General features: G+C 58.2%; 99 protein-coding genes, 1 tRNA gene and 1 pseudogene. 47 read left to right on the top strand and 54 right to left on the bottom strand.

Annotated elements, in window-relative coordinates:
- The 8 genes and pseudogenes from ACR0I1_RS18360 to ACR0I1_RS18325 all read left to right on the top strand — a co-directional run.
- Positions 1-149: pseudogene (locus tag ACR0I1_RS18360) on the top strand (iron-containing alcohol dehydrogenase); the annotation flags it as partial.
- Between the two features lie 2 nt (positions 150-151).
- On the top strand, positions 152-991 hold the full coding sequence (locus tag ACR0I1_RS18355; RefSeq protein WP_170397778.1) for an EamA family transporter: 840 nt from the start codon (positions 152-154) through the stop codon (positions 989-991).
- A gap of 178 nt (positions 992-1,169) precedes the next feature.
- Entirely contained in the window at positions 1,170-2,063 is an 894-nt protein-coding gene (locus ACR0I1_RS18350; RefSeq protein ID WP_170594917.1) for a DeoR/GlpR family DNA-binding transcription regulator, read from the top strand.
- A gap of 20 nt (positions 2,064-2,083) precedes the next feature.
- On the top strand, positions 2,084-4,123 hold the full coding sequence (locus tag ACR0I1_RS18345; RefSeq protein WP_170594920.1) for an ABC transporter substrate-binding protein: 2,040 nt from the start codon (positions 2,084-2,086) through the stop codon (positions 4,121-4,123).
- 61 nt (positions 4,124-4,184) lie between these two features.
- The gene (locus tag ACR0I1_RS18340) at positions 4,185-5,189 is read left to right on the top strand and encodes an ABC transporter permease (protein ID WP_170397787.1); all 1,005 of its coding nucleotides are present in this window, start codon (positions 4,185-4,187) and stop codon (positions 5,187-5,189) included.
- Between the two features lie 4 nt (positions 5,190-5,193).
- Positions 5,194-6,324, top strand: coding sequence for an ABC transporter permease (locus ACR0I1_RS18335; protein ID WP_480707487.1), 1,131 nt, complete (start codon positions 5,194-5,196; stop codon positions 6,322-6,324).
- On the top strand, positions 6,321-7,319 hold the full coding sequence (locus ACR0I1_RS18330) for an ABC transporter ATP-binding protein (protein WP_170513428.1): 999 nt from the start codon (positions 6,321-6,323) through the stop codon (positions 7,317-7,319). Before ACR0I1_RS18335 ends, ACR0I1_RS18330 begins: the two co-directional genes overlap by 4 nt.
- Positions 7,316-8,137 carry an ATP-binding cassette domain-containing protein gene (locus ACR0I1_RS18325; RefSeq protein ID WP_170594923.1) on the top strand — a complete coding sequence of 274 codons (822 nt, stop codon included), beginning with the start codon at positions 7,316-7,318 and terminating at the stop codon, positions 8,135-8,137. The genes ACR0I1_RS18330 and ACR0I1_RS18325 overlap by 4 nt, the downstream gene beginning before the upstream one ends.
- Here the strand turns inward: ACR0I1_RS18325 and ACR0I1_RS18320 are convergent, their stop codons facing one another.
- Entirely contained in the window at positions 8,138-9,235 is a 1,098-nt protein-coding gene (locus tag ACR0I1_RS18320) for an alpha/beta hydrolase (RefSeq protein ID WP_480707486.1), read from the bottom strand. It lies immediately after the preceding gene.
- A 97-nt stretch (positions 9,236-9,332) separates the two neighbouring features.
- Positions 9,333-10,640, bottom strand: coding sequence for an ATP-dependent protease ATPase subunit HslU (gene hslU / locus ACR0I1_RS18315; protein ID WP_170425348.1), 1,308 nt, complete (start codon positions 10,638-10,640; stop codon positions 9,333-9,335).
- Positions 10,641-10,838: 198 nt separating this feature from the next.
- On the opposite strand from hslU, the gene ACR0I1_RS18310 reads away from it, so the two are divergent.
- Both ACR0I1_RS18310 and ACR0I1_RS18305 read left to right on the top strand, forming a co-directional pair.
- Positions 10,839-11,240 (top strand): DM13 domain-containing protein, encoded by a 402-nt coding sequence (locus ACR0I1_RS18310; RefSeq protein WP_170397803.1) that lies wholly within the window; start codon positions 10,839-10,841, stop codon positions 11,238-11,240.
- Between the two features lie 105 nt (positions 11,241-11,345).
- Positions 11,346-12,587 (top strand): MFS transporter, encoded by a 1,242-nt coding sequence (locus tag ACR0I1_RS18305; protein WP_170733761.1) that lies wholly within the window; start codon positions 11,346-11,348, stop codon positions 12,585-12,587.
- Positions 12,588-12,616: 29 nt separating this feature from the next.
- Here the strand turns inward: ACR0I1_RS18305 and ACR0I1_RS18300 are convergent, their stop codons facing one another.
- Together ACR0I1_RS18300 and hslV are read right to left on the bottom strand one after the other, a co-directional pair.
- Positions 12,617-12,970, bottom strand: a complete 354-nt coding sequence (locus ACR0I1_RS18300; protein ID WP_170425354.1) for a hypothetical protein — start codon at positions 12,968-12,970, stop codon at positions 12,617-12,619.
- Positions 12,967-13,524: an ATP-dependent protease subunit HslV gene (hslV, locus tag ACR0I1_RS18295; protein ID WP_170566574.1), complete on the bottom strand. Its 558-nt coding sequence runs from the start codon at positions 13,522-13,524 to the stop codon at positions 12,967-12,969. Before hslV ends, ACR0I1_RS18300 begins: the two co-directional genes overlap by 4 nt.
- A gap of 197 nt (positions 13,525-13,721) precedes the next feature.
- Here hslV and ACR0I1_RS18290 point away from each other — a divergent pair, with 197 nt between their 5' ends.
- A complete protein-coding gene (locus ACR0I1_RS18290) occupies positions 13,722-13,919 on the top strand; it encodes a DUF1127 domain-containing protein (protein ID WP_170397815.1) in 198 nt (65 codons plus the stop codon).
- A gap of 55 nt (positions 13,920-13,974) precedes the next feature.
- Here ACR0I1_RS18290 and ACR0I1_RS18285 read toward each other — a convergent pair whose 3' ends face one another.
- A complete protein-coding gene (locus ACR0I1_RS18285) occupies positions 13,975-14,337 on the bottom strand; it encodes a Lin0512 family protein (RefSeq protein WP_170407917.1) in 363 nt (120 codons plus the stop codon).
- On the bottom strand, positions 14,334-14,684 hold the full coding sequence (locus ACR0I1_RS18280; protein WP_170625360.1) for a Lin0512 family protein: 351 nt from the start codon (positions 14,682-14,684) through the stop codon (positions 14,334-14,336). The genes ACR0I1_RS18285 and ACR0I1_RS18280 overlap by 4 nt, the downstream gene beginning before the upstream one ends.
- 268 nt (positions 14,685-14,952) lie before the next feature.
- On the opposite strand from ACR0I1_RS18280, the gene ACR0I1_RS18275 reads away from it, so the two are divergent.
- Entirely contained in the window at positions 14,953-15,216 is a 264-nt protein-coding gene (locus ACR0I1_RS18275; RefSeq protein ID WP_170425357.1) for a hypothetical protein, read from the top strand.
- 84 nt (positions 15,217-15,300) lie between these two features.
- Here ACR0I1_RS18275 and trxA read toward each other — a convergent pair whose 3' ends face one another.
- The 8 genes from trxA to regB all read right to left on the bottom strand — a co-directional run bounded on the left by trxA (position 15,301) and on the right by regB (position 27,115).
- Positions 15,301-15,621: a thioredoxin gene (gene trxA, locus ACR0I1_RS18270; protein WP_170397826.1), complete on the bottom strand. Its 321-nt coding sequence runs from the start codon at positions 15,619-15,621 to the stop codon at positions 15,301-15,303.
- Between the two features lie 58 nt (positions 15,622-15,679).
- Positions 15,680-19,039, bottom strand: a complete 3,360-nt coding sequence (gene addA, locus ACR0I1_RS18265; protein ID WP_480707484.1) for a double-strand break repair helicase AddA — start codon at positions 19,037-19,039, stop codon at positions 15,680-15,682.
- The gene (gene addB, locus ACR0I1_RS18260; RefSeq protein WP_480707483.1) at positions 19,036-21,963 is read right to left on the bottom strand and encodes a double-strand break repair protein AddB; all 2,928 of its coding nucleotides are present in this window, start codon (positions 21,961-21,963) and stop codon (positions 19,036-19,038) included. Before addB ends, addA begins: the two co-directional genes overlap by 4 nt.
- Positions 21,956-22,642 (bottom strand): nucleotidyltransferase family protein, encoded by a 687-nt coding sequence (locus ACR0I1_RS18255; protein ID WP_480707481.1) that lies wholly within the window; start codon positions 22,640-22,642, stop codon positions 21,956-21,958. Before ACR0I1_RS18255 ends, addB begins: the two co-directional genes overlap by 8 nt.
- Positions 22,639-23,643 (bottom strand): phosphotransferase, encoded by a 1,005-nt coding sequence (locus ACR0I1_RS18250; protein ID WP_170425366.1) that lies wholly within the window; start codon positions 23,641-23,643, stop codon positions 22,639-22,641. Before ACR0I1_RS18250 ends, ACR0I1_RS18255 begins: the two co-directional genes overlap by 4 nt.
- Entirely contained in the window at positions 23,640-24,110 is a 471-nt protein-coding gene (gene tsaE / locus ACR0I1_RS18245) for a tRNA (adenosine(37)-N6)-threonylcarbamoyltransferase complex ATPase subunit type 1 TsaE (protein ID WP_170407927.1), read from the bottom strand. Before tsaE ends, ACR0I1_RS18250 begins: the two co-directional genes overlap by 4 nt.
- A gap of 40 nt (positions 24,111-24,150) precedes the next feature.
- Positions 24,151-25,659, bottom strand: a complete 1,509-nt coding sequence (locus ACR0I1_RS18240; protein ID WP_480707480.1) for a PAS-domain containing protein — start codon at positions 25,657-25,659, stop codon at positions 24,151-24,153.
- A gap of 64 nt (positions 25,660-25,723) precedes the next feature.
- Positions 25,724-27,115, bottom strand: coding sequence for a sensor histidine kinase RegB (gene regB, locus ACR0I1_RS18235; RefSeq protein WP_170397866.1), 1,392 nt, complete (start codon positions 27,113-27,115; stop codon positions 25,724-25,726).
- A gap of 92 nt (positions 27,116-27,207) precedes the next feature.
- On the opposite strand from regB, the gene ACR0I1_RS18230 reads away from it, so the two are divergent.
- Together ACR0I1_RS18230 and ACR0I1_RS18225 are read left to right on the top strand one after the other, a co-directional pair.
- A complete protein-coding gene (locus ACR0I1_RS18230) occupies positions 27,208-27,825 on the top strand; it encodes an SCO family protein (protein ID WP_170514218.1) in 618 nt (205 codons plus the stop codon).
- 87 nt (positions 27,826-27,912) lie between these two features.
- Entirely contained in the window at positions 27,913-28,467 is a 555-nt protein-coding gene (locus ACR0I1_RS18225) for an ActR/PrrA/RegA family redox response regulator transcription factor (protein ID WP_039542641.1), read from the top strand.
- A gap of 47 nt (positions 28,468-28,514) precedes the next feature.
- Here ACR0I1_RS18225 and ACR0I1_RS18220 read toward each other — a convergent pair whose 3' ends face one another.
- From ACR0I1_RS18220 to ACR0I1_RS18210, 3 genes are all read right to left on the bottom strand, one after another.
- On the bottom strand, positions 28,515-29,480 hold the full coding sequence (locus tag ACR0I1_RS18220; protein ID WP_480707479.1) for a glycosyltransferase family 2 protein: 966 nt from the start codon (positions 29,478-29,480) through the stop codon (positions 28,515-28,517).
- 53 nt (positions 29,481-29,533) lie between these two features.
- On the bottom strand, positions 29,534-30,358 hold the full coding sequence (locus ACR0I1_RS18215; protein ID WP_170613069.1) for an FkbM family methyltransferase: 825 nt from the start codon (positions 30,356-30,358) through the stop codon (positions 29,534-29,536).
- A gap of 74 nt (positions 30,359-30,432) precedes the next feature.
- Positions 30,433-31,026 carry an HD domain-containing protein gene (locus ACR0I1_RS18210; protein WP_480707477.1) on the bottom strand — a complete coding sequence of 198 codons (594 nt, stop codon included), beginning with the start codon at positions 31,024-31,026 and terminating at the stop codon, positions 30,433-30,435.
- A 206-nt stretch (positions 31,027-31,232) separates the two neighbouring features.
- Here ACR0I1_RS18210 and ACR0I1_RS18205 point away from each other — a divergent pair, with 206 nt between their 5' ends.
- The 3 genes from ACR0I1_RS18205 (at position 31,233) to ACR0I1_RS18195 (ending at position 33,802) form a co-directional block, all read left to right on the top strand.
- Complete coding sequence (locus ACR0I1_RS18205) at positions 31,233-31,547, top strand: hypothetical protein (protein WP_170397881.1); 315 nt, start codon at positions 31,233-31,235, stop codon at positions 31,545-31,547.
- Positions 31,548-31,650: 103 nt separating this feature from the next.
- Positions 31,651-33,039, top strand: a complete 1,389-nt coding sequence (gene ahcY, locus ACR0I1_RS18200; protein WP_480707475.1) for an adenosylhomocysteinase — start codon at positions 31,651-31,653, stop codon at positions 33,037-33,039.
- Between the two features lie 13 nt (positions 33,040-33,052).
- On the top strand, positions 33,053-33,802 hold the full coding sequence (locus tag ACR0I1_RS18195; RefSeq protein WP_170566594.1) for an extensin family protein: 750 nt from the start codon (positions 33,053-33,055) through the stop codon (positions 33,800-33,802).
- Positions 33,803-33,806: 4 nt separating this feature from the next.
- Here the strand turns inward: ACR0I1_RS18195 and ACR0I1_RS18190 are convergent, their stop codons facing one another.
- Positions 33,807-34,454, bottom strand: a complete 648-nt coding sequence (locus ACR0I1_RS18190) for a DUF899 family protein (protein ID WP_480707474.1) — start codon at positions 34,452-34,454, stop codon at positions 33,807-33,809.
- A 191-nt stretch (positions 34,455-34,645) separates the two neighbouring features.
- Here ACR0I1_RS18190 and ACR0I1_RS18185 point away from each other — a divergent pair, with 191 nt between their 5' ends.
- A complete protein-coding gene (locus tag ACR0I1_RS18185; protein WP_170397892.1) occupies positions 34,646-34,987 on the top strand; it encodes a DUF2853 family protein in 342 nt (113 codons plus the stop codon).
- Between the two features lie 222 nt (positions 34,988-35,209).
- Here the strand turns inward: ACR0I1_RS18185 and ACR0I1_RS18180 are convergent, their stop codons facing one another.
- From ACR0I1_RS18180 to tsaD, 4 genes are read right to left on the bottom strand one after another with little or no spacing between them, the layout of a single operon-like run.
- Complete coding sequence (locus ACR0I1_RS18180) at positions 35,210-35,632, bottom strand: EVE domain-containing protein (protein ID WP_170397911.1); 423 nt, start codon at positions 35,630-35,632, stop codon at positions 35,210-35,212.
- A complete protein-coding gene (locus tag ACR0I1_RS18175) occupies positions 35,632-35,901 on the bottom strand; it encodes a YciI family protein (RefSeq protein WP_170407946.1) in 270 nt (89 codons plus the stop codon). Before ACR0I1_RS18175 ends, ACR0I1_RS18180 begins: the two co-directional genes overlap by 1 nt.
- 1 nt (position 35,902) lies before the next feature.
- A complete protein-coding gene (locus ACR0I1_RS18170) occupies positions 35,903-36,865 on the bottom strand; it encodes an NAD(P)H-dependent glycerol-3-phosphate dehydrogenase (RefSeq protein WP_223117335.1) in 963 nt (320 codons plus the stop codon).
- Complete coding sequence (gene tsaD, locus ACR0I1_RS18165) at positions 36,862-37,959, bottom strand: tRNA (adenosine(37)-N6)-threonylcarbamoyltransferase complex transferase subunit TsaD (RefSeq protein ID WP_480707490.1); 1,098 nt, start codon at positions 37,957-37,959, stop codon at positions 36,862-36,864. The genes ACR0I1_RS18170 and tsaD overlap by 4 nt, the downstream gene beginning before the upstream one ends.
- A 97-nt stretch (positions 37,960-38,056) precedes the next feature.
- Here tsaD and ACR0I1_RS18160 point away from each other — a divergent pair, with 97 nt between their 5' ends.
- The 3 genes from ACR0I1_RS18160 to ACR0I1_RS18150 are packed head-to-tail and all read left to right on the top strand — an operon-like array spanning position 38,057 to position 41,603.
- Positions 38,057-38,770 (top strand): uroporphyrinogen-III synthase, encoded by a 714-nt coding sequence (locus ACR0I1_RS18160; RefSeq protein ID WP_170733777.1) that lies wholly within the window; start codon positions 38,057-38,059, stop codon positions 38,768-38,770.
- 54 nt (positions 38,771-38,824) lie between these two features.
- Positions 38,825-40,081: a COG4223 family protein gene (locus tag ACR0I1_RS18155; protein WP_480707473.1), complete on the top strand. Its 1,257-nt coding sequence runs from the start codon at positions 38,825-38,827 to the stop codon at positions 40,079-40,081.
- Between the two features lie 10 nt (positions 40,082-40,091).
- Positions 40,092-41,603 carry a heme biosynthesis HemY N-terminal domain-containing protein gene (locus ACR0I1_RS18150; protein ID WP_480707471.1) on the top strand — a complete coding sequence of 504 codons (1,512 nt, stop codon included), beginning with the start codon at positions 40,092-40,094 and terminating at the stop codon, positions 41,601-41,603.
- 127 nt (positions 41,604-41,730) lie between these two features.
- Here ACR0I1_RS18150 and ACR0I1_RS18145 read toward each other — a convergent pair whose 3' ends face one another.
- Genes ACR0I1_RS18145 through ACR0I1_RS18135 form a run of 3 tightly spaced genes read right to left on the bottom strand, consistent with a single transcriptional unit; the run spans position 41,731 to position 45,481 of the window.
- On the bottom strand, positions 41,731-42,480 hold the full coding sequence (locus ACR0I1_RS18145; RefSeq protein WP_170425404.1) for a PhnD/SsuA/transferrin family substrate-binding protein: 750 nt from the start codon (positions 42,478-42,480) through the stop codon (positions 41,731-41,733).
- Entirely contained in the window at positions 42,477-43,094 is a 618-nt protein-coding gene (locus ACR0I1_RS18140) for a response regulator transcription factor (protein ID WP_170397932.1), read from the bottom strand. Before ACR0I1_RS18140 ends, ACR0I1_RS18145 begins: the two co-directional genes overlap by 4 nt.
- Positions 43,091-45,481, bottom strand: a complete 2,391-nt coding sequence (locus tag ACR0I1_RS18135; protein WP_480707470.1) for an ATP-binding protein — start codon at positions 45,479-45,481, stop codon at positions 43,091-43,093. Before ACR0I1_RS18135 ends, ACR0I1_RS18140 begins: the two co-directional genes overlap by 4 nt.
- Positions 45,482-45,724: 243 nt before the next feature.
- Between ACR0I1_RS18135 and ACR0I1_RS18130 the strand changes: the two genes are divergently transcribed.
- From ACR0I1_RS18130 to ACR0I1_RS18110, 5 genes are all read left to right on the top strand, one after another.
- Positions 45,725-46,687, top strand: coding sequence for a TAXI family TRAP transporter solute-binding subunit (locus ACR0I1_RS18130; protein WP_010443036.1), 963 nt, complete (start codon positions 45,725-45,727; stop codon positions 46,685-46,687).
- Between the two features lie 107 nt (positions 46,688-46,794).
- On the top strand, positions 46,795-49,404 hold the full coding sequence (locus ACR0I1_RS18125; protein ID WP_170397940.1) for a TRAP transporter permease: 2,610 nt from the start codon (positions 46,795-46,797) through the stop codon (positions 49,402-49,404).
- A complete protein-coding gene (locus tag ACR0I1_RS18120; RefSeq protein ID WP_480707469.1) occupies positions 49,401-49,832 on the top strand; it encodes a universal stress protein in 432 nt (143 codons plus the stop codon). The genes ACR0I1_RS18125 and ACR0I1_RS18120 overlap by 4 nt, the downstream gene beginning before the upstream one ends.
- A gap of 84 nt (positions 49,833-49,916) precedes the next feature.
- On the top strand, positions 49,917-51,668 hold the full coding sequence (ggt, locus tag ACR0I1_RS18115) for a gamma-glutamyltransferase (protein WP_480707468.1): 1,752 nt from the start codon (positions 49,917-49,919) through the stop codon (positions 51,666-51,668).
- A gap of 86 nt (positions 51,669-51,754) precedes the next feature.
- Entirely contained in the window at positions 51,755-52,960 is a 1,206-nt protein-coding gene (locus ACR0I1_RS18110; RefSeq protein ID WP_170407966.1) for an MFS transporter, read from the top strand.
- A 59-nt stretch (positions 52,961-53,019) separates the two neighbouring features.
- Here the strand turns inward: ACR0I1_RS18110 and ACR0I1_RS18105 are convergent, their stop codons facing one another.
- Both ACR0I1_RS18105 and ACR0I1_RS18100 read right to left on the bottom strand, forming a co-directional pair.
- Positions 53,020-54,495 (bottom strand): NAD-dependent succinate-semialdehyde dehydrogenase, encoded by a 1,476-nt coding sequence (locus tag ACR0I1_RS18105; RefSeq protein WP_480707466.1) that lies wholly within the window; start codon positions 54,493-54,495, stop codon positions 53,020-53,022.
- 2 nt (positions 54,496-54,497) lie between these two features.
- Positions 54,498-55,775 (bottom strand): 4-aminobutyrate--2-oxoglutarate transaminase, encoded by a 1,278-nt coding sequence (locus tag ACR0I1_RS18100; protein WP_170397954.1) that lies wholly within the window; start codon positions 55,773-55,775, stop codon positions 54,498-54,500.
- 149 nt (positions 55,776-55,924) lie between these two features.
- Here ACR0I1_RS18100 and ACR0I1_RS18095 point away from each other — a divergent pair, with 149 nt between their 5' ends.
- The 12 genes from ACR0I1_RS18095 to ACR0I1_RS18040 all read left to right on the top strand — a co-directional run bounded on the left by ACR0I1_RS18095 (position 55,925) and on the right by ACR0I1_RS18040 (position 69,273).
- Complete coding sequence (locus ACR0I1_RS18095) at positions 55,925-56,491, top strand: cupin domain-containing protein (protein ID WP_480707464.1); 567 nt, start codon at positions 55,925-55,927, stop codon at positions 56,489-56,491.
- Positions 56,492-56,628: 137 nt separating this feature from the next.
- Positions 56,629-57,102: a VOC family protein gene (locus ACR0I1_RS18090; RefSeq protein WP_480707463.1), complete on the top strand. Its 474-nt coding sequence runs from the start codon at positions 56,629-56,631 to the stop codon at positions 57,100-57,102.
- A complete protein-coding gene (locus tag ACR0I1_RS18085; protein WP_170397963.1) occupies positions 57,099-57,449 on the top strand; it encodes a hypothetical protein in 351 nt (116 codons plus the stop codon). Before ACR0I1_RS18090 ends, ACR0I1_RS18085 begins: the two co-directional genes overlap by 4 nt.
- Positions 57,450-57,579: 130 nt before the next feature.
- Entirely contained in the window at positions 57,580-58,548 is a 969-nt protein-coding gene (locus ACR0I1_RS18080) for a carbon-nitrogen hydrolase family protein (RefSeq protein ID WP_480707462.1), read from the top strand.
- A gap of 42 nt (positions 58,549-58,590) precedes the next feature.
- A complete protein-coding gene (locus tag ACR0I1_RS18075; RefSeq protein ID WP_170636619.1) occupies positions 58,591-61,323 on the top strand; it encodes an aminotransferase class I/II-fold pyridoxal phosphate-dependent enzyme in 2,733 nt (910 codons plus the stop codon).
- Positions 61,324-61,345: 22 nt separating this feature from the next.
- A complete protein-coding gene (locus tag ACR0I1_RS18070) occupies positions 61,346-62,794 on the top strand; it encodes a biotin carboxylase (protein WP_170407976.1) in 1,449 nt (482 codons plus the stop codon).
- 8 nt (positions 62,795-62,802) lie between these two features.
- Positions 62,803-63,792: a C45 family autoproteolytic acyltransferase/hydrolase gene (locus ACR0I1_RS18065; RefSeq protein ID WP_170425427.1), complete on the top strand. Its 990-nt coding sequence runs from the start codon at positions 62,803-62,805 to the stop codon at positions 63,790-63,792.
- Positions 63,793-63,930: 138 nt separating this feature from the next.
- On the top strand, positions 63,931-65,415 hold the full coding sequence (locus tag ACR0I1_RS18060) for an ArnT family glycosyltransferase (RefSeq protein WP_480707461.1): 1,485 nt from the start codon (positions 63,931-63,933) through the stop codon (positions 65,413-65,415).
- Positions 65,416-65,556: 141 nt separating this feature from the next.
- Positions 65,557-66,318, top strand: a complete 762-nt coding sequence (locus ACR0I1_RS18055) for a glycosyltransferase family 2 protein (RefSeq protein ID WP_170514273.1) — start codon at positions 65,557-65,559, stop codon at positions 66,316-66,318.
- Positions 66,315-66,614 carry a lipid-A-disaccharide synthase N-terminal domain-containing protein gene (locus ACR0I1_RS18050; RefSeq protein ID WP_039542759.1) on the top strand — a complete coding sequence of 100 codons (300 nt, stop codon included), beginning with the start codon at positions 66,315-66,317 and terminating at the stop codon, positions 66,612-66,614. The genes ACR0I1_RS18055 and ACR0I1_RS18050 overlap by 4 nt, the downstream gene beginning before the upstream one ends.
- A gap of 175 nt (positions 66,615-66,789) precedes the next feature.
- The gene (locus ACR0I1_RS18045; protein ID WP_170425435.1) at positions 66,790-67,425 is read left to right on the top strand and encodes a GNAT family N-acetyltransferase; all 636 of its coding nucleotides are present in this window, start codon (positions 66,790-66,792) and stop codon (positions 67,423-67,425) included.
- Positions 67,426-67,503: 78 nt separating this feature from the next.
- The gene (locus ACR0I1_RS18040) at positions 67,504-69,273 is read left to right on the top strand and encodes an adenylate/guanylate cyclase domain-containing protein (RefSeq protein WP_170407986.1); all 1,770 of its coding nucleotides are present in this window, start codon (positions 67,504-67,506) and stop codon (positions 69,271-69,273) included.
- 27 nt (positions 69,274-69,300) lie between these two features.
- Here the strand turns inward: ACR0I1_RS18040 and ACR0I1_RS18035 are convergent, their stop codons facing one another.
- Positions 69,301-69,678: a winged helix-turn-helix transcriptional regulator gene (locus ACR0I1_RS18035; RefSeq protein WP_170397987.1), complete on the bottom strand. Its 378-nt coding sequence runs from the start codon at positions 69,676-69,678 to the stop codon at positions 69,301-69,303.
- A gap of 181 nt (positions 69,679-69,859) precedes the next feature.
- Between ACR0I1_RS18035 and ACR0I1_RS18030 the strand changes: the two genes are divergently transcribed.
- Complete coding sequence (locus ACR0I1_RS18030; RefSeq protein ID WP_480707460.1) at positions 69,860-70,624, top strand: nuclear transport factor 2 family protein; 765 nt, start codon at positions 69,860-69,862, stop codon at positions 70,622-70,624.
- A gap of 101 nt (positions 70,625-70,725) precedes the next feature.
- Here ACR0I1_RS18030 and ACR0I1_RS18025 read toward each other — a convergent pair whose 3' ends face one another.
- The 4 genes from ACR0I1_RS18025 to ACR0I1_RS18010 all read right to left on the bottom strand — a co-directional run bounded on the left by ACR0I1_RS18025 (position 70,726) and on the right by ACR0I1_RS18010 (position 75,634).
- Complete coding sequence (locus ACR0I1_RS18025) at positions 70,726-71,646, bottom strand: pentapeptide repeat-containing protein (RefSeq protein WP_170397991.1); 921 nt, start codon at positions 71,644-71,646, stop codon at positions 70,726-70,728.
- 137 nt (positions 71,647-71,783) lie between these two features.
- Complete coding sequence (locus tag ACR0I1_RS18020) at positions 71,784-73,094, bottom strand: gluzincin family metallopeptidase (protein WP_480707459.1); 1,311 nt, start codon at positions 73,092-73,094, stop codon at positions 71,784-71,786.
- 12 nt (positions 73,095-73,106) lie between these two features.
- Complete coding sequence (locus tag ACR0I1_RS18015; RefSeq protein ID WP_480707458.1) at positions 73,107-74,444, bottom strand: TfuA-like protein; 1,338 nt, start codon at positions 74,442-74,444, stop codon at positions 73,107-73,109.
- Positions 74,441-75,634, bottom strand: a complete 1,194-nt coding sequence (locus ACR0I1_RS18010; protein WP_480707457.1) for a YcaO-like family protein — start codon at positions 75,632-75,634, stop codon at positions 74,441-74,443. Before ACR0I1_RS18010 ends, ACR0I1_RS18015 begins: the two co-directional genes overlap by 4 nt.
- 160 nt (positions 75,635-75,794) lie before the next feature.
- Here ACR0I1_RS18010 and ACR0I1_RS18005 point away from each other — a divergent pair.
- Positions 75,795-75,870: transfer RNA gene (locus ACR0I1_RS18005), tRNA-Thr, on the top strand.
- A 27-nt stretch (positions 75,871-75,897) separates the two neighbouring features.
- Here ACR0I1_RS18005 and ACR0I1_RS18000 read toward each other — a convergent pair.
- The 20 genes from ACR0I1_RS18000 to ACR0I1_RS17905 all read right to left on the bottom strand — a co-directional run bounded on the left by ACR0I1_RS18000 (position 75,898) and on the right by ACR0I1_RS17905 (position 96,302).
- Complete coding sequence (locus tag ACR0I1_RS18000) at positions 75,898-76,794, bottom strand: FAD:protein FMN transferase (RefSeq protein ID WP_480707456.1); 897 nt, start codon at positions 76,792-76,794, stop codon at positions 75,898-75,900.
- Positions 76,791-77,306, bottom strand: a complete 516-nt coding sequence (locus tag ACR0I1_RS17995; protein ID WP_170648283.1) for a nitrous oxide reductase accessory protein NosL — start codon at positions 77,304-77,306, stop codon at positions 76,791-76,793. Before ACR0I1_RS17995 ends, ACR0I1_RS18000 begins: the two co-directional genes overlap by 4 nt.
- Positions 77,303-78,124, bottom strand: a complete 822-nt coding sequence (locus ACR0I1_RS17990) for an ABC transporter permease (protein WP_170408066.1) — start codon at positions 78,122-78,124, stop codon at positions 77,303-77,305. Before ACR0I1_RS17990 ends, ACR0I1_RS17995 begins: the two co-directional genes overlap by 4 nt.
- Positions 78,121-79,014: an ABC transporter ATP-binding protein gene (locus ACR0I1_RS17985; protein ID WP_480707455.1), complete on the bottom strand. Its 894-nt coding sequence runs from the start codon at positions 79,012-79,014 to the stop codon at positions 78,121-78,123. Before ACR0I1_RS17985 ends, ACR0I1_RS17990 begins: the two co-directional genes overlap by 4 nt.
- Positions 79,004-80,260 (bottom strand): nitrous oxide reductase family maturation protein NosD, encoded by a 1,257-nt coding sequence (locus tag ACR0I1_RS17980; protein WP_480707454.1) that lies wholly within the window; start codon positions 80,258-80,260, stop codon positions 79,004-79,006. Before ACR0I1_RS17980 ends, ACR0I1_RS17985 begins: the two co-directional genes overlap by 11 nt.
- Before the next feature lie 2 nt (positions 80,261-80,262).
- Positions 80,263-82,170 (bottom strand): TAT-dependent nitrous-oxide reductase, encoded by a 1,908-nt coding sequence (gene nosZ, locus ACR0I1_RS17975; protein WP_480571929.1) that lies wholly within the window; start codon positions 82,168-82,170, stop codon positions 80,263-80,265.
- Between the two features lie 15 nt (positions 82,171-82,185).
- On the bottom strand, positions 82,186-84,309 hold the full coding sequence (locus ACR0I1_RS17970; RefSeq protein ID WP_480707489.1) for a 4Fe-4S binding protein: 2,124 nt from the start codon (positions 84,307-84,309) through the stop codon (positions 82,186-82,188).
- 44 nt (positions 84,310-84,353) lie between these two features.
- Positions 84,354-84,818 (bottom strand): DUF2946 family protein, encoded by a 465-nt coding sequence (locus ACR0I1_RS17965; RefSeq protein WP_170737087.1) that lies wholly within the window; start codon positions 84,816-84,818, stop codon positions 84,354-84,356.
- 102 nt (positions 84,819-84,920) lie between these two features.
- Positions 84,921-85,184: a hypothetical protein gene (locus ACR0I1_RS17960; RefSeq protein WP_170398115.1), complete on the bottom strand. Its 264-nt coding sequence runs from the start codon at positions 85,182-85,184 to the stop codon at positions 84,921-84,923.
- Positions 85,141-86,694 carry a cytochrome D1 domain-containing protein gene (locus ACR0I1_RS17955; protein ID WP_480707453.1) on the bottom strand — a complete coding sequence of 518 codons (1,554 nt, stop codon included), beginning with the start codon at positions 86,692-86,694 and terminating at the stop codon, positions 85,141-85,143. Before ACR0I1_RS17955 ends, ACR0I1_RS17960 begins: the two co-directional genes overlap by 44 nt.
- Entirely contained in the window at positions 86,669-87,883 is a 1,215-nt protein-coding gene (nirJ, locus tag ACR0I1_RS17950) for a heme d1 biosynthesis radical SAM protein NirJ (RefSeq protein ID WP_480562906.1), read from the bottom strand. The genes ACR0I1_RS17955 and nirJ overlap by 26 nt, the downstream gene beginning before the upstream one ends.
- A gap of 3 nt (positions 87,884-87,886) precedes the next feature.
- Complete coding sequence (gene ahbB, locus ACR0I1_RS17945) at positions 87,887-88,369, bottom strand: siroheme decarboxylase subunit beta (protein WP_170398124.1); 483 nt, start codon at positions 88,367-88,369, stop codon at positions 87,887-87,889.
- On the bottom strand, positions 88,366-88,815 hold the full coding sequence (locus ACR0I1_RS17940; protein ID WP_480707452.1) for an Lrp/AsnC family transcriptional regulator: 450 nt from the start codon (positions 88,813-88,815) through the stop codon (positions 88,366-88,368). Before ACR0I1_RS17940 ends, ahbB (ACR0I1_RS17945) begins: the two co-directional genes overlap by 4 nt.
- Positions 88,812-89,801, bottom strand: coding sequence for a siroheme decarboxylase subunit beta (ahbB, locus tag ACR0I1_RS17935; protein ID WP_480707451.1), 990 nt, complete (start codon positions 89,799-89,801; stop codon positions 88,812-88,814). The genes ACR0I1_RS17940 and ahbB (ACR0I1_RS17935) overlap by 4 nt, the downstream gene beginning before the upstream one ends.
- 1 nt (position 89,802) lies before the next feature.
- Positions 89,803-90,948: a cytochrome D1 domain-containing protein gene (locus tag ACR0I1_RS17930; RefSeq protein ID WP_480707450.1), complete on the bottom strand. Its 1,146-nt coding sequence runs from the start codon at positions 90,946-90,948 to the stop codon at positions 89,803-89,805.
- A complete protein-coding gene (locus ACR0I1_RS17925) occupies positions 90,945-91,316 on the bottom strand; it encodes a c-type cytochrome (protein ID WP_480459890.1) in 372 nt (123 codons plus the stop codon). The genes ACR0I1_RS17930 and ACR0I1_RS17925 overlap by 4 nt, the downstream gene beginning before the upstream one ends.
- Positions 91,309-92,070, bottom strand: a complete 762-nt coding sequence (gene cobA / locus ACR0I1_RS17920; RefSeq protein ID WP_170398137.1) for a uroporphyrinogen-III C-methyltransferase — start codon at positions 92,068-92,070, stop codon at positions 91,309-91,311. Before cobA ends, ACR0I1_RS17925 begins: the two co-directional genes overlap by 8 nt.
- Before the next feature lie 189 nt (positions 92,071-92,259).
- Positions 92,260-92,661, bottom strand: coding sequence for a cupredoxin domain-containing protein (locus tag ACR0I1_RS17915; RefSeq protein WP_480707449.1), 402 nt, complete (start codon positions 92,659-92,661; stop codon positions 92,260-92,262).
- Positions 92,662-92,715: 54 nt separating this feature from the next.
- Positions 92,716-94,500, bottom strand: coding sequence for a NapC/NirT family cytochrome c (locus ACR0I1_RS17910; RefSeq protein ID WP_480707448.1), 1,785 nt, complete (start codon positions 94,498-94,500; stop codon positions 92,716-92,718).
- Positions 94,501-94,625: 125 nt separating this feature from the next.
- On the bottom strand, positions 94,626-96,302 hold the full coding sequence (locus ACR0I1_RS17905; RefSeq protein ID WP_480571905.1) for a cytochrome D1 domain-containing protein: 1,677 nt from the start codon (positions 96,300-96,302) through the stop codon (positions 94,626-94,628).
- 242 nt (positions 96,303-96,544) lie between these two features.
- Between ACR0I1_RS17905 and ACR0I1_RS17900 the strand changes: the two genes are divergently transcribed.
- Entirely contained in the window at positions 96,545-97,735 is a 1,191-nt protein-coding gene (locus tag ACR0I1_RS17900) for an NnrS family protein (protein WP_480707447.1), read from the top strand.
- Positions 97,736-97,750: 15 nt separating this feature from the next.
- Here ACR0I1_RS17900 and ACR0I1_RS17895 read toward each other — a convergent pair whose 3' ends face one another.
- Positions 97,751-98,863 carry a Hint domain-containing protein gene (locus ACR0I1_RS17895; protein WP_480707446.1) on the bottom strand — a complete coding sequence of 371 codons (1,113 nt, stop codon included), beginning with the start codon at positions 98,861-98,863 and terminating at the stop codon, positions 97,751-97,753.
- A 272-nt stretch (positions 98,864-99,135) separates the two neighbouring features.
- On the opposite strand from ACR0I1_RS17895, the gene ACR0I1_RS17890 reads away from it, so the two are divergent.
- From ACR0I1_RS17890 to ACR0I1_RS17865, 6 genes are read left to right on the top strand one after another with little or no spacing between them, the layout of a single operon-like run.
- Entirely contained in the window at positions 99,136-99,585 is a 450-nt protein-coding gene (locus ACR0I1_RS17890) for a c-type cytochrome (RefSeq protein WP_170398152.1), read from the top strand.
- Between the two features lie 16 nt (positions 99,586-99,601).
- The gene (locus ACR0I1_RS17885) at positions 99,602-100,969 is read left to right on the top strand and encodes a cbb3-type cytochrome c oxidase subunit I (protein ID WP_170398155.1); all 1,368 of its coding nucleotides are present in this window, start codon (positions 99,602-99,604) and stop codon (positions 100,967-100,969) included.
- 5 nt (positions 100,970-100,974) lie between these two features.
- Positions 100,975-101,784, top strand: a complete 810-nt coding sequence (locus ACR0I1_RS17880) for a CbbQ/NirQ/NorQ/GpvN family protein (RefSeq protein WP_170398158.1) — start codon at positions 100,975-100,977, stop codon at positions 101,782-101,784.
- Positions 101,785-101,793: 9 nt separating this feature from the next.
- On the top strand, positions 101,794-103,716 hold the full coding sequence (locus tag ACR0I1_RS17875) for a nitric oxide reductase activation protein NorD (RefSeq protein ID WP_480571890.1): 1,923 nt from the start codon (positions 101,794-101,796) through the stop codon (positions 103,714-103,716).
- Complete coding sequence (locus ACR0I1_RS17870; protein ID WP_480588184.1) at positions 103,713-104,261, top strand: cytochrome c oxidase subunit 3; 549 nt, start codon at positions 103,713-103,715, stop codon at positions 104,259-104,261. The genes ACR0I1_RS17875 and ACR0I1_RS17870 overlap by 4 nt, the downstream gene beginning before the upstream one ends.
- Before the next feature lie 5 nt (positions 104,262-104,266).
- Positions 104,267-104,554 (top strand): cytochrome C oxidase subunit IV family protein, encoded by a 288-nt coding sequence (locus ACR0I1_RS17865; protein ID WP_480707445.1) that lies wholly within the window; start codon positions 104,267-104,269, stop codon positions 104,552-104,554.
- A gap of 60 nt (positions 104,555-104,614) precedes the next feature.
- On the opposite strand, the gene hemA is transcribed toward ACR0I1_RS17865, so the two are convergent.
- A complete protein-coding gene (gene hemA / locus ACR0I1_RS17860) occupies positions 104,615-105,838 on the bottom strand; it encodes a 5-aminolevulinate synthase (RefSeq protein ID WP_480707444.1) in 1,224 nt (407 codons plus the stop codon).
- Positions 105,839-105,892: the final 54 nt, after the last annotated feature.

Here is a 105,892-nt window from a genome sequence, read left to right as displayed (position 1 = left end):
CCATCCCCCGCAAACTCTCCGACCTCGGCGTCACCAAAGCCGCCATCCCCGAACTGGTCCAAGGCGCTATCATCGACCCCTCATGCGGAGGTAACCCAATCCAACTCAACCAACAAAACATCACTGAGCTGTTTAAAGTGGCGATCTGACAGTGAGCGCTGAAATCGTTCTCATAATCCTTGCGGCCGCGTTGCTGCATGCGATCTGGAACACGGTTGTAAAAACAGCCGCTGACCGAACGGTCACGCTGGGTCTGGTTGCACTGGGGCATGTTATCCCGGGGGCGCTGATGGTAGCGGTTCTGCCGCTGCCGAATGTCGAGAGCCTGCCATATCTGGCAGGTTCGACTGTCGTTCATTTCGGATATTTCTACATGCTGAATCAGGCCTACCGGCATGGTGATCTCAGTGTGGTGTACCCGATCGCGCGCGGTGTGGTTCCTGCGCTGGTCGCTCTTTGGGCCGTGATATTTGCGGGCGAACATCTGCCGACGCAGGCATGGATTGGGATCGCGGTGATTGCCACCGGCATTCAACTGTCCAGCTGGTCGGTTTTGAGGCAAGGGGTCGGTAGGGCATCGCTTGTTTTCGCATTGGGAACGGGCTGCTTTATTTCCATCTACTCGCTTGTGGATGGCCTGGGCGTGCGTGTGTCAGGCAACATCCTGAGTTATTGGGCCTGGCATTCGGTTCTGCATATCTTTGTTGTGGGCTTTGTCGCGCTACGGCGAGGCGCGCGTGTGCTTGATTTGCCTCTGCGCATCTGGGTGATCGGGATTGCAGGCGGAATGGTGTCGATGACCGCTTACGGCCTAGTGCTTTATGCCAAGAATTTCGCTCCGCTTGGCGTCGTGTCAGCCTTACGCGAAACCTCAGTGATCTTCGCGGCCCTAATCGGATTTCTGTTCCTGGGTGAAGGCAATCCCATGCGACGCCTTCTGGCGGCCGTGATGATGGCCGCTGGCGTGACGCTGATCGCATTGTCGTCATGAACACATGCTGGGATGAGTTGAATGATTCTTGCGAGAGATCTGAAATCCACCTGTCACGCCGCATGAAACTGCAGGTTTGCTATGCCATGTTGACCGGAAAAGGCAAAAAAACCAAAATTGTCGCAAAAGATTTACATTTATTGTGGATTTTTGCGCGAAAATGTGACCGAGTCTGAAAATGGATGATGATAGCGTAACCATCCCACATCGTGGCCGAGAGCTGCTGGATGTCCTTGCGCGGCTGGGGGGGTCAGCGCGCAACACTCAGATCGCCCAGATCATGGACGTCTCTGAGGAAACTGTGCGTCGTTTGGTCAAGGCACTGGCGCGCGCGAACAAGGTTGAGCGTGTGCATGGCGGCACATTTCTGTCTCGGGCGCAGGATACACCGATGTTTTCGGGCGCGTTGGAGTATAATGCCGACGAGAAAACCAACATCGCCAAGCGGGTCTGCGGGTTGCTTGAGGACGAGATGGTGTTGTTCATCACCGTTGGCTCGACCATGACTCATGTGGCCGAGCAACTACGTGAGCTGCGGGGTTTGACCGTCGTTAGCAACTCTTTGTCAGTTGTCGCATCCCTGGCCGATCACAATGGTACGCGCGCCGTTCTGGCAGGGGGCGAAGTAATCCGCTCCGAACGAGGCAGTTTTGGCCGTGCGGCTGAAGAACTGGCGTGTCAGTACAGCTATGACGCGGTAATCTGCGGCGCGGATGCACTGTCGCTGGTTGGAGGTGTATTGGCCTCGAACCCGCTGGAGGCGGATCTGACCCGTGCGCTGCAAGGGAACACGCATCGCATGATCGTTGCAGCGGACCACACCAAATTCGGTGCAAAGGCAGCCAACGTGTCTTGCCCGTTCGACAAGGTGACGGATCTGGTGACCGATATCGCCCCACCCGATGCGTTTGCACCCGTTCTCAAGCAAGCTGGGGTCCAAGTGCACATTGCATCGCAAAACGATGTCAAATCCGGGCCGGAAGAAACAGAGCCCCGGAAGCAAAAAAAGAACAAAGAAACCTCCGAAAGCAAAGCGGGCAAATCGGGCTCTCGGAAACGCAAAACGAAATAAACAAAACCTAGGGAGAAAACATGAAAAAGCTTCTTATGTCAGGTGTGGCCTTTGCCACAATCGGGGGCGCGGCCTGGGCCAATTGTCCTGCTGCAACCGTCGCGGATATGCAGGGCGTCGCAGCTGGTGCTTATCCTCAGCAGTTTGATCTGTCCGAGTTTCAATCAGCTGCAAACTGTACGCTCAGCTTTGCCGAAAACCCGGCTATTGGGGATCTGAACGGCATGATCCGTGGCAATGGCGATCTTGCGGCCGTGGCAGATCGTCTGCCGGCTGACCCGTTGGTCATCGTACCCTATGACTCGATAGGTCAGTATGGCGGTGTTCTGGACGCGCTCTCCAACGCCACAGAAAGCGGCACCTCGGACTTCCTTTCGGTGCGTCACGTCAACCTGTTCCGCTATTCCGACGACCTGCAGACCCTGGTGCCCAACGTGGCGAAATCCTGGGAATGGAACGATGACTTCACCGTGCTGACCGTGAATCTGCGTGAAGGCCACAAGTGGTCGGATGGCGCGCCATTTACGGCGGCGGATATCGTCTTCTGGTACGATAACCTGATGATGGACACCAATGTCATCGCCGAAGCGAAGGATTATGCGCTGGCGGGCGGTGAGCCCATGAAGGTCGAAGCGCTGGACGACACCACTGTCCGCTTTACCCTTGCCGCGCCCAAGCCTGGCCTGACCGAGACATTCTCGTTCACCTATGTGCAGCCCTACCAGCCCAAGCATTTCTTTGAAAAGTTCCACCCGGCGCTGGATGACAACGCCGACGCCAACGCGCAGGCGCTTGGTTATGAAAACGGGTACGAGCTGATCAAGGCCTATTATGGCAACTCGGACTGGATGGATACGCCATCTCCGATGCTGACAGCCGGTGACAAACTGGCGGGTCTTCCCACCGACACCATGCCGACGCTGGAGAGCCATATCCTTGTGAAGGAGAGCACCGAGGGTCGTCACTACGTGGCCAACCCCTATTTCTTCCAGGTCGACACGCAGGGTAACCAGCTTCCCTACATTTCGGAAATGGATGAAACTTACGTTCCGGACGAAGAAGTTCGCACCCTTAAGTTGCTGAATGGCGAGGTCGATTACAAATCGCAGGGTGTTAACCTGACATCCGCTCCGGTGCTGCTCGAAGGTCAGGAGAACGGTAACTACACGGTCGAGGTGAAGCCTTCGATCGGTTATCCGGTTCTGACCTTCAACGTGACCGCAGAAGACGAGGCCAAGCGCGCGATCTTTAACGATATCCGGTTCAGAACTGCGATGTCTGTTGCTATGGATCGCAACCAGCTGAACGAGGTTGTGGCTTTTGGTCTGGGAACACCGACACAGTACATCGGCTTCTCGCCACGTCCCGATTTCATCGACGAAAAATGGTCGAACCATGAGATCGAATTCGACGCAGAGCGCGCCAATGCGCTGCTGGACGAAGTCGGTCTTGTCGACAAGGACGGTGATGGCTTCCGCGACTTGCCGAATGGTGATCCGTTTGTTCTGGATTGGCAGTTCTCGACCCAGCCAGCTTCGGCGCAATTGGTGGAACTGATTGCTCAGAACTGGAAAGACGTTGGCGTCAACACCGCGATCAAAGAGGTGACATCCGACGAATTCCGCGCCGCACAAACGGCCAACTCGCTGGATATGGGCCTATGGCTGAAGAGCCAGCCAGCCGGGTCGATCCTCGGGGACAGCGAGATCTGGGTGCCTCCGTTTGATGGCTATTTCGACGTACGTACAGGTATGCTCTGGGCTGAATATATCAGCTCAAACGGTGAAAACGGAGTTGAACCACCGGCTTGGGTCGCGGATCTGAAGACTGCATTGGACACCTATCAGTCCAGTGCACCCGGCTCTGATGCGTCAGTATCCGCCGCGCAGAAGATGGTCGAGATCATGACCGGCGAGCTGCTGTTCCTGGGTACCGTGAATGCTCCTGCCCCGATCTATCACTCGAACAACCTGCAGAACTTTACCGAGTTCAAAACGCAGTCTTACGAGTTCTATCGGACCTATCCTTACCGCCCCGCCCAGTGGTGGCTGAGCGAATAAGGTTGAGAAGATAAGAAGGTGGGCGCCCGCGCCCGCCTTCGCGCATCCCGCGGGGACAGATATGTTGCAATTCTGCAGATTTGCCGCCACCCGGGCGGTTATGGCGTTGGTCACTTTGGTCATCGTATCGCTGATTGTTTTTTCACTGATGGAACTGGTGCCCGGTGACTGTGCCGAGCGCTATTTGGCGTATAAAAACACCCAAGGGTCCGCGATCACCGTTGCTGACGTTGCAGCAGAACGCGCCCGACTGGGGTTGGATCAACCGTTCCTGACCCGATGGGCCACTTGGTTGTCAGGGGCATTTCGTGGCGATTTCGGCGAAAGCTGCATCCTGCGGGTGAATATTGCACAGCTGCTGGGCGACAAGTTCTGGCTGTCGCTGTGGATCTGCCTTGGCGCTTTGACGCTGGCTTATGCCATTGCAATCCCTGTGGGCATCATTTCTGCCGCCTCGCGCAGTGCAGTATTGAACAACTCGCTGCGGATCGTCAGCTATCTGGGTCTGGCGATGCCGAACTTCCTGCTGGCCCTGATGGTGATGCTGGTTTCAACCGTTTATTTCGGCGAGACACTGACCGGGCTGTTCTCGCCGGAGTATAAAGAAGCGCCTTGGTCTTGGGGCAAGTTCCTCGATTTGCTGAAACACGCCTGGCTGCCGATCTTCATTCTGGGCTGGTCGGCCACAGCCTTTGCGCTGCAGACCGTGCGCGCGTTGATGTCGGATGAGATCGGGAAGCTGTATGTCACCGCTGCTGCCGCGCGGGGCATTTATGGCCGCCGACTGTTATGGCGCTATCCGGCCCGTCATGCGCTGGGGCCGATCGTCAACAGCCTTGGCTTTGACCTGAACCGGATCTTCAACGAACTGCCCATTGTGGCGCTGATCCTGACATTGACTGAAGCCGGTGCGCTTTTGCTTGAAGCGTTGGCGCGGTCCAATGATCAGCAACTTGCGGGGGCCATCATCTTTCTGCTGACGGCATCAATCGTAACGTTGAATTTCTTCACCGACATTCTGCTTGCGGTGATTGATCCGCGCGTGCGCAAAAGTATCCTCAGGTGACCAGATGACTGCGACAATCGACAACCAAAAGGCAAAAGAAGCCTATTTCACCGCCTCGCAGCGTCAGTTGATCTGGGCCCGATTCAAGAAACAGCGCGCGGCGATGATTGCGGCCACAGTTCTGGTCGTCCTGATCCTGTCGGGCATCTTTGCTCCGTTCCTGTCGCCTTACGATCCGACCGCCGCAGGGCGTGACAAAGACTATCTGAACGGAGCCCCGCAGATTCCAAGATTCTGCGACAAGAATGGCTGCTCGATCCGCCCGTTCCTGCACGGGGTAACTCGCGAACGCTCGTTGGCGACCAATTTCCGCTGGGTCGAGAAAGTGAACGAGGATGAACGCCGATATATCCAGTTCTTCGTTCGGGGCGACAAATATAAGCTGTTTGGAGTCATTCCCGGTAACATCCATCTGTTTGGTGTCGATCAGGGCTATGTTCACCTGTTCGGAACCGACAGTGCCGGCAAGGATATCTTCAGCCGTACACTGCATGCGGTTTGGACGTCGCTACAGGTCGGAACGCTTGGGGTGATGATTTCGTTCGTGCTGGCGCTCGCGATCGGAGGGGTGGCAGGATATTACGGTGGAATGGTCGACAGTGTGATCCAAATGATCACCGATGCGATCCGTACGGTTCCGGCCATACCTCTGTTCATGGCGATTGCGGCCTTTATCCCGCCGGAATGGTCGGCCGAAACAAGATTCTTTGTCATCACAGCCATATTGGGATTGGTCGGCTGGCCTACTTTAGCACGGCGAGTTCGCACCCATCTGTTGACCGAACGCAATCAGGAATATGTGCTTGCGGCAAAGCTTTGCGGTGCATCGCCGGGCCACATCATCCGGCGTCATCTGCTGCCCAGCTTCACCAGTTACATCATCGTCGATCTGGTGATCTCGTTCCCCTATATGGTCCTCAGCGAAACCGCGCTCAGCTTTATCGGGCTGGGGCTGAAAGATCCGGTCAACTCACTTGGCGTGATGTTGCAGAATGTGACCAAGGCGGATGTTCTGCTGAATTACCAATGGTATTTCATCCCGGTCATCTTCTTTGTCGTTCTCGTGATGTCTTTCGTGTTCGTTGGCGATGGCCTGCGCGATGCGGCTGATCCTTATTCGGAGACCCGCAAATGAGCTTGATCGATGTCGAAAACCTGTCCGTTCAGTTCAAAACCGATGAAGGGTTGATCACGGCGGTTGAGGATGTTTCGTTTTCACTCGCCCCAGGCGAGGTGCTCGGGCTGGTCGGCGAAAGTGGATCAGGGAAATCAGTGACAGCAAAATCACTGATGAAACTGAATCCACCCAACGCGATCTATGCACCGGAAAGCCGGATCGATCTGCATCTCGACAGCGGCCCGGTTGATATCATGGCGCTGAAGCGGCCCAAGGACATGGAGATTGTGCGCGGCGGGGCGATCAGTATGATCTTTCAAGAGCCGATGGCCAGCTTTGCCCCCGCGATCACCATCGGCAAGCAGATGGTTGAACAGTTGCTGATCCACACGGATCTCAGCAAAAAGCAGGCCAAAGAACTATCGATCGAAATGCTGGACCGGGTGGGTATCCTTGAACCAGCGGCCCGGTTCAACCAATACGCTTTCGAATTGTCGGGCGGGATGCGTCAGCGGGCGATGATCGCCATGGCGCTTTCGACCAAGCCCAAACTGCTGATCGCGGATGAGCCGACAACGGCGCTGGACGTGACCATTCAGGCTCAGGTTTTGGATCTGATGAAGGATCTGGTGGCCGAGTTCGGCATGGGCATCGTCTTCATCACCCATGACCTAAGCGTCGTCGCCCAAACCGCCGACCGGGTTGCGGTGATGTATCTGGGTCGGATCATGGAAAGCGGACCTGTGCGTGAAGTGATCCGCCATCCGGCACATGCCTATACGCGTGGCCTGCTGAACGCGTTACCCAAACTCGATGATCTGGACGCACCGCTAACCCCGATCCCCGGCGATATCCCCTCACCTCTGGAGCGGCCATCAGGCTGCGTGTTCCATCCACGCAACCCGGAACTCAAACCCGGATCGCGATATGAAACGGAACGCCCACCCTTGACCGAGGTCAGCCCCGGCCATTTCGCAGCCATTTTCCCCGAAGACGTGCCAGGCCAGCCATGACAAACGCATTGATCAAAACCGAAAACCTGTCAGTCGAATTTCCCCTTGGTGGCGGGTTGTTTAACAAGCGCACGCTGAAGGCGGTCGACAACGTCTCGATCGAAATCCCGCGAGGGGCTTTTGTTGGGGTGGTCGGCGAGTCCGGCTCGGGCAAGACAACACTCGGCCGCGCATTGCTGAATGCGGTTCCAATCACCAGCGGTGGCGCAAGCTATGATGATGGTGAAGAGCGGTTCGATCTGACCAAAATGTCAGCAACCGATCTCAAGTCCTATCGCCGTCGGGCTCAGTTGATTTTTCAGGACCCTTACGCGGCGCTTAGTCCTCGGATGACCGTGCGTGATATCATAGCCGAACCGCTGGATGTGATGGGCCTGACCGCATCGCGTGAGGAAACCGATGCGCGGGTTCGCGAGATTGCGGGCAAATGCCGGTTGAACCTTGAACATCTGCGACGCTATCCGCACGCGTTTTCGGGCGGTCAGCGTCAGCGGATTTCTATCGCGCGGGCTCTGGCCTGCAACCCGCGTTTTGTAGTTGCCGATGAATGCGTGGCGGCGCTGGACGTGTCGATTCAGGCGGATATCCTGAACCTGCTGAAATCCCTTCAGCGAGATATGGGCCTGACCTTCATGTTCATCAGCCACGATCTGTCGGTTGTGGCCCATACCTGCGATTTTGTGGTCGTGATGTATCACGGCAAGATCGTCGAAAGCGCCCCGACGCGCGAACTGTTTGCCGCACCCAAGCAAGACTATACCAAGCGGTTGCTGGATGCGATCCCATCGCTGGACCCCGATCATCGAATGCGTGCCTGATCAGGGCGCGCTAACCTGCGCCTGTCCGGTCTCGGTCAGCACAATCTCGGTCGCGCCATCTGCGCTGCGCTCGCTGGGTGGGACAAGGACATCGATGCCAGGCCGGTCGGGGCCAAAGGTGTTGCTGACTCGGCGGACTGAACTGAGAATGGCCAGCAGCGCCGGAGACGTCGCCGCCACGAAATGAGATGATCCCGCATCGCTGTTGAATGCAGTCGTGTCGATCACGCTGATCGGATATTCGGCCAACGCGTCGACCGAACTAATATTACCCAACCTCTGACTGTCCGCGGTGCCGCGCAGCCGAGCCGACAGGTTCAGAATCTTGTCCTTCTGGGACACCATCACCACAAACGGGTCGGGCGGGCTCTTGATGCTGTTCATCTGGGATCGGAACAGATCCACATCCAGATCAGGTGAGATCAGGATGACCCCCTCAAGATTGCGGCTTGCCCATCCCGGCTCGCGCAGTTCGGCTTGCCGCATCATCTCCATCGATAGGGCGCTGCCCATCGAATGCGCTATCAGGACGACCCGCTTTACGCCCATTGATTTGAGCAATCTAATGGTCTGTTCCAGCCCGTCTCGGGCAAACAGCATACTGTCCAGATCATAGGCGTAACCGGTGCCGCGCGCCTTACTGGGCCAGGAATAAATCAGAATGGTTCCGGGGATACCGATATCATGGCTCAGCTGAGCGGCCCGAAATGCGGTCTCGGTCTGCGTGGCGTTATACCCGTGAACAAAGATGACCACGTCATCCACGCCACGCAGACGGGACTTCAGATCCTGCGGACCCGAGAACTCGGTAACATCGGCCACGACAAACTGTTTGTTCGGATTCGGGTTCGCGTATGAGAACTCGAGGTCACCCGGCGTGTGCGACGGCGGAATCGAGACGGTCATCTCAAGGTAACGAAGTGCCTCGGCACGGTTAGCTCCGTAGCTGCCATCCGGCTCGCGCGCACGGGTAGTGGCGGCAAAGACCGTGGCGGGGGTGCCGACCCTAAGGGCTTCGGGTGTGATCTCTGTGATAGACCGATCCGCACAGGCGGTCAGCACAGACAGCGTCACAATGATGATGAAATAGCGCAGCACGCTCTGCCCCTGTGAAGTTACAGGGCTACGCTACCGTATTCCCGCCCCGCGTCCAGCCTGAGGGCACGACTCATTGGCAAAATCCGGCTGGCACCTGTTACAAAACGTAACGGCTGAGGTCTGTGGATTTTGTCAGCTCGCCAAGATTGTCGTTCACGAAACCTGCATCGACGGTGATCTCAGCCCCTGCCTGATCCGGTGCGGTGAACGAAAGCTCTTCGAACACGCGCTCCATCACCGTGTAAAGCCGCCGCGCACCGATATTCTCGATGCTTTGGTTCACATCCGCCGCAATCCGGGCCAAGGCTGCGATCCCGTCTTCGGTGAAACTGACCGTGACCTCTTCAGTGCCCATCAGGGCAGTATACTGCAGGGTCAGAGCGTTGTCGGTCTCGGTCAGGATACGTACGAAATCCTCTTCTGTCAGGGCGCGCAGTTCCACGCGTATCGGCAAACGGCCCTGAAGTTCTGGCAGCAGGTCCGAGGGCTTGGCGATGTGAAACGCACCGGATGCAATGAAAAGGATATGGTCGGTTTTCACAGGGCCATGTTTGGTGCTGACAGTGGTGCCCTCGATCAGAGGCAGCAGGTCGCGCTGAACCCCTTCCCGGCTGACATCGCCTCCGCGCGCATCGGATCGGGCGCAGACTTTGTCGATTTCATCCAGAAACACGATGCCGTTCTGTTCGACCGCTTCCAAAGCCACCCGGTTGACGGTTTCATCATCCAGCAACTTGTCGGCCTCTTCCCCAATTAAGGCCTCATAGCTTTCAGCGACAGTCATGCGTTTCTTGACGGTCCTTCCACCGAAGGCCTTGCCGAAGATATCACCCAGATTCATCATCCCCATCTGACCACCCGGCTGGCCCGGTATATCGAACATCGGCATCGGGTTCGTGGTATCTGACAGTTCCAACTCGATTTCGGTATCGTCCAGCTCACCCGCTTTCAGCTTCTTACGGAACATCTCCCGCGTCGCTTCGCGGGCGTCGGTTCCAGCAATCGCCTCGATCACGCGATCCTCGGCGGCCTGATGGGCGCGGGCTTTGACATCCTCGCGCATATACTCGCGGGTTTGCAGGATTGCGGCGTCAGCCAGATCACGCACGATCTGTTCAACGTCCCGACCGACATAGCCGACCTCGGTGAATTTGGTGGCTTCAACCTTGATGAAGGGTGCGCGGGCCAGTTTGGCCAGACGGCGGCTGATCTCGGTCTTGCCAACGCCGGTGGGTCCGATCATCAGAATGTTTTTTGGATAGACCTCATCGCGGATGTCATCTGGCAACTGCTTGCGCCGCCAGCGGTTGCGTAGCGCCACGGCGACGGCGCGTTTCGCGTCTTTCTGCCCGATAATAAAGCGGTCCAGTTCCGAGACAATCTCGCGCGGGGTCAGGTCGGTCATATGTGTTCTATCCGTATGTTTCGCAGCGGAACCTAATCATACGGCGCGAAAACACAAGCCGATCACGAGAAGATCACGGCAACTCACGGGCAGCACACGGAATTTCGTGGTGATGTGAATCGCCAGATGCACAGCGTCTGCGGCATAACCTTTCGCGACGGACTCTGCGTCCGTATGACATTAGGGAGATACCTCATCATGATGACTCGTCGTTCGCTTTTTGTGAAAGCTGCAGCTACCGGCGCGGCCCTGTCTTTGGTCGGCACCACCGCTGCCCTGGCCGGTGGCGCAAAAAAGAAAGGCACATTTGAAGGCCGCTCGAACCACGTCACTACCGGTTCGGTAAAACTGGTCAAAGATGGCGAGCGTTACATCGTTGAACTGGGCGACGACTTTTCGCTGGACAACGGCCCCGACCCGCGTGTCGCATTTGGCAAGGACGGCACATACGCCCCAGACAGCAAACTGGGCGCGCTGCTGCACCTGACCGGCAAGCAATCCTATGCCGTGCCACCAACCATGGATGTCTCGGGCTACAACGAAGTTTACATTTGGTGCGAGGTTGCCGGCGTCCCGCTGGGAGTTGCTTCGTTGAAGTAATCACACCCTTCAGGGGTCGGGCTTTCCGGCCTCTGACACGCCGTTAGGTGACAGGGCAACTGTCTGTTACACTCGCCCCAAGATATTGGAACTGGGGGCGTTTTCATGACCAAGATTGCCAAGATCACCCTGCTGTTTGTGGTCTTTGTTGACCTGATCGGACAAGGGCTGGTGTTTCCCATCATCAACTCCCTGATCATGGAAACGAAGTCCGGCTTCTTGCCGGAAAGCACGGCCATGGGCACAAGGCACTTTTATTATGGTCTGGTGATCGGCTGCTTCTTCCTGTCTTGGTTTCTGGGGGTGGTCTATGTCTCGAAAGTTTCTGACTCTATCGGGCGCAAGAATGCTCTTCTGGTCTGTTTGACCGGGGCGTTGGTCGGTTACGCCCTGACGATCGCCGCGCTTTATCTTAACAGCCTGCTATTGCTGATCATCGGCCGGTCGATCACCGGATTTACCGCCGGCAATCAGCCCATTGCGCAGGCGGCAATGATCGATGGCAGCACCGACGCTGCCGACCGCGACCGCAACATGGGTTATATTGTGACCGGTGTCAGCTTTGGCTTGGTCGGAGGACCGATCATAGGCGCGGTTCTGTCCGATGCAGCCTTATTGGGCAGCGCGGCGACATTGAAAACGCCTTTCTACGGGGCGTTTGTGCTGGTCCTGATTGCAATCTTTCTTGTGACCGCGTTCTTCAAGGATACCAGAACCGAGCGCGAACCCTTCGTCTTCCGCCCCCGCGACATAACCGACAGCCTCCTAGCTGTGCGCGAACACCCGTTGGTTTTGAAAATCATGCCAGTTTATGCCCTGTTCATGGTCGCCAACGTTACTTTCTATGTATTCGTCGACAACTTCCTGACCAGCGCGTGGGGTTATGGCGTAATAGGGGGCAGCATGGCGATGGTGGTCATTGGCGTTGCGCTGGCCTTTTCCAGCACCTTCCTTGTGAAACCAGCGCAAGAGAGGTTCAGCAAGCACCAGATCATCTACACCTCGTTGGTCACCATGGTGATCTGTGGCTTTGCCTTCGCATTCAGCCCCAGCGGGGTACTGAGCTATATTCCGGTCTTTTTCTTCTACTTCTTCTTCGGCGTTTCTTACCCGACGCTGCTAGGCCTGTTCTCATCCAGCGTTGCCGAAACGGATCAGGGCTGGGTCATGGGCGTGACCACAGCCGTGTTCTGCCTAGCAGGCGGTATCATGTCCCTGATCGGAGGCGGATTGATGAGCATCGACATCCGCGTGCCGTATTATATCGTCATTGTCACTGCCCTGATGGGCCTGATCGGGATGCATTTGAGGTGGAAGGGGAAAGAGATCAAAGCGCTATTGGCGTAAAGAGCAGCCGATAGAGCGGAAAGGGTCACCTACTCCTGCTCTTCCTCAATTTCTTCTTCGTCAAGTTTGCGCTGGCTTTCCTGTAATGGCGCGCGCTCGATCAGTGCCCAAATTTCCTTTTTGGTCTTCTTTGAAACAGCGCCTCTGGCTTCCAGCTCGATCAATAGTGAGCGTGTCTGATCTTCGGTGCAGCCAATTGTTCTGCTGAGTCGTTCCAGAGTTTTGAACTTGTACTTCGTATCTCTCAACATGGACTCAAGCAGCTTCTTGCGAGGCTCTTTCCATGTCTTGGCGTGCTTCCGGTTCCGATATTCCTCAAGCACAATCGGCCCAACAATACCGCCAATCAGCCCACCAAATATCGCTGCCAGAACCGCACTCATGACCCGATCGTCTCAACCGTCAGATTGCCGTTGGTATACACGCAGATATCCGCAGCAATTGCCATAGCTTCACGCGCTACATCCTCGGCTGGTTTGTCGCTATCCATCATCGCACGGGCCGCCGCCAGGGCAAAGTTGCCGCCCGACCCGATTGCAGCGACGTTGTGTTCCGGCTCAAGCACGTCCCCTGCCCCAGTGATCACGAGCAGATCCTCGCCGTCGGTCACAATCAGCATCGCCTCGAGCTTCTGCAGATACTTGTCGGTGCGCCAGTCCTTGGCCAGCTCGACCGAAGCACGCGCCAGTTGGCCGGGCGTCGCCTCAAGCTTGGCTTCCAGACGTTCCAGCAGCGTGAACGCATCCGCCGTAGATCCGGCGAATCCGGCGACCACTTCGAACCCGCCCGGTGTCAGGCGACGCACCTTTCGCGCAGTGCCCTTGATCACGGTTTGGCCCAGGCTGACCTGCCCGTCCCCGGCGATGACAACCTGCCCGCCCTTCTTGACGCCAATAATAGTGGTGCCGTGCCATCCGGGAAAATCGCTGTCTGCCATGAATGCCTCCGTTATCCGTGCTGCCATATATGGGCCGGGCACGGGTTCTGCGCAACCGGTTCTAAAACTGCCCAAAAGATATGCAGTAAACGCAAACCGGGGCTGTTGAGTCAGCATTTGTGAGACTCAGCCGCCGGAGTTACATGAGGCTTACAACCGACAACGGGTCGGCTGTTTCTGTTAAAAGGACTAAGCACATGGCAAACGCAATCGCAAAAACCCATGCGCCGCGCGGAGCAGTCACCATCCTGCACGCAGTGGACGCATTCTCTCATGCATTCGAAAACGTTGTCGAATGGTACAAATCATATCAGACACGCAACGAACTGTCGCAACTGAGCGACGAGCAGCTGGAAGACGTCGGGCTGACCCGCGCTGATATCTCCAAGTTCTGATCCAGGATTTGAACACTTATAAGATGAGCCGCTCGATTGAGCGGCTTTTTCTTTTTCAGCTTTCGACGAATTTACCTGCGAGATCAGGCAGATAAGCCTCAACTGCAGCAGTGGCTACGACATGCCGGGTACCCGCCTCGGCATCCTCGACATCCAGTCCCCCTTTGACCGCCCGAACCGAGGCGCGGCCCCGCGGCAGATCCGAGGCGACAAGATCACAATCAACCTTCTCAGGCTGTTGAACGCCAATCGTGACCTCAACGCGCATCTCCTCATGACTGATGCCCAGTTTGGAAAACAGCGTGATGGACGAGTGGTGCAGCGCGTCCTGAACAGCGCGGCGCGCGGCCTTGGTATAGTCCTGACCATACAGGTCGTTGCCGGTCCCCATCTCCAGAATGATGCGTTTTTCCGTCATCGGGCGGGCTCCATATCAAATGAGACAACGATCGCGGCGTTGGCGATCACCGTGCGACCTTCAGAATGGGGTTTGTCGATATCCAAGCCACCATGTGTGACCGTGATGTTGGGCTGGCCGTAGGGGAAAATGGCCTTCAACGCCTGCGAATCCACCCGGTCCGGTTGCTGTACTCCGATTTCCGCGTCGATGATCATGGCCTCTTTCGGGAATCCGAACAATTCCGCCATATTGATCGAGTTATGCCAGAGCGCATCCTTGAGCGCGCGCAGCGCTGCTTCGGTATAGTCTTCGCGCCGAAGCGACGTACCCATACCGAATTCCACCAATACCCGAGTTTTGGGCATGTCGCCTCCTTATTCCTGATGACCCGACAATCTGCACGAGTTCTTGCGAATTGAAAGAACCAGTACAGTGAACTGCATCCGGCCAAACCACGAAACCCGAATGTTTGGTGTGTACCGCCGCTATCGACTAGAATTCTGTCTGTTTAAGCACACGATCTATGAAAGGTTTGATTCCATGACGTATTTTCGGCTCATGTCATCATTGTTGTTGTTTGGACTTCTGGCGCCAGGCGTATCCGCTGAAGTCATAGAAAACAAAGCGAAATTTATGAACCTGATCGTTGATAAGAAGCTGGTTCAGGGCGAAACCTGGGTGACTATTCACAAGGACGGCACGGTTGAGGGCAAAGGCCCGAAAGGTGGCAGTATCAGCGGCACGTGGGAGTGGAAAGACAGGTATTACTGTCGGAGAATCGTGATCGTCGGTGAAGTGATGCCCCGCGACTGTCAGGTGGTTTCAATCGCAGACGACACCGTTACATTTACCCACAAAGACGGCGCGGGAGTATCGGTGAGGTGGACCATCAAGTGAGTCTAAACTCTTGTCACGCAGTGGCTTTCACAAAAAAGGCGCCCAATGCGGGGCGCCTTTTTTTCGTTCACACACTAGCGAAGGTCAGATCGACTCGTCGATCCAGCTTTGCAGGGCCGCCTTCGGGGCCGCGCCAGCGCGGTTCGAAACCACCTGACCGTCTTTGAAAATGAACAGCGCCGGAATGCCGCGCACGCCCATGGCCGCGGCTGAGTTTGGGTTGCTGTCGACATCGACCTTGGCAATCTTCACCTTGCCACCATATTCGCTGGCCAGCTCTTCCAGGGCGGGGCCGATCTGCTTACAGGGGCCGCACCACTCGGCCCAGAAATCCACCACGACGGGGATATCGGAATTCTTGACTTCGGCGTCAAAGGTGTCGTCGGTAACGGCTACGGTCGACATGTCTGTCTCCTGACTGGGAATGCTTGGGCTCAGAACCTAGGTGCGGCACCGGGCAAGGTCAAGATATAGGGTTCGGTGTCAGGGCGTCCGTCACCATATCGTGTGGCAACCACATCAGGTGCGCGGTTCGCGTCCACAAGATAGCGGTGCGGATACTGTGATTGGGATAGATTTGCGACAGGGCATGGGCGTAGGCCGCCATCTGGCGCAACAGCCCTTCGGGGCAGGATTCTGGCCCGGTCGGAACAGTCGCATTGGATTTGAAATCAATTACATGCACCTCTTTATCCGTGATAATCAGCCGGTCGATGACCCCATGCATTCGTGTGCCGTTCAGATCGGCAGAGACCGAAACCTCGGTCAGCGCATCCGAGCCAAAGACCGGTTTCAGATATTCGGCCGTCAGCACCGATGTGGCCTCAGTCAGCAGATCTTGCCGCTCAACATCTTGCATATCGGCCAGAAGCCGTGCGCAAAGCTGCGGCCATTGATCCTGTGCGGCAGCAGGAAGATGTTCGAGCAACAGGTGCAGCTGCGATCCGCGTCGTTTCGCCGCCTCTTCATCCTGCCCCGCATCTCCGGGCAAGGCCTTCGCACCCCCTAGATCAGAGGGGCTGAGCGTTTCGGCTGGCGCGGGTAGATTTGGCGCGGGGTGGTCAAAAAATACAGGCAAATGCTGTTCGTTGTGCGGGATGCTGCCCTGTTCAACGGCAGGCAAAGCCTCCCAATCTCCATGCGCCAGTCGAAGGGTCTGGGTGCCGGGAACATGAGTAGCCCCTGCCCGCGCCATCGCGGCCTCAACCATCTGATACCAACTGTTGCCATCCTTGCCTACATCCCCGGCGGCCGCCACTATTAGCCACTTTTCTGCCCGTGTTAGAGCCACATATAGAAGCCTCAGCCGCTCATTCTCCTCGCGCGTTCTGGCTTCTTGGCGCGCAGCTGCGATCAATGCAGGTGAGGCATCAGAAGGCACTTTCCACAACGGAGTATCGCCCGCCATCATGATCTCGGCATCTCGTGGTGGCTGTCGTTTACCAGTGTCCGGCAGGATTACGATCGGTGATTCCAATCCTTTTGAGCCATGAACGGTCATCACCCTGATCATATTGCCGACACCGCTCATCTGGCGCTTGATCTCCAGATCGTCGGTTTGCATCCAGACCAGAAAACCGGTGAGGCTTGGGATATCTGTCCGTTCATAGGCCAGCGCCTGCGACAGTAACGCGTTGATACCATCCTCAGCCTCGGCCCCAAGCCGGCCCAGCAGTTTGCGTCGCCCGTCATGGCGCGTCAGGATACGTTCGATCAGATCATAAGGACGCAGAAAGTCGGTTTGACCGCGTAGGTCGTTCAGAATCGCAAGCGTTACCGGGAACTCCTCGGCACGATTGCGCAACGCTGCCCATAGATAAGTTTCCTCCCTGCGATGAGCCAGATCGAACAACTGTTGTTCCGTCCAGCCAAACAGTGGGGATTTCAGGACTGTCGCCAGGGATAGGCTGTCTTCGGGTGTGGCCAGAAAGCTCAGCAAAGCAGCCAGATCCTTGACCGCCAGTTCCGCGCCCACCTTCAGGCGATCTGCCCCCGCGATGGGCAGACCCTCGCTTTTGCAGGCGCGAATGATCTCGGCAAACAGGTCCGAGCGGCGTTGGACAAGGATCAGAAAGTCGCGGGGTTGCACTTTGCGCCGGACAAATGTCCCCGACGCATCGCCATCATCGGAAATGGTAGCGCCATTCCTGATCATATCCTTGATTGACCGGGCAACCTGTTCTGCCAGAATGACGGTGTGATGCCGTGCGCCGGGTCGATCAACGGGATCGGTCCAATCGCTGTCATCCTCGTCTTCAACTTTCTCGATCACCGGCCATAGGTCGACGCGCCCAGGAAGATCGGCCTTGAATGCCCGGTGTAAGGCATCCTTGTGGAACCCGGCCCCTACATGGTTTTCGAACAGTATATCGACCAGCCCAAGGATCGCGCTGGACGAGCGGAACGAATATTCCAGCGTTGAATCCCACAGTTTAGAGCCTGATTCTCGAAGTTTCCGCCCAAATTCGGCCTGCATCTGGTCAAAGGCTTGCGGGTCGGCGCCCTGGAAGGAATAGATCGACTGTTTCTTGTCGCCGACCACAAAGATCGTGCGTTCAACTCCGGATCGGGCCCCTTCCCCGCTGGTAAATTCCTGAGCCAATTTTTCGATCACGTCCCATTGATCCGGGCTGGTGTCCTGCGCTTCGTCCACCAGAATGTGATCGATGCCACCGTCGAGCCGGTACAGCACCCATTCTGCGACCGCCGGGTCGTTCAGCACCTGACGTGCGCGCAGGATCAGGTCATCAAAATCCAGCCAACCCCTAACCTGCTTGCGCCGCTCGTATTCCGGAAGGAAGGCCGCGGCAAAGCGATGTAATACATGGGTTTTCTGGGCCGCAACCAGCGCCAGTCGTTGTTCCCGCGCGGCTTCAACCCGCAGCATCAGGGCCTCGAGCTGGGGCATCCGATCTGCCAGCACCCCTTCACGCAGCGCCTTGGTTGGAAAGCTGTTGAGTTTTGCGGCAAAGGGCTCTTTCGCGCCCTTACCCGTCAATAGGACGTTTTCAAGTATCGTCAGTTTGCTCAGCCGGGCGTCGGTAAAGCCGACAAGCTTGTCGGCGGCCTTGGCATTGTTCCCTCCGCTTTCCGAAAGCGCGGGTAAAATGGACTGGATCAGTTCGACCTCACCGCCCAGAAACACGTTACGCAGCAGGACCTGTTCATCAAAACCTTCGGGCAGATCAAACCGTTGCAGAATGTCCGGCCATTGCAGCACATGTTCAAACTGATTTCGTTTCTGCGCAACAGCGGCAGTCAGTTTGTCAAAACCGGTATCGGTGACAAAGCGGGCAACGTCTTCGATCAATTCGGCCTGAGGGCCGTCGGCAAAACTTTCAATGATCTCTTCGCGCAGCAACGCCGCAGCCCGGTCTTCCATTTCGGAGAATTGAGGGCTGACCCCTGCCTCAAGCGGGAACCGTCGCAGCAGCGAAGCACAGAAGGAGTGGATCGTTTGGATTTTCAGTCCACCAGGCGTCTCAATAGCGCGGGCAAACAGGGTCCGTGCTTGCGCCAACCGGTCGGGATCGATCAGGCCTGGTACGCCAAGTTCGACCAACTCAGCCTGAAGGTCGCCGTCGCCCAACATTGCCCATTTGCCAAGACGTTTGAACAACCGGTTCTGCATCTCGCTGGCCGCGGCCTTGGTATAGGTCAGGCACAGGATATGCTGCGGCTGTACGCCATCCAGCAACAGCCGTGCCACCCGGTCAGTCAGCACCCGGGTCTTGCCCGAGCCCGCATTGGCCGCCAGCCAGGTTGAGGCGTCCGGGCGCGCGGCCTGAACCTGCCGTTCGGTGGCATCATTGCGGGGGGTCATGTCAGGTCCTCCGGTTCGGTTTCCGTCGAACGATCCCACTCGCCGAACCGGGCGAGGTGATCATAGTCCCCTATATCTGTGTCCTTGTGCAGCATCCTGCGTGAAGAGAACCCCTGATCAGGCTCTAAATAGGCTGAAATGAGCTCTTTCAGTTCGGCCAGCACCTTGTCGGTCGGCTCTTTCTGCAGCGGTGCGGGCACTTCTTTATAGGTGCCGCCCATGCCAATGAAGATCGCCTGTGCAACGGGAAGCGGATCGAATCCTTCGATACCGCCCTGCTCGGCCATTGCAGCTTCGATCAGCAGTTGTTTGTCGAATTTGGCTTGCTGACTTACCGTCGGCGGAGTGCCCGTCTTGTAGTCGATGATACGCAAGGCCCCCTGCCCGCTTCGATCGATTCGGTCGGCACGTCCGGCAATGGTGAAGTCCAGCGGCGTCAACGTCAGGCGCATCCCAACCTCAAAAGCCACAGGCCCGCCATCGGCGCGGCGCTGAATCTCGGCGGACAGAAAGCTATCGGTAATCCGCTCTAGCCGCGCCAGCCACAGCTTTCGGGCAGTTGGCCAGGCAACGTGGTCGTCCAGCAAAGCTTTGGCGCGTTTCAGGAAATTTTCTCGGGTCAATAAAGCCGGATCCAGAACGCTGTCGCGCACGAATTGTTCCATCACCTCGTGGATGACGATACCGCGTAGCAGGGCATCTGGCGCCTGAACCAGCGGGTCCAGTTGTCTCAATCGCAGGATATGCCGGGCATATATGGCGTACGGATCGCGGATCAGGCGTTTGATTTCGGTCACCGATAGCCGCCGTGGCCGCGCCGCGACGGGTGGTCGTGGCGACGGGCGGTGCGCGGGTGCGATTCGGGGTGCATGTTCCAGCATCTCTGCCCAATCCAACCACCGTTGGCCCCGCGCATGCATTGCTTCTAACGCGCTAGTTCCACCCTGTTCAGGCAGGCCTAGCAACAGGTTGGTCATGCGGTTCAGCCAACGGGATGGTACAGTTTCCGCATCATCCGAGCGGGTAGCGCGGGTCAAAACCACCTCTGCCGCACCTGCCGCCTGCTGGAAGTCATGCGCGGACAGACCGATCCTGCGTTCGGGCAGTAAAAGACCGGCCTCATTGCGCATCTGACGGTTCAGCCAGGGGTCGGGTGCCGCAGCCTCGGGCCAGCTGCCTTCGTTCAAGCCACCCAGAATTAGCAGATCCGCACCCTGAACGCGCGCTTCCAGGGTGCCCCAGATCATCAGATGCGGGTGAGGTGCATCACGGTCGCGGACTTCTTCACCTGCCAACAACGCGCCCAGAAGGTCGGCAAAGTCATGGGCGGTCATCGCACCGCCATGCTGTGCTTCGGCCTCCAAAGTGGAGATCACCGCAAGCGCCTTCTGGCCCGCGTTCTTGTCCCACAATGTGCCGGATTCACCGGTTGCACCTGCCGAGATCATCTCGGCCAGCGTGCGAAGCCGGGCGACCCAGTCCGACAGTGGCTTTTCGGCGGGGTCGTATTGATCGCAAAAAGTCTCGGTAACCCAGCGGACCCAGTCCTCGGGCGCTTCAGTACGAATGGCGAAAGCGGTCAGGCTGGCGCTGTCGGGAAAGGGCGGGCCATAGCGACGCAGGTCAAGCTCAAGATCGCGGGTATGCAGCAGGTGGCTGCCCCGGTCGCCCCCGTCATGGCACAGTGGGTGTTTGAGCAGCGTCAGCAGAGCCTCGCCATCCAGGCGGCGCGCGAACAGCCCGGCGACATGGCGTAGGAACCGCCCGGGCGGAGACAGCTGCAGTGGCAGGCCCGCGCTGTCATCGGGCAGGATATTCCACCGGTCCAGTGCGGCGCTGACCTGCCGGGTTAGCATCCGGTCGGGGGTGATTAGCGCGGCGGTCTGGCCGGTCTCGGCCGCTTGCCGTAGGCGTAGCGCAATGGCCAAGGCCTCGGCCCGGGGCGAGGGCGCCTCGATCAGCGTCACATCCTTGGTCGCACCGTTCAGGTCGGGCAGGAGCGGGCCTTCAGTCATCCATGCGTCGGTGACCGGGGCAGGGCGCAATGCAAGCGAAATCAGCTTGTTACGGGCAGGTGAAGGGGCCTGATCCGTGGTCCATGGCCGGATTTGATCCGGGCCAAGCCCTAGCCCAAGCATCAGCTTGCGGAACCGGTATTGAGGATGATCCTCAGATGTCAGCGGGTTATCCAGATTGCTCCAAACATGTTCAGGCTGGTCGAAATCATAGCCAGGCAGCACCAGCGCCCCCTGAGGCAGACGCGCAACCGCCTGCATCAGCATCAGGGTGGTCCCGCGAGACCCGGTAGAGCCTGCCAGAATGACAGGATGTTCGGGCGGCGACGCCTCCCAGCGCGCGATCAGGTTCTCGACTACGCGCCGCTGTCGGGCCTGCGCATCCAGCGCGTCCGAACCGGATTCCATGAACTGATCGGCGATGCCGATAAAGGCCTGCGCCCGTGCCCAATGGCCGGACATGTCGTTGACATCCAGTTGCCTGATCGCATCGGGCGAGACACCTTCCCCCTGCATCTCGTCGATCAGCCCGGCCAGACTGTCAGACAGATCGAACAGCGAGGACCGGGCCGCCAGATCGGGTTGCTGGTCCAGTAGTTTTGCGATCAGCTGCGTCAGCTCCAGCCTGCGACGCAGAGGCGGGATTGCGGGTGGGATCTGCGCCAGATCGGCGCTTTCGCCAAGATCTGTGACCAAAGAGAGGCGTGGCAACAGGCAAGCGGGACCTTGATCAAACAGATCGCGCACCCGGCGCGCCATCCGGCGGGTGTTGATTACCAGTTGTACCCGGGCCAGCGCATCGGGCGGCTGCCCCTCAAATCGCTCATGCAGACCGTCAACCAGCACCTTGGGGAAATCCGCGCCCGGAGGAATGGCGAATACCCGGGGCAGGGCGCTGGGCTCAAACATCGGCAATCAGCCCCTCGGCCAGATCAATACCCTCGGGACGCCCCACATCGCACCAGCGACCGGGGTAAGACAGTGCGAACAGGCGCTTTTGCTGCAGCATTCGATCCCACAATACGTTCAATGAAAACACGTCCTCAGCGATGTCATGTAGCCCTTCGGTTTTCAGAATTTGTACCCCGCCGTAAACAAGACCGGCACCGCGGACGATCCGCCCTGTGCTGTCCTGAGTGAAGTCACCAGGGCCTGTGTGGCCAAGGGTTTGCCCAACTGGAACGCACATCAGCAGCGCATCCATTTTATCCGGATTCCAATGATCCTTCAGTAAATTCAGTGGGTTGGGCCCAGCCCAGATCGCGTCGCTGTTCAAGGTGTATACGGGATCGGATCCAAGCAGAGGTAGCGCTGCGCGCAGCCCACCACCAGTATCCAAAATGCGCGGTTCTTCCCGCGATATCATAACGTCGCAGCCCGCCAGATGATCAGCCAACTGATCAGCGTGGTAGTGCAGGTTGGCAACAACCCGCAACGGCCTTAGCGCATCGACCAGATCCAGTGCGTGATCAATCAGGGGCCGCCCGGCCACCTCGATCAGCGGTTTGGGCCGGTCTTTGGTCAGGACACCCATGCGAGTACCAAAGCCCGCGGCAAACAGCATTGCAGCTTGGGGGGTGCCGGTCATTGCGCCCTCAGCTTTGCCAGGTTCTCGGGGTTTGGGGCGGGCAGGGCGCTGCGCAACAGGTCTGCCACCGGCACCAACGCGGGATGTTCGAGATCGCGCATCAAATGTGCCCACGCAGCCGGGATCAGGTCGACGTAGTGTGGCTTTCCATAATCGGTCGCCAACCGGGCAAAACCGCCCAGAATGCGCAGGTTACGCTGTGCGCCCAGAACAGCATATGCGGTGCGGAAATCATGCCCATCGACGCCGGTTGCGGTGATATAGCGGTCGATCATCCGCATCTCGATCCCGGCGGGCACAGTCCGACGCACATCCTGTAGCAGTGACATCAAATCATAGGCGGGATGCCCCAGCATCGCGCTTTGGAAATCCAGCAGACCGACGCGCGCCAGACCTTCGCGCTCGGGCAGCCAGATCAGGTTTTCTGCGTGGTAATCGCGTTGCACAACAACCCGTGTTCCGCCGGTTTCCCGGTGCAGGATATCCGCAAAGCGCAGCTCGAACCGGGCGCGGGCCTCGTCGTCGTGCGATCCAAGAATGCCTTGCGCATATTTCGTGAACGATAGCGCCGCCAATTCGGTCATCATAGCGGGGTCGTAACTGTCGAGCGAAAGCGTCGGCGCCGCGTGAAGATGGACAAGTACATCGGTTGCGGCGTCATACAGCGTGCGCTCAAGCGTCGGATCGTCCCGCAAGACGCGTGCGAACAGATCGTCGCCCAAATCTTCGAGCAACAGAAACCCGTATTCGCAGTCCTCGGCGTAGATTTCCGGCGCACTCAACCCAATGGAACGCAGGTACTTCGACATACGCACGAAGGGTTCAACAGCTTCGCCCTTGTCGGGCGGAGCATCCATCAAAACGGCGGTCCGGCCGGTGGCAGGGTCGGTCAGACGCTCGTACCGGCGGTTCGAGGCATCACCCGCCAAAGGCGTATGCCGTGCGCCGTTCCATGGTGTCTGCGCGATCAAGGCTTCTGCCAGAATGGCCCGGTTCGTCATTGGATCCCCTCCAGCTTGGCGTTCCATTTCGGGTCTGTCCACGACATCTTAAGTTGTCGCGTATCTTGTTCGTTGGCGTCTGTGGTGAACCGGATCAGTAAGGCCGGCTCTGGCGTCAGGGGACCCAGCTTTTCAGGCCACTCGATCAGGCAAATGCCGGCGTCGAAGGCGTCGACCAGCCCCAGCTCTTCGATCTCTTCCACGGCAGAAAGACGATAGAGATCTGAATGCCAGACTTCACCAAGCTGCGTCTCGTAAACCTGAACTAGAGTAAAGGTCGGCGAAGGCACATCTTCGGGTGCGGACAGAAGAGATTGGATCAATGCGCGTGCGAAATGGGTTTTGCCGCTGCCGATGGTACCTTCAAGCAGGATAGTATCGCCAGACTGCAATGCGCCACCCAGTTTGGTGGCAACTTCAGCAGTGTCGAATGGGGATTTCGAGGTCAGAGTCAGCGGTGCGTTCATGGCGTCACAATGAACCTGCGCCGGGTCGGCTGCAACCGGTTCAGGCGCTGATTTTTTGTATTTCCGTGATGTTCCTGACCGGGTTGTCCGAGGCGAAACGGACAATTGTTGCCCCGTTTTGCATGGGGCTGACCGTGCAGTTCAAAGAGCCGCCGGATTTTAGGATCAGTTCAGCCGACCATTCGGCCCGATTCTCTCGCGCGGTGACGAATTCGCGGATCTCGCCAAGGATCGGCGTGGCGGTGCAGTGCTCCTGCCATTGGCGTGTGATTTCCAGCACCGTTGCTGGTTCGAATCCTACTTCGCCGCTGTCGCCCCACAACACCTGATAGGCGTAATTTGTGATCGCCAGCGAACCGTCATCCGAAAACACCGCGATGGCATCAGCCAGCTTGTCCAGAATGGATTGCATAAGGTCCGTTTCAGCGCGGAACCGTCGGGTCAGTGTGATTTCGGCGGTGATATCTTCGAACAGGAAAGCCACGGCCCCATCGGGATGCGGGCGACCACTGACGGAATAGACCGATCCTGATGGCAGCGACCAGGTTTCCTGATAGTTCCCGTCCTGTGCCGCCTCCAGAAGGTCGTTCATCTGGCGCCGCCAACTGCGATAGTTCTTAGGCTCGGGCATCATATGCTGGTCGCGAAGCCGGTCAAAAAAGCTGGACAGGCTTGGGCGCAGGCTCAGGAAGTCGGGTGGCAGGGTGGTCAGATCAATCAGCGCTGGATTGAACAGGGCCAGTTGCCGGTTGCGGTCAAAGATCGCTAGGCCAATGGAGAGCTGTGCGAAGGTTTTGGTCATGGTCTGCACGAACTTGCGCTGTGCTGTCTCGGCTTCGACAATCGCGTTGATATCGACCGCGTAACACAACTGATCCTGTTCGTGTGCGACCTGGGTCAGGTCAAACCAGAGCTTGGCATCGCTGTCCCTTACCGGAATCGAGACACGGGTTTTTCGACTCAGCTGCGCCTCGTCCCTGTGAGAAGGAAACAGAGGGTCCGTCAGATCGGCATCCGGTCCCGCAATCTTGCGAACCAACCGTACATAGGCCGCATTGCACCAGCCCACCTTGTCACGGTGATCTATCAGCCAAACAGGGTAGGGCGCCTGCTCCATCGCCAAACGAATTGGATCGCGCTGGTCACGGCGTGGCGCAGGGATGGTCCCCGTCAGATCACGTAATTGAACCCGAATGATACCATCGATCCATTCGCACAGAACCTCGCGCTCGACTGTGCAGTCGATGGCTGAAACGGCGATGTTGCCCCCGGACCGGACAATCTCGGGCGTTTCGGGGAAAGCGGGAAAATCACGTTGCAGCAAACGCCGCAGTTCAGCCCAGTTGCTGACGGATTCGTAACCTGCCAGCGCAATATCGGAGTGGCTGATCAACCGGTCGCCATCGAACAGGAAGACAACATCGAACAGCGCTCCGGGCGCTGACAGCCCGAAATCTCTTGTTTTGGCCTGATGGCGTGGCAAGAGCCACAACATCGCAAAGCTGGCCGAAACCACACTGATTGCGGCCAGAACGATCCATTCGGCCATTGCTCCAACCCCCGGGTAAAACGTTTGAATCTATATGAACAACAATGGTTAACGGGGTCTTAACTCAGATCTGGAACGGTTGGTTGGCGCCCGAGGGAACAGGAGTGTCCCCGGTTTGCGCGTCGATCAGCTTGCGCGGCCAAACGACATTGACGATCGCCCCCCTGCGGTCCGGTTGGTCAGTCAGGGTCTGATAAGGGTCCGCGCCATTGGCGAAGCTCAGTTCGGCACCGCTGCGTTCCAGCAGGGTTTTGGCGATGAACAGACCCAGCCCCATGCCTTCGTATTCCGGCCGACTACTGCGATCGGCGCGGCGGCGGCGCATGAATGGGTCACCAATCCGACCAATGATGTGGGAGGGGTAGCCGCGCCCATCATCCATGATCGAAACGCTGATCCGGTCAGAGGTCCATTCAGCTTCGACCCAGACCGTCGACTGGGCAAAATCCACTGCGTTCTGGATCAGGTTGCGCAGCCCGTGAATGATCTCGGGCTTGCGTAGGATTGAGGGCTGCTGCACATCGCCATCCGCAACTGGTCCTTCGTCGAAATGCACCACTTTACCACGATTGATATGTGGCTCTGCCGCTTCATGGATCACGGTGGACAGAGGCGCCTGACGCAGGTGCAAGTCATCTTTCCCAGCTCGGCCCATATCGCGCAGGATGTCGCGGCAGCGGTCAGCCTGTTCGCGGATCAAGGCTGCGTCCTCCATCAGCTCAGGCCGGTCGTCCAGCTCTTCGATCAGTTCTGAACTGGCCAGCTTGATCGTAGCCAGCGGCGTACCCAACTCATGCGCGGCGGCGGCCACCACACCACCAAGATCAGTCAGCTTTTGCTCGCGCGCCAGCGCCATATGGGTGGCCGAGAGCGCTTCGGACATCGATTGAACTTCGGAACTGATGCGGTGCGAATAGGCGCCGATGAAAACGATGGCGATGATAATCGCCGCCCAGTTTCCGAACAGCAAAATATCGGGGATATCCAGCACCAACCCCAGATTGGTTCTCAGCGGGAGGTGGAATTGCGCCAGCAACGTGGTCAGGATCACCGCAACGCTACCGATGATCAGGGTCGAGCGGGTGCTCATTACATTTGCAGAAATCGTCACCGGACCCAGCAACAGCAGCGCAAACGGGTTGTTTAGCCCCCCCGTCAGATACAAAAGGATCGACAGCTGCAGCAGATCGAACAGCACCATCAGGAAGTTCTCGAATTCCGACAAGCGCTTGTTTTCGGGAAACAACAGAATGGCCGTGAGGTTACCCATCACCGAAATGCCGATGACGAAATAACACAATGCCAGCTCAAGCTGAACGTCGTAATATTTCTGTGCAACCGTGATGGCCGTAAACTGGCCGATAATGGCGACCCATCGCAGCAGGATCAGCGTGCGCAGCCTGATCCAGGTACTGCGCTCCTGCCCACGCCAAAGACTGGTGTTGGAATTCGTCATCTGTCGATTATGTCCTATTGCGTCGGTCCGACATGTTGATAGGTGTCCCGGCAGAATCGATCAACATCCCCTTTCGTATCAGGATACGCGCCATGGTTCGTCTTTATGCTATTCTCGCAACTGTTGTTCTTGCAATTGGTCTTGGCGCCATGTGGCTGCTGACGCGGGGTGGCTCAGATGACAAATACGCGCAGTGCCGCTCGTCTCAGATTGCGGGCGGGAGCGCGGCGATCGGCGGACCGTTCGAACTGCTTAACGCCAATGGTGAGACGGTAACCGACAAGGATGTGATCACCGAGCCCACGCTTGTCTACTTCGGTTATACCTTCTGCCCGGATGTTTGCCCCTTTGACATGTCGCGCAATGTCGACACGATCGATTTGCTGGCAGAGCGCGGTCAGTCGGTGACGCCGTTGTTCATCTCGATAGACCCGGATCGCGATACCCCCGAGGTTGTGGGCGATTTCGCATTCAACCTGCATGAACGCGTGATTGGCCTGACCGGATCGCCCGAGCAGATCAAGGCGGCCAGCAAGGCGTACAAGACCTATTACAAGGCCCAAGACAAAAGCGATGAGTATTATTTGGTCGACCACTCGACCTTTACCTATCTGATGACGCCCGAGGACGGGTTTCTGGAATTTTTCAAACGCGATGAAACGGCCGAGCAGATGGCGGACAAGATTGGCTGCTTTCTTGATCAGGCCTGATCCTCAACAGTCGGTTTGACCTTTGGAATGGCGCTGCTATTACTCATGTTTAAGCCAAGAGGCATGAAATAGCGGAAAGACCCACATATGGCAGACAGTTCCCAGCTTGAAATCGGCCCCGACAAATCGCTGCTGCTGGTAGATGATGACGAGCCGTTTCTGAGACGTCTGGCCAAGGCCATGGAAAAACGCGGATTCGAGGTTGAAACCGCGGGTTCCGTCGCCGCAGGCCGCGCCATTTCCACAGCCCGCCCACCTGCCTATGCCGTGGTAGATCTGCGACTTGAAGATGGCAATGGGCTGGACGTGGTTGAAGTGCTGCGCGAAAAACGCCCCGACAGCCGGGTTGTGGTTCTGACCGGTTATGGCGCCATCGCCACCGCCGTTGCGGCGGTCAAAATTGGTGCAACCGACTATCTGTCCAAACCCGCCGACGCCACTGACATCACCAACGCTCTGTTGGCCAAGGGCGACGAACTGCCCCCGCCGCCGGAAAACCCCATGAGCGCCGACCGCGTCCGCTGGGAACATATCCAGCGCGTCTATGAGCTGTGCGACCGGAACGTCTCGGAAACCGCGCGCCGGTTGAACATGCACCGCAGAACGCTGCAGAGGATTCTAGCGAAGCGTAGTCCAAGGTAGACCCGTAAACTTAATAGTGTGTTTTCCCGGGCCGTTCCAAACGACCTTCAGGGCGCGGATTGAGCCTGAGTTTGGAGCCTCAGCGCGTAATTCTTAAGGCAGGCAGAGTGCGCGCACCCAACCTCAGGCAATAACAGCAACTCATCAACCTTTGCCTGCAGCTTGCCGCCCATCGCCAGCATTCGATCATCCACGACGCTGTTCTGGTTGTACTTGTTCCAATACCTTTCACGAAACCGGCTGGACCGGTTGGGTGCATCTGTCGCTTTCGTGCCTTGCCCGCGCTGCCGCTTGAGCGCGAAACTGTCTCGCGTTTTCACCGGGTAGTGAATGACAGCAGCCCAATCGTGTGTAGACAGATGCTCGGGCGCGGCACCCAGCGCATGTCTTCGTCGCAATCCCGAACGATACATGTGTTCGTGCATCGGCAGGCCCGCAGCATTTACAAATTGCGATCCATCGTTTCGAAAGTCCGGTCGCAAGTAGGGCCGGTGCAGGCCAAACCCCCGTATTTTATCAGACTTTCGAAAAAGCGTTTTGAAGTAGCGATGCAAATTATGATCTGTATCGGCACGCTTTAGGAACCGTTGCGTGACCAGCCCCGGTTCCCACTTGTCGTTGCCCCCATTTCCGAAGATCAACCAATTCACGGCGATGCCCTCGGCGAAACCGGAACAGCGTTCGACGAGACCTGCGACCTGATTTTCATCGTTTGCACAGAACAGAAACTCATCGCTATCAAGCCACATCAGCCAATCGGCATCGTTAAGCGAAGGATGCGCATAGGCCGTTTCTGCCGCTGTATGCTGTGGTACTTGCCCGGGTTTCAGACCTTGCAGAACATGGGAAATAACCCCGTTATCATCCAGCGCATCAAGCAGCTCGGCGGTGCCGTCTGTCGAGTCATTGCTGTAAATCAGAATAGGATCAAACCCGACCAGCAGATGATACGCGATCCACTCAAGTATAAACGGCCCTTCATCCTTGGCGCAGGAGAACAACCCGACCTTCATATCGGCTTGGCCTGAGTGGGTTTGATCATGATCGCGGTTCTTCCTTGCACGGCCTATCTTCTGAAGATGATATTACGTTGAGTTTGAAAGGCATTTTCATAGCCACGATCAGAAAGTGAGGCAAACAGGCGTTCGGCGCTATCACCAAGATTCACGGTTTCCAGCTGTAGATATTGGGGAAGCGCTGCATCTTCTGCGCTTTCAAGAAAAGGCATAAGAATGTTCGGCTCGTGCCCTTCAACATCAAGCTTGGCAAAATCGGCATCATGCAGATGTGTAAGCTCAAGCAGTGTTCGGGTCTGCACCTCAATCGTATCGTATTTTGACAGCTCCAGATACGCTGGGTCGTTTGCCAAACGCGCCTGACCAAGATTGGTGGCCGTGTCGCCCCGCTTTTCAATAATAAGCGTCGCCTCACCAGTTTCGCCCGCGATCGCGAAAGTGTTCAGCTCCACGTTGCCAAATCCGTTCAGAGAGCAATTATTGCTGAGGCGTTCGGCCAGAGTCGGATTAGGCTCAAATGCATGAATCCGGGAGTCCGGGCTAAGAATTGACGACAAGAAAAGTGAATACAGACCAAAATTTGCCCCGATATCCAAAACCTTGAGAGTCTTCCCCGCAAAACTGTCTTTCAGCCAATTCAGCTCAAGCTCTTCCGGGGACCGGCCCTTCTGCCAGAGAGAGAATTCGCTGAAATTGTCATAAGGGTGCAGGTGGATTCGAATGCCCCGATAGGCGATCAACTGTGGCAGCAGTGACTTTCGGATCAGATTGCGCACCCGCCCTCGGCCTGTCAGATTGTACGCTTCACGTAAACACGCGTTGGCATATTCCATCTGCGCGTTCGTGACCGGTATCTGGCTGTCTGCGTCGCTCATCTGAACCTGCGTCCGATTATGGTCTTGTTTTAGCGGAAAATTAGCACAGGCTGTGCCGCTGATCTATTGGCGACCTAAATGCTGCCCAACAGCTCCTTATGCCGCGCGGTATAGGCCTGCCGCACCTCAATCGGGGGACGCAGTTTGATCTGCAACCCCTCTAATATTGCCTTGTCCGGGCGACCAAAGAACTTTGATGCTTCGGTATCAGAAAAACCCGCGATCTGCGTCGCCTCCATCCAGGCGCTGATCTTGTCCGCCTTCTTGATCTGGCGTTTCACTGTTTTTGGTACCACGGCGGGCAACCCGAAACGTATATGAATCGCAGCAGCCAGCCGGTCGTCTAAATCACCATAATCCGGGCCAACGGCGGATTTCACCGGAGAGATCATGTCACCAATCACATATTCGGGGGCATCGTGTAACAGTGCCGCCAACCGCCATTTCGTCGGTGCATTTGGTGCGATGCGGCCAAAAAGCTCTTCCACCAGCAAGGAATGCTCGGCCACGGAATAGGCAAAATCCCCGTTGGTCTGACCGTTCCACCGCGCCACAAAGGCCAGCCCGTGCGCGATATCTTCGATCTCGATATCCACGGGTGTCGGGTCCAGCAAATCCAGCCGACGGCCCGACAGCATTCTTTGCCACGCTCTGGGTTGTGTTGCCATTTTACCATGCCTTGTGAACTGGGACACGTTCAATTCGCGTTCTTGTGGTATGATGTATCTGTCTGGATCACATGCTGCCAACAATTTCTTGAGCATTCGTGCTTTGAACCTGCGCGATACGATCCCGACATCAAGGACTGAGGGGGGTGCTGACTCCTCCCAGTTGCGCCCTCTCGAAACGAAACTCGTATCGAAAGGAGCTTGCTATGTTCAAGCGTTTGTTTGCAATAACCCTGACCTTCGGAATGGCCGCAACCGCGCCACCTGCCTTTGCCCAGAACTGCGCAGAGCGCGAGCACGTGATTACCAAACTGCAAGACAATTACTCCGAGGAATTAACCTTTGGCGGTCTTCAGAAATCACGTGGCGGGCAGACGGTCATGGAGGTTTGGACCTCGAAGGAAACGGGAAGTTATACCGTTTTGGTGACCCAGGCGAACGGCATGAGTTGTATTGTCGCCGTTGGCACTGATTTTTTTGAAGCGATCCCCAAAATCAAGGCAGAGGGTACGCCAAGCTGATATTTTGTCACCAGACTTCCTGTTTCCGGCCATCTTCATTGCCTCATCCCGCAAGGGATGCTAGTGGCACTTTGGACTGTGAATTGCCGGAGTGGAGTACCTGATGGCCGGGGACTATATCGTTAAAGACATTTCAATGGCCGAGTTTGGCCGCAAAGAGCTGAATATCGCTGAAACGGAAATGCCGGGGCTGATGTCCCTGCGCGCCGAATATGGCGAAAGCAAGCCGCTGAAAGGCGCGCGGATCGTCGGTTCACTGCATATGACCATCCAGACCGCCGTTCTGATCGAAACACTGGTGGCGCTGGGCGCTGATGTGCGCTGGGCGTCGTGCAACATCTTCTCAACGCAGGACCACGCGGCGGCGGCGATTGCCGAGGCTGGTATTCCCGTTTTTGCCATCAAGGGCCAGACGCTGGAAGAGCATTGGGATTATCTGGACAAATCCTTCCTGTTCGACGAAGGCCCCAACATGATCCTGGACGATGGCGGCGACGCGACGCTGTACATCCTGCTGGGTGCACGTGCCGAGGCAGGAGAGGACATTATCCCTGTTCCGGCTTCGGAAGAGGAAGAGGTGATCAAGAAGCAGATCGCCAAGCGCATGGCCGCGTCTCCGGGCTGGTTCACCAAAATGCGCGACCAGATCCAAGGCGTCTCTGAAGAAACCACCACCGGTGTAAACCGCCTGTATCAGCTGGTGAAAGACGGCCACCTGCCGTTCCCGGCGATCAACGTGAACGACTCGGTCACCAAGTCGAAATTCGACAACAAATACGGCTGCAAGGAATCGCTGGTTGACGGTATTCGCCGCGCCACCGACACCATGATGGCCGGTAAGGTTGCCGTGGTCTGCGGCTATGGTGACGTGGGCAAAGGCTCGGCGGCTTCGCTGCGTGGCGCAGGCGCCCGCGTGAAAGTGACTGAGGTCGACCCGATTTGCGCGCTGCAAGCGGCCATGGACGGGTTCGAAGTCACCCTTCTGGAAGACGAAGTCGCAAACGCCGATATCTTCATCACCACCACCGGCAACAAGGACGTGATCCGTATCGAGCACATGCGCGAGATGAAGGACATGGCCATCGTCGGTAACATCGGTCACTTCGACAACGAAATTCAGGTGGCCAGCCTGAAGAACCACAAGTGGACCAACATCAAAGAACAGGTGGACATGATCGAGATGCCCTCGGGCAACCGCATTATCCTGCTGTCCGAAGGTCGCTTGCTGAACCTTGGCAACGCCACCGGTCACCCCTCGTTCGTGATGTCGGCCTCTTTCACCAACCAAGTCCTGGCCCAGATCGAGCTGTTCACCAAAGGCGATGAATACAAGAACGAAGTCTACATCCTGCCCAAGCATCTGGACGAAAAAGTTGCCCGTCTTCATCTGGACCGGATCGGCGTGAAGCTGACCCAGATGGACAGCGATCAGGCGGCCTATATCGGCGTAAAACCCGAAGGCCCCTACAAGCCGGAACACTACCGCTACTAAGTGCGAAAGACGCATGACCAAAGCTTCTAGACGCCGCCGAATCCTGCTTTCGGCGGCGTCTTTTCTTTTTGGCCTCTTAACGCTGTTGACCGTGTTGGGCGGCGGCGTTTGGTGGCTGCTTGCCCATCCCAATACACCTGTACCCCCGCACTGGAACCCTCTGCGTGATCTGACCGTGACGGCCCCGGTCACCCCGGTCACCCCTTACCAGTTGAACCGCGCACTGGCGGATGACGCTTTATGCCGTGCAGCCTTGGCCGAGGCTGGAGCTCGGTTTGATCCGCTGGACGATCTGGTGGTGGACCAGAATTGCGGAATCGAGGGACGCGGCCGGTTGTTCGGTCTGGTGAACGCCCGCGTCACTGCAGTCGAGACCCGGTGTGCCACAACTTTGCGGCTTGTCATGTGGGAACACCATGTTGTGCAACCCGCTGCGCAGCAACTACTGGGGACTTCCGTCAGCAGAATGCGCCAGATCGGCAGCTATAACTGCCGCCGGATGCGGACCGCGCAAGGACAAGACAATGGTTGGAGCAGTCACGCCACTGCGGACGCGATCGACATCGTCGGAATGGATCTCTCGGACGGGCGCAGCTTGAACCTGCTGGCTGACTGGGACGCTGACGGGCCCGAGGCCGATTTTCTGCGCCAGATATGGCGCGGAGCCTGTGACTGGTTCCGCGTGGTGCTTGGCCCTGACTACAACCGCTTACATGCCGATCACTTCCACCTGCAGGGGCCCGGCTGGGGCTACTGCCGATAGTACCTCAGCGTAGAGACGGGATAAAATCGCCGCGGCCCTGTGGCGTGAAATCCAGAACATTCCACAGTGGCCAAGCCGCATCCACGTGCCGGGGATGCCAATCGCTGGGTTCAAAGAACAGCTCGGAACTCCAGAAGTGATGAATGCCATCAGGGAGCTGTTGAAAGACATTTAAAATAGGAAGCTGATCACCCCCGTCGGTCTCGGCCAGATAGTCACGTTGGTAATTCGTCCCTAATGCTGAGTAGAGCGGCAGCGCATTCCAACCCATCTCATCCTTGAGCGCCGAGAGTTTTTCGGGCGTATTCTGCGCTACTACGGCAACCGAGGCGTTCTGTATGAGATGGTGGATCTGAGAGTTCAGCCCATCCAGAAACGCCGAACACATAGGGCAGGGGCGTTCCGCGTCGGGTCCGTACATCAGCGAATAGATAATCAGCGTATCCTTGTCGCCAAACAGCGACGACATAGGTGCACCCTCGCCTGCCAGATCTTGGAACGCATAATCGTTAGGGGTTTTGCCTCCGGTTGGAAGAGAACGGCGCAAGGCCGCGACCTCTTCAACCTTTGCTCGCAGGTCCCGCTCGGCGGATAGAAGTGCATTACGAGCTGACCGATATTCGGTGGTTTCATTCGGTAACGTTACGGGCATGGGGACCTCCGGGAATCATAATTAACAAAAATGTTAAATAATAAATCTGAAAAAATCAAATCACCGAGTCCCGCGAAGTTCAGCCTAGGGGGAAACCTTGTGATTTTTCCCTTTTGGGAATTCCGCCGACAAGGCTAGTCTCTCGTGCATCGGTAAAAAGTTCCGTGACAATGGATTAAGGAGATTGGGACATGGGCAAACGCGACGAATTGATCGCCAAATACGCTGAAGATCTAAAAGGCAAATGCGGGATGGACCCCGATATGGACCTGCTGACCAAGGTCACCATCGGTTGCGGTCCGGCGATCTATGACGCGGATGCGTCGACAGTGGCGGCCAGCCAGGAAGGCGAGCTTGAGACGGTCAAGAACAACTTCCTCATCAAAAAGCTGGGCCTGTCGGATGGTCCCGAACTGATGGAAGGGATTAACAAGGCCATGGAGACCTATGGCATGTCCGAGCGTAACAAGTACCGCGCTGTCGTCTATTACATGCTGACCAAGCATTTCGGCAAAGAATCGGTCTATAGCTGATCCAGCCAAGAACCATTTCAGCACCCGTCGGACTTACCGGCGGGTGTTTTGTATTTGATTGAAACTCTAAATACTTGGCGTTTGAAGCGCGGTTCTGAAATCGGCTAAGGTCAGGATATGACCAGGACGGTCAGAACCAATAGATTTCCGTATGCGTGTGGTGAGCTTGGGAGCACGCGGGGTAGGGAAGGTTCTGAAGTCGTCAGGGCCTTCCCTTTTCATTCAATCCGCCTCTGTCTCGCCCAAAGCGCAGATCAACTGCCATTCTGTATCGCTGACCGGCTGCACTGAAAGGCGTGAATTCTTGACCAGAACCATTTCACCCAAACGCTCATCCGCCTTGATCTGATCCAGTTTGACCGGAATTGTGAAAGACCGGACGGCTTTGATATCCACGCATTCCCAACGCTCATCATCGGTTGTGCTGTCGGGATGGGCCTCGGCACAGACTTCGACAATGCCGACAATCTCCTTGTCCTTTTGCGAGTGGTAGAAAAAACCCCGGTCACCAATCTGCATCTGACGCATGAAATTGCGGGCCTGGTAGTTGCGCACCCCATCCCATTCCTCGCCCGCGTCCCCCTTGCCGACCTGCTGATCCCAGCTCCAGGTCGAGGGTTCGGATTTGAACAGCCAATACGCCATCAGCCGATGACCTTTTTCCACGGGATCAATTCAACCGAGTCGAACAGGCCGGCCAGCGCGTAGGGGTCATTTGCGGCCCAGGCCTCAGCGGCGGCCAGATTCTCCACATCCAGAATGACCAGCGATCCGATCATCGCATCGCCGTCCAGTAACGGCCCGGCCTGCGCCACAACACCGGTTTCTTCAATGTAAGCCAGATGGGCCGTGCGGTTGTCCAGCCGGGTCTGTAGGGCACCAGCTTTATCCCGGGCGATCAGGGCGATGAGCATATTATTCCTCCTTGAGTGGGCGACCCAGCAGGGCCTGAATCGCGTCGGTGACACTGTAGGCACCGCTGCTGAGTTTCGCCACCGTTGCGCTGATGGGCATGTCTAACCCTTCGCTCGCTGCGATTTCGGACATGGCCTGCGCAGTGGCGACACCTTCGACGGTTGTCGTGGTGTCAAATGGCTTGTTTAGACCCAAACAAAGGCCAAAACGATAGTTTCGCGACAATTCGGATGAGCAGGTTAGAACCAGATCACCCAGCCCCGATAGCCCCATCAGCGTATCGGGCCGTGCCCCGCGCTGGGCGGCAAAGCGCTGCATCTCGGCAAATCCGCGCGTGATCAACGCAGCGCGGGCGCTATCGCCAAGCCCTGCACCAATGGCCGCGCCGCAACCAATAGCCATCACATTCTTTAGCGCTCCACCTAGCTCTGCCCCGATGGTATCGGCGGTACGATAAAGACGCAGATTGGCAGTTGTCAGCTCTTGCTGAAGCGCTTCACCCAGTTCGGCATCATCACAAGCCAGCGTCAACGCCGTAGGCAAACCGCGCGCGATATCATCGGCAAAGCTGGGGCCAGTCAGCAAGGCCGGAAGTGCGTCCGGAACGGTTTGACGGATGACTGCAATGGGACCCAGCCCCGTGGACAGTTCGATCCCCTTGCAGCAAGCCACCAAAACCTTGCCACCCAGTTCGCCGGTATATTGCGTCAACGCATCGCGCAGCTTTTGCATTGGGACGGCCAGTAACAACACATCGGATTGCGCCGCTTGTTCAAATTCAGCTGTCACTGAAACACTGGCGGGCAGTGTAACGCCCGGCAATCGTCGCGGGTTCTCGCGCCCGTGCCGCATCTGCGCTGCTTGCTCGGCATCTCGTGACCAGAGAGTTACAGGCCCATTGCCCGCCAAAGATATCGCCAGAGCGGTTCCAAATGCGCCAGAACCAAGGACGGCCACGCTCATGCCTTGGCCCCTTTTTTGCCGCTACCCAGCATTGCAGGGCTGGTTTGATCCAAGGGCCAGCGGGGCCGCGCCGTCAGGTCCAACCCATCTCGTGCACCGGTGCGGAATCGTTCCATACCCGCATAGGCGATCATTGCGGCATTATCAGTGCACAAAGCCAGCGGAGGGGCAGTAAATCGGGCGCCCATTTCCGCAGAAACAGTCTCTAATGCTGAGCGAATAGCGGAATTTGCTGCGACACCCCCGGCAACGGCAATAACCGGTTCTGACGGTGATGTCTCAAGATACTGGGCAATCGCGCGGCGGGTTTTCTCAGCTAAGGTATCAACAATAGCCTGCTGAAAACCGGCACACAGATCAGCGCGATCTTGTCGGGTCAGCCCCCCTTTTTCGGCTACGACCTTATCCCGCATCCGCATCAGCGCGGTCTTGAGTCCCGAAAAAGACAGGTCACATCCGGGGCGATCCAGAAGGGGCCGGGGAAAGCGGAAACGTTTGGCATCACCCGCGCGCGCCTCAGCCTCGACCGAGGGGCCACCGGGTTGCGGCAGACCCAACAGACGGGCGGTCTTGTCAAAGGCTTCTCCGGGGGCATCGTCGATCGTCCCCCCAAGGCGGGTGAACTGTTCCGGTCCATGAGCGATCAGATATTGGCAGTGACCACCCGAGACCAGCAGCATCAGGTAGGGAAAAGCAATCTCGTCGGTCAGTCTTGGTGTCAGCGCGTGCCCGGCCAAATGGTTCACCCCGATTAGCGGCAACCCGGTTGCTGCGCTTAGGCCCTTTGCGCACATCACGCCGGATATTACGCCGCCAATTAAGCCGGGACCTGCGGTGACAGCGATAGCGTCCAGATCATCTAAGCCAATTTCGGCCTGTGTTAGAGCCTGTTTGATGCAAATATCCAGCTTTTCCGCATGCGCACGCGCTGCGATCTCAGGCACAACGCCACCATAGGCGCTGTGCAACTCAGTCTGGCCATGCACCACGGATGACAGGATCTCGGCCCCTACGCCTGTGCCCTGCCGCACAACGGCGGCTGCGGTATCGTCGCAGCTGCTTTCCAGTCCAAGGACGGTAAGTGTTTGCACCATAGGCCTGATCCGTTGCATCATGATTGCCATGCGGGGTATCACCCCGCGCGGATGCAAACAATCCCAAGGCCGAAGGCGCCGACCGTTGTATTTGTTGATGACCCGCCCTCGCGCCGCCTCGGACAGGTTCGTTGCGCAACTGCCGGACCACATTCGGCCGCAAGTCGCGGTTATCCATTCACCCTTGTTAAAGATCGAACCGCTGGGTGTCATGGTTGAGTCCGATGATTCTGCTGGACTGATCTTTTCCTCGGCAAATGGCGTGAACGCCGCCGCCGTATTGAATGTGGAACGCAGCCTGCCCGCCTATTGCGTTGGTCCGGTGACCACGCAGGCAGCGCAGGCGGCAGGGTGGGATGCTCAGATGCTGGGTGCGACGGCCGAAGGGCTGGTGGCCAATCTGCTGAAACTCAAGCCAAACAGCCCGCTGCTGCATCTGCGCGGAGAACACAGCCGTGGCAACGTGGCCGCGCGTTTGACTGAATCCGGGCTGACCACCCGAGAACAGCCGATTTATCGACAGCAACTTCTGCCGCTGAGTGATGAGGCTTCCCACGCCGCCGAGGGTGATCAGCCCATCATCGCCCCGCTATTTTCACCCCGCACAGCGCGACAATTTGCCGATGTCTGGGCCGGATCTGCGCCTCTGTGGCTGGCCGCGATCAGCGAAGCCACAGCGGAACCCCTTAAAACACTGAGTTTCGAGCGGCTGAAGATCGCGGATGAACCGACCCCGGACAAAATGCAGAAAGCCGTGAAAAAACTCGTGAAACACGTGATGCGGGTTGAGAGCGCGCCGGGTGCAGATTAACTTGGGTTAGTCTGTTGTTCATGTGTTTTGGGAATCGATAAGGGGATTAACGCGGTGGCTGATAAGAAGAAACCCGATCAGGAACCGGTCGAAGACCCCAGCGTCGAAGAGGTGGCAGAGGCCGCCGAGACCGAAAGTGATGCAGTCTCGGATGAGAAATCCGTTGACGCGGATAACGCTGCGGACGAATTGACTTCCGAAGCCGAAGCCGAAGCCGAAGCCGAAGCCGAAGCCGAAGCCGAAGCCGAAGCCGAAGCCGAAGCCGAAGCCGAAGCCGAAGCCGAAGCCCTGAACAGGGCCGAGCCGACCGAAGAAAAGGTGATCGAACGCACAGTCGAAAAACGCGGTGGGTTTGTTCCGGCTTTGTTGGGCGGGGTTATTGCTGCAGGCCTCGGATTTGCTGTAGGCAACAGCGGGTTATTGTCTCAAGGAGCAGATAGCTCGGACGCAATTTCCGCACTCGAGTCGAAGCTGGCGGAACAATCCGATCAGATTGCCCAACTGACAAAAACTCTTGCTAAAGGCCCCGATGTCTCGGGCTTGTCAGATCAGATCAAGGCGTTGTCGGATAAGCTTGCTCCGGTCGAAAGCGATCTGACTGCCGTGAAGAGCAGTGTTGATGGCCTGACCGGTAAGGTCGACCCGCTTGAGGAACGCCTGACCGCGCTTGAGAAGCAGCCGCTTGAAGCAAATGTCTCGCCCGAGGCCACAGCCGCGTTCGAGGCAGAATTGAAGAAACTACAGGATTCTCTGGCCGCTCAGCGTAGCGAAGTGGAAAAGATGGTCTCAGACGCGCAGGCTTTAGAGGCTAAGGCTTCGGCCGAGGCGCGCGCGGCGACCAACGCTGCCATCCTGTCGCGTTTGCATGGTCAATTGGATGCCGGTCAACCCTATGAAGATTTGGTCTCTGAACTGAAAGCCGGTGGTGTCGATGTGCCCGATGCTTTGGCTGCATCTTCGAAGGACGGAGTTGAGACGCTTTCGGCGCTGCGCAGCTCGTTTGCCCCCGCAGCCCGCGCCGCACTGGCGGATGCCCGTGATGCCGATAAAGGCACAGGCTTGGTTGCTTTCTTGCAGCGCCAGACAGGCGCGCGGTCGGTGACCCCGCAAGAGGGCGACGATCCGGACGCGGTCCTGTCGCGTGCTCAGGCAGCGTTGGCAGATGGTGATGTCTCAAAGGCGCTGACCGAATTGAAATCCCTGCCCGAAGCGGCACAAACCGCATTGGCGGATTGGGAGCAGGCGGCGCAGACACGGGCCTCTGCCGTCGAGGCCGCAAACACGCTTGCTTCAAGCCTGAACTCGAACTGAAGGACCTGCCATGCTGTGGTCATTGTTAAAGATCCTTGTTTTTGTTGCGATTATCGGCCTGCTGGCCATGGGTGCTGGGTTCTTGCTGGAATCATCCGGCGGCGTGCAGATCACCGTCGCAGGCACCGAATACACACTGGGCCCGCTGCAATCAGTGATCGCGCTGGGCGTGCTGGTGTTTGCGGTCTGGTTGTTCTTCAAGCTGCTTACGCTGCTGATCGCCACGCTGAAATTCCTAAACGGTGATGAAACCGCCCTTTCACGTTATTTCGATCGCAGTCGGGAAAAGCGGGGATATCAGGCGCTGGCGGACGGGTTGATGGCGCTGGCCTCGGGTGAGGGGCGCGTGGCGATGACCAAGGCCAATAAGGCCGAGAAGCTGCTGAACAATCCGGAACTGACCAATTTGCTGGTGGCGCAGGCAGCCGAGATGACCGGTGATACCAAGAAAGCGTCCGAGACTTACAAGAAGCTGGTCACCAACAACGCCACGCGATTTGTCGGTGTGCGCGGGATCATGAAGCAAAAGCTGGCCGAAGGCGATGATGAAACCGCGCGCAAGCTGGCCGAGAAGGCTCTGGCCCTCAAACCCCGGCATGAAGAAACGCAGGATGTGCTGTTGAACCTGCAGACCAAAGCGCAGGATTGGGCCGGTGCGCGGTCCACGTTGACCTCGAAGCTGAAGGCCGGGTATTTGCCGCGCGACGTGTTCAAACGGCGCGACGCAGTCCTGGCTTTGTCCGAGGCCAAAGTGCTGCTGGACGACACGGCGACGGTCGAACAGCAGGAACATGCGATTGAGGCAAACCGCCTTTCACCCGATCTTGTCCCAGCAGCCGCCATGGCCGCGCGCGCCTATATCGAAAAGGGCAAACCGCGTGCAGCCACCAAGATTCTGAAAAAGGCGTGGGAAGTACAGCCTCACCCTGATCTGGCCCATGCCTTTGCCGAGATTGTGCCAGACGAAACACCTGAACAGCGGATCAAGCGGTTCACCGCTTTGACCCGCGTTCATTCAGAGAATATGGAAACACGCCTGATTTTGGCCGAGCTGAACATCGTAGCCGAAGACTTCCCCGAAGCGCGACGCGCGCTGGGTGATGTTGTTGAAAAGCAGGGGGATGCACGGGCCTACACGCTGATGGCTGCGATTGAACGGGGCGAGGGCGCCTCGGACGCGGTGGTTCAGGGTTGGCTGGCCAAGGCGTTGAACGCACCGCGCGGGCCGCAATGGGTCTGCACCAATTGCCACGACATTCAGCCTGAATGGGGACCGGTGTGCCAGAACTGCGGCAGCTTCGATACGCTCAGCTGGCAGACGCCTCAGACGCCCGAGATTGCTAGTGCGACGGGTGTGCACATGCTGCCTCTGATCGTTGGCGCGCTTGAGGATCAATCAGAGGCTGAAGAGGCAGAGGAACCTGAAGAAAGTGCTGAAGAGTCACTTGAAGAGCCGGTCGAAGAGGACTTGATCGAGGGAAAGGCCGAGCCGGTCACGGAGGAAGTCGCGCGACAGACCTAACGCGCGGTCTCGGCGTTGAAAGCGTCGTTCCGCAGCTTAAACAACCCGGCCCACCGATTTTGATCAAGGGCGACCAAAGCCATTATGTGCTATCGGCTGTCGTCGGCGACACCGGCACACAAGACGACTAAACCGATCCCGGCGGGTTCTGCACGTCCAGATAACGTTCGGCCGAAATCCTCACGAGACCTTTGATCCCCAAGGCAGTACGATCCGCGTCATCCAACTGCGCAATTGCCCGTTCAACCGCTGTAAAAATCGCTTGCTGATCGTTACCCTCCGCAGTGATCAATGGCAGGCTAGGGGTCGGGTCCGTCCACTCCAACACCCGCAGAGATGCGGCAAACTCTTCATACTCAGCCATCAATCGCCAAGAAACCGCATCAAGGGCGGCGATATCTGCGTGACCTTCCGCAACGGCATGCGCCGACTTCAGGTGACCTTCGGTTTGCACACGGTGCTTGAACCAGAAGCCATGCGGCTCAAGATGCCAATAAGGCGCGGCGTAGCCAGATTGCGAAAATGTCTGGTTGTAAGCGAACACCGCTTCCCGAAACGCCATCAGATTTGTGCGTGGATCATCGGCGCGCACGACCAGAGCGCTGCGGTAATAGCCGGGCGGGCACCCGTCGAGACCATAGTCTGGCGTGCCAACCAACGCGACCTTATCGTGCAGCCATGTCCGGTACGGCATGCCGCAAGTCTGGCTCAGCACCAGTTCCGGGTGCTGCCAGACCGAAAATTCCTCGGCGTCCTGCGACAGATGCTCAGGGCTCTCGATCCCGGCGCGGTTCAGATTGTCACGGATGAGGTTCCAGTATCGCAGATGTGCCTCATCAAGCTGAGGGCGGGCATACATCATCAGGCTTGCGATCATTGCATCTGCCCGAATAGTTCATACAGCTCTATCGTGGTTTTCACGCCGACCTTTTGCTGTATGCGCCCGCGATGAATTTCTACTGTGCGGGGGCTGATACCCAAGGCAGTTGCGATCTCTTTGCTCGACGTGCGCGCGGGGTGGGTCAGAATATGTTGCAAGACCTGCTCCTCGCGGTCGGTCAAAAGTCTGCGCTTGTCCGCAAGCATCTGACGTCGCGATTTCTCGGCGCGCAGACGGTCGCCTATTTCAAACGCGGCCTGTATCCGTTCGATCAGCACCTGCAGGTCAAAGGGTTTTTCCAGAAAATCAATTGCACCCGCCTTGGTGGCCCGCACGGATTCCGGAATGCCGCCATGACCCGAGATGAAAATGACCGGTATGGTCGACTCGCGCCGGTTCAGATGTTCCTGCAATTCCAGCCCGTCCATGCCGGGCATGCCATAGTCCAGGATCAGGCAACCTTTTGCGTCCTCATGCACCTGATTCAGAAATGTCTGCGCATCAGCAAAATGCTCGACCCTTAGTCCGCGTTTGCTGAGCGAACGTGATAAGGCGACGCGCACATCTTCATCGTCATCGACGATATAGACGACCAGCGGCTCAAAGGTCATGCGTGATCCTCCTTGGGCTGATCGCGGCGCTGCAGGGTGAAACAGAAGCGCGCCCCGGACGTCTCAGTAGGCTCGTGCCAAATGGCTCCGTCATTGGCTTTGACGATGGTCCGACAAATGGACAGGCCCAGCCCCATCCCGTCGGTCTTCTGGGTGTCAAACGAGTTGAACAAGGTGACACCATCGCTAATCCCGGGCCCGTTATCCTCAACCCGCACCTCGACCAGTTCATCGCTGGTCTTTGTAGTGATGGTGATTTTACCCTTGCCATCCGGATCGAGGGCCAGTGCATCGATTGCGTTGCGCAACAGGTTAACCAGTACCTGCGCGATCTGTGTCCGGTTTCCGATGACAAGAGGAAGGTCGGTTTCTTCATAAAGCAGCTTGATCTCGTGTAACTTCGCCTCGGCGTCCATCAGGCTGACGGTTTGCCGGATCAGCCCGTTCAGTTCAAACGGAGTCTGACGTCCGCGATCCTTACGCACCACATCACGCAGGGCGCGGATGATGTCGCCCGCACGGCGCGACTGGCGGTCGATATCCGAAAGGATTTCTATAACCTCAGGATCGGGATCGCCGATTTCATCCAGCGTGATCTTCGCGGCGTCGACATTATAGGAAATCGCGCTTAGCGGTTGGTTCAGCTCATGCGCCAGCCCCGAGGCCATCTCGCCCATCAGGTTGACCCGTGCCACATGGGACAGATCGCGGCTGAGGCGGCTTACTTCATCCTCGGCCTGCTTTCGATCGCTGACGTTGTCGATAATGGCAACCGCATGATCAGGGGTCCCGCTTTCATCGCGGATCAGAATGGCATTGACCCGCAACCAGATGGGGGATCCGTCTTTTCGAATAAACTGGTTCTCGGCGATGAACTCGGAATCCTGCAGAAGGGTTTCGCGAAACTTGACCGCGATCTGCTGTTCATCTTCCGGCAGGATGTCGGCCAGCGTCATCTTCTCCAATTCATCCGGCTGATATCCCATGATATCGCACAGCTGTTCGTTGGTCCGCAGAAACCGCCCCGTTTCGGGCGAGATCTGCGCCATCCCGCGCGAGGCCAGATCGAAGGTGCGGCCATAGGCGGTTTCGAACCGTTGCCGTTGCCGAACTTCCTGAGTCAGAGCCGCACCGGTATCTTCCAGCTCGCGATAGGGGCTGTGCAGGCCTTCTTCGGTGGTGATCTCTCCGCTGCGCAATTGCTGGCTCTGGCTGGCGAAGGTGCGCACAGGGGCATAGATCCGGTCGGCCATGGCCAAACCAATTGCGCCCGTCAGAATGGCAATGGCAAGCGCGATCCAGACGCCTTGCGTCCGGTTCTTCTTGATCTCGCCAATAAAGTTGTCCTCGGCCGCATAAAGCCCGATCAACCAACGCAGCCCCGGCTCGGACACCTCGATCAGCATCGCCACATAGTCCTGACCGTTCAGCTGGAAATCGGTATGAACCGGTCCTTCCGTGTCGCTCAGACCGGTTTGCACGACATCTCCGAACGCCTTTTGCGCGATGGGGTCTGCGATTTGGTCCACACGCGTCAGCTCGGGCGCTTCCATATGTGCTTCCTGCCGGATCAGCACCAGCGTTGGATGCGCCAGCACCGCGCCATTTTCGTTCAGAACCAGCGCGGCACCGCGTCGTTCCGACCAGATGTCCAGCAGGAATCCCGACAGGGCGTCGATCTGGATATCGACACCCAAAATGGCACGGATAGCTCCGGTATCGTCCAATATGGGGACACTATAAGTGATCCCCGGCTGGCGCGTGGTGAAGAAGATATAAGGCTCTGTCCAGATCGGTGCTTTGGCTTCGGTCACCATTCTGAACCAGGGCCGGGTGCGCGCCTCATAGGTGTCAGTCTGGGTAGTGGCCGTTTCCAGCAATGTGAACTGATCGTTGCGCCATTGGAAATCGGCGGGATGTTCCGCGGTGCCGGGCAGGAATGGCGGAACGAACTTGGTGCGATAGCGTCCGGGCTCTTCCGCGCGCATGACATAGACAAACCTGCCCGTCGCATCGGCCAGATACATCCCTGCGAGTTGAGGCGCGACCTGTAGCTGCTGAAAAAAATGGCTTTCCAATACGCCAGGATCGCTGATATCCAGTACGTCATTTTCAGCAAGTCGCCGAGTTGCATCCAAGGCCTGCCGGGCGGGGTTCAGAAAACTTTTGACTTGGCCGATGACATTGACACTGACTTCGTTCAGCGATGTTCGGGATTGCCGCAACAGCGCGTTCTCCGAGCTGACAAAGGTCGACAGGATCACCGAAAGGATGGCGATGAACTGCAGCCCGCCCAAACACAGCGCAAGCGTGGCGCGCAGCGATCTTCGCCTGCGGGCTGGCTCAGTGTGGTCCTGGCGTATTTCTTGTTGCCCTGCGTAGTTCAATTCTTGTCCAAACGACCTTCTGCACGGGTCGGTATCACAGTCACAGAATGTGATCAGTTACCCTCTTTCCCCTATATCTGAATCCAAGCCTATACGTAATCTACCGTATAGACACCTGCTGTTTGGTTTCGCTTTCCTCTTTATCATCGGGGGGCCTGATTCCAGTGCGATTTTTTGTGTTGTGTTCTGAAAGGTTTCAGGCACCCCAACAGATTAAAAAAGACTGACAACAGGAGTGTCAAAGTGTTCAAGAAATCCTCAATCACCGCATTTGCCGCGGCGGCCCTGATGGCACCAGCGGCATATGCAGAAGAGTTTATCACGATCGGAACTGGCGGCGTTACGGGTGTATATTACCCGACGGGTGGCGCGATCTGCCGTCTGGTCAACAAGGGCCGGAAAGAGCACGGGGTCCGGTGTTCGGTGGAGTCGACTGGGGGGTCGGTTTACAACATCAACACCATTCGCGAAGGCGAGCTTGAGTTTGGTGTGGCACAGTCGGACTGGCAGTACCACGCGTATAACGGCAGCTCGAAATTCGAAGAAGCCGGCCCGTTTGAGAACCTGCGTGCCGTGTTCTCGGTACACCCAGAGCCGTTCACGGTTGTGGCGCGTGCCGACGCAGGTATCTCGAATTTCGAAGACCTGAAGGGCAAGCGGGTCAATATCGGCAACCCCGGTTCCGGTCAGCGCGGCACCATGGAAGTTCTGCTGGGTGAGATGGGTTGGACCACCGACGATTTTGAACTGGCGACCGAGCTGAAGGCGGCTGAACAGTCGGCTGCCCTGTGCGACAACCAGATCGACGCGATGGTTTACACCGTTGGTCACCCCTCGGGTTCGATCCAGGAAGCAACCACCGCCTGTGACTCGGTTCTGGTGAACGTCAGCGGCGACGCGGTTGACAAGCTGGTTGGTGACAACTCCTTCTACCGTACCGCAACCATCCCAGGTGGCATGTACCGCGGTTCGGATGGTGACACCTCGACATTTGGTGTTGGTGCAACCTTCGTGACTTCGGCTGACGTGTCGGAAGACGCGGTTTATGCGGTTGTCAGCTCGGTCTTCGAGAACTTCGATGACTTCAAAAAGCTGCACCCGGCATTTGCCAACCTGAAACCAGAAGAGATGATTGCGGACGGCCTGTCGGCACCGCTGCATCCGGGCGCTGAGAAGTACTACAAAGAAAAAGGCTGGATTCAGTAACCAGACCTGACACGGGGCGCCTTTCGGGGCGCCCCGATTCATATCCGGGCTAAACCGGAGACAAGACGGCCGCAAAAACCAAGGCCGAAGGACAGGGAGATACCAACATGAGTTCCGACACACAGGGCAATCGCCCTCTTTCCGAAGAAGAGCTTCAGGAACTGGTTGCCTCATCAGACGCAGGCGCGCGTGATCCGGCGGGTAATGTCGGGCTGTTTCTGGCGATCGTTGCGGTCTTGTGGTCGGTGTTTCAGGTCGTTCTGGCCTCTCCCCTATCGAATTATCTTCTGCCGGGCAGTGTAGTGAACAACTCACGCCAGATTCATCTGGCCTTTGCGATGTTCCTGGCCTTTTCGGCCTATCCGGCGCTGAAATCCAGCCCGCGGAACTACATCCCGATTCAGGATTGGATCATGGGGATCGTGGGCGCATTTCTGGCCCTCTATGGTTATTTCTTCTACCAAAAGATCGTCGATGCGGGCGGTCTCGCAGACGATACGGACAAGTGGTTTGCCCTTGTTGGCCTGCTGCTGTTGTTCGAGGCTGCGCGTCGCGCGCTTGGCCCGGCAATGGCGATCATCGCCACGATCTTTCTGGCCTACGTCTTCTTTGGTTCCTCCGAGTGGGTGCCCGAGGTGATCCGCTGGAAAGGTGCCAGCCTGCAAAAGGCGATGAGCCATATGTGGATCACGTCCGAAGGCGTCTTTGGCATCGCGCTGGGCGTTTCAACCAAGTTCGTCTTCCTCTTCGTGCTGTTCGGCGCGCTTTTGGATAAGGCGGGCGCGGGCAATTACTTCATCAAGATGGCCTTTGGCGCGCTGGGGCACCTGCGCGGTGGCCCGGCCAAAGCGGCTGTAGTTGGTTCTGCGGCGACCGGCCTGATCTCGGGCTCGTCCATTGCGAACGTTGTCACGACCGGCACCTTCACTATCCCACTGATGAAGCGTGTGGGCTTTTCCAGCGAACAAGCGGGCTCGGTTGAGGTCGCCTCATCCGTGAACGGCCAGATCATGCCACCGGTGATGGGCGCTGCTGCCTTCCTGATGGTGGAATATGTGGGCATCTCATACGTTGAGGTGATCACCCACGCCTTCCTGCCCGCCGCGATTTCTTACATCGCGCTCGTCTACATTGTACACCTTGAAGCGGTGAAGCGGAACATGCCGACGCTGGGCGACCGCGTCGTTTCGATGGGGCGCACAATCGGTGGAATGGCGCTGTTCTTCGTGGGCTTTGCCGGGCTGTGCTATGGCATCCAGTACCCGATCAAAGCGATTGTCGCGCTCATGCCCGACGCGTCGGGTCTGGTCCTGTCGGCGCTGATCGTTTTGGCCTATCTGATCCTGCTTTGGCTGGCTTCCGGAGTAGAGGACTTGGTGCCTGACGATCCTAATGCCAAAGAGGTTGAACTGCCGGTAATTGCCGAAATCTACAAGGCCGGTCTGCATTACCTGCTACCGATCATCGTGCTGGTCTATTTCCTGATGATCGAACAGAAATCACCGGGCCTATCAGCCTTCTGGGCGACTTCGCTGTTGTTCGTGATCCTGCTGACGCAGAAACCGCTCAAGTCGATCTTCCGGGGTGAAAGTGACACAGCGAATGCCTTCAAGGCCGGTGTTGTTGATCTGTGGAATGGTCTGATCGACGGCGCGCGCAACATGATTGGTATCGCGCTGGCGACCGCCACCGCGGGTGTGATCGTGGGCACCGTGACGCTGACCGGCGTGGGCCAAGTGATGGCCGATCTGGTCGAGTTCCTGTCAGGCGGTAACCTGATCGCCATGCTGGCGTTGGTGGGTCTGCTCAGCCTGATCCTCGGGATGGGTTTGCCGACCACGGCGAACTATATCGTGGTCAGCTCGCTGATGGCGGGTGTGGTCGTGGAATTGGGCGCGCAGGATGGGCTGATCGTGCCGCTGATCGCGGTGCACTTGTTCGTGTTCTACTTCGGCATCATGGCTGATGTGACACCGCCGGTTGGTCTGGCGAGCTTTGCCGCCGCCGCCGTTTCGGGCGGGGACGCGATCAAGACGGGCTTTACCGCCTTCTTCTACAGCTTGCGCACCGTGGCACTGCCTTTCGTGTTCATCTTCAACACTGACCTGTTGCTGATCGATGTGGGCTGGGTACAGGGAATCTTGGTGGCCGTCTCTGCGACCATCGCGATCCTGATCTTCACTGCCGGCACCATGGGCTGGTTCCTGACCAAGAACCGCATCTATGAAAGCGTGGCGCTGATTCTGATCGCCTTTGCGCTGTTCCGTCCGGATTTCTTCATGAACCGCATCGCACCGCCCTTTGCGCAGATCGAACCGGCACAGCTGACGCAGGCCGTGGGTGAGGCCGCACCGGGCAGCACCATGCGGATCGAGGTCGCAGGCCCGGACTTTGACACCGGCAATATGACCGAAACCACCGTGGTTCTGGACATTCCGGAAGGGGCCGACGGCACAGCGCGTGTCGACGCCCTAGGGCTGATGACGCTGGAAGAGGATGGTCTGGTCAAGCTCGACGAGCCGATGTTCGGTACGCCGGTCGCGGATGAGCTGGACATGTTCGACTATTATGCTGACGATGCCGTTCGCATCACCAGCATTCAGGCCCCGCAAAGCCAGCCCGCGAAAGAGCTGATCTTTATCCCGGCGCTGATCCTGTTGGGTCTTGTCGCCTTCCTCCAGCGCGGCCGTGCCGCAAAACAGGGAGAACCCGCATGACCAAAGCTATTCTGTGCGCCGTGGATATCAGCAATGGCGATCTGGATGTCGCAGTCCTTGAACGCGCCGCCGCGCTGGCTGAATTGGATGGCGCGCGGCTGGACGTGGTGACCGTGACACCGGATTATGGCGAAGGTTTCGTCAGCAGTTTTTTCGAGCCCCACCACCACGAAAAGATGGTTGAAGAGGCTCATGAAAAGCTGGTCGCCCTCTGCGCCGCCGCGCTGGGCGACGCGCGTAACGTCAATGTTCGCCACGTGGTGGCGACCGGCAGCGCCTATCAGGAGATCCTCAAAACAGCGGAAAGCGCGGGTTCGGATCTGATCGTGATCGGTGCGCACAAGCCTGATTTCAAAGACTATCTGCTTGGTCCAAACGCAGCCCGGGTCGTGCGTCATTCGCAGACCTCGGTATATGTTGTGCGTTGAATGGAAGCGACCTAAGGTACGAATCTGCCATTTGAATTTCGGTACTCAGTAGTTAATCACGCAGATCCTTACCGGGAGATTTTTATGATGAAGACTGTCATGAGAACCAGCGCCGCCTTGGCGCTGGCGCTAGTTGCGTGCGCGGCCTATGCACAGGACCCCGCACCAGAATACGGCTATGGCTGGGAGGATAAGAATTCGGTGACCGGCTCCGAATTTATGGTCTCTGCCGCCAATCCCATCGCCGCCAAGGCCGGATATGACGTTCTGGCCGCAGGTGGCACGGCCGCAGATGCGATGATCGCCGTGCAGTTGATGCTCAATCTGGTCGAGCCTCAATCTTCGGGCATCGGCGGTGGGGCGTTCATGCTGTATTGGGATGCATCGGCTAATACTCTGACCACATTTGACGCACGCGAAAAGGCTCCGGCCAAGGCCACGCCTGAACGGTTTTTGCTGCCCGATGGGGAAAAGATGCCGTGGCCCGAAGCTGTTGTTGGCGGCCAATCCGTTGGCGTGCCGGGCATCCTGCGCCTGATGGAAGTGACCCATAACCTCTATGGCAAGAAAGACTGGGCCTCGTTGTTCCAGTCCACCATCGATCAGGCCGAGCAGGGGTTCGAGGTTTCGCCCCGTATGGCAAACTCGATCCAAAGCACGATTGAACGTGAGCGTTCTGTCGGTGTGTTCCCGGCGGGCAAAGCGTATTTCTTCAACGAAGATGGCACGCCGCTGCAGGCCGGAACCTTGCTACGGAACCCCGAATTTGCCGAAACTCTGCGCATTCTGGCCGATCAGGGCGCAGGGGCCTTCTATAGCGGTCCCATCGCCGAAGATATCGTGGCTGCAGTGGATGCCACATCCAAGGTGGAAAACAACATCACGCTTGAGGATCTGGCCGACTACCGCGTCAAAATCCGCCCTGCCGTCTGCGCCGATTATCGCGGTTACGATGTCTGCGGAATGGGCCCACCAACCTCCGGCGGCCTGACCGTCGGGCAGATTCTGGGGATACTCAGCAACTTCGATCTCGAAGGCACCGGTTGGAATGCCGAGATGGCGCATCTCTATGCCGAGGCCGCCAAGCTGGCCTATGCCGACCGCGCGCTTTACATGGCCGACAGCGATTTTATCGATGTACCGGTCAAGGGCCTGCTGGACACGGATTACCTAAAGCTGCGCTCCGAGATGATCGACCCGGCTGCGGCAAGTGAAAAGCGTCAGGCAGGTGAGCCGCCGCGTGATCACACCGCCTTGTTTGCGCCCTCGCAAAACCCGGGCCGCCCCGGCACCAGCCATATCGTGATCCGTGACCAATACGGCAACGCGCTGTCAATGACGACCACCATCGAGACCGCCTTTGGCAGTCGGGTTTTCGTGCGGGGCTTCCTGCTGAACAACGAACTCACCGACTTTGACCGCGCGCCGATGGACGGAGATCGCCTGGTCGCCAACCGTGTCGAAGGCGGCAAACGCCCCCGCAGTTCGATGTCACCAACCATCGTGATGAAGGATGGCGCGCCCTATCTGCTGATCGGTTCCCCCGGCGGCAGCCGCATCATCAACTATGTGGCCAAAACGATCATCGCGATCGTGGACTGGGAGATGGACCCGCAGGATGCCATCGAAACGGGGCATTTCGTGCACCGCAACGGGTCTTCAATGGATCTGGAGCAGGGAACATCCGCTGCCGAGTTCGCAGATGCTCTGACCGCCAAAGGTCATGAGGTGAAAGAAGTCGATCTCAACAGCGGGTTGCATGCCATCCTGATCAAGGACGGGCAGTTGATCGGCGCTGCTGATCCTCGTCGCGAAGGCGTGGCATTGGGCCAATAAACATGAACTGGAAAAGGGCTGCTGGACAATTGTACCACACAGCCCTTTTCTCTTGCTTTAACAGCGTACTCGTCCGATAGGGCGGTATGTTCAAAAGCCGCGCGATAACCTTTATCCTGATCACGCTGATGATTGATGCCATCGGTATCGGCATCGTGTTCCCGATCATGCCCGACCTGATGGATCGCGTCGGTGCGGGCAATACCGGGCAGGGGGCTTTTTGGGGTGGGCTGCTGATGGCCGCCTATGCCGGGGCGCTGTTCCTGTGCGGACCTATCGTGGGTAGCATTTCGGATGCGGTTGGCCGCAGGCCGATCCTGATCGCAGCGCTGACCATGTTGGCGCTGGATTATGTGATCATGGCGCTGGCCGAAACATTCTGGCTGCTTCTTCTGGGGCGAACGCTCGCGGGGCTTGCGGGGGCGACCTATATTACCGCAACGGCTTACATCGCTGACATATCCTCACCGACTGAGAAGGCGGCGAATTTCGGTCTGATCGGGGCGGCCTTCGGGATTGGGTTTGTGCTTGGCCCAGCCATCGGCGGCATCGCTGCCGGGATCAGTATCACTGCGCCGTTCTGGATTGCCGCGGTCTTGTCCGCCGCCAACGCCCTGTTCGGAGTATTCGTCCTGCCCGAGAGCCTGAAACCAGAAAAGCGCCGCCCCTTTGGCAAGCGCGACCTGAACCCGTTCAAATCGATCTTTGACGCCTTCCGCTTTCCGGGGCTGGCAGTGCCGCTGCTGTGCATTTTCATCTTTGAATTTGCCAACATGGTCTACCCCACCCTCTGGGCCTTCTGGATACGAGAGGTGTTTGGCTGGTCCACGCTGTATATCGGCCTGTCGCTGGCCGCATACGGCGTGCTGTTGGCCTTCGTCCAAGCCGGACTGATGCCGGTCTTCATTCGCTGGATCGGCGATTACCGAACCCTGCTGCTGGGGATGGTATCGGCATTGGTCGGAATGATCGGCTTTGGGTTTACCGTAACGGTTACGGCCCTTGTCATCTTTATTCTGCTTGCCGCGCTGTCCGACCTCGTGCCTGCCTTGATCACGGCTATGGCCTCGAACCAGGCGGACGAAGACCGGCAGGGCGTGGTGCAGGGAGTCATCGCGTCACTGTCTTCTGTCGCTGCGGTTCTGTCGCCTTTGGTGATGACCGGCATCTTTCAGGCGTCGGTCGATGGCGAAGGCACTTATCTGCCCGGCGCACCGTTCTTTTTCTCGGCGGCTCTGGTCTTGGTGATGATGCCGTTGGTGTTCCGTCTGCGCGGGCACGCATCGGTCTGAAACGAAAAACGCACCCGCAGCGGACTGCGAGTGCGTTGAATTTTCAAGGCACGAGGCGCTTACTGAATTTCACCCATGCAGAGATATTTCATCTCAAGGAAATCCTCGATCCCGTATTTCGAACCCTCACGGCCTAGACCGGATTGTTTGACACCGCCGAACGGGGCGACTTCGGTCGAGATCAGGCCAGTGTTGATGCCCACCATGCCCGATTCCAGCGCCTCGGCCACACGCCAGACGCGCGCCAGATCGCGGCTGTAGAAATACGAGGCCAGGCCGAACTCGCTGTCATTGGCCATGCTGACGACGTCGTCTTCTTCCTCGAATTTGAACAGCGGAGCGACGGGGCCGAAGGTTTCGTCCTTTGCCACAACCATATCGCGGGTTACGCCAGTCAGAACGGTGGGTTCAAAGAATGTCCCACCCAGATCCGAGCGTTTGCCACCCAGCGTTACAGTCGCCCCTTTGGAAACCGCGTCCGAGATATGTTCTTCAACTTTGTCGACCGCCGCCTGATTGATCAGGGGACCTGTGGTGATGCCGTCGCCAAAGCCGTCGCCGACATTCAAAGATTTTGTCTTCTCGGCCAGCTTGGCAGCAAACTCGTCATAGACGCCCGACTGCACATAGATGCGGTTGGCACAGACGCAGGTCTGGCCATTGTTGCGGAACTTCGCGATCATCGCGCCATCCACGGCGGCATCCACGTCGGCATCGTCAAAGACGATGAATGGTGCGTTACCGCCCAGTTCCAGCGACATCTTCTTGATGGTGCCCGCCGCCTGACGCATCAGGATCTGTCCTACACGGGTCGAGCCGGTGAAGGTGATCTTGGCGACCTTGTCGTTGGTGCAAAGCTCATTACCGACGCCTGAGCTGTCGGTGCCCGGGATCACGTTGAACACGCCCGCTGGTATACCCGCACGTTCACCCAAAACCGCCATCGCCGTCGCCGACAGCGGCGTCAGCGTCGCTGGGCGCGCCACAAAGGTACAGCCCACGGCCAGCGCCGGGCCAACTTTGCGCGCGATCATCGCGTTCGGGAAATTCCAAGGCGTGATTGATCCCACTACGCCCACGGGCTGCTTCAGCACCACGATGCGCTTGTCGCGCTGGTGGCCGGGGATGACGTCGCCGTAAACACGCTTGGCCTCTTCCGAGAACCACTCGATAAAGGACGCGCCATATAGGATTTCACCGCGCGCCTCGGGCCAGGGTTTACCCATCTCGGCGGTCAGGATGGTTGCCAGATCGTCTGCGTTTTCGACCATCAGGTCGAACCATTTGCGCAGAATGGCGGCGCGTTCCTTGCCAGTCTGAGCAGCCCATTCCTTCTTCGCAGCGTAAGCTGCATCGATGGTCTGTGTTGTGCCTTCGATGCTGACATCTGTCACATTGGCGATCAGATCACCGGTTGCAGGGTTGTAGACAGGGAACGTTGCCTCACCTTCGACCCATTCACCGTTGATATAGGCGCGGGGTTCCAGAAGGCTGGGATCTTTCAGCTCCAGCTTGGTCACTTTGGTATCCAGCATGTTCAGGCTCCTTTGGCAGCGTCGATCGAGGCTTCGAGGATATCCATGGCCTCGGCGAAGATTTCGTCCTGCACCGTCAACGGCGCGAGGAAACGAATTACGTTCCCATATACGCCACATGTCAGCAGGATCAATCCACGCTTCAATGCCTCGACCCGTATGGCGTTTGCCATATCGGGATTCGGGGCGCTGCCGTCGGTCGTGTTGAACTCGGCCGCAACCATAAGGCCCGGACCACGAATATCTACGATCTCGGGCGTGCGGGAACGGATCGATTCCAGACGCTGTTTCAAGCGCGAGCCCAGCTCATTGGCGCGCGTGCACAGGTCTTCTTCCTCGATCACATCCATCACAGCATGGGCGGCGGCGATCCCCAGCGGGTTGCCGCCATAGGTTCCGCCCAAACCACCCGGGTGCGCGGCGTCCATCAGCTCAGCACGACCGGTGACGGCGGCCAGCGGCAGACCACCGGCCAGACCTTTGGCCATAGTGGTGATATCAGCAGAGACGTCATAAGCGTCCATCGCGAACAGGTTGCCAGTGCGGGCAAAGCCGGTCTGTACCTCATCGGCAATCAGAACGATGCCATGTTCGTCGCAAAGCGCGCGCAGACCACGCATCAACTCAGCCGGAGCGGGGTAGAAGCCACCTTCGCCCTGAACCGGTTCGATGATGATCGCGGCCACCCGGCCCGGATCAAGATCGGCCTTGAACAGTTTAGTCAAAGCACCCAGCGAATCTTCGGTCGAGGTGCCATGCAGATCGATCGGGAACGGGACGTGATAGGTATCGGGCATCATCGCGCCGAAGCCCGCTTTATATGGCTGAACCTTGCCGGTCAGTGACATGCCCATGAACGTACGGCCGTGAAAAGCGCCGCCAAAGGCCACTACAGCCGGGCGGCCAGTGGCAGCACGCGCGATCTTGACGGCATTCTCGACCGCCTCGGCACCTGTAGTGACAAAGACGGTTTTCTTGGTGAAGTCGCCGGGCACTTTCTCGTTCAGGCGCTCGGCCAGACGGATGTAATTCTCATAAGGCAGAACCTGATGGCAGGTATGGGTGAAGTTTGCGGCCTGTTTCTGAACAGCCTCCATCACCTTGGGGTGGCAATGCCCTGTGTTCACAACGGCGATGCCTGCGGCGAAATCGATATAGCGTTTGCCTTCGACATCCCAGACCTCGGAATTCACGGCACGGTCCACATAGACTTGCGTTTGCATCCCCACGCCCTGCGCGATCGAGGTATTCCGGCGTTCAGCAATCTGAGCGTTCAGCATCTTGCGTCCTTTCCCGTTTCCGGGCGCGGTGCCCGTATGTTTGACTGCGCGACTGTAGTATCTGCGCCTGCAAGCGAAAGCCTGTTTCTTGTGGTTTATAAGCCATTGATTTACCGTCCCGGCAGGATCAAGTGTTGCGGATACTGAACATGAAGAACACCAGCCAAGAGGATTTGACCCTCGGATTGCGCCTGCGAACCTTGCGAGAGCGTGCAGGTTTATCTCAGCGGGCGCTGGCCAAGAAGTCGGATGTGCCGAACTCAACCATCTCACTGATCGAGTCGGGCAAGATGAATCCATCGGTTGGTGCGTTACGGCGTATTCTGCAAGGCATACCGATTGGCATGTCCGATTTCTTTTCCTTCGAAATCGAACCTGAGCAGACCGTGTTTTACGCCTCAGAAGAACTTACTGAGATCGGAAAGGGTGGGCTGTCTCTGCGGCAGGTAGGATCAAACCTGCGTGGTCGCGCGATGATGATCTTGCAGGAAACTTACGAGTTAGGGGCTGACACCGGTCGCGTGATGTACGGGCATGAGGCGGAAGAGGGCGGTATTGTCATCTCGGGTCGGGTGGAGGTGACCGTGGGCGATAAGCGCAAGGTACTGGGACCAGGCGATGCTTATTATTTCGACAGTCGCACCCCGCACCGGTTCAGGCAGGTCGGCCCCGAAGTTTGCCGGGTCATCAGCGCCTGTACTCCGCCTACATTCTAAGCATCACGGCAGAAATTTCAGCACTATGCATCATAGTGTTGCAGTATCTCCTGGTTTGATCCACAGTATGATGCATAGTGCGGGAAATTCCTGCAGATAATCCAGGGTGTCCGCCGCCCAATTCAGAGAGTACCGGAATGAAAAAGAAACCTGCCACTCTGCCACGTGGCTATCGCACCTGCACCGCATCGCTTGCCGTCGTCGACGTCGATGCCGCGCTAACTTTCTACGAAAGCGCCTTTGATGCGAAGATACAGGCCTATGATGCGGATGAGGCCCCCGGCTTTGCCTCCATCAAGATCGGCAACTCGATGCTGTTTGTCACCGCCGGATGGGGTGCGCACGGCCCCGCCATTCCGGGCACAGTCACTCCGATTGGGCATCATATGTATGTCGAAGATGTGGACACTGCCCTTGCAGCCGCGTTGGAAAGCGGTGCCAGCCTGATCGCTGAGGCGGCGGACACCTATTGGGGTGAACGCTGCGCCACGATTGCCGATCCGTTCGGTCATGTCTGGACGTTGGCGACCCGCGTCGAAAACCTGAAGCCAGCGGATATCAGTGAACGGCGCAAAGCGCTGCTGGACGCGGCGCAGATCGAGGCTGCATGAACGACGCCCCCCTTCCCACATTCACGATCCGTCAAAACGATCTGGCCATTCTCGCGGCTGAGGGTCGCATCGGCGACTATCCGGTCGCCGTTCGCACGGCGCGTGAGGTGATCAGCGGCGGCTTTGCCAACCACTCGGCGCATCCCAATACCTGGACTGTATACTTTCTGGTCGATGGCCAATGGGCGCTGGTCGAATCCACGCGCGGGCTGCGGCGGGAGTGGTCCAGCCTTGATCGGCTCGAGAAATGGCTGCGCAGTTGCGGATTCCGGTTCTTCTGGGTTCGCAACGACATCGATTTTGTGGAACCGCAGGCAGAAGATACCGCCGAGGAAGCCGCAGTATGAGGGCAGTCGCCTCGGAAAACCATAGCCTGAGGACAGCAGGCTTGCGTGACCACACGGTTTTATGTTCCGATGAAGAACGCCGGATCAAATCGGCGGTCGCAATCGGCAAGAAAATGAGAAGAAACGAAAAATGACCCCTTTTGCGATAACCGGAATCCAGATGCATGTCGGTGCGTTGCAGTCGAATGTCGACGCGATGCTGCACCGGATCGACATTATGATGGCACGGTTCCCCTGGACCCAGATGGCCCTGTTCAGCGAACTGGCGCCTCATGGTCCGCTCGACCGGTTTGCCCAGCCCTTTCCCAATGACGACCTGTCGCGCTTTCAGGATGCCGCTCGGCGTTATGGGATTTGGCTGATCCCCGGTTCGATGTTCGAAAAACACGAAGATGGACGGATTTTCAACACCTCGGTGGTGATCAACCCCGAAGGTGAGATCGTCTCAAAATACTCCAAGATGTTCCCGTTCAAACCTTATGAAGAGAACATCGCCTCGGGTACCGAATTCTGCATCTTTGATGTGCCGGATGTGGGCCGGTTTGGCCTGTCGATCTGCTACGACATCTGGTTCCCCGAAACCACCCGCCACCTGACCAGCCAAGGGGTCGAGGTTCTGCTGCACCCGGTTCTGACCGGCACAACCGACCGCGAGGCCGAGCTGTCGATCGCCAAGGCGACCGCCGCGCAGTTCCAATGCTACGTGTTCGACGTGAACGGGCTGGCCGCCGGGGGCGTGGGCCGCTCACTGGTCGTTGATCCCTCGGCCACCGTGCTGCACCAGTCTGCGGGACAGGAGGATATCTTCCCTATCGAGATCGATCTTGATCAGGTCCGCCGCCAACGCGAGGTCGGACTGAAAGGTCTGGGGCAGGTTCTCAAAAGCTTCCGCGACCGCGAGGCGGAGTTCCCGGTCTATGACCGTTCCAGCGGGGCGGATGCCTATCTGCACACGCTCGGCCCGCTGCGCATTCCGCAGAAAGGCGACGTTGCGGGCGTCGCTGCATCCGACCCCAGAACGGCGCTGGGATATACTGAAGACGCCGCGACCAAGCCCGACAATCTGTATCTCTACAAAGGACGCTCTGGCACAGACTGATACCGGCCCAGCTTTTCGGTATCGGCAGAAAGGAAAAATTTCATGCACGGCATTTCCGATAGCGAAAAGCTCCACACCATCTCGGACTACTACAGCGCCTCGCAACTGAGGGCAGACCGATGGAGCGCGCTGCGGGAAACGGCCGAGTCCCTGGATCAGGGCGGTAACGAAAAAGATCGGGACCGGGCACGGCAGTTGCTGCAGGCGCTGGCCCCGATCGAGATGTATTTCGCTTTTCCGGGCGGATCGGCGTTCGACTATCTGCGTCGTTTGCTGGACCATGGTAACTTTGGCGATTTCTCTACCGCCGTGCGCCGGGTGTCGCGGGCGCTGACCTCAGGGGCCTATCGTCGCCGCTCGATCCCGTTGATCGCGGATGAGACCGAGGTTGATGAGTTTGAGGACGAGTCCACCCAAAGCCATGAAGCCCGCGCGCTGGGCCGCCCATATTTCGAGGTGATGATCGTTGACAAGGTCAACGAACATCAGGAACGGTTCCTGCAAACCAGCCTGCAACGGATGCGCCGCAGCGAAGATCCGTTTATTTATGAAACCGTTGTCGTTCCCAGTGTCGAGGATGCGCTGATCGGGGTTCTGTTCAACCAGAATGTACAGGCGGTCATTGTTCGCCCGGGCCTTAGCCTGAAGTCCAAGAACGAAACCAATGTTTTGGGCCGCTATATCAGCCTCTATGGCGAGGGCGCCGATCTTGATGCGCTGTCCCCTTCGGAATACGGCCCTGAAACCTGCCGCAGGATCGGCATGCTGCGCCCCGAGCTGGACGCTTATCTAATCACCGACCGTTCGGCGGAAGATATTGCCGGTCTCGATCTGGGCCTGTGCCGGCGGGTCTTCTACAATCAGGAAGACTTTCTGGAATTACACCTGAACATCCTGCGCGGGGTGCAGCGGCGCTATAAGACACCGTTCTTCACGGCGCTCAAGGAATACTCAAAACAGCCCACGGGCGTGTTCCACGCGATGCCGATCAGCCGGGGTAAATCGATTAGTCGCAGCCACTGGATTCAGGACATGGGGGCGTTCTACGGATCAAATATCTTCATGGCGGAAACTTCGGCCACGTCTGGCGGGCTGGATTCGCTGCTGGAGCCGAAGGGCCCGATCAAAGAGGCGCAGGAAGCTGCCGCACGCGCATTCGGCTCTAAACAGACGTTTTTTGCCACGAATGGCACCTCGACCTGCAACAAGATCGTGGTGCAGGCGCTGGTACGGCCCGGAGACATCGTGCTGATCGACCGCGATTGCCACAAATCGCACCACTACGGCATGGTGCTGGCCGGGGCGAGCGTCGTCTATATGGACAGCTATCCGCTGCACGATTACTCGATGTACGGCGCGGTGCCGATCCGAGAGATCAAGCACAAGCTTTTGACCCTGAAGGCCGAAGGCAAGCTGGATCAGGTTCGCATGGTGTTGCTGACCAACTGCACATTCGATGGCATCGTCTATAATGTACAGCGGGTGATGCAGGAATGCCTAGCGATCAAAAAGGACCTTGTGTTCCTGTGGGATGAGGCCTGGTTCGGCTACGCGCGCTTTGCCCCGAACTCGCGTGTGCGTACTGCGATGCGATCGGCCAATATCCTGCGCGAACAATTCCGCACCCCAGAACATGCCGAGGCTTATGCCAACCAGCAGGAGGAATTGAAGGGCGCGGATGATGAGACCCTTCTGAACACCCGCCTAATCGCGCCGCCCGATGCACGCGTTAGGGTCTATGCTACACAATCAACGCATAAAACGCTGACTGCGCTGCGGCAGGGCTCGATGATCCATGTCAATGACCAGCAGTTCAAAGGTGCGGTCGAAGAGGCGTTTCACGAGGCCTATATGACCCACACCTCGACCTCGCCCAATTACCAGATCATCGCCTCATTGGATGTGGGGCGCAGACAGGTTGAGATCGAAGGATACGAGTTCGTCCAGCGGCAGGTCGAAAGCGCGATGGCAATCCGCCGGGCGGTGACAACGCATCCGCTGCTCAGGAAGTATTTCAAGCTGGTCACGGCGGGCGACATGATCCCCGAACAATACCGCGAAAGCGGGATGACCAGCTATTTCGATCCCGATCAGGGCTGGGCCGATGTTTGGGATTGCTGGGCCAAGGACGAGTTTGTTCTGGATGCCACCCGCATCACGCTGCATGTGGGCGCCACGGGCTGGGACGGCGATACGTTCAAGACCAAGATCCTGATGGATAAATACGGCATCCAGATCAACAAGACCTCACGCAATACCGTGTTGTTCATGACCAATATCGGCACCACACGCAGCTCGGTCGCTTATCTGATCGAGGTTCTGGTCGAGATCGCCAAGGAGTTAGACGATCTGATGGACGATGCCTCGAAGATGGAAAAACGGGCCTTTGAAAAGCGCGTCAGCAACCTGAGCGAACACGTCCCACCTCTGCCTGATTTTAGTCGGTTCCACGATGCGTTCCGCTGTGAAGCAGGTACCGAAGCCGGTGACATCCGTACGGCGTTTTTTCTGTCCTATGACGAAGACAATTGCGACTACGTCGAGCCCGACAAGGAGATGTTGGAACGGCTCGAAGCCGGGGAAGAGATGGTCTCGGCCACCTTCGTGATTCCCTATCCGCCGGGTTTTCCCATTTTGGTACCGGGGCAGGTGATCAGCCCTGAAATTCTCAAATTCATGCAGGAACTGGACGTGTCAGAGATCCACGGATTCCGTGCCGATCTGGGCCTGCGCATTTTTACCGAAGACGCTTTGAAATCAGTAAAGAACCCCTAAGGGGTCAGGGAGGACAACAATCATGCCAAAGAAGGTGCTGAAAAACATCTCGGAAATCCGCCGGTATTTCCATACCAACAAGGACCCGATCTATTTCGTATCGGCAACCAATTTCAACCTGTTGGGGCTGGATGAATGGGTGATGAACTTCACCTATATCTGCTACATGGATTGCTTTGACGGGCGACATCCGAACGTGTTTGTGCCTTCGGAAATGCCGCATGATGAGTTTCAGTCCATCGAAGACATCAACAATTATCTGCTGCAGCACAAAGAGGTCATCGACCTGGTCAAGCGGCGCGGTGGCAAGCCCAAGTTTGTCTTCCTGATGTTCGACGAGACGACTGAGAAGCTGGTCAAGGAGCTGGGCGGTCAGCTGTGGTTCCCCAAAGCCAAGCTGCGCACCAAATGTGACAACAAGATCGAAACTGTCCGTATCGGCAATAAGGCGGGTGTGCCTTCGGTGCCCAACACGCTGAGCGTTGTCAAAAGCTATGATCACCTGAAAAAGATCTGCGAAAAGGCCGGATTGGGGAATGATCTGGTGCTACAATCCGCCTTCGGCGACAGTGGCCATACGACGTTTTTCATCAAGTCCGAGGCCGATTTCAACAAGCACAAAGACGAGATCATCGGCGAAGGCGAGATCAAGATCATGAAGCGGATCGACTGTCGCGGGGCGGCGATCGAGGCCTGTGCGACCTCGGAGGGTACCATCGTTGGCCCGCTGATGACTGAGCTTGTGGGCTTCAAGGAACTTACCCCCTATCGCGGCGGCTGGTGCGGGAATGAGATTTTCTCAACCGCCTTTCCACCGAAAGCACGTGAACAGGCGCGGCAATTGACCTTCCAATTCGGGGAAGAGCTGCGCAAATCAGGCTATCGCGGCTATTTCGAACTCGACTTCCTGATCGATAAGAAAACCGACGAACTGTGGTTGGGCGAATTGAACCCCCGTATCACTGGCGCCAGCTCGATGACCAACCACGCGGCCTTTGCGCACGCTGATGCGCCACTGTTTCTGTTCCATCTACTTGAGTTTTCAAAGAAGCCCTTCGAGCTGGATGTCGAGGAACTGAATGCCCGCTGGGCGGATCCGGACATGATCGACAGCTGGTCGCAAATGGTAATCAAACACACCGATGACAGTGTCGACCGGATCACGCAGGCCCCACAGTCGGGCATCTACAAGATGCTGGAAGATGGCCGCGTCGTGTTCGACCGGTTCGACTATCACCGCCGCGCGGTGGGCGAGAACGAAGCGTTCTTCCTGCGTATCTCGAATGTCGGTGATTACCGCTATGAGGGCGCTGATTTGGGTATCCTCGTGACTCGCGGGCGGTCGATGACCAAGGGCTTCAAACTGACGGACAAATCGAAGAAGTGGATTCATGGGATCACTTCGGCTTATACGGCTGAACCGCTGCCCGCGGCACAGCCGATGGAAGACCCCGCGTTCAAAATTATGTAGAAAGCCCCATGGCGCTTGTTTTTCGCTCAATCGACGAGGAACAGCCCGGTCCCAAGCTGGCCGGGCTGTTTGCCGAATACTGGCCCGCCTACCGCAAATGGTGGGCGCAAGAGGGATATTCGGCCCGCCCCACCTATCGCGAATGCCTCCGCGCCTTGCAAAAGCACATGCCCGAGATTCTGCCGCTTTATGAAGAGATCGTCGAATTGGTCGGCGGCAGCGACAGCCAGGCGCGGTTTCTCAGCTTTTACTGCCCGCCGAAATATCTTTCGGGCTGCAGCCAGGCGATTTGGCGTGGCAAGACACCGTTTCTGGTGCGCAATTACGACTACCATCCAAAAACCTTTGACGCCGCTCTGCTGAAAACCCGCTGGGACGGGCGCGGGATCATCGGGATGAGCGACGGCGTTCTGGGTCTGCTTGATGGCATCAACGATGCCGGTCTGACGGTCTCGCTCACCTTTGGCGGGCGGCGCGAGGTCGGCGACGGCTTTGGCGTGCCGCTGATCCTGCGCTATGTCCTTCAAACCTGCGAGACCACTGCGCAAGCGGTTGACTGCCTGTGCCGCATCCCTTGTCATATGAGCTATAACGTCACCGTTCTGGATGCGAAACACAATCACAGCACGGTGTACCTTGCCCCGGACCGGCACCCGCAAATCTCGGACCAGCCGGTCGCGACAAACCATCAGGGCCATGTCGAATGGTCCACCCATGCGCGCTTTACGGCCACCGTGGAACGCGAAAGGTTCTTGCTCAACCGTCTCAACCAGCACCCGGAAAGCGAGAAGCGGTTTATCGATGCGTTCCTGCGTCCGCCGCTTTATTCAACGGCTTTCAGATCAGGTTTCGGCACGCTCTATACTGCGGTCTATCGGCCTGCGAAGAAGCAGTTGCAACTGCTTTGGCCCGGTGCCAGCTGGGACTTGTCCTTCGATGGCTTCAAAGAGGGTGAGCTGAGTCTGATGTTGCCCGACGAGGCCGAGCCTGCAGTCTGACAAGCGCGGTCGCCCTTCTAAACTTCTTGCTCTTGGACGGGCGACGCAATAATGGGAGCGCGACGCGCGGCAGTTTCAAACAAGGCCCGGCGGGATCAACACCACATATTTCTATGACGCGATAGGACCACGGAAAGCATGACCGGTACCTCCCCAAATTGGCTAAGACTGCTTCCTTACTTCGTCACCGCATTGGTGATGGTCCTGGTCTGGTCCTGGTATCTGACTGATCTGGGTGTTGGGAACATCTATCACTACGATGAATTCTACACTTATGACCGTAGTACAGGCTTTGCGCGCAATGGGGACTGGCTGGCGGTTTATTCCAACAACGAACCCAGCCTGAAAAAACCGCCCATGCAGTATTGGATGTCTGCGCTGCTGATGGAGTTTGGCGTATCTGATATTCTGGCCTTGCGCCTGCCGTCGATGATCTTTGCGCTGGGCGCGCTGATGGCAACGGCCGTACTGGCGCGGGTGATGATCCCGGACAGCCCCTGGGCCATGCTGCCTTCGGTCCTGCTGGTGGCCACGTCGCTTCAGTTCTGGCAACACGCCACATCCGCGATGCTTGATACCGGTGCGGTTTTCTTTTCGACCCTTGGAATTGCAGCCCTGTTGGCAGCGTTGGAAAAGCCGAAATACTGGCCTTATTTCGGCGCAACTCTGGTGTTGGCCGCCTTGCAGAAAAGCCCAACCCCGCTGGCCTTTCTAGCGCTGGCACTACTGACGCTGAAGTTGACCAACAGATGGCAGACGGAACCGTTCAGCGAGATCTGGCAGAACAGAACGTTTCGCCGGACACTCAAGATTGCGATCCCGCTGGCCTTCGCCTGGCCGATCCTGCAAGAGCTTCGGTTCCTCTTTGGCGACTCGCTTGATGGCAACATCAAAGGCGAGATGCTGGATCGTTTTCGCCCATCGCTCAGCGATCGCGGCTTCGGGAAGCTCTATGATCTGATCATCTCGGGCGAGCCGTGGTTGCGGCTGCTGGGTTTTGTCGGCATCTGCGCTCTGCCATTTCTGCAAAAGCGGCCCAGACTTCTTGCTGCAACAGGGATAGCCGCGTTCTTCGTCATCATGATGTGGGCCGCAGCCGGCAAGGTTTATGCACGCTACACCCTGCTGATCCTGCCGATGCTGATGGTCGCGGCAACCGGTTTGTTGTTTTCGGTCGAGCGCCTGCGCTGGGCCGGGATGGTGGCCGCGCTGGGTCTGGTCTTTGTTGCAGGCGGCCTGTTCTATGACCGCGATGCCACCGATCTGGGCAAGGGTCGCGTGCGTTTGGGCGTGCCCGAGGCCGAGATTCTGACCCCTTTGGGTGCAATGCTGCAACCGGATGAAACCCTGCTGCTCTGCGCCTATGACCGCAAGTTGCGCGTACCGCCCGGGGCCGCATCGGTCTTTGCTTCCAACGGTAGGCGCTTTGTCTATCTCAGACGGCTGGAGCTGCACAAATACCTCGACAGGTTCGGCTATACCACCGGCCCGCTGCGAGGGCTCTGTTCGGAGGGTGAGTTGTCTGAGCTGGCACCTGACCTGATCGGGCTCGAGACGCAGCCAACTGCGGTTGACGGTTTGGTCTATTGGTCAGCAACCGGTGTCACGCCCGCCCCTGAATAGGAGACACGGTGCAATCCGCCCCATCGCTGAACAATGCCCCAACAAGTTGCGCAGATGTTGGCCTGCGATGCGGTGGCCACTTGAATTTTCGCCGTTGATCCCGCAAAAGCCCTGAGACTGAAACAAGTAAAGCTATCCACTATGCATGCTGATCATGATGCCAACGCTGACAATCGACCCACTGTGTCGATCGTGATTCCCATGCATAACGAACAGGGGGCTGTTCCTGGTCTTATCCAGGGCATCTGCGCTGCTGCGGCCGAATTGCCCGCGTTCGAGATTGTCGCGGTTGATGATGGATCGACCGATGGCACTTTTGCGGCGCTGCAACAGATGCAGAAAGACTGTCCGCAACTGCGCATCCTGCAGCACAAAACGGCCGGTGGCCAAAGTGCTGCCGTGCATTCCGGCGTCAAGGAAGCACGCGCGGATATCTGCTGCACGCTGGATGGCGACGGACAGAACCCGCCGGAAGAACTGCCAAAGATTTGGGCGCCGCTGGTGTCGGGTGGTGATGCCTCGATTGGCCTGGTAGCGGGGCAACGGGTTGGCCGGCAAGACACTGCGTCAAAGAAGCTTGCCTCGCGCTTTGCCAATGCACTGCGGGGCTGGATGCTGAAAGACGGCACACGTGACACCGGCTGCGGTTTCAAAGCGTTCCGACGGCAGGCTTTCCTTGATTTGCCCTTTTTCAATCATATGCACCGTTATCTGCCCGCCCTGTTTAAGGCCTATGGCTGGAATATCGCGCTGGTGGATGTGGCGCATCAGCAGCGTTTGTCGGGCGAATCCAAATACACCAATTTCGGGCGGGCCATGGTCGGCATCTGGGATCTGTTCGGCGTCGTCTGGCTGACCCGCCGCGCCAAATCCGTTTCCGCAACCGAGGCGTCCCGGTCATGAAAGAAACCATTCTGGAAATCCTGCACGTCGACAGCCCGACCGAGGCGCTCTGGGTCTTTATCGGTCTGGCCGGTCAGCTGATGTTCAGCGCCCGGTTTATCGTGCAATGGATCACGTCCGAGCGCGCCAAGAAATCCGTCATCCCGATGGCGTTCTGGTACCTTTCGATCGGCGGCGGGCTTATCCTGCTGAGCTATGCGATCTATCGCCGTGACCCGGTCTTTATTCTGGGTCAGTCGATGGGCCTGTCCATCTACCTGCGCAACATCTTCCTTATTCGCGCTGAAAACCGCTGATTGATCGTAACGCTTCTTTACGACCTGCCACCCATTACAAGTTTGTCGGCTGCACCCGTTCAGCGGGTAGCGGCCTACGGCTGCGTTGTGTGAACAACCTCTTATTGTTTCTGAAATTTTCGTGCTAGTATCCCGCGAATAGATTTTCAGAATTGTACTCGGAGGATATTTTCTCTTGCCCGATAGCTCACCCCGGTTGTTCAGATTGCGCCCTCTGGAAAAGGCGGATCTGGGAACAGTTGCGCGCTGGTTTCAGGATATCCATGACCTGGCACTGTTCGACCGAACGTCGCGCATTCCTCAGAACCTGGTACAGACCGAACAATATTGGGAAGACGCGATAAACACCTCAAAGGACTGCTGCAAATGCTGGTTCGCAATCGAATCTGACAGTGGTGATCTGGTGGGGATGACCGGGCTTGAAGCAATTTCCAGCGTCAACAGGGATGCGGTGGTTCCGGTTTTTGTCGACAAATCCATCCGTCGACATGGCGTGGCGGTGCGTTCGGTTGCGCTGATGCTGGATTTCGCATTCCGGCAATTGGGGCTGAACCGTATCACCTCGTATTACCGGGCCGACAATCACAGCAGCCGTGATCTGATCCAGCGAATCGGCTGTGAGATCGAGGGCACGATGCGTCAGGCCTGGTTCGCGGATGGGCAGTTCCATGACATGGTTGTCGTCGGCATGTTGAAGCAGGACTGGATCGCGCGTCGAGAGGTGCTCGCGCAGGAGTTAGGCACCCAAACAGTGGTCAGTTTTGATGCCTCTGGGTGGTCTTGGCCCCCCGATTCCGGTGCAGATACCTAAAATGTTACGTATTCTGAGTCATTTTTTGCTAAAACAGTCCTGTCGGATTCGACATGACAACACAATTGAGTATTGCCAGTGAACACGACCGGTTCGGACGCATCAATAAAACAGAAACTAGGCGCGGTGCTTTTTGCCGACGTTGTCGGCTATTCCCGCCTGATGAGCGAGAACGAGATGGATACGTATAACGCGTTGAAGTCTTTGCTTTCGCAGCTTGAATCGGCTTGCTCAAAGTATCAGGGCAAAATCATCGAAGTGCGCGGTGACGGCATTCTTGCCTTATTCGACACGGCGACCAGTGCGGTAGAGTTCAGCATCGAACTGCATCGGATCGCTGCGGAACATAATCAGGCGCGGGATGACGAGCACAACATCAAATTTCGCGCTGGCGTTCACATGGGCGAAGTTCTGATGGACGAACGCGGCATCCACGGTGACAACGTCAATATCGCTGCCCGCCTGCAGGAGATTGCCGAGCCAGAACGGGTTTATGTCAGCGCAGCCGTCTATGAACAGATCCGTAACCGCCTGCGCTATGGCTATGAATTCCTCGGTCCCAAGCAGCTCAAGAACATTATGTCTCCGGTCGCGACCTACTGTGTCCGAACCGAGGTCGAGGGTGCAACAATGGCCGCAACCCTACGTCCTGAGATGCAGCTGGAAGTGCTTGAAAGGCCCGATAACCCGTCGGTTGCGGTGCTGCCCTTTACTAGCCAAGGCGGGGATGAAGATGACAGCTGGGTCGCCGAAGGGCTGACCGACGACATCATCATGAACCTGTCCAAGTTCCGGAACCTGTTCATCATTGCCCGGAATTCCTCGTTCTTCTTCAAGACCCAGTCGATGTCGCCGCAGGAGGCCGCTCGGCGTCTGAACGTGCGCTATATCGCGCGCGGCAGTGTGCGCCGCTCGTCCAGTCGTATCCGGATCACGGCCGAGCTAATCGACGCCAACACCGAACGCACCATCTGGGGTGAACGGTTCGACCGTAAGCTCGATGATATCTTCGACATCCTGGATGAGGTGACCGAGTGCATCGTTGCCGCCACTGCAGTCATGATCGAGTCGCATGAAAAGCTGCGCATGGTGCAGGCAATCCCGTCAGACCTGCGGGCTTATGGTTCGGTTCTGCAGGGGCAGCACCATATTTTCAAATACACCCGCAACGACAACCGCAAGGCGCAGCATTGCTACGAATCCGCGCTTGAGCGCGACGGCGGGTATGCACGGGCCGCGGCGGCGCTGTCACGCACGCTCAACATCGATTGGCGCTATTCATGGACCGAAGACCCAAACAGCGCGCTGGACAAGGCCCTGTCGCTGGCTCAGCGCGCGGTGGAGCTTGACCCCACAGACGCGCGCGGGTTTGGAGAGCTGGGCTATGTGCAGCTTTATCGTAAAGAGCATGACTCGGCGATCGAATCCTACAAACGCGCCCTGCAGCTTAACCCCAACGATGCGGACATGCATTCGGACTACGCCGATGCGCTGGCCCATTGGGGCGACAACGAAACCGCCATCAAACATCTGCAGCAGGCGATGCGCCTGAACCCCTATTTCCCCGATCAGTACCTGTGGCATCTGGGCGGGGCCTATTACAATCTCAAACGCTATGACGACGTGATCTCATGCGTGAACAAGATGAACAACCCGACCGAGGGGCAGCGCGTGCTGGCTGCCAGCTATGCCCATAAGGGCGAGCTGGAAATGGCCCGCCAAATCGCAGACAAACACCGCGCAGCGCATCCCAATTTCTCATTGTCGCGCTGGGCCAAGGTTCAGCCAGACCGCCTGTCCGACGACACGCAGCATTTTGTCGAGGGGCTCAAAAAGGCCGGGTTCTGAGCTGCTGCCCGATCTTGCCTATAAAAATCAACTCGCCTGTTCGCGGTCGAACTGCATGCGTAGTCGCCTGACTTCATCCATCTGCTCATGCGACCAGAAGACAAGCGGTTTCAGCATTTCAAGCAAGCTTCTGCCCAAAGGTGTCAATTCATAAGACACTGCCACTGGCGGTCCGGGATCGACGGTGCGGGTCAAATAACCATCGCGTTGCAACCCGCGCAGGTTTTCGGTCAACACACTTTGTGTGATGTCTCCGATACAGCGCTTGAGATCGCCAAAGCGTTTCGGCTCATCCTCCAGCGCAAGGATGATGATCATCCGCCATTTGCCCGTCACATTGGACAGTACGGAACGGATTGAGCAGTTGGAAGCTTCTGCCTTGTTGGCAACACCAATTGGTAGCATCTCAGTCTCTGGTATTGTTTCGAAACTTAATCGCACAATAGCGTCACCTTAGCTTCGGTACAACTCCCTGAAAATTCAGGCAGTAGCCTCAAGCATACCAGGTCATTTTAAAGTACGTAATTGAAATGTAGTATGGATTTGCTACCACGTATCCAGTAGATACGAAACACAGGAAATCAACATGTCCCCCAAAGAACTTGTAATCGCACTTTTTACGGCTGCCTTTGCTGAACATGATCCGGAGGCAGCGCTACAGCTCGTTACCCCGGACTATATTCAGCACAACCCGCAAGTCCCGACCGGAGCCGAAGGCCTGGCCGGCCTGATCCCTTTGGTCGAACAATCCGGGATGACTGCAACTACCCACCGGGTCATCACCGAGGGCGATATGGTTGTATTGCACAGCACGTTCGACAACGCGGACGCTTTTGGTGCACCGACCCTCGCCGCCTTTGACATATTCCGCGTCGAGAATGGCAAAGTTGCTGAACATTGGGACAATTTGCAGCCCGTTCCCGAAACAACAGTGTCGGGCCGTGGCATGACAGATGGGCCGACCGAGATCACCGATCTTGAGAAAACAGAAGAAAACAAGGCGCTGGTTCTGGGGTTTGTGCGTGACGTTCTGGGCGGTGCCGCGCCCGAGAAAGCTCCGATGTATTCCGTGGTCTATATGCAGCACAATCCAATGCTTGCCGATGGGATCGATGGCCTGATCGAGGGCACCAAAGCCTGGGCAGAGCAGGGGAATGTGATCACCAAATTCGAGCCGCAGATTGTGGTGGCCGAAGGCAACTTTGTCTTTGTCGCCTCAGATGCCACCGTCAGCGGGAACCCTTGGGCCTTCTTCGACCTATGGCGAGTCGAAGATGGAAAGATCGTTGAACATTGGGACGTCGTTTCGCCTACGCCAGCCGAAATGGCGCACGAAAACGGCAAGTTCTGATCTTCGAAAGGGATGGCGGGTCAGGCATAAATGGCCCGCCAACCCAAAGCAGACGTTGGAATAAAACCAAACGTCAATCGGTCAGGATGATTTCAGCCTTCCTATTCACCACGTGCCTTTGCGCCGCTGACTTTGGCACCTGACACCTTAGCACCGGACACCTTGGCCCCGCTGACCTTCGCGCCCGAGACCTTGGCCCCGCTCACCTTGGCGCCCGAGACCTTGGCTCCGGACATCATCGGTGCGTCATACTCAAAATAGACGTCCAGCAGCACGTCTTCGATCTGACCGGCTGCGATATCCATGCGGATGGTGTAATCGGCCTGATCGTAGTTCCAGACGCGAATATCATTGGCCATCTGGTAATCCGCTGCCGCGACGCCCGAAACCGAGGGGTTCATCGGCGCGCGTGCGGCCTGTTGTGTGGTGTCCGGCGCGTTAGCGTCATTGCTGGTCTGCAGCTTGAAGCCATGGGGCAGGTTGCCACCCGTCGCGCTCTCGCCTTCGCCATGCACCAGAAAGATCGTGGGTTCTGGCATCTCGTAATAGGTGCCGTCATAGGCGAAGCCGTAAATCCGGGCCAGTCGTGCATCGCCTCCGAACTGGTCCCCGATGAAATTATTGACGCCGCGACCCCTCCGGCGGCCATCCTGTTCGATGAACAGCTGTTCCGAGTGCCGGTTCGCGATCTGCTGCCAGTGGGTATGTTTGAACTGACGTCCGCGACGGATGTAGACAAACGAGTCGTGCGGAACCTTCTTCCGCTTGTCGAACTTGAACTTGTCGCCGTCCTTGATGACCTTGTAGATGCCGGACTTTTCGTTTGCCGCATCCCCGACCTGGACCAGAACACGATCGTCTTCCCGAACATGTACGCCGTCGATTTTGGTGAATTTCTTACTGAAGTCGTAGTCTTCCTCAACCTCTTCGGCCAACCGGACCGAGCGTTGTTTCAGTTTTAAATCACTTAACTCTCGCCCAAACAGTAATACCTCGGAAAAACTGAGTAAGGACTCAGACATATCACTTTCTCCCTATCGGGGGTCGACGCTGCCGATTGCCTCGCCTGTCCCGGTTTGCGCATTCAGTGCGCGTTGAATGTCACTATTATCACCCCGTGCGCGTAACCTGCCACAATAGCGGGGGAAAAACAAAGACTTTAAGGTTCATTCACCTCGGGTGACAGCGTACGAACCGACGCGGCATGGCTCGTGCTGTCGGGCTTGGTCAAACGGGGGCCGGGCGCTGTCAAACCGATGTGGCGCATGCGGAAATTGCCTTCGATAATCTGCCGGAATGCGCCGCCGGTGACCTCGTGATCGACCATGACCAAGGCGCGTTCAACGCCGAAGTAGCTCAGCATATCGGGGTCCAATTTCTCCCACGCATCTGCAAGATAGGACCCCAGCAAATCACGCGCTTCGATCAGGGCAACCCGAAAGCCTTCGGGGTCGGCTGCGTAATGTTCGTCGAACAGGTCCTGCATGATCGCATTGTATTCGTCGGTCCCTTCCAACTCGTCCGAGAGCTCCTCCATCTCCGGGTCGATCACGTCATGTGCTACCAGTCGTTCGTGGTAGATATCGACCAGAATATCGAACATCGCCCCGGTCAGTGGTTCCGACAGGGCGTGTTCGCTGGACCATCCATGCGAGAATTCAGAAAGCGTCCGGTCATTGGCGGCGATCCGGATTTGCGAGTTCTGCGACAGCTCGGCAAAGCGGCTCAGCCGGTTATAAGTATAAAGGTTGCCGCGTGTGTTTTTCAGCAATTCATCCACGACCGAGCCGAAATGCAGCGACGCCAACAGCGCCACCATATCGGCCGCCGATTCATGGAACCCATAATATTCGCCGGTCGCATCCTCTTCGGATGGCATGCCGACCACGCTGTAGATGATGGCATGGCCGATCTCATGCGCGACCACATCGAAGTTCAGGCTGTAGGGGCGGTATTCGTCACCGATATCGCGGGTGCCACCGGTTTCCAGAAATCCCCAACCGATATGCGCGTTATCTAGACTTGGCAGCAACGATAGCTCAAGCCGCTCGAAATCACGCGCGAAATGCCAGGGGATCGGGCGATTAAAATAGCCCTCCCACACATCCATGGTGAAATGGGCCGCTCCGAACAGATGGGCGGCTTCAAAGGCCGGGTCCTCGGGATCGATATGGATGAAATTGCCAAACTCATCGGGCTCGGGCGGCGGCAGGATATAGCCGTCCCAGGCGGGCAGATACATCTCGGGGCCGTCTTCACCCTCGATCATCGCGCCATAGGGGGTCGTTTTGTCGACCGGGTACATCGCATACATGCGGGGGCCCGATGGGCCTGGGCCTATGGTCCCTTGCGGGGCCGATATTTCGACCAGTTCGGGCTTGGAATTCGGCTCTAAAAAGGGCGATTGCGGATATAGTAAGAACCGCGTGCCGGGGGGGTCATTCTCTGAATAGTCGGGCCAGATTGCCAATTTTCCCTCCCGTTATCCGCCGGCGTGCAGACCGGCTGCCAATCCGGCCTCTTGGTCAACCGGATCGCCACCAGCTTGGCAAAACATGAACTCGGCGGCAATCAAATCAACCAAGGCATCGCGCCCCTCAAGGCCAAGCCCGATCGCGTAGGAGTCAAGATCATCCGGCACCCTCTGGTCAAGACGTGTTTCAAAATACCAGATCAAGGCGCGCGTTCGAATTGCAGCGTTGCTTTGGTCCGGCGGCAACGCCGCTTTGCGCTGGGCCCGGTCGCGCAACGCGCTGTAGTCGCCCGAGCGTCGAAGCTCGGCCAGCAAAGCGGCATCCATTGTCTCGGCCAGCGTTTGGATTGCGATATCGACACGGGATTTGTCGGCCAGCATCGCCTCGTACTGCACAAGGGTCAGGTCATTTTCTTCCAGCCATTCAAGCAAATCCGCGTGGCGGGGCAGTCTGGCCTCCAGCCGATGTTCGGTCATTTGCTTGACCACGGCGTTTTTATCCGGCTCCAAACCCTGTCGGCGGGTCTCGTCCTTGGACAGCAAGCCTAACGCTGCGCGATCACGTAGATGCGCGTAGAGAACCGGATCAAGCCGCAGCTCATCCACTAGCGCCCGCGCCTCGCTATCCTGTTGTGCGGCTTCCCCATCCACACGGGCGCAGAGGTCACGCCAGACCAGCGTCCGTTCGGTGCGATGTGCGTCTGACACATTCGTTCCAGCATTCAGAAAGCGGGCCATCTCAGCCAGCATCGTGCGGGCGTCATCCCCTTTCGCATCCACCTGCCCCTCGGGCAACCATCGTTGAAAGGGTTGCGGGTCCGAAGCGCCCTCAAGGATGCGATCCCAAACCCGGTCACGGTAGTGCAGGTCTTTCGCCTTTTGCTGCAACGCGTCGCCCGTCTCTGACGACAACACACCCGCTGTCTTGGCTTGCGCAATGGTGGCGCGGATCGAGACCATAGGCTCGCTCAGCGGTGGAAAGCCAAGCTCGGCAGGGCCGTGCAGCACCGCCACCTCGTCATCATCTTCGATGGCACCATTCAGGTAACCCTCAAAAATCTGGCCGATCCCGATCATCCCGAAATCCGCCAGCTCTGCCGCGCGCAGCGCACCCATGCTGGCACTGCCAAAGACCGGTATACCTTGCTCCAAGGCCCACAGGATTTCCTTGTGCCAGACCGAGGGCACCCCGTCGAAATACCCGTCTATAATCCCGATCGCACGCGGCTTTTCCCCCACTGCCCGATACACATCGCCCTGCTGAACCGGGGGTAGAATAGTGGCGTTCAGATGTTCGCGTACGGCTTCGGCCCGTAGCGTCGGCCCGACAAAAACAAACACACTCATGACATCACCGCTCGCGCACGGGGGCCTGCGACAAAGTCGGGATCGTCATGGGGCGCTTCCAAGCCCGGTATCACCGCGCGCACCACTGCGATGTCAATTTCGGGTCGCGACAGATCAACAGTGACCACCTGATCAATGCCTGCCTCGGACAGGCGCGCCAGCAACAAAGACAGGTCATCCGTGAACGATCCGGTCACGTAGGTTGGGCATTCGGTGAAATCACCGATGGGCGCCGAGCCATCGATCAGTTCGCGGATGTATCCGCTGCGCCAGTTCCGGGCAGTGTCCGAGAACTCTTCCGGGTCCAGATCATCCCGCGCGCCCGAGATATAGGTCAACCGTGTTTGCGCCGCCTCGGTCAGCGCCCGCAGCAGGGCAATGGCGCGATCCGGGTGGCAGCCGTCGCCGATGCCGATATGGCCCGTCGTGCCTCCGCCCTCACATATCGCGCAGCGAAAGCTGGCGATGCCTATGTCCGAGGTCGTGTCCCAGATTCCCAAATCAAGCCCCGCCGCAGAAATCTGTTCCATCGCCTCAAGGCAACGCGGGTCGTCCACTGTACGGGGATTAACACGCGGGGTTGCGCCCTGATGGTGCCACAGCGTTGTGGCGTCACGCTCGATCAACTCGCAGATCGCGTGGCAACTGGCTTCGGTCAGGTTGTTGCCGGACGCCAGCCCGTTTGTCGTTCGCGGAAACGCCCGCTGCCCAGCCACGGGCGAGGTGGTATAATCGGTGTCCACCATCTCATACGGCACCCAGCAGGGCTGGCCCGAGGGCAGATCGCGCCCCAGCACCCACAGTATCGCCTGATGAGGGTCGAACTGCCCGCCGGTGACGCTGGGCAGACGGTCGGCATCGACCACATACTCCACCGCCAGATCAGCAAAGCTGGACAGCCGTAGCGGCAGTTCGATCCGCTCTGCGTGCCAGGATTCAATCGCTTCCATCACGCCCGAAGCCCGGGCTGCGTTCAGCGACAGCCCCTTGCCCAGCGACACCGCGACCGAGCGCGAGTTTGGCCGCGTCACCATCACTGTCGGCAATCCAACCCGGTCCAGTCCCGTCAGGTTGGCGATCCGGGTTATGCCCATCTGCTTGAGGAATGGTTTGACGATGGCCAGGGTCTCTTCCGGGTCGCGCAGCCGGTGGGTGTCTAGAACATAAGACTTCTGCGAATTCCCGGACATCCAAATGACCTTGCCAAATATCTGATAAACCACCGTAACCCGCCGGGCGGATCATGTTGGCGTCAGGATGCGGGATGAATGCGTAGTGGTCAACCGCGCAACGGCCCGGCAATCCACGCTTGCATGACCCGCGCGCTGCCGTTAAACGAGCTTCCGCATCGCCTCAATAGCTCAGCTGGTAGAGCAGGTCCTTCGTAAGGACAAGGTCGGGGGTTCGAGTCCCTCTTGAGGCACCATCCCCTTACGACAAGCTTTACCCGCGCTCAGATACTCATCTCGACACGCGCGCCCGGAAAACGCGATATCAGCGCGTTTGCTTTGGCACGCGGGGTCAGGCATAGGGCGGTTGAGAGCCCGTCTGCCAATGCTGCCTGCGAGGCTGAGATTGATACAGCCTGATAGGGCGCACCCAACCCTTTCGGGTTCAGGATATGCCCCTGATCGCCCTGCAGCATGGTGCCTTCGGGGGCCGAGGTTGCGACGGCGCGGTCCTGCAGTGTGATCCGTTTAGCGACAGCACCGTCGGGCTTGGCCAGCCCGACGCGCCACGGCTCGCCATTGCTCCGCTGGCCAAGGGTGGCGACCTCGCCCATATCCACCAGCACATCGCGCAGATCGAAGGATCGCATCAAAGCGGCAATCCGGTCAGTGATCGCACCTTGAGCAATCCCGTTCAGGGTAATCGCCGAGCGTCCGGGATGCGGCAGGCGGATCTCACCGGCGCTTACGTGAACCTTGTCCCAACCAATCGTCTGGCGCGCACGTTCCACTTGCGACCCCGCCGCGCCACTCGCGAGCGCTAGCCACAGGGGCTGGATCGTCGGATCAAACACCCCGCCCGAAGCGTCGTGAAGCGTGGAACACAGGCTCAGCACCTCCAGCAGCTCAGGCGCCGGGGTGACCAGGTGGCCGATCCGGTTAAGCTGACTGATCTGCGAGTGCGTCCGGTAGAGGCTGAATATATCCTCCAGCCGATTCAGCTCTGCCTCGACCGCAGCAAAGATCGGCGCGGCCTGTGCGTCCGTCGAGCCTTCCAGCCTCAGGCTGGCGGGTGCGCCCAGCGCAATACCGCGCCATTGGGCGACGTTGCCAGCAGCGGCGGGTACGGCGGCGCAGGCGGCTGAGATGGCCAGGAAACGGCGGCGGGTCAGAAGGGTCATGCGGGCGTCTCCAGCGCGAGGTTCAAATCGACGGGGCCCAGCACTTCGGCATCGGGAATATCAGACAGTGGCAGGGCGGCGCCGCCATATTCGGCAATGAACGCCTCTGCCGCGGCGGGGTCGCCAAAGGGCACGACTTCGCGCGCACCCATGCCGCCGGCCACATCGGCGCCAACGACAAAGGTCGCGCCATCGGCTGCGATCCAGTTGGAAATCCCCGGTTGCCGCCAGCTGGGCGCGACGCTCATGTCACTGACATAGGCGGCCGTGATCTTGGCGTCACGTTCGGGGCTTTTCAGATAGGCCAGCATGTCGCGCACCTGCGCAAAGAACAAAGGCGCGGGATAGCCTTCCAGATGGATCTGCCCTTTGGGCCCGCCATGTTCCGCGATGTTCATCTGGCAGAAATAACTCAGCGCATCCGGGGTGAGATCAACCGGGTCGGGGGCCTCGGCCACCTCTTCTTTGCAGGCCGTCAACGCGACCAGAGCGATCAGGGCAAGGTATCTCATGGCTCAACTCTCCGAAATGCGAGACGCGCAAGGGCAAAGCCCAGCACCGGCCAGATCAGCAGCGAGGCAGGCGCGGCCCAAACGGGCAGAGCTTGCGCCGCCCCGGTCATGCCCGAGGCTATCGCGACGCCCTCGGTTGCGGCGATGTTCCACAAACGGAATGCGTCGGCCGGGTTGGCCACCATCACCCACGGAAAGACGGATTGGGTGAAGGTGCCGCCCTTGTCCATGACGACGGCCCCCAACAGGCCCAGATCATAGAGGACGACAAAAACCAGCCAGAGCCCGGCCGACAAACCTGCCGCCGCCGTGGCCCCCTTTGCCAGGGCGGACAGCAAGTATCCAAGCGCCAGAAAGACAGCGCCCAGCAGGATAGATGTGAGGATCAGGCGGACCAGAGCCATCAGGCTTTCCGGACCCGCGCCGCCAAAGAAGGCGGCCACTGCGCCAGCGGTGCCGAAACCGATGGTCATGGCAAAGGCCAGCGCGGCGAGATGGGCGGTGAATTTGCCCAACAGGATTTCTCCGCGCCCGGCCGGGTAAGACAGCAGCAGTGACAGGCTGCCGCGATCCACGTCGCCCGCGATGGCGTCAAAGGCGATCATCAGCGCCAAGAGCGGCGCAAGATAGACCGACAGCGTGGTCATCGAGGCCACCGAAACGGTCAACATGTCGACCCCCAGCGTGCCGGTTGGCGCGCTGCCTGCAAAGGTCAGCGCCAGCGCGAACAGAACCATGATCAACGTGGCGACCAACAGCCAGCGGTTGCGGCGCAGGATCAGCATTTCTGTGCGGGTGATGGCGAGGAAGCGGGTCATTGCAAATCCTCCTGTGCGTAGTGGCGATAGAGGTCTTCCAGCTTGGGCGGGGTCATTTCCACATCCGCTACAGCGTCGCCCAATCCGGCGATCCGGCGCAGCGCCTCCATCTTGTCTTCGGGTGCGCAGAGCAATTCAACGGATGCCCCATTGATCCGGTTGCCACCCAGTTCGGCGGCCAGCACATCAGGATTGGCACTGGCGCGCACCTTCACGCGGATCGGCAGACCGGCCAGAGCCGACAAATTGTTCAGGGTGTCATCAGCGACCATCCGGCCCTTGCGCATGATGGCGATGCGATCAGTACGGGCCTCGACCTCGGTCAGCGCATGGCTGGCGATTAGAACGGCTGTGCCTTGGGCAGCCAGCTCGTCGATGATGGCGTACAGGTCCTGCCGAGAAATCGGGTCCAGCCCGCTTGTCGGCTCATCCAGCAAGGCCACTTTCGGCTGACCCAGCAGCACCTGCGCCAGACCCAAACGTTGCCGCATGCCTTTGGAATAGGTGCCGATCCGACGGTCCAATGCGTCGCTGAGACCAACGCGCTCCAACAGGCCAAGCACGTCGGCCTTTGCGCCTGAAAGCTGCGCAAACAGGGTCAACTGCTCGCGCCCTGTCAAAGCGGGATGAAACGACACCGCTTCGGGCAGATAGGCCGTCTCGCGACGCGCCTGCGCGCTGCCGGGGGTGGCATCTCCGATCCGAATGGCGCCGCCATGGATCGGCGTCAGGCCGAGGATGGATTTGATCAGGGTCGACTTGCCCGCACCGTTATGGCCCAGCAGCGCCACGCGCTGACCGGGGGCAAGAGACAGGGTGATATCGTCAAGAACGCGGGTTTTTCCACGGTCCTTGAGAACATGGTCGATTGACAGGGCCTTATCCGTCATGAGGCACCTTTTTCATAGCTGGGGGTTCAGGGGCTTGCATCAATGGGTTGCTGTCCATCACACCCCCCGGCAACAACGCCGGGAAGGCCGATTGCGACCAGCGCACCAGTTGCACTGCAGGGGAGCCGAGCAACAATTTGGCTGCGGGTTGGGTCCACAGCACATGGTCCATACTGTCATTGGGGCGATAGGGGGCATCGGCAATGCCGTTGCCATCCACATCATAAGCGGCGAAATCGGACCAGTAGTTGCCGCGCCCGTCCTCGGACCACTCGACCCATTTGGTCGAGACGTATTTCACCTGCGTCCGGTTCCCGATGAATGAATTGCCAACGATGCGGTTGCGCTCGCTGCCAGCGGCAAAGTGGATGCCGATGCCGCATCCCTCAAACCAGTTATCGGTGAACTCGTTCTTGTTCGAGTTATAGAGGAAGGTGCATTTCTCTTTCGCACCTTTCACAACGTTTCCGGTGATGGTGCTTTTGTTGGCATAGTTCAGCATGACGCCATGTTCGCGGTCGCCGATCGAGACGTTATTGGCCACGGTCACATTGGTCGTGAACATCACCGCGTAGCCCAGATCATTGCCGATCGAGACGTTGTCGCTGACCACCGAATTGTCGGCATACATGTAATGCACGGCAAAACGTAGATCGCGGAACAGGTTACCGGTGAAGGTGTTCTTCTTCGACGAGTTTACAAAAATCCCGTCGCGGCCATAGCGGATGTCATTATCCTCGACCACCGCACCCGGCGCGTTCCAGACATAGACGCCATTGCCACGCTCGTTCATGCGCTGGTCTTGCCGCCCTTCAATCCGGTTTCGCCGGACGATACTGTCCTTGGCCCCATGGATGTCGATGCCATAGAGATTGCCCAGAAGCACATTGTCTTCGACCACCGGCGCATGGGCCGTCTTGGTCAACTGGATGCCGCTGTCGATCCCGTCATGGTCCGAGCCCGATCCGATCACCGTCAGACCGCGCACGGTCACACCCGGCCCGGTCACGGTGATGACGCTGCCTTCGCCTTGTCCGTCGATGGTGGCCTGTCCCAGCCCGTCAATCGTGACGGGCCGGTCCAGAACCAGCGTTTCTGTGTAAACGCCGGGGCTCAGGCGGAGGGTGTCCCCATCCGCCGCCTGCGCCAGTATCTCGTTGATGGCCCCTGCCCGGTTGGGCACATCCCAATCCGCCGCCCAAAGGGGCGAGCCGAGCAGGAGCGGTATGAGCAGGGACCAACGCATGGTTACGCGCTCCGCGGCTCAACGAACATCCGGCCGCGCATCTCCATGTGCAGCGCGTGGCAGAACCACTGGCAATAGAACCAGTGCACGCCCGGACGGTCGGCAATGAAGGTGACCGAGGCGGTGGCCTGCGGCGCAACCTCCATCGCGATGCCGAAGTTCGACAGACACAAACCGTGGGTCACGTCATCCACGTCATCCAGGTTGGTGACATACAACGTTACCTCGTCACCCTGTTTGACGGTGAACTTCTCAAGGCTGAACACCGGCGCGGTCGAGGTCATGTAGACCCGCACCTTGTTGCCATCGCGGATCGGCTCCTCGGCACCCTCTTCCAGATCGACACCATCAGCCTCGGCCTGTTTGCGGGCATCTTCCCACATCGGGTCGTTGCGATCCCAGACATTGACCGGGTTCACCTTGGACCGGTGCACGAGGATCGAGTCATGCGGTTCCGCAAAGGTCGGCCCGTCATGGACCACCTTCATCTTATCACCCGAGATGTCGATCAACTGCTCGTTTTCCGGCTTCAGCGGCCCGACGTTCAGGAAGCGGTCCTTCGAGAACTTATTCATCGAAATCAGCCACTTGCCATCAGCCTCAGCCGTTTCGCCCATCGAGGTCGAATTGTGGCCCGGCTGATAATGCACATCCACTTTGTCGAGGATCGGATCAACATCCGCACCACTGTAGGCTTCGATGGCCTTGGCGATGTCCCACTTCACCACCTGGCTGTCCAGAAACAGGGTGGTGTAGGCGTTGCCTTTGCCATCAAACGCGGTGTGAAGCGGGCCAAGACCCAGCTGCGGTTCCGCCACGATGGCCGAGCGTGGATCGGCATTGTCGGCAAACAGCGCATCGACCTTTTCCACATCGATCACGGATACGGTCGGGGACAGCTTGCCGTTGATCATGATGTGTTTCTTGTCGGGTGCTGCGTTCACTCCGTGCGGCGAGTTCGGGATCGGGATGTAACGGGTCAGGTTACCGCCCGCCTCTTTGCGCCCGTCCACGACCTTGACGCCGTTCAGCTCCTGATAGTTGCCAGCAGCAATCGCGTCTTCGATGCCTTTCAGGTTGAACACGACCACGTGGTCCAGCTCATTCTCGGTCATCTCGGCCAGGTTCATACCCATTTCCGAGTTATACGAGGTCGAGAATGCGTATTTGCCCTGATAGTCGCAGTCAGTGTTGTCGAGGTTGCCCGACACCATCACCTGCCATGCGATCTCCATCGTATCACCATCAATGGCGGTGAAGATGTTCACATATTGCGACGGATCGTCGAGGATCTCACCATCATTGACCAGCGGGGCCTCGTGTTCGCCATTGGCGAAAATGTAACCGGTGCGCGGGTATTTCTGCGGACGCAGACCGTGGATGTCATGCGCGTTCGGGATTTCGATGATCTTGTCGCATTTCATCACGTCGCAGCGGATGCGCGCGACGCGTGTGTTGGCCTTGTCATTCATGAACAAATAGCGGCCATCATAGGTGCCATCGGTGAAGGACATGTGCGGGTGGTGCAGGTCGCCATTGTCATAGGTGACTTTGCCATTGGCGGCCAGGTACTGCTTGGTCTCGGGTAGCAGCCCTTCGGTCAGGATCTTCAGCGACTCGTTGGTTTGGCCCCAGCCGGTGGCCGAGCAGCGGTTGAATACCGGAATGCGCATCAACTCGCGCATCGACGGCACGCCGAGGATACGCACCTCGCCGGTCTGACCCGAGGACCAGAAGCCGTAATATTCGTCCAACTCGCCGGGCTCCAGCGCGGCATTGGCGGCGGCGCTGGCCTCTTTCGCGGTCATCAGGGTGCTGCCCAGACCGGTTCCGGCCAACACGGCGCCGGTTGCAGATGCACCCAGCAGTCCGCGGCGTGTGACGTTCAGTTTCTTATCGTGTTCCGACATGATCGTTCCTCCTTTTTAGGAAACGGTTTGCGGTTTGGCGTTCGGATGGTTCGCCGGTGGTTGTCCGAGGGGGGTTTTCGGTTGAACCGACCCTGTCTTGGCCCGCCGTTTCAACTGGCGGATAACGACGGGACATTTGTCCTCGGACTGGTAGAGCACCTGACAATGCAGGCAGGTGACGCACTCGTTCGGATTGATCTCACCGGTGGGGTGGATCGCCTGAACGGGGCATTCGTTGGCGCAGGTCTGACAGGGGGTGCCGCAATCCTTGTAGCGGCGCAGCCAGTCGAACATGCGGATACGGGCAGGGATCGCCAGCGCACCACCCAAGGGGCAGAGATAGCGGCAATAGAACCGTTCGATGAACAGCCCGATCCCCAGCAGGGTCAGCGCAAAGACCACGAAGGGCCAGTCGCGCATGAACTTCAGAATGATCGCGGTCTTGAACGGCTCGACCTCGGCATAGGTTTCAGCCAGCGGGATCGAGACAAAACTGATCCCGAACAGCACGAGGAAGATCATGTATTTCGCGGGCCAGAGCCGCTCATTCAGGCCCCAGGGCAGAGTCCATTGCGGCACCTTGAAGGCCCGCGCGATCTTGTTGGTCAGTTCCTGCAGCGCGCCAAACGGGCACAGCCAGCCGCAATAAGCACCCCGACCCCAGAACAGCAGCGCGGCAGCGACAGCGAACCATTGGATGAAGACCAACGGGTCCAGCAAGAAGGCATCCCAGGAGAAGCCGGTGCGCAAGCTGCCTGCCAGCGCCATCAGGTTCACCACGCTCAGCTGCGCATTGGCGTACCAGCCGATGAAGAACAGCGTCATGGTCAGGTATCCGATGCGGAACCAATAGAAGACGCGGGCGTTCATGGTGGCGTGGAACTGGAAGAAGAATGTCGCCGTCAGCACCAAAAGCATGACGCCCAGCACCCCGATCTCAACCGTGCGGTCCTTCCAGATGCGTTTCCAAAGCGCGGCCTTGGCTGCCGCCTCGCCGGTGGCGTCATCGACAACTACTGGCGCTGCAACGGGCAGCAGATACTGCTCGGGCAGTTTGTAGCCCAGATCGAAGGTCAGAAAGGTCTTCTCAACCGCGCCTACAGCCCGCTGCGCCAACAGTTGCAGGCGGAAGGGCTCGGCCGGATCAAACTCGGCCTCAGCGGGGATCTTGAAGATGTCCAATTCCGTGAAGCTTGGGGCATCGGGTGCCGCAACCTTGCCCAACCGGCGCTGCTGCTTGTCGAAGAATCGCACCGAATTGTCGCCTTGGATCAACTGAATCCGGTCGAAAATCCCGCCCCGGACATAGCCCGATCCCTTGAAGCTGTAGGCCCCACGCCCCAGCACCAGAATGGCCTGCTCGCCTTCGTCCAGCCAGTCGACCATGTTTTGATATTCGGCCTCACCCAGCAGCGACTTGCCGATCGACGGCACGGATACCAACGCCATATGCATATCAATATAGGTGTCATCTGGTTCGCCGGGTTCAGGGCGTTTGATGGCGCGCTGATCTCCGGTGGCTTCGAACGCAGCGTTGACCTGCCCGATATCCAACGTTAGTCGCCGGACCGAGCCGTTGCCGGACAGGGTGGTCCAGTCGTATACCGCATCCTGCGCCAGATCGACTTCGCGTTTCGGCCCATCGGCCTGCAGCGGAGACAAACCGCCCAACCCCAGCGCCCGCGCCACCTTGATGCCGCCGCGCACAAGACTGTCATCAATCACCATGATCGTGACGGTGGCCCCCGAGATGATATCGAGGTCATGCCCCTCACCGCCGGTTTCAGCCTCAACCTTCAAGTCCAGACCGGCATAGCCTTCGGTCAGCTCAACCATGCGCGCGTTGGGGATGCCAATCAGAACGATAGGCTCCGAGTGTTTGACCAGTTGCACACCGGTCAGCACCGCTTGATCATCGATGGCGGCGACCACATGGATCGGTTTGCCTGAATAGCCGGTGGTGCCAACGAAGTCAGAGGTTAGGAAGGCCCAGGCAACGGTCTCGCCGGCCTTCAGAACGGGTGCAACCGGAACGTCATCGCGGACCGGCCCAATGGCATCAGCACCGGGGGCCAGATCGGCGGGTTCAATCTCGGGCAGGAAGCTGGCGAGGCTGTCGGCATGGGCACTAATCGCCATCAGGCAGGACAGGGCAAGGGCCAGCACTATATGGATTGCGCGACTTACGACCACGGCGCACCTCCGATACTTAGGGTGGACGCCATGGACGCGCGCAGGGCGCGTTCAGCAGTTTCTTGGGTCGGGCGCGGAGGTCCCCGGGTTTCGGGCCACAGCTTATGCGACTTGTACAACATGGAAGATTTGCTGTTCTGAAGCTGTACAACACGGAAGTTTCCGATTTGCGGTATCTGCACCAGCTCGGGTGCGGGCGCTGCACTGGTGACAGCGCACAGCGCGCAATCGGCGCATTTTGGGCAGTACGCGGTCGGGTCTTCGGTGTCCTCCTCAAGATCAACTTCAACCCAGACCGCGCCGCCTTCCGAGCAGATCTCCATCCAGACACTTTCACCGGGACTCGCCAGCACCGGTCCAAAGGCCTGCAACAACAGAAGGAATATGCCTGCCAACCCACATGCCGCGCGAGTTGCGCGTACAGGGAGATTGTGCAGAGGGATCAGGGCAGGCATGGAGTCTCCGACTCGGAAAGCTATGCCTTTGGGGTATTGGATTCTACCGAGTCGCGACTTGACTTAGGTTAGGTGAAGCAAATTTCTGATTTTCTTTTCAAATCAATCGTCTGCCTCATCCATCAGGCCACGCACCCAGCGCCCTGCCAGCCATGAGGCGGGCACGCCCAAGGGGATGGACCATAAGATCGCAGGTACTGGTTCAATGGCACCAAACCCCGCGCTGTGCAGGATCAGCCCAGCCAGAAACAGGTTGATGGCCACGGTCAGAGCCGTGGCCGGATAAAGCAGGATGGCCAGCTTCCAGACCGGCCATTTGCCTTCAGTGGCTGGTGCCTTCCGAGAAGGTGATTTTGTTCCAGACATTGTACTTCCCAGACGGTTTGCGCATCGGCAGGCGGCGGACCTCTTCCAGCGTTTGCGCGTCATAGACGATCACCGCGCCGTCATCTTCCCAGATCGAAACCAGCGCGTGACTGCCATCCTTGGTGAATTCTACATGCGCCACGGTTTTGCCCGGCGCGGGGCGCAAAGTCTTTACGATTTCAAGGCTTTGCTTGTCGATCACATGCATCGCGTCCTTGTTCGGCCCAAAGAACACATCGGCCCAGACATAAGGCGAATTCTCATGGCTGCGCATGAAAAATCCTGGCCCTTCGGTTTTGATCCGCTTGACGGTTTCCCATGTTCCCATGTCGATCACCGAGACCGTGCCATCGGTCAGATGCGGCGTAGCCATCACGGTGGTGTCGCCCTGCTGCCAGGTGATCCCCGAACCTAAGTGAGGCATCCCCGGCAGGTCCAGATCTGCGATCTTATGACCGATCACCAGATCAATCACCTGCCCGCCCTTGCCATCACGCGAGGCGCCCATAACGTATTCATAACTCTGATCGAAAAAGAAATCGTCCAGGTAATCAGGCGTGGTGATCTTGCGCACGGGGAACGGGTCAGGGTTCTTGAACTGCCCCTCGATGCGGAAATCGTGGCCAATACCGGATTGCGGCGGGTTGGCCCCGTAGAACACCTCCCAAATCTCGGGGACATCCTTCAGCGCCAGAACAAAGCTTTCGCGCGGTGGTGCCTGATAAACGGCGGAAACACGGCTGGGAACGCCCTTTTTGCTTTTGACTTCAATGACTTTCGCGACCGACAAGTCCTCTGTCGACAGCAGGGTCAGCGAGTTCGGTAAATAGTTCGCTACCGCCACCCATTTGCCGTCACCCGACATGGCGATGTTGCGGCTGTTTAACCCCGCGCGCACGCGGCCCACCTGTTTCAGCGCCCAGATATCATATTTCTGCACCCAGCCATCGCGCGACATGATGAAGACATAGCGCCCATCGGGGCTGAACTTCGGCCCACCATGCACGGCGAACGGGGTTTCGAACCGATCCAGAACCTCGAACGTATCGCCGTCCAGCACACTGACATGATGATCGCCTGTTTCCACCACCAGCGTGATGTTCATCGGGTCGCTGTCCCAGACAGGCGCGTCAACCGATACGTACTCATCATCCAGAGTCCGGCTGGCCATGATATCGGCCTCGCCCCATTCGGGATCGGTCTCCAGCGGAGATTTCAACCATCCCGCCAGTTCCTCGATCTGCAACGCGTCCAACTCGTGCGAAAACGCAGGCATCTGGGTGGCCGTACGCCCTTCGGCAATCACCGCCGCCACGCGTGGCCCACGCATCCGTTTCAACGTCTCGGGGATCAGCGCCGGACCGACTCCACCCAGACGGCTTTCACCATGGCATGAGGCACAGAATTCGGCATAATCCGAAGGTGCATCAGCCCAAGCTGCGCCGGTCAGCAGCAGCGAGCAGAATGTGCCGATTTTCAAGGTGTCAAAAGAATTGATGCGCCGGATCATGGCTTTTCCCTCGGAACGGCGTGACCTGCAAACGCTCGCCTGCGCCCTGCACGCCGATTTCTTCGTTTGATAGATAGCAGGCCGGGTCCTCGGCCCACGGGTCGCCGGTCAGTTGCAAGGCACGGATGCGGGTGTTGCCGCCGCAGACATCCTTTAACTGACAAGCCCCGCAACGCCCCTTCAAAGGACGCGGACGGGTACGCAGCATGGCGAGCATCGGGTCATCGCTGGTCCAGAGTTCCGAAAACGATTTGGTCTTCACATTGCCAACAGTGTAATCGGACCAATAGGTATCGGGATGCACGCGGCCGAGGTTGTCGATATTGGCCACGCCCAGCCCGCTCGAGTTCCCACCCCACGCCGCCAGATGCTCGCGCACATGGGCGGCTTTGTCGTCGTCGAAATGCGTCCGGACCCAGTTCAGGAAATACCCGGCATCGGCATCGTTATTGCCAGTCACGATATCCAGCGGACGACCGCCTGAGACGGCTTCCCACGCGCGTTCCAACAACAAATCCAAACCCTTACGGGTGCGCAAATGCTCGGCATCCTCGCCTCGGTTCTTGTCACCGCGCCCGGCATAGACGAGGTGAGACAGGTAGAACTTGTCGACACCCTCGTCGTCGCACAGTTGCAGCAGGTCAGGCAGGTGGTGCTGTGTGCCCTCGGTCAGGCAGAACCGCAGACCCACTTTGATGCCGCGCTTCTTACATTCGCGAACACCGCGCAGGGCGTCGGCAAAGGCGCCTTCGACGCCCCGGAACCAGTCATTTGTGGCCCCGATCCCGTCCAGCGAAATGCCGACATAGTTGAAGCCCACGTCGGCGATCATGTCGGCGGTTTCGTCGTAAATCCGCGTACCGTTGGTCGACAGTGCCAGCATCGGCACCAGATCGCGGGCGCGTTTGGCGATGTCGAAGAAATCGAACCGGTCCAGCGGTTCCCCACCCGAGAGGATCAGGGCCGGGACGCGGAATTGGCCCAGATCCTCAAGGGTTACCATGGCTTGCTCGTGACTGAGCTCACCGGGGAACGCGACATCTGCTGAAACGGTGTAACAGTGGCGGCATTTCAGATTGCAGCGCCGCGTCAGGTTCCAGATCACTACCGGCTTCACCGGGCCGGGACGGCGTCTGCGCACCGGTGTCGGTTTGACGAGCTGCTGCATGTATTCAGTCAGGCGGAACATGTCTCAGCCTTTCTTTTTCAACCGCAGCCCTGTCTTCTTCAGGATGCGCGTGGAATAAAGGATGTCCTTGGCCCGGCAGGCCTCGCCCAGAATGGCGGTGATCTCGGCGCGTTTTTCCTCGACCTCGTCCCGGTCAGAACCGTGGACCATGGCGAACAGGTTATATGGCCAATCGGGCAGGGCGCGGGGACGTTCGTAGCAGTGGGTGACAAAGGGCAGCGCCCCGATCTGAGTGCCCAATTCCGCAATCTGGCTGTCGTCTACATCCCAAACAGTCATCCCGTTTGCCGTCATCCCCAGCTTGTAGTGGTTCGGAGCGGCGGCGATGCGGCGGATAACACCATGGGATTTCAGCTCCGCCAGACGATACAAAAGGGCATCCTCGTCCAACCCAAGCTTTTCGGCAACGGCTGCGTAAGGCGCAGGCACAAGCGGCAGACCGCTTTGCAGCGCTTCGATAATCTCTCTGTCCTGAACGTCGATCATGCTGCCACCCGGAAGCCGATGAAAAATTCCTGTAGTTTGGGGAAACGGAGAACTTCGATCCCCGTTTCCCGTTCGATCGCATCAGCGGCGGCCTCGATCCCCTCAGGCGTTTCGGTGGCCAGCACGAACCACATGTTCAGCCGGTGCGTACGCTCATAATTATGGGCAACCTCGGCGTGCGCATTGACTTTGGTCAGGACGGTTTCGAATACATCCTCTGGCACGGCCATGGCGCACAGGCAGAACGCTCCACCCATTGCAGCGGCGTCGAAAAACGGGCCGAAACGTGTGATGATCCGCTGCTCTTTCATTCGTGCGAGACGGGTTAGGAGTTCGTCTTCGGGAATCCCAAGTTCCTGAGCTACACTGGCAAAGGGATGCGCGGTCAGCGGCAGGTCATCCTGCATCCGGTTCAGGATTACGCGGTCGGTTGCGTCCATAGTCATGCTGCTGCCTCTTTCGGTTGGATCAACGCGCCGGTCTGTTTGAAACAACGGGTCGAGAACAGCACTTTGTTCCGTGCGCCTGCCAGTTCGGGCAGAGCGGCGGCTGCGGCCAGAACCTCCATCGCTTCGGGGCGCGAGCGTGCATGGATCATGGAATAGAGGCGATAGGGCCAGACATCCTTGACCGGGTTGCGCTCATAGCAAAGCGTCACGCCGGGATAGGCCGCCAGCGCCGGTCCAGCCGTGTCCACCTGTTCGGGCGGCATGTCCCAAACAACCATCGCATTGGCTGACCAGCCGAGTGCCCGGTGGCGCACGATAACCCCGAGACGAGAGATTATGCCTGCTGTTTGCAGCGCTTCGATACGTCCCATTACGTTGGAATCATCTCTGCCCAGCGTTTGTGCCAATGCGGCATAAGGAATCTCTGTCAGGGTCAGGCCCGAGCTGAGCGCCTGCAGCAACTCGCGATCTCCGGGCTGCATGGCTGAGCGATCCACCTTACGAAGGCCAGGAACATTGCGTGTTTTTCCCGACATACGGAAGCCCAAATCGACGTTGAATGGACGTACGAGGCGCAGGTCCAGAACCCGCAGTCCGGAACGCTGCGATATCCGTGCAAGGGTGTCATCGACATGGGTGCGATCCGGGCCGGTTGCGACGAACCAGAGGTTCCAGTCATCCTCCCGCTGGTAGTTGTGGTTCACGCCCGGTTCGGCGTCGATCAGGGCTGCAATCTCTTCCAACCGATGTTCGGGGGCCGCAACAGCGGCCAAGGTGCTGGCCGAAACCGCGCCCGGAGCGATGGTGGCACCCACGCGTGTAATCCGCCCGGTGGCCTGCATGCGAGTTAGGCGATCAATCACCTCGGCTTCGTCCAGCCCTAGCAAAGACGCCAACACCTGAAACGGACGCTCTGTTATCGGAAAGTCGCGCTGAAACTCGTCCAGCAAACGACGGTCGATGGGATCGGTGATGTGTTGCATGTCAAAGCCCCATTCTGTGCGCACGGGCGGTGAAGAAAATGCCGGATGGCCTGTCGGCGTCGATCTCGCGCAGTTTTTCAAACGTTTGCGTGTCGTAGACCATAACCTTGTTGGCGTCGCGCACGCTGATCCAGACCTCATGCCCTCGCGGAGTGAACTCCATATGCAGTACGGCAGGGCCGGGTTTGAATTCGTGAATGATCTCCTTGGTCACAGAATCAATAACCTGAATGGTGTCGTTCAGAGGGTGGGCAAAGTTCACCCAAACCTGCCGCCCGTCAGGACGGGCCATGGCAAAGACCGGCTGACCATGGGTCTGCGTACGTCCGGTCTCGGTCAGAGTGTCGGCGTCGATCCACAGCACCTCGTGATGGCCGACGGCGGGCAGTACGAACTCGCGCCCGGTCAGCGCCCAGCCTTCCAGATGAGGCATCTTGTAGACCGGCATTTCTTCTTGCCCGCGCCCATAGTTGGGCAGCACGCGGATGGGTTCGGGCGTCTCGGCCCAAAGGTCCAGCGCGGTCAGGCCATCCTCGCCAAACAAGCCGGTGATATAGGTGCGGCCATTTGCGGTGATCAGCGCGTCGTAAGGATTCTTGCCTATGTCGGGGATCTTGGTGATCGCGGGTGCGCCGTTGGAGAAATCAGCAATCCAGGTCTCGCCCGTGTCCCACATGGTAAAAACAAACCGGCGGCCGGGTGCATCGACCAATCCGATGGTTTTGCTGTCGGTAGGAATGTCCGCGACCATCTCTAGCGTGTCCGCATCGAAGACGCGCACACCGCCAGGTTCATAATTCGATACAGCGACCAGCTCGCCGTCATCCGAAATGGCACCGCCAATGGCGTTGCCCGCCTGCACGACCCGGTTCACGATCTGGCGGGTGACGATATCCACCTTAGTCAGGCCGCCGTCTCGTCCAAATACATAGGCAAAGCGTTCATCGGGTGAATAGACCAGCGAGGCATGGGACAGATCGCCCAGACCTTCGATCCGCGCCAGCGCTGCGCGGTCGGATTGGTCCACCAGAAGAACCGAGCCCTTGGCGCGTTCGATCACAAGTCCTAGGTCGCCGGTCGCCGTGGGTTCAGCCTGGGCGGTGGTCATCATAAGGGTGGCGGCGAGGGTAAGGATGAGCTGTTTCATTGTGCCTCCTGTGCCAGCAGGTAACGGGCGATCCATTCGGCCTCTTCTTCGCTGATCAGAGGCCGCCATGGGGGCATCGCGGTGTCGGGGATGCCGTCGAGGATCACGCCGGTCAGAACGTCCGCGTCGTAGTGCTCCAGAGTCTCGGATCTCAGATCAGGGCCGAGACCACCTTTCAGCGACAGCCCGTGGCAAGAGCCGCAGTCCTGATGGACAAGACGCTTCAGTGCGTTGGGGTCAAGCGTGTCAGCAGCGAAGGCCGTGGTGGCAACAAGCACTGCGGAAGTGAGAACCGCACGTGCTGCCCATCCTTTGCGTCCTCTCACAGCCGGTTGCTGTGCCGGCCTTCTGGAACCGAACTTAGCCATGCGCCTGCTCCAAAAGGTCGGCCACAGGCCGTTCTGCATAAAGTGAAACTACCTTGCCGATGATGAACAGCGTGGGCGCCTTTAGCCCGGCCTTGCGCACATCAGAGGCCAGCCGATCCAGCCGGGATACCATCCGGCGCTCATCAGGTGTGGTCGCTTTGCCTACCGCCAAAACCGGAGTTGAGCCGGGCAGGTTCTCAGTCATCAGTCCCATGGCGATCTGGCCGATATTGGCGACGCCCATATAGACGACCAAGGTCGAGTCCGGGTCGGCCAGACGTTTCCAATCCAGATCCAACACCTTGTCGGCCTGTCGGTGCCCGGTGACATATTGCACCGATGTCGCCAACCCGCGATGGGTCAGCGGCACGCCTGTCGAACAGGATGCCCCCTGCGCTGCGGTAATGCCTGGCGCGTATTCGACTGGGATTCCGTTTGCCATCAGGTGCGCGGCCTCTTCCGAGCCGCGTCCGAAGATCATCGGGTCACCCCCCTTGAGGCGAGCAACGGTGTGACCGGCGCTGGCTTCCTCGACGAGGATTTCGTTGATGCGATCCTGCGGCACGGTATGACACTTGGGGGCCTTCCCAACCGGGATCAGCCGTGCGCCATCAGCGTGCAGATTGAGGATATCGGCCGAGACCAGACGGTCATAGACCACCACGTCCGCCTCTTGCAGCATCCGCAGCGCGCGCAGGGTCATCAGTTCGGGGTCACCGGGGCCTGCGCCAATCAGAAAAACCTTACCGCTCATGTGCAAACTCGCTTGGTCTGAATGTCTTCGGAGCCCGGAATTCCTGCGCGATCAGGGGACGTTGCTGGGTGAGCCGGGCGTGTCATGCGGCCAGACTGGCGTAATCGGAAAGGAACCTCCTTGACTAAAGTTAAGGAGCGCGGGAATTGCCCCGCGCTCCTTTCGGCTTGCCTGTATGATTGCCTCGGCTCAGGGTTCGACGGTGATCATGCCGATCATGTTCTGTGTCTCCCAATGCGGGCCACACAGATAGTCCTGCGGACCCGGGGAGAGGAAGGTCAGGTCAACCGTCTCCTCAGGAAACAGACGATCGCTTTCGGGCTCGCTGCCGTCTTTTAGCAGTACCGAGTGACTGGTGCGCTTATCGACATTCACCCAGCGCACGGTTGTGCCCAGTTTCACGGTTAGCTCGGCTGGGCAGAACGTGTATTTGTACATCAGCACCACATCGGCATCCTCAACGGCGGAGGAGGGCTGACCGAACAGCTCGACATAGCGCTCTTCGGCTTCGGCACACAGCGCGGCGGTGTCCTCTGCCCATGCGGGCGCGGCCAGAAGCAGCAGCGCAGGGAGAAGGTGTTTGGGTTTCATTGTCCAAGTCTCCTCTTTTAAGCGGAAGGGGCCGGATCGCCCGGCCCCTCTTCCTTATTGTTTGAGGACGTTGATAAAGGCGTTGTCGTCGTCCAATGCCAGGCTGGTATCCAGCGTCACGTGGTGGAACCGTGCGGCGGCAAAGTCATCGTGGATGGCAAAGCCCACCGTATAGGTCTGACCGGCCTCCAGCGGCACGTCACCAGCTGCGCCCGAGTTCAATGGGCGCGTGAAGACCACGGTCCACATACCTGCATCAAGGCTGGCCGAGGCGGCGATCTCACCGTCATTGACCACGCGCTGTTCCAGCAGATAGCCGTTGGTGGCGCTGCCGTCCGCGTAGACGCGCATCAGATCCAGATAGGTGCCATCGGCCAGATACTGCTCGATCTGATCGGCGGCCTGCAGCTTGTCCCAGCCACCCAGCGCCTTACCGCGGCGGCCTTTGATCTCGACCTCGGTGCGGCTTTCGCTGATGTATTTGGTCACAGTGTCCTGCGTGCTCAGCCGACCCGAGACATAGCCATTTGCGGCAATCGCCTCGGCACCCGGGTCAAAGGGCATATAGGAGTTGTCCGCGTGGCACGAGGCCCAGCAGCCGACCTGATCGCCCAGCTCAATCCCAGTGCCGGTGATCATCATGGCCACCTTGATCTGGTTGTCCGGGTCCATCTTGCCGCCATCGACAAAGGGGGCGGGGTTGTGGCCCGCATCCGGCCATTGCAGACGGATATACAGGGTCTCATCATCATGAGCGGCTTGCACGGTCGCATCGATCACACCACGTTTGCCCGGGATCGGGGTTGGTTCCAGATCCCCACCGGCCACGATCTTGTTGCCGATCGCGTCCAGTTCGGCAGCGTGACAGGTGGTGCACTTGTCTCCGCCCTTGGTCAAAGGACGTGCTCCGCCGTGGGATCTGCCATTCTGAACCCATTCAAACGAGGCCTGACCGGGATAGAACAGTTTCATATCTGCACCGGGGACAGCGGCCCAATCGATATTTGTGCCAACATCGCTGCCGCCACCTGCCGGGGCTGCGGCATCTTCGCCAGAAGCTTTGGCACGCTCTTCCGCGACGGCTGCGTCAACCGCTGCTGCGATCTGGGCCTGAACAGCCTCTTGCTGGGCTACACGCGCGGCTTTCTCAGCCTCGGCATCGGCGGCTTCTTTGGCTTCGATCCGCTCGAGACTGGCCAGATATTCGGCCGGGATTTCGCGAATGAAATCTGGGTTCGGCGCTTCAAGCTTTTCCAGATACTCTTCGTCGGCCCGGTCGCGGGCGTCCGAGTGCGCAATCCCCTTGTGGCAGTCAATACAGGTCTGACCGACGGTCATCGCGTTCAGGTGCTGCTGACGGGCGCGGGGTTTCTGGAACTCGGGCATCATCGACTCGAAGTCATGGCAGTTGCGGCACTCGCGCGAGTCCGTGGATTTCATCCGCTCCCATTCGTTCATAGCCAGATGTACGCGCTTGGCTTCAAACTTTTCGCGGGTGTTGATGGTGCCGACCACCTTGCCATACAGTTCTTTGGACGCCTTGATCTTGCGGATGATCTTGTGGGTCCAGTCCTTGGGCACGTGGCAGTCGGAACAGACCGCGCCCACCCCCGAACGGTTCACGTCGTGGATCGTGCCGGTGTATTCCTCGTAAACGAAATCTCGCATCTCGTGGCACGAGACGCAGAATTCCTTGGTGTTGGTAGCTTCCATAGCGGTGTTGAACCCGCCCCAGAAGATGATGCCGGCGGCAAAGGCCGCAGCGATCCCGGCCACGGGCATTCCCCACAGGAAATACCGGCGCCAGATTGGTTTTTTCTTTTCCGGTTCGGAGGTCATATCCGGTCTCCGTTTTGGCTTCTTTTTCTGGCCCTGGATGTCAGGCCTGTGGATTTGGCTGATGAGTCAAACGAGGAAAGGGCGGGCGAGGGGCCCGCCCTTTCCGGTGCTGAGTACAAAACCCGTCAGGTGACGTGGTTCGAACGGTTGTAGACGTTGAACTTGCCGGTGGGTGCAAACAGTCCCTTCACGCGGCCGATCTCTTCCAGCGTCTTGGCGTCGAAGATCACGATCTCACCATTTGGCTCTTTCGAGGTCGAGCGGTTCCACTTGGACACCCAGACCTCGGATCCGTCTTGGTTGAACTCGAAGTGGACGGCGACGTTTCCTTCCTCTTCTGTGATCTGGATCGTTTTCACGATCTCACCGGTTGCTTTGTCGATGACCTGCACCGATTGCTGGATCTCAGGCTCGGGGTGCTTGGTCTGGTCGGCCCAGATGTAGTCCGAGTTCGGATGGGTCCGGATGAATAGACCGGGTCCGTCGGTTTCCACCTCATAGCAGACCTTCCAGGCATCGTCCGGGCGGCCTTCGGGGTCGTTGCCCCAAACGGTAACCGTGCCTTCGCCCAAGTGGGTCGTACCGGCAACAGGACCGCAATTCGGGTCATCCCAGTTGGCGCCCGGGCCGGGGTGCGGCAGCGGCGCGGTATCGATCATAGCTTCCAGCTTATGAGTCTCGGTATCGACCACGACCATCTTGTTCGACGCGTTTGCGGCGATCTGGAAATAACGGCCGGTCGGATCAAAGAACCCGTCATGCAGGAACTTTGCGCTGTCGATCTTGTCGATACGCAGGTTGTCCAGATCGGAGTAGTCCACCTGCCAAAGCTGACCGAGCTCCTTGACGGCCACGATCCATGTGGGCTCGTTCGGGGTGGTGTAGATGGCGGCCACGCGGGCCTCTTCCACATAATCCCCGTCCACGTTGTAACCCCGGGTCGAGACAACCTTTTTCGGCTCCATGGTTTCGGCGTCGACGATGGCGAAATGAGGGGGCCAATAGGCGCCACCGATGACGTATTTACCATCGCCCGATACGGCCACGTCGCGGGCGTCGTAACCAATGGTAACCTCGGCAACCAGCATGTTTTCAGGCTTCTGCCACAGGTCGATCTTGGTCATCTTGCCGTCACGGCCCATGGTGTACCAGAAGCGGCCCGGATTTTCGGGTTCTTCCAGTTTATGGTGCTCGGACGCTTTCAGGACGTGCACCGCATAACCGGTCGGGATATGCGCCAGCACTTCCTTGGTGTCACCGTCGATCACGGCCACCTTGCCCACGTCACGCTCGATGACCACGAAGAAGTTTTCCCAGTTGCGGCCATGCAGCGGCTCGGTCGGGTAGTCTTCGGGTTCGACATAGACCTTGCGGGTCGCCATCATCTGCTCAAGCGACATTTCTGGCGGTTGGGGTGGCTCCATCTGGATGTAAGTCGCCATATCGCGGATTTCTTCTTCGGACATCACGTCCGAGAAGTTGTTCATCCCGCCTTCGGTGCCCCATGCGATGATTTTTTCCAGCCGCTCCTGCCCCAGTTTCAGGGTGCCCGACTCGGTTACGGTACCATCGTCATTCTTCGTTTCAACCAGAGGCTCAAGGCTTTTGCCGGTTGCCCCTTTGCGCAACACACCGTGACAACCGGCGCAGCGCTCAAAGTAAAGTTGTTTTGATGATTCAAAGGCTTCCTTGCTCAGGGTTGGCTCTTCGGCAAAGACTGGCGCAGCGACGCTGCCCAGCAACATTGCCAAACCGACCCCTAAGGCGCGGCCAGTTCTGTTGTAGCTGATTCCAAGTGACATGATCACTCTCCATTTGCTGGTGAGGCAGGTCCTAGGGTGAAACATCACGGCTTTGTCATCCTTGACGAAAGTCAACGGAAGGGGTGCAAACTGGAAATTGAGGGGCAGGAATGAGCCATAAAACAAAGGGAAAACCTGAGTTTCAGGGACATGTTTTTCGGATGCTTGATTTCGGTTAAGTCCATCGCTGGTCGGCCTTGCTAAACCTGTTCCAACAGCCATTGAGGCCGAGGAGAACAGGCATGTCGGCAGTGATCGCGCGCGTATTGGGCGAGGGGTTTCGCATCTTTTTCCTGTCCGCCGGACTTTTTGGTCTGTTCGCGGGAGGCGCGTGGGGTTTTTGGTTGATGACGCAGACCGGGTTGGTCGGATACGAAGACCCAACCTATTCCATGAGTCCCCCAATGTGGCACGCGCATGAGATGATCTTTGGCTATGCCACAGCAGCTCTGGGCGGGTTTTTTCTGACGGCTGTTCCCAACTGGACCGGGACCCCAGAGGCGCGCGCCCGGTTCATCATGCTGGCTGCAGGTCTCTGGTTGGCCGGGCGGGTAGCGATGTGGTTCTCCGGTGCGCTGCCGCCTGTTCTGGTCGCTGTGTTCGATCTGGTCTTTGTTCCAATTCTGGCGGCAAAGATTGCTACTCAGCTGATCCGACGCCCCAAACCGCAGAACATGGTATTCCTTTTGCTGCTCAGTGCGATCTGGATTGCCAACTTGTTAACCCATTTAGAGTGGATCGGTGCGACCAGCGATACGCTGGACATCGGATTGCGGGCGGGGTTGCTGACGCTTTGCAGCCTAATCGCGATACTTGGTGGGCGCATTACGCCAGCTTTCACCCGAAATGCGATGAAACGCGCGGGAGAGCCCGAATCCAACTGGCCTATTTCGGTAGGAGCGTTTGATAAAGCCGCCATGGGGCTTGCACTGTCACTGCCGCTGAGCGTGCTCGTCTTTGGAATCGGACCTGTATCAGGCGCTATCGCGCTGATGCTTGGCGTTGCTCAGATCCTGCGCATGGCACGTTGGCGCGCACGCTGGGCACTGCGGCAGCCGATCCTGATCGCGTTGCATCTGGGGCTGGGCATGCTGGCGCTGGGCCTGATCCTGTGGGGGCTGGCAGTGCAGGGGTTCGGCAGCGAGATCGGGGCGCTGCATGTTCTGGGCATTGGTTGCGTCGGCGGCATGACCCTTGCCGTGATGAGTCGGGCCGCCCTTGGCCATAGTGGCCGTGCCCTCGTGGCCCCGCCACCCATGGCGATCGCTTACGGTTTGATGGCGGCAGCCGCAGTTTTGCGCTGGATCGGGTCGGCGTTTGACCAGGGATATCTGGTTGCGATGCTGGCCTCAGATGGGCTGTGGATCTGCGCCATCGTCTTGTATCTGGTTGCGATGTGGCCCGCGTTGACCGGGCCACGTCTAGCGGCCTGAGCAACGGTTTTTAGATCAAGAAGGTCGGAGCAACGCCCTGTCATTCTTAATATGTCGTTGCAGCAAAGTATGGATTTGTCTTCCGCGTTTTGGAATCTGGCGGGCTGCGATTGGTTGATGGTCTGGCAAAGCTAACTCTGGGAAGAGCGCAACAATTTCGGCCAGCGCCTCGGGCTGTATTCCTTTCAAGGCTTGTTTGCCTGTGAATAGGCTTTCTGACGGCGCGCCTTCCGCCAGCACGATCTCATGCCGGTCGAACAGAATATGGAAATACACCACGCCCTGAGCTGTCTCGTCGACGGTTATGCCGGGTATGCCGACCAGCTTATGGGCTGGGACCAGAACCTCCTCGCTGTCGAACATGCGAACGGCGATACTCGAACGGATCAACATGCGATGCTGCGGCGAGACCAACAGATCACGTCGCGGCAGGTTGCTTCCCAGGCTGCCCGCTGCGATTCGGATCGGGCGCAGCTTGGGATTGAGCGCAAATTCAGACCTATCCAGAGCGCGCGCGCCGATCCAGCGAATTGGTTGTGGTCCATGATCCAAGGTGACAACCTTGTCACCAGCGGAAAGCGTTTCTATCGCGACATCACCATCAGGTGTCGCAATAAGCGTTCCGGCTGAGAAACAAGGAACATCAACGATGGAATCGGGGTCAGTCGTGTCCGGTGCGTTGCTCGGTGTAACGTTGACGACGCTCATCGAATACGTCACCCCGGGATCTAGGGGCTCAGAGGTTATGTAGCCAGCGTTGGTTCCTTCAACCTCGACAAGGTACACAGTGATCGTACCACCACTGGGATTCGTCAGAATGTAGGATTCTTCCAGATAGATGTCGCCGCTCAGAAACGTTGTCGAACCATCAAGGTTTGTTACTGTTCCGGTCTGTGTATCGTCGTCGCCATTTTCGTTGTTGAATCTGTCGCCGTTGAAAACATCCCCGGTATCGGGAACTGGCGGGCCAAACCCATTTCGAATGAAACCACCGGCCTCGTCCTCAACATTGAATACCCTTCGGTCCGTCGCGGGGTCATAGCTTGCGTCCAGGGTGATCGTATCAGGCCCAATTGTATTCACCGTAATGACGCCGGGTGCGTATCCGATGTATGAGTAGTTCGCCATTCTTTAACCACCACGCTTCAGGTGCCATCTAAGCACCTCTATTCACCAATAAATCGAGAACGCTCGCTTCAACTTTTCGAACGTCCGGAAACATGCTGTTCTAAGTACTATTTTTCAAGGCAATCTGAGGGCATTTTAGTGATACTGACGCAATTATGACCACAGGTGTCCAATTCCGCGCTTACTTTGGCATGCTTGACTTTCGTTAAGGCAGCCCTGCGACCCACCCGCCATTGTCATCAGACTAGCTAATCTGCGCAAAGGAGAGCGCAATGCGAGAAGTCATGACAAAGAGCATGGCTCGCAACATATTCTATGGCGGGTCACTGTTCTTCATCCTCATCTTCCTGGCCCTGTCGGCCCACTCGCACTGGTACATCGTCAACTCCGAGAATTCGGCGAAGCTTGATGACAGTGTGGTTCGGGGCAAACATGTCTGGGAAAAACATGCCTGCATCAACTGTCACACGATCCTGGGCGAGGGCGCCTACTACGCGCCGGAAGTCGGGAATGTGATGACCCGCTGGGGTGTGCTGGACGACCCGGAATCGGCCTTTGAAGCGCTCAAGGGCTGGATGGAGGCGCAGCCGACCGGCATTCCCGGTCGTCGGCAGATGCCCAATTTCAACCTCAGCGACGAAGAGATCCGCGATCTGACCAACTTCTTGATCTGGACGGACAACATCGATGCGCAGGGCTGGCCGCCCAACGAGGCAGGCTGAGAAAGGGAACGGAGCAATGAAATACGAATCCCAAAAAATCGCCTACGCCTACTTCGCAGTAGCGATGGCCCTGTTCGCGGTACAGGTAATCGGCGGCCTGCTAGCCGGTTTCATCTATGTATTCCCGAACTTCCTGAGTGAGCTTCTGCCGTTCAATATCGTACGGATGCTGCACACCAACTCTCTGATCGTCTGGCTACTGCTGGGCTTCTTCGGTGCGGCCTACTTCCTGATCCCCGAAGAGACCGAGCGCGAGATTCATTCGACCAAGCTGGCCTATCTGCAGTTGATCATTCTTGTGGTTGGCACGCTGGGCGTGGTCGTGACCTATGTCTTCAACCTGTTCGAAGGCAACTGGCTGCTGGGCAAAGAGGGGCGCGAGTTCCTTGAACAACCCAAATGGGTCAAGGCGGGCATCGTCGTGGCCGCGCTGATGTTCCTTTACAACGTGTCACTGACCGTTCTGAAGGGCAAGAAGACGGCGATTTCGAGCATCCTTGTTCTGGGCCTCTGGGGTCTGGCGCTGCTGTTCCTGTTTGCTTTCTACAACCCGGGCAACCTGTCCTTGGACAAGCAATACTGGTGGTATGTCGTCCACCTATGGGTCGAAGGCGTATGGGAGCTGATCATGGCCTCGATCCTGGCCTACCTGATGCTGAAGCTTACGGGCGTTGACCGTGAGGTGGTCGAGAAATGGCTCTATGTCATCGTCGCCGCCGCGCTGTTCTCGGGCATCCTTGGGACAGGTCACCACTACTATTGGATCGGTACACCCGGCTATTGGCAGTGGATCGGTTCGATCTTCTCAAGCCTCGAGGTGATCCCGTTCTTCGCGATGATGGCCTTTGCCTTCGTCATGGTCTGGAAGGGCCGTCGTGACCACCCTAACAAGGCTGCTCTGCTGTGGTCACTGGGCTGTGCAACGCTTGCCTTCTTCGGTGCCGGTGTCTGGGGCTTCCTGCACACGCTGCACGGGGTGAACTACTATACCCATGGCACGCAGATCACCGCAGCCCACGGTCACCTGGCCTTCTACGGTGCTTATGTCTGCCTCAACCTGGCGATCTTCAGCTATGCGATGCCGATCCTGAAGAACCGTGATCCCTACAATCAGGTTCTGAACATGGGCTCGTTCTGGCTTATGACCAGCGGCATGGTCTTCATGACCTTCGTCCTGACCTTCGGTGGTACCGTGCAGACTCACATGCAACGTGTGGTCGGTGACTACTTCATGGACGTGCAGGACCAGATCGCGATCTTCTACTGGATGCGTCTTGGCTCTGGTGTGGTCGTGGTCCTTGGTGCGCTTCTGTTCATCTACTCGATCTGGGTGCCCCGGAAAGAGGTGATTGAACCCGGTGCCTCTGAAACCCCTGCGGAGTAATGGATATGGATGGCTCCATGAAACTGAATGAGGGGGCGGCGAACGCCCCCTTCTACCTCGCCCAAAGCGATGAATGCGATGTGTTCACCGCCGCCTACAACAACGACCTGCCGGTCTTGCTGAAAGGCCCAACAGGTTGCGGCAAGACCCGCTTTGTGGCCCATATGGCCGCCAAGCTTGGCCGCCCGCTTTACACCGTAGCCTGCCACGATGACCTCGCCGCCGCCGACCTGATCGGTCGCTACCTGTTGAAGGGCGGCGAAACAGTCTGGGTTGATGGCCCTCTGACTCGTGCGGTGCGCGAAGGCGCGATCTGCTACCTTGATGAGGTGGTCGAAGCCCGCAAGGACGTCACCGTTGTGCTGCACCCGCTGACCGACGACCGGCGCATCCTGCCGATCGACCGCACCGGCGAAGAGCTTGAGGCCGCGCCCGGCTTCATGCTGGTGGCCTCGTACAACCCCGGATACCAGAATATCCTGAAAACCCTGAAACCCTCGACCAGGCAGCGGTTCATCTCGCTGGAATTCGACTTTCCTTCGCCCGAGATGGAGGCCGAAGTCGTCGCGCAAGAAAGCGGTCTGCCGCTTGAACGCTGTAAACCGCTGGTACGCCTTGCAGGTAAGTTGCGCGGGCTTAAGGGTCAGGACCTTGAGGAAGGCGTGTCCACCCGGCTGGTCGTTTATGCCGCGACGCTGATCGCACAGGGCATGTCCACCGACCGCGCCATCCTCGCCGCAATGATCGAACCTCTGACTGATGATGAGGATATCAAACGCGGGCTCCTCGATCTTGTCACGGCTGTCTTTGGGTGAGGCCGGCCGATGGTCAGGATCGATTTTGAGCCATGGGAACCCGAAGAAACGATCGGGAAACTGTGGCACACCCTTGCCAGTCGCCTTGATGCACCTGAAGTGCATGATGGAGCCGCGGTCGACCTCTCAGAGGTCGCAGGGCGGCTGGCAGTCCTCTTTCGAGGACTTGGGGGTAGTCCGGGCGTAGAATTGCGCCCGGTCTCGCCCGAGATTTCGCGCCACCGTCTGGGGTGGCGTCGTCGTCTGGCAACCGAGGCCGAGATGATGCCGCGTGCGTCGTTCGATGGCGAAGTTCTGCGTTTGCCGGATCGGCTGGCGGTGTTTCCCGCGCGTGAAGCCAACGGTGCGCTTTATGTCTGGCTGGCCGCCGCCGCTGCACATGCCGGAACTCGTATCGACGAAGACGACCCGTTGCGCGCCGACCTGCATGCGCTTGTCGCCGCCCGACAGATGGTCGAGGCGGCGTTGCACAACGCCCCCGGCCTGCGCCCGCTTTATACCGAGCTGTGCAAGGGCGTTCTGTATCAACGCGACATTTCCGGGCTGCCACCCGTCGAGGCAGCGGTTGAAGAACTGGTCCGCCACATGCTGGGCGACCCCGCGCCTTTGTCGCCAAAGGCTGAACATCTTCTAGCGTTGGATGACGACCTCACCGCCCCGCGCAGCTATCAGCATTTCCGGCCTGTCCCGCTGTGGCCCGAGTTGCGCCCGGTCGGGTTCTCCGAACATAACGAAGTGGAGAACCCCGAAACCGAAGGACCGCCCGAGGAATCCGGCGAAAAAACCCACCGTGCCCGCCGCCGCAAATCGGATCAGGCCAACCGCAGCGACAGTTTCATCCTGCACAAGTTCGAAGCGATCCTCAGTTGGGCTGAGTTCCTGAACATCAACCGGCGCATCGACGATGACGATCCTGATAACGCCAAGAAAGCCGCCGATGATCAGGAAGAGATTGGCTTGGGTCAGATCTCGAAGGCGCCGCCGACCAAACTGAAACTTCATCTGGACCTCGCTCCGGAGGACGTGAACCGCGAACGCCTGTCGGGACGGGTTTTGTATCCCGAATGGGACGTGCGCATCGGCCAATACTTGCCCGATCATGTCAACGTTCTGACCTCGGATGCCGAGATTCGCGAAGATGCCGCCGAGTTCGGCAAAGACCCCGCCACTGCCCGCCGCATCCGCGCCGTGAAACGCCAGTTCGAGGCGCTGCGCCCGGGCCGCGTGATGACGCGTGGTCATCTGGATGGTGACCAATTGGATATCGAGGCAGCCGTTCGGGCGCAGGTAGACCGTTGTGCCAATGGCGAAGGCACCGAACGCATTTGGATGCAATCGCGCCCCGAGGCGCGCGATCTGGCGGTGTCTATCCTGCTGGATGTCAGCCGCTCGACCGAAAGCGCCGTCACAGGCCGCGCCGTAATCGACATTGAACGCGAGGCTCTTGCGGCACTCGCCTGGGGTCTGAACGCCTGCGGCGACGATTTCGCCATCCACGCCTTCAGCTCGCTGAAACGCCAACGGGTTTACGTGCAGCGCTGTAAACGCTTCGATGAGCCGATGGGTAGTTTGGTGGAACAGCGCATCGCCTCGCTGCGCCCCGGCCACTATACCCGCCTCGGCGCCGCAATACGCCATTGTTCCGCCGATCTGGCCAGCCAATCGCGCAAACGCCGGTTGCTATTGATCATCACTGACGGCAAACCCAACGACCTGGACCATTACGAGGGTCGCCACGGTATCGAAGACACCTGCATGGCCGTGCGCGAGGCGCGTAGGGCAGGGCAATCGGTCTTTGGCGTTACCATCGACAAAACCGGCAAAAGCTGGTTCCCGCGCATGTTCGGTCAAGGCGGCTTCGCCGTCATCCCCGACCCGCACCGGCTGATCATGGCCCTGCCTCAGATCTACCGCCAACTGGTTGGAGCATGAGCGACGCCTCTTTGATCGATGAGCTTCCGGGCGAGCTGCTGATGTGGGTTCTGATCATCTCGGAATTGCTGGTTTTCGGCGCGGGCCTGATTGCCTTCATGGGCGTGCGCCTGACCGACCCGACAGGATTTGCCGAGGCTCAATCGCACCTTTACCGGACAGGGGCGGCGCTCAACACGGTGGTGCTGGTCACCTCGGGCTATCTGGCGGCTCAGGCGCTGCAGTGGCGAAAAATCGCGCGCCGGGGCGTGGCTCGAATGGCCTTGATCACTGCCGCCGTGCTGGGTGTCGTGTTCTTGATCATCAAAGGTGCGGAATACGCGGGCAAAGCTGCACATGGGATCACCTATGAGACCCACCCATTTTTCCTGTTCTATTATCTGCTGACCGGGTTTCACGCCGCACATGTGTTGGCAGGGGTCGGTATCCTGCTGCTGGTCGCCTGGCGTGACGATCCACGCAACATTGAGGCAGGTGCGCAGTTCTGGCACATGGTCGATCTAGTCTGGATCATGCTTTTCCCCGTGATCTACCTGCTGGGATAATTCCGATGCCTGCAGCACCATCTTTTCCCAAATACTGGCGAAGGGCGCTCCATAGTTCGCTCACACGTGCATGGCTGACCCTTTTGGTGCTCAGCGTCGCATCAGCACTGTTGACTGTGCTGCCCATCCCGCCAGCCGTTCTGGCGGGGTGTATTCTGGTCCTCGCATTGGCGAAATGTCGCGTTATCCTGGCTTGTTATCTTGATCTCGTAAACAGCCCGGCCTGGCTGCGAGGTTTCACCATGGTGCTGACGGGCTTTGCCATCATTGTCTTTGCCCTCTACCTGATCTGACTCAAAAAAACGCCGCCTCCGGGGAGACGGCGAAGTTTTACGCTAGGGGGCGCTTCTTGGTTACTGGGCTGCCATCGGCATGCGCGCAATCTGACAGCGTTGCCAGAGTGTGGACAGCGCGCCAACCAGATGCTCGATATCCTCATCCGTATGTACCGGAGACGGCGTGATCCGCAGACGCTCGGTCCCTTTTGGTACGGTGGGATAATTGATCGGCTGAATGTAGATGCCGAACTCTTCCAGCAGCGTGTCCGAGATAAACTTGCACTTCACCGGATCGCCAACCATCACCGGGATGATGTGGCTGGGGTTAGGAATATGAGGAATACCTTCCGCATCCAAACGAGCCCGAACCTGCGATACACGGGCTTTCTGCAGGTCGCGCTCAGCATTCGATTGTTTCAAATGCCGGATCGAGGCCGCGGCCCCGGCCGCGATCGATGGTGGCAGGGCGGTGGTAAAAATAAACCCGCTGGCGAAGCTGCGCACGAAATCGCACAGCGCAGCCGAGGCAGCAATATACCCGCCCACCACACCGAACGCTTTACCAAGCGTGCCTTCGATCACCGTCAGGCGATCCATAAGGCCTTCTCGTTCAGCGATACCACCGCCGCGTGGCCCATAGAGGCCAACGGCATGAACCTCATCCAGATAGGTCATCGCGCCGTATTTGTCGGCGAGATCGCAAATCTCTTTGATGGGGGCGATGTCACCATCCATCGAATAGACCGACTCGAACGCGATCATCTTCGGCGCATCGGGATCAGCTGCGGCCAGTTTGGCTTCAAGGTCATCCAAATCGTTGTGTTTCCAGATCACCTTCTGCGCCCGCGAGTGGCGGATGCCTTCGATCATCGAGGCATGGTTCAGTGCATCAGAGAATACGATCAGGCCGGGGATTTTCGCGGCGAGAGTGCCAAGGGCTGCCCAATTCGAAACATACCCGGAAGTAAACAGAAGCGCGGCTTCCTTTCCATGCAGATCGGCCAGTTCGGCCTCAAGCAGCACGTGGTCGTGAGTGGTGCCTGATATGTTTCGCGTGCCCCCGGCCCCCGCGCCACAGCGATCCAATGCGTCATGCATTGCATCGATAACTGATGGGTGCTGACCCATGCCAAGATAGTCATTCGAACACCAGATCCGCACATTTCGCTGGACAGATCCATCCGTCTGACACGCGTTCGGGAAAGAACCACAGCGACGTTGCAAGTCTATGAAAACACGATAGTTCCCTTCATCCCGAAGGTCACTGAGGCTTTGACTGAAATAACGCTCGTAGTCCATGTTACGTGCTCCCCGGAATACTGGCTTTGAGCCGAGAATAGGGCAGCGAACCAA

Source organism: Ruegeria sp. B11 (genome assembly GCF_056539785.1).
Note: the sequence above shows the minus strand (reverse complement) of the source record. Positions and strands in the feature narration are given on the sequence as shown.

What these genes read in the sequence shown, in the direction of transcription:
- ACR0I1_RS17865 (WP_480707445.1), top strand. Translation starts at nt 104,267, where the DNA reads ATGCCTGCAGCACCATCTTTTCCCAAATACTGGCGAAGGGCGCTCCAT.
- ACR0I1_RS17900 (WP_480707447.1), top strand. Translation starts at nt 96,545, where the DNA reads ATGTCGGCAGTGATCGCGCGCGTATTGGGCGAGGGGTTTCGCATCTTT.
- ACR0I1_RS18190 (WP_480707474.1), bottom strand. Translation starts at nt 34,454, where the DNA reads ATGCCCGTAACGTTACCGAATGAAACCACCGAATATCGGTCAGCTCGT.
- ahbB (WP_170398124.1), bottom strand. Translation starts at nt 88,369, where the DNA reads ATGATCGACGTTCAGGACAGAGAGATTATCGAAGCGCTGCAAAGCGGT.
- ACR0I1_RS17910 (WP_480707448.1), bottom strand. Translation starts at nt 94,500, where the DNA reads ATGACCTCCGAACCGGAAAAGAAAAAACCAATCTGGCGCCGGTATTTC.
- ACR0I1_RS18290 (WP_170397815.1), top strand. Translation starts at nt 13,722, where the DNA reads ATGGCAAACGCAATCGCAAAAACCCATGCGCCGCGCGGAGCAGTCACC.
- ACR0I1_RS18170 (WP_223117335.1), bottom strand. Translation starts at nt 36,865, where the DNA reads ATGAGCGTGGCCGTCCTTGGTTCTGGCGCATTTGGAACCGCTCTGGCG.
- ACR0I1_RS18280 (WP_170625360.1), bottom strand. Translation starts at nt 14,684, where the DNA reads ATGCCCAAAACTCGGGTATTGGTGGAATTCGGTATGGGTACGTCGCTT.
- ACR0I1_RS18330 (WP_170513428.1), top strand. Translation starts at nt 6,321, where the DNA reads ATGAGCTTGATCGATGTCGAAAACCTGTCCGTTCAGTTCAAAACCGAT.
- ACR0I1_RS18310 (WP_170397803.1), top strand. Translation starts at nt 10,839, where the DNA reads ATGATGACTCGTCGTTCGCTTTTTGTGAAAGCTGCAGCTACCGGCGCG.
- ACR0I1_RS17890 (WP_170398152.1), top strand. Translation starts at nt 99,136, where the DNA reads ATGCGAGAAGTCATGACAAAGAGCATGGCTCGCAACATATTCTATGGC.
- hslV (WP_170566574.1), bottom strand. Translation starts at nt 13,524, where the DNA reads ATGGCAGACAGCGATTTTCCCGGATGGCACGGCACCACTATTATTGGC.
- ACR0I1_RS17980 (WP_480707454.1), bottom strand. Translation starts at nt 80,260, where the DNA reads ATGCGTTGGTCCCTGCTCATACCGCTCCTGCTCGGCTCGCCCCTTTGG.
- ACR0I1_RS18025 (WP_170397991.1), bottom strand. Translation starts at nt 71,646, where the DNA reads ATGTCTGAGTCCTTACTCAGTTTTTCCGAGGTATTACTGTTTGGGCGA.
- ACR0I1_RS18335 (WP_480707487.1), top strand. Translation starts at nt 5,194, where the DNA reads ATGACTGCGACAATCGACAACCAAAAGGCAAAAGAAGCCTATTTCACC.
- ACR0I1_RS17930 (WP_480707450.1), bottom strand. Translation starts at nt 90,948, where the DNA reads ATGAAACAGCTCATCCTTACCCTCGCCGCCACCCTTATGATGACCACC.
- ACR0I1_RS18180 (WP_170397911.1), bottom strand. Translation starts at nt 35,632, where the DNA reads ATGGCGTATTGGCTGTTCAAATCCGAACCCTCGACCTGGAGCTGGGAT.
- ACR0I1_RS17970 (WP_480707489.1), bottom strand. Translation starts at nt 84,309, where the DNA reads ATGGCGATTAGTGCCCATGCCGACAGCCTCGCCAGCTTCCTGCCCGAG.
- ACR0I1_RS18160 (WP_170733777.1), top strand. Translation starts at nt 38,057, where the DNA reads ATGACCCGCCCTCGCGCCGCCTCGGACAGGTTCGTTGCGCAACTGCCG.
- ACR0I1_RS17925 (WP_480459890.1), bottom strand. Translation starts at nt 91,316, where the DNA reads ATGGCTAAGTTCGGTTCCAGAAGGCCGGCACAGCAACCGGCTGTGAGA.
- ACR0I1_RS18250 (WP_170425366.1), bottom strand. Translation starts at nt 23,643, where the DNA reads ATGACGAACCGGGCCATTCTGGCAGAAGCCTTGATCGCGCAGACACCA.
- ACR0I1_RS18100 (WP_170397954.1), bottom strand. Translation starts at nt 55,775, where the DNA reads ATGCTGAACGCTCAGATTGCTGAACGCCGGAATACCTCGATCGCGCAG.
- ACR0I1_RS18205 (WP_170397881.1), top strand. Translation starts at nt 31,233, where the DNA reads ATGTTCAAGCGTTTGTTTGCAATAACCCTGACCTTCGGAATGGCCGCA.
- ACR0I1_RS18120 (WP_480707469.1), top strand. Translation starts at nt 49,401, where the DNA reads ATGACCAAAGCTATTCTGTGCGCCGTGGATATCAGCAATGGCGATCTG.
- ACR0I1_RS18125 (WP_170397940.1), top strand. Translation starts at nt 46,795, where the DNA reads ATGAGTTCCGACACACAGGGCAATCGCCCTCTTTCCGAAGAAGAGCTT.
- ACR0I1_RS17990 (WP_170408066.1), bottom strand. Translation starts at nt 78,124, where the DNA reads ATGACCCGCTTCCTCGCCATCACCCGCACAGAAATGCTGATCCTGCGC.
- ACR0I1_RS18300 (WP_170425354.1), bottom strand. Translation starts at nt 12,970, where the DNA reads ATGAGTGCGGTTCTGGCAGCGATATTTGGTGGGCTGATTGGCGGTATT.
- ACR0I1_RS18285 (WP_170407917.1), bottom strand. Translation starts at nt 14,337, where the DNA reads ATGACGGAAAAACGCATCATTCTGGAGATGGGGACCGGCAACGACCTG.
- ACR0I1_RS18175 (WP_170407946.1), bottom strand. Translation starts at nt 35,901, where the DNA reads ATGCTCATCGCCCTGATCGCCCGGGATAAAGCTGGTGCCCTACAGACC.
- ACR0I1_RS18350 (WP_170594917.1), top strand. Translation starts at nt 1,170, where the DNA reads ATGGATGATGATAGCGTAACCATCCCACATCGTGGCCGAGAGCTGCTG.
- ACR0I1_RS18255 (WP_480707481.1), bottom strand. Translation starts at nt 22,642, where the DNA reads ATGACCGGCACCCCCCAAGCTGCAATGCTGTTTGCCGCGGGCTTTGGT.
- ACR0I1_RS17985 (WP_480707455.1), bottom strand. Translation starts at nt 79,014, where the DNA reads ATGACGGATAAGGCCCTGTCAATCGACCATGTTCTCAAGGACCGTGGA.
- tsaD (WP_480707490.1), bottom strand. Translation starts at nt 37,959, where the DNA reads ATGGTGCAAACACTTACCGTCCTTGGACTGGAAAGCAGCTGCGACGAT.
- ACR0I1_RS18095 (WP_480707464.1), top strand. Translation starts at nt 55,925, where the DNA reads ATGAAGAACACCAGCCAAGAGGATTTGACCCTCGGATTGCGCCTGCGA.
- ACR0I1_RS18090 (WP_480707463.1), top strand. Translation starts at nt 56,629, where the DNA reads ATGAAAAAGAAACCTGCCACTCTGCCACGTGGCTATCGCACCTGCACC.
- ACR0I1_RS18195 (WP_170566594.1), top strand. Translation starts at nt 33,053, where the DNA reads ATGACCAAAGCTTCTAGACGCCGCCGAATCCTGCTTTCGGCGGCGTCT.
- ACR0I1_RS18305 (WP_170733761.1), top strand. Translation starts at nt 11,346, where the DNA reads ATGACCAAGATTGCCAAGATCACCCTGCTGTTTGTGGTCTTTGTTGAC.
- addB (WP_480707483.1), bottom strand. Translation starts at nt 21,963, where the DNA reads ATGTTTGAGCCCAGCGCCCTGCCCCGGGTATTCGCCATTCCTCCGGGC.
- ACR0I1_RS18325 (WP_170594923.1), top strand. Translation starts at nt 7,316, where the DNA reads ATGACAAACGCATTGATCAAAACCGAAAACCTGTCAGTCGAATTTCCC.
- tsaE (WP_170407927.1), bottom strand. Translation starts at nt 24,110, where the DNA reads ATGAACGCACCGCTGACTCTGACCTCGAAATCCCCATTCGACACTGCT.
- ACR0I1_RS18240 (WP_480707480.1), bottom strand. Translation starts at nt 25,659, where the DNA reads ATGGCCGAATGGATCGTTCTGGCCGCAATCAGTGTGGTTTCGGCCAGC.
- ahcY (WP_480707475.1), top strand. Translation starts at nt 31,651, where the DNA reads ATGGCCGGGGACTATATCGTTAAAGACATTTCAATGGCCGAGTTTGGC.
- ACR0I1_RS17960 (WP_170398115.1), bottom strand. Translation starts at nt 85,184, where the DNA reads ATGTCTGGAACAAAATCACCTTCTCGGAAGGCACCAGCCACTGAAGGC.
- ACR0I1_RS17880 (WP_170398158.1), top strand. Translation starts at nt 100,975, where the DNA reads ATGGATGGCTCCATGAAACTGAATGAGGGGGCGGCGAACGCCCCCTTC.
- ACR0I1_RS17995 (WP_170648283.1), bottom strand. Translation starts at nt 77,306, where the DNA reads ATGAGATACCTTGCCCTGATCGCTCTGGTCGCGTTGACGGCCTGCAAA.
- ACR0I1_RS18030 (WP_480707460.1), top strand. Translation starts at nt 69,860, where the DNA reads ATGTCCCCCAAAGAACTTGTAATCGCACTTTTTACGGCTGCCTTTGCT.
- ACR0I1_RS18275 (WP_170425357.1), top strand. Translation starts at nt 14,953, where the DNA reads ATGAACCTGATCGTTGATAAGAAGCTGGTTCAGGGCGAAACCTGGGTG.
- ACR0I1_RS17895 (WP_480707446.1), bottom strand. Translation starts at nt 98,863, where the DNA reads ATGGCGAACTACTCATACATCGGATACGCACCCGGCGTCATTACGGTG.
- ACR0I1_RS17965 (WP_170737087.1), bottom strand. Translation starts at nt 84,818, where the DNA reads ATGCCTGCCCTGATCCCTCTGCACAATCTCCCTGTACGCGCAACTCGC.
- ACR0I1_RS18340 (WP_170397787.1), top strand. Translation starts at nt 4,185, where the DNA reads ATGTTGCAATTCTGCAGATTTGCCGCCACCCGGGCGGTTATGGCGTTG.
- hslU (WP_170425348.1), bottom strand. Translation starts at nt 10,640, where the DNA reads ATGACCGACCTGACCCCGCGCGAGATTGTCTCGGAACTGGACCGCTTT.
- ACR0I1_RS18085 (WP_170397963.1), top strand. Translation starts at nt 57,099, where the DNA reads ATGAACGACGCCCCCCTTCCCACATTCACGATCCGTCAAAACGATCTG.
- ACR0I1_RS17905 (WP_480571905.1), bottom strand. Translation starts at nt 96,302, where the DNA reads ATGTCACTTGGAATCAGCTACAACAGAACTGGCCGCGCCTTAGGGGTC.
- ACR0I1_RS18080 (WP_480707462.1), top strand. Translation starts at nt 57,580, where the DNA reads ATGACCCCTTTTGCGATAACCGGAATCCAGATGCATGTCGGTGCGTTG.
- ACR0I1_RS17870 (WP_480588184.1), top strand. Translation starts at nt 103,713, where the DNA reads ATGAGCGACGCCTCTTTGATCGATGAGCTTCCGGGCGAGCTGCTGATG.
- ACR0I1_RS18210 (WP_480707477.1), bottom strand. Translation starts at nt 31,026, where the DNA reads ATGGCAACACAACCCAGAGCGTGGCAAAGAATGCTGTCGGGCCGTCGG.
- ACR0I1_RS18060 (WP_480707461.1), top strand. Translation starts at nt 63,931, where the DNA reads ATGACCGGTACCTCCCCAAATTGGCTAAGACTGCTTCCTTACTTCGTC.
- ACR0I1_RS18220 (WP_480707479.1), bottom strand. Translation starts at nt 29,480, where the DNA reads ATGAAGGTCGGGTTGTTCTCCTGCGCCAAGGATGAAGGGCCGTTTATA.
- ACR0I1_RS18230 (WP_170514218.1), top strand. Translation starts at nt 27,208, where the DNA reads ATGGTTCGTCTTTATGCTATTCTCGCAACTGTTGTTCTTGCAATTGGT.
- ACR0I1_RS18140 (WP_170397932.1), bottom strand. Translation starts at nt 43,094, where the DNA reads ATGACCTTTGAGCCGCTGGTCGTCTATATCGTCGATGACGATGAAGAT.
- ACR0I1_RS17885 (WP_170398155.1), top strand. Translation starts at nt 99,602, where the DNA reads ATGAAATACGAATCCCAAAAAATCGCCTACGCCTACTTCGCAGTAGCG.
- ACR0I1_RS18050 (WP_039542759.1), top strand. Translation starts at nt 66,315, where the DNA reads ATGAAAGAAACCATTCTGGAAATCCTGCACGTCGACAGCCCGACCGAG.
- ACR0I1_RS18065 (WP_170425427.1), top strand. Translation starts at nt 62,803, where the DNA reads ATGGCGCTTGTTTTTCGCTCAATCGACGAGGAACAGCCCGGTCCCAAG.
- ACR0I1_RS18055 (WP_170514273.1), top strand. Translation starts at nt 65,557, where the DNA reads ATGCATGCTGATCATGATGCCAACGCTGACAATCGACCCACTGTGTCG.
- ACR0I1_RS17955 (WP_480707453.1), bottom strand. Translation starts at nt 86,694, where the DNA reads ATGATCCGGCGCATCAATTCTTTTGACACCTTGAAAATCGGCACATTC.
- ACR0I1_RS18215 (WP_170613069.1), bottom strand. Translation starts at nt 30,358, where the DNA reads ATGAGCGACGCAGACAGCCAGATACCGGTCACGAACGCGCAGATGGAA.
- ACR0I1_RS18145 (WP_170425404.1), bottom strand. Translation starts at nt 42,480, where the DNA reads ATGATCGCAAGCCTGATGATGTATGCCCGCCCTCAGCTTGATGAGGCA.
- ACR0I1_RS18075 (WP_170636619.1), top strand. Translation starts at nt 58,591, where the DNA reads ATGCACGGCATTTCCGATAGCGAAAAGCTCCACACCATCTCGGACTAC.
- ACR0I1_RS17915 (WP_480707449.1), bottom strand. Translation starts at nt 92,661, where the DNA reads ATGAAACCCAAACACCTTCTCCCTGCGCTGCTGCTTCTGGCCGCGCCC.
- ACR0I1_RS18070 (WP_170407976.1), top strand. Translation starts at nt 61,346, where the DNA reads ATGCCAAAGAAGGTGCTGAAAAACATCTCGGAAATCCGCCGGTATTTC.
- ACR0I1_RS17940 (WP_480707452.1), bottom strand. Translation starts at nt 88,815, where the DNA reads ATGACTATGGACGCAACCGACCGCGTAATCCTGAACCGGATGCAGGAT.
- trxA (WP_170397826.1), bottom strand. Translation starts at nt 15,621, where the DNA reads ATGTCGACCGTAGCCGTTACCGACGACACCTTTGACGCCGAAGTCAAG.
- ggt (WP_480707468.1), top strand. Translation starts at nt 49,917, where the DNA reads ATGATGAAGACTGTCATGAGAACCAGCGCCGCCTTGGCGCTGGCGCTA.
- ACR0I1_RS18185 (WP_170397892.1), top strand. Translation starts at nt 34,646, where the DNA reads ATGGGCAAACGCGACGAATTGATCGCCAAATACGCTGAAGATCTAAAA.
- ACR0I1_RS18010 (WP_480707457.1), bottom strand. Translation starts at nt 75,634, where the DNA reads ATGTCCGGGAATTCGCAGAAGTCTTATGTTCTAGACACCCACCGGCTG.
- ACR0I1_RS18105 (WP_480707466.1), bottom strand. Translation starts at nt 54,495, where the DNA reads ATGCTGGATACCAAAGTGACCAAGCTGGAGCTGAAAGATCCCAGCCTT.
- ACR0I1_RS18000 (WP_480707456.1), bottom strand. Translation starts at nt 76,794, where the DNA reads ATGACCCTTCTGACCCGCCGCCGTTTCCTGGCCATCTCAGCCGCCTGC.
- ACR0I1_RS18345 (WP_170594920.1), top strand. Translation starts at nt 2,084, where the DNA reads ATGAAAAAGCTTCTTATGTCAGGTGTGGCCTTTGCCACAATCGGGGGC.
- cobA (WP_170398137.1), bottom strand. Translation starts at nt 92,070, where the DNA reads ATGAGCGGTAAGGTTTTTCTGATTGGCGCAGGCCCCGGTGACCCCGAA.
- regB (WP_170397866.1), bottom strand. Translation starts at nt 27,115, where the DNA reads ATGACGAATTCCAACACCAGTCTTTGGCGTGGGCAGGAGCGCAGTACC.
- ACR0I1_RS18225 (WP_039542641.1), top strand. Translation starts at nt 27,913, where the DNA reads ATGGCAGACAGTTCCCAGCTTGAAATCGGCCCCGACAAATCGCTGCTG.
- ACR0I1_RS17875 (WP_480571890.1), top strand. Translation starts at nt 101,794, where the DNA reads ATGGTCAGGATCGATTTTGAGCCATGGGAACCCGAAGAAACGATCGGG.
- ACR0I1_RS18110 (WP_170407966.1), top strand. Translation starts at nt 51,755, where the DNA reads ATGTTCAAAAGCCGCGCGATAACCTTTATCCTGATCACGCTGATGATT.
- hemA (WP_480707444.1), bottom strand. Translation starts at nt 105,838, where the DNA reads ATGGACTACGAGCGTTATTTCAGTCAAAGCCTCAGTGACCTTCGGGAT.
- nosZ (WP_480571929.1), bottom strand. Translation starts at nt 82,170, where the DNA reads ATGTCGGAACACGATAAGAAACTGAACGTCACACGCCGCGGACTGCTG.
- ahbB (WP_480707451.1), bottom strand. Translation starts at nt 89,801, where the DNA reads ATGCAACACATCACCGATCCCATCGACCGTCGTTTGCTGGACGAGTTT.
- addA (WP_480707484.1), bottom strand. Translation starts at nt 19,039, where the DNA reads ATGACCCCCCGCAATGATGCCACCGAACGGCAGGTTCAGGCCGCGCGC.
- ACR0I1_RS18015 (WP_480707458.1), bottom strand. Translation starts at nt 74,444, where the DNA reads ATGAGTGTGTTTGTTTTTGTCGGGCCGACGCTACGGGCCGAAGCCGTA.
- ACR0I1_RS18150 (WP_480707471.1), top strand. Translation starts at nt 40,092, where the DNA reads ATGCTGTGGTCATTGTTAAAGATCCTTGTTTTTGTTGCGATTATCGGC.
- nirJ (WP_480562906.1), bottom strand. Translation starts at nt 87,883, where the DNA reads ATGTTCCGCCTGACTGAATACATGCAGCAGCTCGTCAAACCGACACCG.
- ACR0I1_RS18035 (WP_170397987.1), bottom strand. Translation starts at nt 69,678, where the DNA reads ATGCTACCAATTGGTGTTGCCAACAAGGCAGAAGCTTCCAACTGCTCA.